This window comes from Anaerobacillus alkalilacustris, assembly GCF_001866005.1.
GTDB lineage: Bacteria > Bacillota > Bacilli > Bacillales > Anaerobacillaceae > Anaerobacillus > Anaerobacillus alkalilacustris.
Window position 1 is genome coordinate 115,343 of the sequence record NZ_MLQR01000031.1, and the last position, 115,343, is coordinate 230,685.

Here is a 115,343-nt window from a genome sequence, read left to right on the forward strand (position 1 = left end):
GCAAGTTTTCAACTAGATATAGTTTTCCATCGCTCAATTAAAGAAATTATGAAATTCACTCATATAATACCTTATATTTACATAATCTTATTTTACAATATTGTTAACTCTACACATTATCTTCTTATATCCTACCATGTAATTCCTCTTCAGAAATAAGGACGTTTCGAGGTTTCGAACCCATTGCTTCAGAGATGATCCCTCTGGATTCCATCATATCAATAAGCCGTGCTGCACGATTGAAGCCAATTCTGAAGCGTCGCTGTAAGCTTGATGATGATGCCACACCTTGTTCAATGACATAATAACAAGCTTCTACAAACAATTCGTCTTCTTGGTCAATCGCTTCGTACGTTTTAACAAGTTGTTCTTTATCGAATAAATAGTCTGGCTTTCTTTGCTGTTTCACAAGAGATATTACTCTATCTATTTCTTCATCTGAGACAAAATTACCTTGTACTCGTATAGGTTTTGATGCACCATTTTCAAATAAAAGCATATCACCTTTTCCTAATAACCTTTCTGCCCCACCCGAATCAATTATTGTTCTTGAATCAGCTTGTGATGATACAGAAAAAGCAATACGAGAAGGGATATTTGCTTTAATCAACCCGGTAATAACATCGACTGAAGGGCGTTGTGTTGCCAGTAGCAAATGAATACCACAAGCTCTTGCTTTTTGAGCTATTCGACAAATCGCTTCTTCTACATCTTGAGGAGAAACCATCATTAAGTCCGCTAACTCATCAATTACGATAACAATGTAAGGCATCGCTAGTGTAGTATCATTATCCTTCTTCATTACATCGTTGTACCTCTTAATGTCACGGACACCATTTTGAACAAACAACTCATAACGGCGTTCCATTTCTTCAACTGCCCATTTTAACGCAATTGTTGCTTGTTTTGCATCGGTAATAACTGGCGTTACAAGATGAGGAATATTATTATATGGTGCTAGTTCAACCATTTTCGGATCTACAAGCATTAGTTTTACTTGATCAGGTGTCGCTTTAAACATAATACTAATTAATATTGAATTTATGCATACACTTTTCCCCGACCCCGTCGAACCGGCAATTAATCCATGTGGCATTTTTTGAATGTCTGTGACGACTGGTTTCCCTTCAATATCAAGACCCATTGCAACAGTAAGGGGGGAAGGATTATTTAAAAATTCGCCACTACGCAAAATCTCCCGAATGAAAACAGGGGAACTAACGTCGTTTGGAACTTCAATTCCAATCGCGTTCTTTCCAGGGATGGGTGCTTCCATACGAATATCTCTAGCAGCAAGACTTAGTTTAATGTCATCTGTTAAACCCGTCACTTTACTTACTTTCACACCTGCTTCTGGTTGAATTTCAAAACGCGTAACGGAAGGGCCTCTTGTTACACCCACAACTTTCGCCTGAACATTAAAATTTATAAGTGTGGCTTCTAGTAATTGTTTTTTTTCTTCCAACCACTGGTTGCTATCGCCTGATTTTTTTTCAGGTATATTTAGAAGTTGTAGTGTAGGAAATTGATAGTTATTCTGTTCAAGTTTTTTTTGAGCTGCCTTATCTTTCTTAAACATCAAGACATTAAAAGGAACAATGTTTTTTGAAGACGCATCTTGCGTTGTTTTCTTAGACTTATTTATATTTGTATTCACCATAGAGGTAGAATGTTCAGTTAGTCCACAATTTTTCTTTTGTATATGTTCACTATCTTTTCCTTTACTCTCATCAAATGTCTCTACAGGGGCAACTGTTTCAATATTTTCTATATTGAGAGTAGGGATAATCTCCTCTTCAAAAATCTCTTCCTTATGAGCGCCTTTGTAAGTTATAGCATCCCGATCATTTCCAATTAACTCTACAATTCCCTCATCTATCTTCTCATCCTTATCAAAAGCTAGCTGCTTTTCGAAAGGTTCAGTTTGACATACTTCATCGACCTCTCTGTTTTGGCCATTTTCTTCTATCTCAAATTCAGCATTAATATTTTCTTGAAAAAGTTCGCCATTCTTTATATTAAGTAATTCGTTACTAACAATTACTCTTTTAGTATTTATAGCTTCTAACTCCAATGGGATATCATTATTTATTAGTTTAGGTACCTCATCATTTTCATTCGGTAAGAATACTTGATTTTCGATTAACTCTAACGTAGGTGCTACTTCCTCCTCAAATTTATTTTCTATTTTTGTCTGCGGCTTATTAAACGCATACACGGGAGAAGGGATATTTTGTGCTTTAAAATTAACTCCTTGAAATTTCTTTCTTGCTTCATCCTTACCAGGAAAAACCTTTTGTTCACTTTGTTTCTCATGAGAAAATACAGTTTCACTTTGTTCCACTTTTTTTTCTGTTATCTTCCTAACTGGTCGTACATTTTCACCTTCTGAGCTTGGTATTGTTCTAGCTGGTTTCTTCTCATCATTAATTATTGGAAAGCGAAAATTTCCTTGTTTCGGATATTGATGTATCATTCGGGCACTTGTATCGATATCTGTTGTTATTCGACCGTAATATTTTTTTCTTTCTTCTTTAGTATGTATATGTTCCTCCTCTTGTCCAAACAAAAAGGAATGAACTTTTTTATAAGCTATTTTTACACGTTTAAACATAAAATCACCTTTTCTATAATCTCAATTTTCCATTCATACAATAATTATCAGTACAAGTTTTCTATCTACTAATCATAAATCATTCGAATATTTTCTAGTATAATCATAACTAAATAGACAAAAAACAACTAGCTATTTTACATTTAATTTTAATGTTCATGCAATGAGTGATTTTATCATAACTGAAATAAAAATAGAAGAGGCTATCGTAGAAGTATCAGCCACCTCAATCTAATAATATCATTGAGATGAGCTGACAATTCTAAAGACAGCCTCATTATTGTTTTGGTTTTCGGTGAGCGAGTATAAATATAGGCTCTAACTCTCCCTCTTTATAAATAAACGGTAGTGCTGTAATTGGTGTTCTTCCATTTGTGAAAAATTGAAATACCATTTGGGCCAAAATGTCGTACCCTGTTTCGTTTCTAATATCAGCAATGATTAAAACATCTTGATGTGGTACAGAAACAGTTAACTGACCACGAGCTATTTCTGAATATTTTTTTAATAGCTGGTCATTTAAAACCTTACTTGCATCATACCCGTCATTTTTGCTAAAAAAATAAAATGTATTTCCCGAAACTACATCTATTGTCGGTTCATTCTGTAGAGAACGAAGATTAAATAATGCCATTTCCTTTATTCTTACTTTGTCTACATTTTCTTTTTCCAATATTTCATTAGTTAATAAAGCAAATGTTGAACCCTGATCAATGGCATAAAACACTCTAGTTTCCGCTGTATGTTCTTCCCATAAAAACTCTTTTCCATCTCCAGATTGTGTTGGAAAAGAGGTTGAGCGTATTACAGGAAATATATTTTTTTCATTACCTTTTACTACAATAGGTGTCGTCATTGCTTGTAAGGCTGCTTCAACGTAATGGACAGTTTCCTCAATTGCCTGTTCCTTTTTCACTTCCCACTTAGCAATAAGTTTTGAGATAGATAATGTAACTCCTTTATTAATTGTTTTATCCTCTATCCTTAGCTTTTGTGCGTCTCTATCATATGATATTCGTCTATTTTGTGAGAGTAAACGTTTTTCTAGTTCTCGTTTCATTTCTAATGGCTTCATAACAAAATAAGCCTCCTTTTATCTAATCTCATTAATTTTACCATGATCACACCGCACGACCAAAGATTTTGATTTTAACTATATTAGGCAATATAGGACAGTCATGCAAAAGAGGTAGCTACTTATTAGCTACCCCAATTCATTATCTATCAACTTTTTCTAAAGCTTTTTGTAAAAATTGTTCGATTTCTTCTTTTGTTTTTCGATCTTTACTCACAAAACGAGCAAGTTCATTTCCATTCTGAAAAGCAACAAAACTAGGTATACCAAAAATATCCAACTCAACACAAAGGTCTATTAATTTATCGCGGTCAGCATAGTAAAATGTAAATTGCGGAAATATTTTTTCCACCTCAGGCAATAAAGGTTCAATCACTCTACAATCTGGACACCAATCAGCCGAAAACACAACTACTGAATGGCCGTTCTTAATTTCATCAATAAACATTTCTTTTGATAGCAACGATTTCATGTCTATCCTCTCCCAACTTCAATTTATAATAACCATATATTTAAATCACTGAGTGAACTCGTTTCAGCAAGCTGAAACATCGGCAAATCAGGTGGAGAGTCTACTCCATCTGATTGGAAAATCGCACCTACGCTACGCTTAGAGGTGGGGGACTTTTACCCTAAAAAAAAATTCAGATAAAGTGTTTGGTTTATTGTTCAATTTTCATATCTCCTAATTTTATTAAACCGACCTTCCGTAGCCATTCTGATAATACTAAGCTTATCACAGCAGGACCTATAAAATGAAGTAACAGCACTCCAATAGCAACCTCCCAAGTAAAACCCATTACTGTAAAAGTCATTATTTGTCCAACTAATCCACTCGTTCCCATACCAGCACCAGCCGGATTATTGACCATTTGAAAAACAATAGTGGCAAAAGGGGCTAACACAATACCCGCAACAGTTGGCGGTATTAGTATTAATGGGTTTTTCACGATGTTTCCAATCTGAAGCATAGAAGTACCAATTCCTAAAGCAACAAATCCCGAAAACCCATTCTCACGATAACTACTTGTCGCAAATCCAATCATCTGAGCTGCACACCCAACGGTTGCAGCACCAGCAGCAAGACCTTCAAGGCCTAGCATAAAAGCAATTGCTGCACTAGAAATTGGTGCTGTTAACGCAAGTCCCATCAAAAGTGCTACCAAAATTCCCATTACAAATGGCTGACGGTCTACAGACCACATAATTAGTTGTCCGAAGTAATCAAGCGCTCCCGCAATTACCGGACCAATTGTAGTTGCAACAGTATAACCAGTAGCAATTGTTACAAACGGAGTAACAATAATATCCAAACGTGTTTCCTGAGAGACCAATTTACCTATCTCAGTAGCAATTAGCGCTGCAATGAAACTTCCTGCCGGACCACCACCAAGTAGAGCCCCTGCCGCTCCAGTGATAACGGCCGAAAATAGTACGAGTCTTGGTGCTTTTAGTCCATATGCTACAGCAACGCCGATAGCCGGACCCATTAAATCCATTGCCAATTGTCCCATCGGAACCAAAAACTCAAGTATCGGAATTTGCTGACCTGTAGTACGAATGATTAATCCAATAATAAGCGAAGAAAAAAGTCCCAGAGCCATATAGCTAAGAGATGTTACAAAATATGTCTTTAACGATAATTCAACACCTTTTTTATGTAAAAAACTCCTCAAACCAAAACACCTTCCTAATAATAGTTATTTGTTTTATTCTTTCCATTTCTATCATATTTAATTACCATTCAGTTGACAAGATATATGTAAAGTTAATACATCGTGTAAAGCATCTACATAGCTCTTTTAGCACTTAGGGCATAGGCTTGCTAAATTTATATACATTCCTAACACGAAAAAGAGGCAAGTGATCCACCTGCCCCAAGTCATTTTTATATATTTTGATAGCTAACAGATCTTATGATCTCTATTAAAGTTTCAACACTATCCTTAATATTTGATAATTCAGTAATAGTAGTGCCTTTTTCTCCACCACTTCCAAGTATTACTTTATACTTATCATTGTCAAAGGGTGCGACAATAATATAATTAAAAGTTCCTTCAACCTCTGTTGTTTCTATTAAAATTGCTTTATCTTCAACAATCTTATCTTGCTCAAAGTTTACTTGACTAGTAAAATCTTCAGCAGGATTTGAGAAAATGATAAATAACTGTTCTCCTCTATTTAAAATAAGGTTGTTTCCCGCTTCTTCTTCAATGTTCAACCCTGGTGGTAGATAATAATTAAATAACTCAGTTTCATTATTGGGTTCTCTAGGTTCGGAAATAACACCTGATTCAAAAGAATTTTTAGCTGTTTCTACTGCTTGCTCTTTTGTTACTGTACATCCTGTAAGAAACAAAATAATTAACACTATGCTGATTTTTGCTAATATAATCCTCACAATAGCACCTCCTCCGCTGTTTTATAGCCCTCAAAAATAACACCTAAAAACAACTACTAGATTCTATTATTTAATGTTTGAAACCGTCATTATTATAATACCTTACTTAACACTATGTTGACAACCCTTGACAAAATTCTACAAAACCTTTTTCTACTACAACTAATTAAATTTTCAAGCTTTCTATAATTATTTTGGACGTATTCATTTGCCGAAAACTATAAATTATGGTATCTTGATAATAATTTGTTATCTATTTGATTACTATTTTTTATACAGGGGTGTTGAGAGGATGAAACAAGCTATTTTCACTTTATTTTTTGCTTTTATTCTAGTAATTACAGGATGTGGGCAAAATGATGAGAGTGTTGACAGAGAAGGAACTGATTCAAGCATAGGAAATGAAACAAAAGAAGAATTTGTTATTGGTTTAATACCATCTCAATCTGAAGGTGAAATGGAAACAGCAATGACCAAATTACAAGCGGTATTAGAACAAGAACTCGAGCGGCCTGTAAAGATTGACCATTACCCTGCTTATAATGGGGTAGTAGAAGCATTAATTCATGAACATATTGATATGGCATATTTCGGCCCACTTACTTATGTAATTGCACATGAAAGAAGCGGTGCAGAGGCGATTATTACCCAATTAGTCGATGGAGAACCCTACTATTTTTCTTATATAATTACTCGCAGTGATTCATCATGGGATACTTTAGATGAACTTCTTTTGGATAAAGAAAATATTGATTTTGCTTTTGCAAGTATGTCATCGACGTCTGGTTCTTTAATTCCAGGTGTAGCTTTAAAAGAACGTGGAGTTTTTAGAACTGAAGATGACCATGATTTTAAGACCGTAAGATATACTGGTTCACACGACATTACCGCTCAGGTAATATTAAATGGAGATGTGCACGCTGGGGCTATCGATAGCGCACTTTTTCAATCTATGATTCGCTCCGGTAATCTAGATTCTGATGATTATAAAATCATTTGGCAATCAGAGCCTCTTTTCCAGTATCCGTGGGCTGTTCATCCAAATATGGATGACTCCTTGAAACAACAGCTTCAACAAGCATTTATCGGGATTACTGATGAGGAAATATTAAACCCATTTGGCGCATCTGCATTTACTACAGCAACTAATGAGGATTATACCTCACTTCGAGAAGCTGCAATCATTGATGGACGTATGGACGCTCCGCTTGATTAAGAAGGTTATCTCTTTTGTGCTTACACGCCATTTTGGAGTATAATAAATACAGATTTTTGGGGTGCATTTTTGCATCCCTATTTCATCATATACTGATTTCAATAAGGAGATTAAAATGGTTTGGTTTAACCCAAAATTTATTATTATAGGTTTATTGTTATTGTTCTTTGTCTGGATTAGTATCGATCTGACCGAGTTTCAGTTTGAAAAATTTAAAAATATACCTACTATGGTTCACTTCATTAAAGATCAGTTTTTCCCTTTAAATTGGTCCATTATGCCACGATTAATTGACGCTTCAATCGTTACGTTAGCAATGGCGTTCTTAGGTACTTTCATTGCTCTATTAATAGCGATTCCCCTTAGTTTTATGTCAGCTAGAAATACTAGTCGACATGCAGCTCTGTATACCTTTAATCGTTCAATGCTTAGTGGTTTACGTTCAATACCTGAAATTGTTTTTGGCCTTATATTTGTCGTCTCTCTTGGACTGGGACCATTTCCAGCTGTTTTAGCAATTATGCTCCACAACATCGGCGTATTAGGTAAGTTAATTTCTGAATTAATTGAATCTGCAGAAACAGGCCCTCAAGAGGCAATGAAATCAGTAGGGGCTACGAGGTGGGTTGCAGTTTTATTCTCAATATTACCGCAAATATGGCCAAATGTACTTAGCCATTTTTTTTACCGATTTGAAGTGGCCATACGTACTTCATTAATCTTAGGTTTTATCGGCGCAGGTGGTATTGGACAACAATTGTTTAATCATTTCCAAACGTTCCAATATAAATCTGTAGCAACTGACATATTGGTCATTATGATATTAGTTATCGTAGTTGATTTTATAGGCGGAAAAGTTAGAGAAAGGGTTATATAAGGTGATGTGTATGCTTCAAGTGAATAATTTACATGTGAAATATCCGAAGGTTAAAGAAAAAGCCTTATCTGACATTAGTCTCTCATTTAATAGAGGTGAATTTATATGTATCCTAGGAAAAAGTGGTGCAGGTAAATCAACTTTTATTCGTTGTTTAAACGGCCTACAACGCCCAACATCAGGATCTGTCATTTTAAATCATCAGAATATCTTTTCTTTAAAAGAAGCTGAATTACGTAGGGTACGTGTTGAAATGGGAATGATATTTCAGCATTTTAATCTTATTCCAAGATTAACAGTATATCAAAATGTCTTAACAGGAATGTTCGGTAGTCGAACACCTTTTAAAAACTTACTAGGATTATTCTCAAAAGAAGAAAAACTATTAGCTTATAAGATGATTGAGAGTGTCGATTTAACTCTTCATAAAGATAAGCGTATTGAAGAGTTAAGTGGTGGTCAAAAACAACGTGTGGCCATCGCTAGGGCATTGCTGCAAAATCCAAAAGTATTTCTAGGTGATGAACCAGTAGCTAGCCTAGATCCCGGAACTGCTAACCGAATTTTTTCGTTATTACAAACAATGCATAATGAATATAATCTATTAACGATAATAAATGTTCACGATGTAATTTTAGCAAAAAAATTTGCAACAAGAATTATTGCTTTAAGAGAAGGAAAAGTGATATTTGATGATATTCCAGAGTATTTCACTGATGAAACCTATAATGAAGTTTATCTTTAGAATAAGAATTATTTTATTTTAAAATATAAAAGGAAAAGCAAGCATGGTATTTAGTTGCCCATGCTTGCTTTTCTATCACTAACGAATGTGAAATAATTATTTGGATCACTTATTGAAATTCATCTTTATTATACTCATATTGACCAAATAATACTTTTACTACATGAGCAAACATTTCATATAACCGTTTGTAATAATTCCCATTGCACCTTCTGTTTTACTCACCTCTGTACGTCCTGTGTATTGATCTATTGCTTGTCCAAGTGTCTTACCTTCTTTAACAGCCAAAAATTGACAGGCTATTTATTATTAGTTTGTGTAATGACGTCTGAAATTGTATTCGTTACATCGAACTGTTCAATAACAATTGGAATAATTACATTAAAGTTTTCACTTGATTTTCTAGATATTTTAGTAATCTCTTCAGAACTAGCTGCCACTTCTTCAGTTCCTGCAGCCATCTGTTGGCTTATAGCAGATATTTCGTGAATTTGCTCATTAATGGTTTCGGTAGCTTTATTAATTGATTCGAATGATGATGATAAATTCTCTACAATGTGTAACCCAGATACTACGTCACCTTTCGAAATATCCATTGCTTCACTAGCACGTTCTGCTTGAACTTGAATACTTTTTATCAATTCTGAGATTCTTTCTGCAAATTGGTTAGATTGCTTAGAAAGTTTACCTACTTCATTTGCTACAACCGCAAATCCTTTTCCTTCATTACCTGCTCTTGCTGCTTCAATACTTGCATTCAATGACAAAAGGTTAGTCTGATTAGCTATATTACTTATTTCTTCAATAATTGCTCCAATTTCCCTTGTACTTACTTCAAATTCTTTAACTGTATCTGCCAATGTTGAAAAAGAACTATCGATTTTATTCATTTGAGTTATTACCGAAGTTACTTGTTTCTTTCCATCCTGTGCAGTTTGAGAAGCAACAATGCTAGATGAATTTGCAATCCCACTTGTTTCAGCTATTTGATTTACCCCTGTAGCGATTTCTTCCATCGCTTGAGAGGTATCTCTTGCAGACTTCACTTGTGTATCTAAGCCACCTGATAACTCAAATAAAATTGAGTTAAACTCATTATATTGTTCTTCTTGGTTTACTAGTTTACTTTCAATTTTATTAAATAAACTTAATAACCTTGCCTCTTTTTCTTCTAATTCTTCAATACGAGAGTTATTAGCATCAACTACATCCTTCATTAAGTAAACTAGATTTTGAAAATTCGTAGGTGCATTGTTTGGATCTTCTAAGATTTCGTTAAATTTGTGTTCCATATACTTAATGCTTCTTATTTGTTTAACACCAATAATAAATCTAAATCCATAAAACGATCCACTTATTAACACCATTAATAGTAATGAATTTAATGACATAATTTCATTATTACTTATCAAGAGAAAAATAAGGGAAATAAGAACACCTAGAACAACTGATGTAATAATTTTTTCTACACTAATAAAAAATTTACTCATACTTTTTTTAATTTTTTTCATATGCTCTCCTCAATTCTTTAGTAATGTATAAACTACCTAAAAAACTTCTATTAGTCTTTTAGATTAAATCCATTTAACTCCCCATCCCTATGTGTGGCTGACTTTTTAAGCAGTCTTAGTGTTAACTACTTTCTTGAGTGTTTATTTGGTAAACAAGAAAACAGTAAGAGGCATGAATAAATAAAGTTAAGGTTTTAAAAACTCTTAAAATTTGTTTACTCATGCCTGATCAAGTCAGTAACACGTAAAAATAAATTTTCTACTATTGATACAAGTAACCCTTTTCATATAAAGTTAGCATACTTACTGTTTCGTTTCAACATAATTTCACTTTCTTTATAGTTTAGAAATTCATACAAAACAGACTCGGCTGGCGTCCGAGTCTGTTTTACCGCAATTTACAATTATATTAATTGTGCTAGGTAATCAATCACCTATGTAAATATTAACTGTTATTTCGAATTGTTTCAACAACTGTTTTGTCAGTATTCTTGACAAGTTTAATAATAAACTCTTTTGCTGCTGCATAATCATCAACATGAATAATTGAACTTGAAGTATGAATGTAACGTGAACAAATACCGATTACTGCTGATGGAACACCGCTTCCTGATAGGTGAACCTTTCCTGCGTCTGTTCCACCAGGGGAAATAAAATATTGATACGGAATATTATTAGTTTCAGCAATATCTAAAAGAAATTCACGCATTCCTCGGTGTGTAATCATTGAACGATCAAAAATACGTAATAGTGCACCCTTACCTAAATGCCCAAATGCATCCTTTTCTCCTGAAGCATCATTGGCAGGGCTTGCATCTAATGCATAAAAGATATCAGGTTCAATCAAGTTTGCTGCTGTTTGAGCTCCTCTTAAACCAACCTCCTCTTGTACAGTAGCACCTGAATATAGAACATTTGGAGTTGTTTCATCTTTTAACTCTTTAAGTAACTCAATTGCAAGTCCACAACCATAACGATTATCCCAAGCCTTAGCTAATATTTTCTTATTATTAGCCATCGGTGTGAAGGGACATATTAGTACAATTTGTTGGCCAGGTTTCACTCCAATATCCTGTGCATCTACCTTATCATCTGCACCGATGTCTATATACATATTTTTAATTTCCATAGGCTTGTTACGTTTTGCTTCATCTAATAAATGTGGCGGAATGGATCCGATAACACCTATTACAGGTCCATTATCAGTAATAATCTGAACACGTTGTGCAAGTAACACTTGGCTCCACCATCCGCCTAATGTCTGGAAACGAATAAGTCCTTTTTCTGATATAGAAGTGACCATAAAACCAACCTCATCCATATGGCCTGCAACCATTACTTTCGGACCCTTTTCATCACCACGTTTCACACCAAAAATACTACCTAGACGATCTTGAATAATTTCATTTGTATATTTCTCCAGTTCACCACGGACAAATTTCCGTACTTGATGCTCAAATCCCGGTGCACCTTGAAGCTCTGTTAATGTCTTAAATAATTGTAATGTCTCCTGATTCATCGTTTACTCCTTTCGGATACCGTAATATTATGTACATTGTCTATTTTAACGAAAATAAGTTTGACTTTCCACCAATACCTTCATTTTGTCAAAAGCCTATTATTAATATCCATTTTTATAAAATGGAAAGTTTAGGTATACTATAATAGATATTGACGTAGTGATCAGACCACATTTGTGCGCAAGTACCAAAAGGAAATTTTATCCAATACCTATCTGCTTTTGAGTGGTTGCAAAAAAACTAAAAAAATATGCGAATTACAGAAAGAGGTGCTAAAAATGAACATAAAGCGATTTCTAATTGGTCTTGGAATTGGATTTGCAGTAGGATCCGTTTTAAAAGATCAACTCACCCAGGAATTTATCTCACCTGAAAAGGCATTACGAATCGTGAAAGGAAAAGTCGGTGAACAAGGGGTTGTAGAAGGGTCATGGATCCATATGATTCCTGAAGATTTCGAAAAAAGATTATTAAATTACACTGTTTATCGCGGAGGAATTTCTTGTTCAATTGAGGGAGACCTTCATCAATTTGAGTTCATCGTAGATGCAAAGACCGGAACAATTTTAGAATTATCATGACAAGATTAGGATACATAAAGCTAAACTGCAATCAGCGAGGTCCTTCGTACCCACTGATTGCTAAAGAATAAAGTTTAGATTTTTGAGTTAGTTAAGAAGAGCGCAAGGCGCCCGCCTATCGGCGACAAACACTGGAAGACCTGCTCGTAGCGGTCGGGTTTTTGACCGAAAGAGAAGGTCTGAAGTGATCGAGCCTATGGCGCCTGGAGCTAGACAGTTTCTAAGTTAGAAATTTATAAATTCTGATTATGTAAGAAAAGCGCAAGCGCCTTGGTCACGAGCAGCTGCTCCTGTGCCACTCCGTTTGCTCGTCGCAAAGCCACTTCGAAGTAATCCAAGTAGTAGCTTCACTGGGGCTGCCTTTGACAGAAGCCGCTCTTTGGCTTCTTTCGTTTACGTGCTTCTGCGTCTTCTAGCATAGCTTCGTAGCAAGCTTCCTCGAAGCAAAGCTACATGAAGCTAATCGACGAAGGATCTCAAGCAGTAATTGAAGTCCGTTGCTTGACTGAAGTGACCGAGCTCGTAGGCTGCTTGCGCTAGACAGTTTCCAAGTTAGAATTTATAAATTCTGATTATGTAAAATAGTGTCATGGAGTAACTGACACCATACCGAAATGAATGGGTATTTATCCCAATCTTAAGCGGCCCCCCACCTCAAAACTTAAGAAAATCGAGAAGTTGAGGTGGGGGATTAACTGCCCCCTAAAGGTCCGATAAGTTGTACTAACAATCAGTGGAGGATGAAGGCCCCACCATTGATTGAAGTTCAGCTTTATTAGGTTTCTTTTATTTCAATAGTTTGTTTTCTCAAAACTTCTGAAATAATTTCTCCTTCTTTGTTCCACTTTAACGCACGATATTTATTATCGTGATAAAAAATAAACCAAGAGCCTTCATCTAATCCTTTGTCTAACCACTTTTGCTTTGCGGCTATTGAAATCATTGGATAATCGTCATAAGCAGAAACCCATAGAGGATTTGAATGTGCGTGCGTAGGCATTAAGTCAGCCATATGGATAAAACATTCACCATTCCGTTTTATTAGAACAATACTATGTCCATCACTATGACCACCCGTGTGATGAATTTCAATACCTGGAATTACTTCAATCATCCCATTAAATGTTTGAACCTTATCCAAGATTGGACTCCAGTTTTCTTCCCAATACGTATTACGCGAGCGAATATTAGGTTTTTTTAGTTCTTCCCATTCTTTTTCATTTACTATTATCGTTGCATTTTCAAAAGTAGGTACGAGGTCATCCCCTTCCCATTTTGCGATGCCACAAGCATGATCAAAATGCATATGAGTCATTAATACATAGTCAATGTCACTCGTTGAAAGTCCTAATTCATTTAAATTTGAAGAAAGTTTTGACTCTGATGTTATCCCATAATTCCTTATTTGCTTATCTGAAAATTTATTATTTCCTATACCTGTTTCAAGGAGAATGTTTTTTCCTTCGACTTGTATTAAGATAGGATCGGTACATAATTCTACTTGGTTCTTTTCATTATATCGATACTTTTTTGACCATAACGACTTCGGAACAACACCAAAGATTGCTCCACCATCCATATGAATTACTCCGCCATTAAGCCATGTTAAGGTTAAATCACCTACAGTTATTTGTTCCACTACTTTCTTACTCCCTTGCAAATATTCTTTTATCGGAACTGGGCTTCGCACCGATATATTCTCATACCTTTTTGAGAAAACTTTTCTTCATACTCCGTCATTACGTTTTCTTCAATATTACTATTATGAAGATCTAAGCTAACATTATTTAAGATCAGCCCATACTTTGAAAAACTGTGAAGCGAGTATTCAAATAAGCCTTGATTATCAGTTTTAAAGTGAACCTCACCATTCTTTTTCAGTACTTGTTCATACATCTTTAAGAAGTTTTCATACGTCAATCTGCGTTTTTCATGACGATTTTTTGGCCAAGGATCAGTAAAATTGATATACACTCTGTCAATCTCGCCTTCCACAAAATAATTTATTAAATTTACTACATCTTCATTTAACAATTTAAAATTCGTTAATTCTGCTTTTTGGATACGTTCTAATGCTGTAATAATGACACTATCATATTTCTCTACACCAATGTAGTTTACCTCCGGGTGAAGTTGCGACATTCCTGTCAGAAATTGCCCCTTACCTGTTCCTACTTCGACGTGAATCGGATTATCATTACCAAATATTTCGCGCCATTTCCCTTTATTATTTTCCGGATTTTGTATAACGATTGTCGGTTGTTTCAATAAAGCCTCAGATGCACCAGGTTTATTTCTTAATCTCATTTTTTTCATCCTCACTCAAATAATTATTGACTATACTATAAGAACCACACAAGAAAAGCGCAAGCGCCTTGGTCACGAGCGAAAGGCACTGGAAGGCCTTTGACAGAAGCCGCTCTTTGGCTTCCGAAAAGGACTGAAGTGACCGAGATCGTAGGCGCTGAAGCTAGACAGTTTCCAAGTTAGAAATTTATAAATTCTGATTACACAAGAAAAGCGCAAGCGCCTTGGTCACGAGCGAAAGGCACTGGAAGGCCTTTGACAGAAGCCGCTCTTTGGCTTCCTACGTGCTTCTACGTCTTCTAGTATTGCTTCGTAGTAAGCTTCCTCGAAGCAGTGTTTTGTGCGACGAGTAACCGCAGGAGCAATTGTTTTCCGTGCGACGAGTAACCGCAGGAGCAAAGCTGCATGAAGCTATTCAGAGACGTTATTCATGTAGTTATTGAAGTCAGTAGCTTGACCGAAGTGACCGAGCTCGTAGGCTGCTTGCGCTAGACAGTTTCTAAGTTAGAAATTTATAAATTCTTACCTTTCAAAAAACTCTATTGCGCATGTTCATTTTCCTATCCATTAAATACAACAACATCCCATTTTAGTAAGTATTCAGGATGATGATCCACTGCCGCTGTAACATACAGCATATCTGCTACTTTCCATATAAGAACTTCTTTATAGTCTTCCTCAGGATCATTTCCCACATAAGTTGATTGGATGTTATGATATAAAGGGCTACTTGTATCATGCTTAGCTTTTTTTACCGTTAAATTATGCCAAGGATGATTTTTTATCTGACTCATTGATAATTCAAACATTTTTACCTCTTCTAAGAGATCGCCCTTGTTTGATTTAACTCCTTTTAAGATTGATGTCGTTTCTATATAAATAAAATCCAATAATTCTTCAGAAAAAATCAATCGCTCTTCTCTCCTTTTAGCTAGTTCCTTTGGTAGTTTACCATAAAAGTTCTCTATCTTTAACACATCATTGATCAAAAAACTTGCATAAATATATTAATTTCACCTTTTTCTAAAGTTGAATAGTATAAAATAGGGTAAGATGTTAAGAAATATGAAAAAAAAGGAGTGATTAGATGATTAATCAACCGGAACCAGTTTTTAGTTTTACCATTCCTTACTATACTTCAAGTAATGGAGAAACAGACGAACTTTTTGTTTCAGAAAAAACATATGAAAAATACTTACTTGCTGTTACTAAAACGAAGGTTATTGTTATCCACGGTACACAACACCCTATCTCTTCTATATACGGAGAAGTTACCACTACTTTATTCGATAATAAAAAATCGATTATTGTAATTGGAACAAAAGACCTTGATGAATACACAAGTGAACTAATCGATATTGCTATTGCGCAAGAATTAGAAAAAATAGTACTTATGGATAGAAACGAATTTTTTCGTTTTTTATATGATGAGGCGACTCCTGATCCTATTAAAATTTTCATTGATGATTTCCAACAAACTGTTGAGGAAATACATATCACAAAAAGATTAAAAAAGGAAGGGTATCGCATTCACGAAAGAGAGGCATTACTTGCTGAAGATATTTTAGCAAATGCAATACATTTTACGGAACTTAGAAATATGTCACCTTTGGAAAATGAACATGGTGTGTTTTTATTAACAAAACTAATTTACTTACATTACTCAGACCGATCACTTTATCAACAATATAAAATACGTTTACAACCAAACTACCAAAGACTTTTTATTGAAGCTGAAAAGCTATTAAGTGTGATACAGAAAATGAATTTATCAACAGCGAAAGGTCGCGAACGTGCTATAGATAAGGTATTTCAATATTTAAACTATAAAAAACATGTAAAAAAAATAACGCTTAACAATATTGAAGAGTTTCATGTACATCTAAGGGTATAACAATTAATATGGATAAAAGATACATATATAGCACATCCTAATTTTGAAAAGCATACATAAAGGATGTGTTACTATGAACTATCAAGACCAATTAACTCTATTAACTGACATTTTGAAAAATCAACAAGCTCAGCAATATGGAACAGAAGACGAATTCAATCAAATTCAGCGATTAGCTCAATCACTTCAAGGCCAAGAACAATTAAACGAAAATATGCAACAAACTTTAACTAATATTACAAACTATTGCTCGACTAGAGACTGTAATAATTCACAACAAATCGATCAGTGGATTCAATCCATAAACGAGAGCACACTTCCTTACCCTCACGAGTAAGAAAGTTTATGTACTATTTATTCTAGGGTCTAAAGAAACAAAATAAATAATAAAGCAAAACATCGAAAGCGGGGCGCTTTTGATGTTTTGCTTATTAAATAAAAGGTACCATTTATACCTTTTCTTCCTACCAGTTAAAACTACCCCTTAAAAGTTGGAAAATACTATTCCCCTGGAAATATGTCGAAATTCCCAATATTTCCAAAGCCTACACCCACCAATAAGAAGCTTAACTTAAATCAGTGGGGGGTCTTACTGCCCATTAAAAATGTTTTGCAATCACTTTTCTTCTACTGTAAAATTTATTGTTACTGAAAAACTATAGCGCTCTTCCAGACCATCTTCTTCCATAGTATTAAAGTTTGCAGTAACAACTAAAGATTAGTCCACTTCCGGAAAAACAACATTACTAAAATAATCTCGAACAAAAGAATCTTCAGTGTGTGCTCCAGTTTTAATAAAAGATTCTTTAAACCATTCCCCACTTTTCAAAGTATTATAAATTAAAGGTAATGGCTGTGTTGGTTGTATTGTCACATCACGACTTTTTTCAGTAATTTCAAACCAAAACGGCGATGCAGCATGTGAGATTTCATTCTTAAGGTTATCACCGATGTATTTTAACATGGCATAAATATTCTCTTGTTCATATGGTTTATAACTGCTTTTCTTTGAAACTACCCTTAAAATAAATTCTCCTTCAACTACCTCTTGAACTATTTCATTAGAATTTAACTTCTCATTTTTTTCAATGTGAAAAGTGTCACCAGTACCACACGCAAACAGAAAAAAACTAAAAAGAAACAGAAAGAGACAAGAATTCTTCATAATAAATCCAGCTACCTTAATTTTATTCCTATAATATTGACGTCTTTATTAATGAGAAGGTTTCAAAAAGTCATCTAAGTTAAGGGGCGCCTATTACATAAACTTATGTTTCTTTCTAGATAATTTAACTTTCAATCAGTAGTTGTTGCATTCTTGTTAAAAATAAAAAAAGAACATAAGTTTTAAAAACTCATGTCCTTTTATTACCTTTACAATCCATGTTAACTAGATTAAATATCAGCAGCTAAAAGCTTTGTAAGATAATTTACCCAGTAATTCACATCGGTATATTCCTTACGTTGGTTATGCCAGATAATAGCGTATATAGTCTGAGAAACAACATACCAGTGCATTCGATTATATAATCCCTCATCTAACTCTACTCCATAATTTTCTAGCCAACTTTCCCAATCCTTTCTAGGTATATATAAATAAAGGAGTAATCCTAAATCCAGTGCTGGGTCTGCAACAATAGCTCCATCCCAATCAATTAGAAACAAATCTCCTTCTTCACTTAAAACCCAGTTATTATGATTAATATCACAATGACAAACAACATACTCACTATGTTCTACACTTTGCACACGTTTATTTAAATAATTTAAAGCGTCAGTGATAATTTGCAAATCCAAGCCAATATTCTTGATTTTCCCATCTATTTCTTCGACAATTGACTGAGGTGTAAGTGGCTTATTACCAATTCGTTTAAACATTTCTAAGAGTTCTTTAGAACGATGGATCTTACTAAGAAGTTGAGCTACTAGCTCCTCTTTCATTTCATAAGATTTTAATTCTCTCCCATTTACCCATCGTTGAGCAGTGATGACATCGCCATTTTCTAAACGTCTTGTCCAAAGTAACTTTGGAACAATTCCTTCAGCTGATAAAACAGCTAGAAAAGGTGACGAATTCCGCTTTAAAAAAAGCTTCTCTTCCCCAAACCGGGCATAATATGCTTCTCCTGTTGCTCCACCAGCAGGAGTCACCTCCCACCCTTTTCCTAATAAATGTTCCAACAAATTCACCCTCAACTTCCTAATTCTAACGGGATATATTTTTATACTTTAATAATAATTTTCAAAATACAGATTTCACGCGAACCATTTTCAATTAAACATAGTTTGTTGTCGCCGGATTCATAGTAATCATTTCACCAATAAAAATAAATATTTCCCAACAATTACCTAAAAGTTTTTTAAAATAATCAGAATTTATAAATTTCTAACTTAGAAACTGTCTAGCTCTAGCGCCTTTCGCTCGTGACCAAGGCGCTTGCGCTTTTCTTGATAATTTTCTGTAATTCACGTAATTTTACTTCCACAAATTATAATAATACTAGTATACCGTATTTTTTGTAAAGAAAAAATTAAAATTATTGTAAAAAGTGTAGAATGAGAAAACTCAAGGCGCTCATTACTTGCTCCTTTTATGAATTTTTCATTCTACACAATAGTTTTAATAGGATTTCGGATGAAAAAGAACTGTTGTACTTATCCCTTGCACAATAATTTTTGCCCCTTCAAATGTTCTAAGTGGTGAAACAGCCGATTTACTACCTTCTACTAAAACATCCCAGTATCCACTGGATGGTAATATTAGTTCCTTTTCACCTTCAAAGCTATTGTGAGCTATTACAAACATCCCTGAGTTATCCTTTAACATATAGGCCAAGCAACATGAAGGGGTATCAAGAATATGCATATTCTTCTTCACTTGATCAGCGGTCGAAAACCGAAATACATTATGTGTTTTTCTTAATGCTACTAAACCTTTAACATAATCAACGTAATCCATATGAAAGGCTTTTCTTTTCCAATCCAATTTATTTATTTCGTCTGAAGAACAATAGCTATTTTCCACACCTTTTTTCGTTCGATAGAACTCTTGACCTGCATGTAAAAATGGAATTCCTTGACTCAATAATGTCATCGCTGTTGCAAGACGATGCATTGAAGCTCTTACCTCTTCTTTTTGATCACCGTTTGAAAGCTCCAATTTATCCCATAACGTATGATTATCGTGACATTCCACATAGTTTACTGACTGATATGGCTCACGAAAAATACCTTCTATATGATAAAATCCTTTTATGCTCCCACTTACTAACATTTTAAAAGTTTCTTTTAATTCACCATTTCCATTACAAAATCCTTTTTTCGTATGATCAAAGATACTTCCTTTAAGCTTATCGCGAAATTGATCATTAAAATGACTAATACTAGGTAATAAATCAGAATTAGCAATAATCGCCTTCTTTTCTCTTTGAATTGGGGTAGCTAAATCCCAACCTTCTCCAATGACAATAATTGATGGATCAATTTCATTTAATTCATCTCGAACTTTATTCATTGTCTCAAGGTCAAGGATGCCCATTAAATCAAAACGAAAGCCATCCACTTGATATTCTTCAGCTAAAAATTTAACTGAATCTACAATGAATTTCCGTACCATCTTTCTCTCTGAAGCGATATCATTTCCTACTCCTGTTCCATTCGCTAAACTTCCATCTAGTTTATATCGAAAATAGTAACCTGGTACAATTCTCTCAAAATTTGATCTATGATGTATATAAACATGATTATAAACAACATCTAAAATTACTCTTATCCCTTGTTTATGAAAGGATTTAACAACTTCTTTTAATTCAAGTATTCTTTGTTTTGGATCCTCGGGCTTTAAGGAGTAACTTCCTTCTATGGCACTGTAGTGAATCGTATCGTATCCCCAATTATATTTATCCAACGATTTTGTTTCATCTACGCTACCAAAGTCTTGAACAGGTAGTAATTGTACATGCGTAACACCTAGATCTACAAGATAGTCTAATCCGGTAAGAGTACCCGAAGGACCGCGCGTTCCCGTTTCAGTTAAAGCTTTGTACTTACCTTTATGTTTCATCCCACTATTCTCGTCAATCGAAAAATCCCTAACATGGACTTCATAAATAATTGCATCATTTCTTGATTTGTAGGAGGGTTTCTTGACTTCATTCCATTGACTTGGATTAGTATGAGAAAGATCTACAACTACCCCTCGTTCCCCATTCACAGTTACTGCTTTAGTATAAGGGTCAACGGCTTCTCTCCACATTCGATCAATCAATAAGCGATATTTATAAGCAGTGCCCTCTAAATCTCCAAAAACAGTATAATGCCATACACCCTTATCTGCCTTCGTAAGAGGATACCTTTGTTGTTGATTACCGTTAAATAGAATTAATTGAACTTCTGTTGCAGTTGGTGCCCAAAGTTTAAAAGTTGTTTCATCTTTTGTATACGTAATACCTAAATCATCAAGATCATAAAAGTAAAGGTCATCAAAAGTTTCAGTACGAACTACTTGACCTGTTTTAACATCAAAAGAGATTTGCTTGTTTGTAAAAACTCTGTATTCCGTACCTAGATTTACTGCTTTCTCCAAGTATAGCTCATAACGCCATCTTTCATTACTTTTTCTCCAAGTTTTTATGGTCAATGGTTCATTGGTTTGTGTATTTATAATTGTAAAATGGGAGAGTTCTTCATCCACTTCTGAAAAGGGAATTGTGATTAACATTAGTTCATCTATATATGCATTTTTGGCTACCACAAATACCTCTCCTCTCTTTACCTAATTTTTTAGAAAAACATTATTTATAATATTTTCAAAAATATTTGTTACATTAGTTTTACTACCTAGTTTATTTATATGAAAATTATAGTAACTTCGTTCAACTAAGTATTCATTCCTATAACAATCTTTATGAGAAAAAAAGCCTACTTAGTAGAAAAACTTAGAATTTTTTCAATCATAGTTGTAATAAGACATTTCTATTCCTTATTCTATTTAATTATTTAAGTGTCCCTATATCAAGGAGGCGATTTCCATTTTAAGAACCCTTTAGAAACTAAACTAAACTCTTAATGGCATCTACACTATTACTATAAAACAAAATTGGAATTGATATGCTTGATTTTATGTATAATACAGAAATTAATTAGAATATTTTTCAATTTATTTACTCGAAAGAATTTAAAATCCTATCCCCCACCAATCAATCAAGTTTAAAGTACACCAGCTGATTTCTTAGTAGCTTGGAAATCCATTACTTTTATAAAGCTAATACCGTTAAAAAAGATCACTTTAAAGATCATTCTTCCTCTTTTAGTAATCGTTGATTACTCATATTCTATACCAATAAATCGCTTTTGAATTCATCAGATACCATAATCGTTGAATTTAAATTATAAATTTCCCTAGTTCTCCTCATCGATATCTTGTTCAAGATCTGAACGAGGTTCTGAGGTTGTTTGGCATAAATCTAACAACTTTTGACAAAACCTGAGCTGTGTTGATTTAATCGGGGTTGAATTATTCTTTAACTTTTGTTGCCATTCATTAATATTCCTCTGATCGAGAAAGGTAGTTCTACCCCATGGAGAAGTAACATCAATATAACCTTCTTGTGTCAAGACAGCTTTCTTCACCTTAAATCTTATTTCTGTGACTTCTAATATTTTATTCAATATAGTACTCATTCGATTTAAAGATAGTAAAGGATTAATAATTTTTCGTTCATCATCACCATTTAATTCCAACCAATATCTTTCTGAGTATGTTTGGAAAATTGAATTTTCCCTACCTTCCAGATTTACAATGCACCAAATTTCAGTTGGACCAACGACTAGGATATCAAACTGTACTGCAGCCTTTGGATAAGTGACTACTGGATAATAAAATACAAAATAATTATCTGGAAGTGATTGAAGAAACCACTTCAATGTTTCGTCACGTAAATATGATTTCTTTAAAGTTGACTTTTCCACTAATGTGGAACTTGCCCAATTAAGTTGAAACTCAAATAATTCTCGTAGAAAGTTTATTTTTAACTCTGGCAAAGATTTATACTTAAATTGATATTGGTGTTCATTACAATCATTATAAAAATCTTCTGTTTGATTTTTACGTTTATACAAAGTTTTTAGTTTACTGAATGCATTTCTAATAGTCTTTTTTTGTTTTTCTACAAAATGTTCCACCGAAGGATTTTCTACTAAATAGGATTCTTCCCATTCTCGTTTTAACCTTGCCCAACGCTCTCGCTTTAACCGAGAAAATTGGCTTGGGTATCGGTACATGTCATATTGATAACGTGAAACATAATCCTCTAATTTTACTAAGTGAGCCACAAACACTCCTCCAAAAACGACGATGTCTAAATATTTAAAAAGTACAATAAAATTTTATCATAACACCTACCTATTTTGGAATGGAAGAGTTTATGTTAATTAGGTTAGTAGGTATAATAATCCGTACTCATTCATTGGCTAAAGTAAATGAAGAGATAACTTCGTATTTAGGTGTTCTTTGTAGATGTGTTTGATATATCACAAAATTTGATACCTTCCACTTTTCTTCTATTACAAATGATTGAAATGACTTATTTAACTTTAAATTATCGAAAGATGAAGCACCTTTATATTTACGTGCTAATGTAATATGAGGATTATAAGCACGTTTATCTAACTCCATGCGGAGTTTTAAACATGCCTGGAAAACATCCATTTGAAGCTTAAATAACTTGTCTTCTTTTTTTATACCAGCCCATAAAATCCTAGGTGAATGATTTGGTCCAAAGTGCCCAATATGATCAATTATTAATGGAAATGATTGATGTTTGTCGGCAATAACATGAAGTTTTTCTTGTAGATTTTTTATTAAAGAGAACTCAATTCCACCTAAAAAAGCTAATGTTATGTGATAATCCTCTTCATGAACAAAGCGTTCAAACGGTGGTGTTTCATTTTGATTCCATGCTGCCAATTTTTTCTTTACTTTTTTTTCAATGGGTATTGCAATGAAATAATGGGGTTGTATTGTCACTAAAGGCTCTCCTTTCAATAAAGATTTTTATTTGTATATTCTTTAATATTGTCAATTTAAAGTCAAATTCTACCGTTTAAATCTTATCTTTATTCCTATCAAGATGATAGGTTTTCTCAACATAATTGTGATAAAATAATATGTATATAATAAATAATAAAAAAATTTATCTATTATCTTATAAAAAGAAAAGGAAGTGTAATATATGCGTATTGTAAATAACATCGCAGATTTAATTGGCGATACGCCATTAGTAAAATTAAACCATCTTCCAAGTAAATCGGGAGCAGATGTCTATTTAAAGTTAGAATTTATGAATCCTAGTGGTAGTGTAAAAGACCGTGCAGCTTATCAAATGATTTTACAGGCAGAAAAAGACGGGTATTTAAAAAAGGGATCTACACTTATTGAACCTACAAGTGGTAACACCGGAATAGGACTTGCCATGAACGCTGCTGCTCGTGGTTATAAAGCTATTTTAACAATGCCCGATACAATGTCAAAGGAACGTATTAATATATTAAAGGCATATGGCGCTGAGGTTGTACTTACTCCTGGAGATGAAAAAATGCCTGGTGCAATTAATAAAGCACATGAACTTTTGAAAGAAATCCCTAATAGTTATATGCCAATGCAATTTGAAAATGATGCTAATCCTGAAGCACACCGTCTAACAACAGCATTAGAAATCAAGGAAGCATTAGATAGTATCGGGAAGAACCTAACTGCTTTTGTAGCTGCTTCTGGGACTGGCGGAACAATTACAGGTACTGGTGAAAAGTTAAAGGAACTATACCCTAATGTTAGTGTGCATGTAGTAGAACCTGCAGGGTCACCCGTTCTATCTGGAGGAAAACCCGGACCTCATAAACTTGTCGGTACGAGCCCTGGATTTATCCCACCAATATTAAATGAAGAAGTCTATGGAGAAATTTTTAAAGTTGAAGATGATGATGCATATAATGTTACAAGACGTCTTGCACGTGAAGAAGGTATACTTGTTGGTCCTTCATCAGGAGCTGCTTGCTTTGCAGCTTTAGAAATAGCAAAGCGTCTTTCACCAAAAGATGTCGTAATAGCAATTGCCTGTGATACTGGTGAGCGTTATTTATCAACCGATTTGTTTGATTTTGAAAACTAAAAAGGTATAAGCTTGTAGGCACTTGAGCTAGACCGCTTCCGAACTTCATAATTTTAGTGAAAATCAGGTAGAGATTCTTTCTCTATCTGATTTTTTTATAATAAAGAATTACATTATTCATTATTTTCGCCACTAAAATATATTATCTTGTTAAACTGAACCGGTAACTAGATATAGATTCATCCGACTGAGTTTTGGTAATGATGAAATAAACTCAATTAATTAATTTATTTACTTTATTGTTAGATTTTCATACGGGAAATTTAACAATTTTACCAAAACCTTACAAGAATTCTCCCGCTTTCCTTTGCTAAATATTTCAAATTATTGTACAATTACACTAAAAGGAACTCCCTATATTTTCTGATAGTAAGAAATTCATTTTTAAAGCTGCTAATCAGCTGGTTAAGAAATGCCTATGTATTTTTTTGTTTTAAGAAATGAAAAAAGAATAAGGAGTGGTTTTTTGGAAACTTCAACTGATCGGATGATAAACCGAATTAAGTCTGTCTACCTCTATATTAAAAAAAGGGGCATTGTTACGACAAATGAATTAGTTGAAGAATTTGGAATTACCTCAAGGACAATTCAACGAGATTTAAACATACTAGAGTATAATAAGCTCGTGAAGAGTCCTAGCCGTGGCAAATGGACAATAACTAAAAAGAAAACAAAGGTTTCCTAAAGTAAAAAACTAAATAGAAAGCAAGTTGAATACTCCCCCAATGTTGAACGTTGGGGAATTTTTATTCCTTACTCAATTATCATTGAAAGAGAGCTCGTTCTAGCTTCGCTAGAACATCGGAAATTCAGCTGGATTCTCAACTCCAGCTGAATGGAAGTTTCCACCTAGGCTACGCTTAGAGTGGGCGGTCTATGCCCATTAAGTACAAATCAGTTTGATTAACGATTAACTAACTTCTCAACTTCATCCTCGGTCAATTCTCGGTACTCGCCTAAATCTAGCGTTGCATCAAGTAATAATGGCCCAATAGATAGACGTTTTAAGTAAGTCACTTTTTTACCTACAGCTTGAAACATTCGTTTGACTTGATGGAACTTCCCTTCCGTAATTGTAAGTTCAATTTCAGAAACTTCGTCTGATTTTAAAATCACTAAAACTCCTGGTTTTGTTTTGTAACCATCATCAAGAGTAACACCATTTTTAAACTTTTCAATATCCTCATCAGTTACTTTGCCTTGTATTCGTGCGTAATACGTTTTTGGAACGTGCTTTTTAGGAGAAAGAAGCTCATGAGAAAGTTTACCGTTATTTGTTAATAACACAAATCCTTCTGTATCTTTATCTAGCCTCCCGACTGGAAATGGTTCATAGCGAGCATCTTCTAATTCTAATAAATCAACAACTGTCTGCTCATGGGCGTCCTCTGTAGCTGAAATAACACCTTGAGGTTTATTCATCATTAAGTAGACAAATTCCTTATACTCTACTTCTTCACCATTAACAACAACTTGATCTTGCTCTATAGCAATATGCTTTTTGGCATCCTTAATGACTTCTTCATTTACACGTACTGCCCCTGTTTTTAATAACTTCTTTACTTCTTTTCGACTTCCATAGCCCATATTGGCCAAAAACTTATCTAACCTCATTCTTCTTTCCCCCTTAATGTTATTTGTTGCACAATATTCTTTGCAAAATCTCCTAAATCATTATTTAAATATGCTTTTACGTTTCCACGCGTAATCTGTGATAACGTTTGTCTAATTACTATAGGCTGAACTCCAGACTTTAGTAGTTCTTCCTCTAATTTTAGTACCATTTCAATCGATGCCTTTGTTCCTATTGTATTTGCCAACAATACTTCTTTTTCAGTTCCATTCACAATCGTAAAATTTTCACCTAAAAAGTTTCTTAATGGTTCAATTTCCTCGTGAATGGGTACAACAAAAAGTCCATTTTGATCTTCTACCATTTGTTTGGCATGCCCAGCTAATTTACAAGGTATAATCTTCTTAGAAAAAATCTTTTTCACCTCATTACTCTGTAAAGCAGTAGCAAAAAGATAAATTTTAACATCTTCCCGAAAATACTTTTCGTATGTATTAAGAAATGGAATAACACTATTTGCAGGTAGCATCAATAAGACATGACGTACTTTATTAAAATTTCTTGGTTCTAAATAGACGATACGATTATCTACTTTTTGAAAATCTTTAACTTTTTGTTTCGTTCTAGTGTAAACAAAAATCTCTTCTTTGTATGAACATAATTTTAATACACTTTGTGCTAATTTTCCTAATCCTACAATTAAATTCATAGCCACCCTCCCCAGTTACATTTTTCACCAACAGGAACCACAGATGAATTGATAAGTTACCGCAAATTAATAACACTTCATATATCGAAAAATGTAAGAAAAAACTGCAATCAATTTTTTTGATTACAGTTTCTTAATCGAATTTACGACATTTCCTCTGAGCCAAACATATAGTGTCTGGTACGAACATTAACATTAAGAACAATACCGATAGCAATCATATTCGTTAGTAAAGCACTACCACCATAACTTATAAATGGTAAAGCCAAACCAGTAATCGGCATAAGACCAATAGTCATCCCGATATTTTGGAATATCTGAAAGACTAAAAGGCCTATTACACCAGCTACTAAATAACTACCATACATATTATTACAACTAAAAGCAATAATAATCATTCTATAGAACAGTAGAAAATAAACAACTATTAATATCGTAGCACCAAGAAACCCGAATTCCTCACCAATTACAGTAAAAATAAAATCTGTATGAATTTCCGGGACACGTCCACTTTTAGATAATACACCTTCAGTAAAACCTTTTCCATAGAGCTGACCAGAGCCAATTCCCTGGATCGCCCCGAGAAGTTGATATCCAAGTCCACCTGGATCATCATATGGATTTAACCATCCGTAAATTCTATCTAACTGATGAGATTTGATAAACTTACTAAAAAGCGCGAAGTAATTATTGTGAAGCCAAACTAATATAGCTAAAATTGATGTAATTATCGTCCCAAGAACTGCAAATATCTTCCAAGAGATCCCTGCCATTAGTAACATCGTACCCATTATACTAGCAATAACTAATGCAGTTCCTAAATCCGGTTGTATTAAAATAAGAAAAAACGGTGGTAAACCTACTGCCAACACTTTTAGTACAACTATACAATCCTCATTTAATGACCTCTCTCTATACTCTTTAGTTATTAGAAATAGTAAATGAGCTAGAGCTAATACAAGAAATATTTTCACGAACTCTGACGGTTGAAATAAATTGTTCCCTACCCCAATCCAACGTTGAGAACCGTTTCGCTCAATTCCAAAAAAATGAACAGCTAATAACGATAAAATTCCTATAACATAAAGTGGAATTGTAAAATTTTTAAATAAATCATAATCAATGACCATTGCTCCAAGCATTAGTGCAGTTCCTATCACGAACCAAATAACTTGCCTCTTAACAAAATGTGAAGGCTCTACAGAGTATTGTCCAGCCATAGCAGCACTATAAATAGCAAGCAAAGAGATGCACATTAATAAAAACAGCAAAAATAACAACGTATAATCTAACTGTTGAATATAAGTTTTACGTTCTTGCATGGGCTGTATCCTCCATTTAATGATTGCCTTATTTATAAGTAAAGTTTTATTTTATAATTGTGAAAAGCCTTTTCTAATGTTATCATAGCTTATTTTTTTTAACAAAGGAATTTTTAACTAAGATATATACCAAACTAAAATGCTGAAATATATCATCACCTTTTTTATTTTTATCCTAAGAAGAAAAGCGCAAGGCGCCCGCCTATCGGCGACAAACACTGGAAGACCTGCTCGTAGCGGTCGGGTTTTTGACCGAAAGAGAAGGTCTGAAGTGATCGAACCGATGGCGCCTGGAGCTAGACAGTTTCCAAGTTAGAAATTTATAATTTTGATACTGCAAAAAAGTGCTTAGTCTATAAGCACTTAAAAGATTTATCCCACTTTATCGAGTTCAATATTATGTGTACCTTTTTTAGTATTATTTCTAGCGATATTAGCAAGTATTCCAACACTAGCGGCACTAATTAATAAAGAAGATCCACCATAGCTCATGAAAGGGAGTGGAATTCCCGTAATTGGTAGCAGACCTGAGACAGCACCGACGTTTAGACATACTTGAAGCGTAAGTTGAAAAGTAATGCCAAAAGCTAAAAGACTACCAAATGGCGTATTACTTCGAACACCTATCAAAATCCCTCTAAATAATATGACACCTAGACATATGAAAACGAATAAAATACCAAGCAAACCAAGCTCTTCTGCAACAATTGCCAATATAAAGTCCGTATGAGCCTCTGGTAAATAGAAAAGCTTTTGTACACTTTGGCCAAATCCTGCCCCAGTAATGCCACCATGAGCCATCGCAATGTAAGACTGAATAAGTTGATAGCCCGTCCCAGTTGAATCAGCAAACGGATCCATAAAACCAATAAGACGATCCATCCGATATGATTCTGAATTAGCATACGTCCAAACAATGACAGCTGCAAATCCACCTAATCCGAATAAATGGATCAACTTCGCTCCCGAACAAAAAACAATTAAACCAGCAACCGCTAATATTAATCCTGCTGTCCCTAAATCTGGCTGCTTCATAATTAACAGGAAAATCCCACCAACAATTAATAAAGGTGGCATCACACCTCTAGTAAATTGATTAATATATTTTTGCTTCCTTGAGTAGACATGGGCTAAATAAATGATAATACCGAGCTTTACAAACTCAGATGGCTGCAAAATCATCCCTACATTTAGCCATCGTGTTGCACCATTTCTCTCTATCCCTAACGGTGAAAAAACGACTAAAGCCAGTGAAAAAAAAGACAAAAACACAATTAGTGGGACGAGTTTTTGATAGAAACGATAAGGAAATTTCATGAAAAATAGAAATAAAATTGTTGAAATACCGATGAATTGTAATTGCTTTTTGAAGAAATGAAAAGGATCGCCATACTTGTCATATCCAACGACATAACTAGAGCTATAAATCATTATTAAACCAAATGAAGCTAGTAATATTATTGCAGTGAGCAAAATCCAATCATTTTCTTTTTTTGCTGAATTTTCCATACTAACCCCCTTGGTATACAATAAAAATGTACAATATAGATTTTATTATATCAAACTACTTTTTTGATAAAAAGAGTTTTCCAAAATTATCAAACCAGGCCCAACTTTTTTAAAATAGGCGTTTCAATTAACGCAACCTTCACGTGTGGGCATAGACTATTTACTGAATGAACAGATACCTAATTTCAAAGGAGAGATCTTATGGATTATTATCGTCAATTTCCTGAAACTCAATTCTTCCCTGGGTTCCCATTCCCACCAACTCCGGGGCCGACTCCTGGACCAACACCACGTCCACGTGACCTTGAACGTCGTGTATCCCAGTTAGAAAGAATTACTCAACGCCAAGGCGAACAAATTACTGAGCTAAATCGTCGTGTGCGTAGACTAGAACGTCAATTAGGGCATGGATTTGGTGGGCCTGGACCTCAATACTAATGAATATTGTATACGTTGAAGATTTGGTTTTTTGCTAAATGATTAACATCGAAATCTACCGATTCTCTAAATTCACTTCAAACATTGGGGGTCTTTACCCCAATGTTTGAAAGCTATAGTTTCTTTTTTTTGAGAAGGATATAGCACAGTAATTTCTCTCAATTTCTAGACGTGGTCAGATTACATAAGAGAGGAAAGAATTTTACCCCCGCGCTTTTTTCTTTAGAAATTTAAACCGTGATCCTAGTATTTGACCAGCTAAATTTGTTCTAACACTAACATATAAATATACTACTCCTCCAGATAGAACTGTGACCAACAAAACGATAAAAGAATAAACGCGATTATCTAAAGGTAACCAAATCGTTAGAGATTCCTTTAAAGCAATGACGACAAACGCCATTATAGCTGTAAAAAGCACAATAAGTAGTGAACGCTTTAAAATAAAGTAATACCGATAGTTAGCATGTTTTCCAATTGCCCAAATATTTACACCTAACGAAGTAACATACCCCAATCCTGTTGCATAAATTGCTCCTATCGCTTCAAAATTACCAATTAAATAAATGTTAAGAATTAGCTTCACTAATAATCCAGCTAGTAGCCCGATTACTGCAAAACGCTGTTGATTAATTCCTTGTAAAATTGCTGATGTTACGGCAAATAATGAGAATAATACCGATACTGGAGCATAGTATCTCAAAACAACTGCCCCAATATGAACATCTTCTAAACCAAATAACGTTCCATAGGCAGGGTAAGCTAAGATGGACAAGCCCACTGCAGCTGGTAAGGTTAAAAATAAAATAATTTGATAGGTTTGAGTTACTTGTTTTTGTAAAAGACTTTGGTCATTATCAATAAATGATTTTGTAATGGTCGGTAACAACGTTAAAGACATTGCGGTTGCAATTGAAACTGGTATTAATATTAATTTATGGGCTGCTTGAGCAAAAGCTCCAAATGCCTCTTCAGCCGTTGCTTGATCATACCCCACACCCATAAGTGCATTATTAAACGTCATTAAATCGATCAATTGGTAAAGCGGAATAGCCAACCCCACAAAAGATAATGGTAAGGCATAGGATACAAGCTCTTTGTACATTGTTCTGAGTGGAAGCTGATGATTTACCTTACTTTCTTGGATTTGTTTATTTATATTGTCTTTCCTTTTAAACCAATAAATAAGTAGAACTGTTAATCCACCTAGCGCCCCTACAAACGCCCCAAAAGTCGCAAAGGCTACCGCTAACCCAACTGAACCGTTCATCATGTGAACAATTATAAACGTCAAACAAAGGATAAAGATAATTCTCACAATTTGTTCAATAACTTGAGAAACTGCTGTAGGTCCCATTGATTGATATCCTTGAAAGTAACCACGTATTAAAGACATAATTGGCACAATAAGAAGGGCAACACTAACCATCCTGATCGTTAAAATAACATCTTCAATTGAATTCCCTTTCAAATCCTTCCCATCTACTACTTGATTAGCAATTGGCTCGGCTAATAAAAACAAAAGTAAAAATGAAACTAAGCCTGTGATAGACATGACGATAAGACCAGATTTAAAAAGTCTTCTTCCCGTTTCATAATCTCCTAATGAATTGTATTTAGAAACAAATTTAGAAACCGCTAACGGAATCCCTAACGTAGCCACACTTAAAAGTACTGTATAAGGAACATAACCGTACGTGTACAATGCTAAACCCTCTAAACCAACGATGGCTTTAAAAGGGAATATATATATTAAGCCTAAGATTTTCGAAATAAAAATCGAAGCTGTTAATACCATTGTACCTCTTACTAACTTTGAGTCGGCCATAAAACACCTCTTTAAATAGTTTAAATTTGGAACTAGTAAAGATATTTAATCGTTGTATATCGACCACGATTATTTTACATTGTCTTAATAAAGTAATTCCTTGTTCGCGGCCCATCGAATTCGCAAAAATATATCCCCTGCCATATTCCAAGTAACAACTCACCATTATATACAATTATTGTTTCTGAAGCACCAAACATACTAGCCTTTACATGAGCGGCTGAATTCCCTTCGCCGTGAAGATCACGCTGATGTTGCAATGGAACCATCTCATCAAGCCGAAAATTCATATCGTGAACTACATCAGGATCAGCATTTTCATTAATTGTTATGGCCGCTGTTGTGTGAGGACAATAGACGACAATTACCCCATCATTGATTTTTTGCGATTTTATATAATCTCTTACCTGATTTGTAATTTCAATTATATCATCTCTCTTATTTGTTTGTATTGTCATCCTCGTCAACATCACACTCAACTCCTATGTAAATTGTATTGCCTTATTTATTTCTGTCATTTATTTTAGCAGGTTGTTAGTTAACCTACAATGATCAAGAATGGTTTCTTTCCGTGTATCCCTTCTTTCTAAGATTGCTAGAGACAACACCTTGCCTATCAGCAAAAAAGCTATCGCAATGCGATAGCTTTTTTAAATGTGTCCGTACCAGAAAGACATATTAGCATTTTGTCCATTTTCGGTGTCAGACACCCGTATTTGATTATGACCCTTTTTGTTCAACGTCTTTTATACTAATCTTGTCTTTTTCATTTATCTCAACAAAACCACTTTGTTCTACGACAACCATTTGGTTTTCATTTAAATTCATAAAAACAATTGGAGTCACAGTTGAAGTTGCATGCTCTTTGATGTAGTCAAGATCTACTTTTAATAGTTCTTGACCTTGCTTCACTTCTTGGCCTTCTTCAACAAGTAATTCGAAGCCTTTACCATCTAGTTTGACAGTATCTAGGCCTACATGAATTAACAATTCTAATCCACTATCAGATTGAATACCAATGGCATGTTTTGTTGGGAAAATATTCAGAATCTTTCCTTTAACAGGAGAAACAATTGTTCCGTCCTTTGGTTCGATCGCAAATCCATCCCCCATCATTTTCTCTGAGAAGACCGCATCTGGAACATCAGTGATAGGTAATAATTTCCCTTTAATTGGAATCGCTATCTCATCAGCTTGAAAAGATGACTTTTGTTTTACTTCTTCTTGTATTTCTGTTGTTGAAGCCACTTCTTCAGTTAATTGATTAAGCTCTTCTTGTAAATCCGGTGATTGAAGTAATTCATTAATTTCATTTTTATAAAGATCAGAATTTCCTCCAAAAATTGCTTGGATGTTATTTTTTATTTTCACAACACCTGCAGCACCAAGTTGTTTTAATAAATTCTCATCAACAAGTTCAATTTTACGAACTTCTACTCTTAAGCGAGTGAAACAAGCATCTACATGAACAAGGTTATCAGGACCACCTAAGGCAACAATTGTATGCAGGGCAATTTCTCTATTTTTCTCTTGCTTAGTTGATTTTGAACCATCTTTTTTCGCATTATAGTCTTTTCTAGTGAATAATTTTACTTCTTGACCACCACGACCAGGTGTAGCGATATCCCATTTTTTGATAACAAAGCTAAACGAGAAATAGTAAACTGCAAAGAATATAGCTCCTAAAACAATGTTCATCCACCAATTTGGTGTACCTGGCAGAACGTTAACAAGAATATAATCGATAAATCCTGATCCACCTGCCCATCCAAGGTGAACGTCTAGCATGTACGTAAGTGCATACGAAATACCTGTTAATAATGAATGAAATACATATAAGAACGGTGCAACAAATAAGAACGTAAATTCAATTGGTTCAGTAATACCAGTTAAAAATGCCGTACCTGCTGCTGCAATTAACATACCTTTAACAACTGGCTTTTTATCAGCGTCAGCACGCTTATACATTGCAAGCGCTGCTCCTAATAAACCAAACATAATAATTGGGAATTTCCCTGCCATAAAGCGACCTGCTGTTACTTCAACACCAGCAGCAATTTGTGCTAAGAAAATATATTGGTCACCTGAAACTAGTTGACCTGCAACCTCAGTCGTACCACCTAAGCCTGTCCATAAAAATGGTGCATACCAGATATGGTGAAGACCAGTTGGGATCAGTAAACGTTCAAGCGCACCATACAAACCAACATAAGCTGGATTTGTTGCATCAGTAGCGATAATGTTTGCAACAGCATTAATTCCACTTTGAATTGGTGGCCAAATGATCATCATCGCAAACGCTAGAATAATAGAAGCAAATACCATGAAAATACCGACAGAACGGTCACCTGCAAAGAAACCAAGCATTTCTGGTGGCTGGAATTTGTGGAACCTTCTATACATGTAAACGGCTAAAAATCCAACGACTATACCACCGAGAACCCCTGTTTCAAGTGTCGGAATACCTAACGCCATTCCATATTCGCCACTTGTTGCAGCCATTTCTGGTGTGATTCCTAAGACAAATGAAATCGTTGTGTTCATAATAAGGTAACCAAGTAAGGCAGCAAGTGCAGCAATACCCGAACCACCTGTTAAACCAATGGCAATACCTAGTGCAAAAATAATCGGTAGGTTAACAAACAAGCTAATCCCAACTTGTAACATACCAGCACTTATTTGAGCAACTACTGGATTTTGTAAAAATTGTACATTTTGAGCCAATGGACCAGTTAAAGCAGCACCAATACCTAACAAAATTCCGGCAGCCGGTAGTAAAGCAACTGGAACCATTAAGGCTTTTCCAAACTTTTGAAGACTACTAAAATCGATTTTCATTTTGTTTCCCCTTTCTTAAACGCTTTCATTGTTTTTTATAAAAAAATTAGGTTGCTCTCTTCTTGGGCATGACAAGAAGAGAGCTTGTTTCTTACACTAATGTAAGGTCTTTATTATCCGTTGTTTCTTTGCGATCTTTTTTTAATTCAGGCCAGTAGTTCTCATTGGCAGCGATAAGATCATCAAGAATTTTTCTTGCTACAGGCGCATCCACAACCGTACGGTTTAACGTTAATGCTTGTAACGCTTTGTTATAGTCATTTTCAAAGTAAGCATCGACAACAAGTTTTTCGTATGCAAGTTGACCTTCGATCATTCCTTTGTAGAATGTTGGGATTTTTCCAACTGCAAATGGCTTTGGTCCACGGTTTGTAAGCATTGCTGGAACTTCAACCATTGCATCATCTTGAAGATTTGAAATAATACCATTGTTCTCAACGATTACAATAAAGATATCACCGTTATTGTAAGCTAAAGATGCAGCAACACGGATCATGTAGCAACCGTGAATGTCAACTTCTAAATGAGCACCTTCAGTTGTACCATTCGCAATAATCCCATCACATAATTCATGTACACGTTGCTCACGACCATTAATAACTTGTCTAGCTCTTGTATTAGATACGTCTTCTTTACTTACCATATCACTTGGATACAAGTAGTATTGTAAATACGTATTTGGTAAATATTCTGGGAAATCTGTTACCATTGTTTTCACTTGTTTAAACGTCTTAATCCAAGATGGATCATTAACAATCTCAGAATCTTCAGGTAAAAACCCTTTATTTAAGATGTGGTTTTTAATTTCATCTGTTAAGTCATTTCCTTCTTTATCATACATTTTCGTAAACCAACCAAAGTGGTTTAAACCGAAGTATTCTGGAACAAGGTCCCAAATTTCTTTCTTTAAGATGCTAGCATAACTAACCATAATCGCAGCTGGCATGTCACAAATGTTAAGGATCTTCTTATCTTCTGGGAAAGCTCTACGTAATGCTTCAGCAACAATGGCCGCTGGATTTGTATAATTTAAAATCCATGCTTCCGGAGAATATTGACGAATTTCTTTAACAAGCTGGATCATATCACCAATTGAGCGTAGACCGTACCCCATTCCACCTGGTCCACATGTTTCTTGACCAACACAACCATGGCTTAATGGAATTTGCTCATCTTTCTCACGCATAGCTAGTCCACCTGTACGAATTTGTACGAAAGCAAAATCAACATCTGTGAAAGCTTCTTCTTTACTAGTTGTGTAATGGAACGACTCAAGCTCTGGATATTTTTCTTTTAAGATAATTTCACAAGCTTTAGCTACTTTCTCTTGTCTTTCTACGTTTATATCATAGAATGTAATGCTTTTTAATGGGAAATTTTCCTTTTCCTCAATTAAGCTCATAATCATACCCGGTGTATACGTACTACCTGCTCCAACAACTACTAAATTTTGTTTTTTCATGTTCATCCTCCTAAGTTTTAATGCGTTTGCAAAGTTGTATTATATTTGTTTTGTTTAAGTTAATATAACTTTAATACAATTTTCTGATTCAGTCAATGAATTTCTTGAGAAAAATTTTGAACTTGTGTATAAATAATGTATGATACTAATAAAAAGTTTAATTTAAGGAGGGAGCTACTTAGTGAATTCTTCACCACTGTATAAGCAAATAGCAAAGAAATTAAAAAAAGAAATATTAGAAGGTAGCATAACTTCCGGAGATGCCATCCCATCAGAAAATAAACTTGCTGAATCGTATAATGTTAGTCGTGTCACTATTAGACAAGCCATTGATTTACTAGTTAGCCAAGAATTACTAGAAAAAGTACAAGGTAGTGGAACCTATGTAAAGGAAAAAAAAATAGAGCATGATATTTTCAGGCTCCAAGGGTTTACCGAAGAAATGTCAATGTTAAACAAGAAAACGATTAACAAAATATTAAGCTACGAAATGAAGGTACCGACCAATTCAATAATGGACATCTTAGGCTTAGAGGAAGGAGATCAAACATTTTATATTAGTCGACTAAGGTACGTTGACGATGTTCCACTTGTCTTAGAAAATACTTACATGCCCGTAAAACTATTTCCTGATCTCTCATATGATGTCATGCAAGCTTCTAAATATAAATTTATTGAAAAGAACAAAAATTGGAAAATAAAACAAAGTTTCCAAGAAATTATTCCAATCATCCCAGATGAAACTATAACAAGCCTACTAAATTTGAAAGAAGCTATCCCAATTCTAAAAGTAAAATTATGGTCAACATTACAAACCGGTGAAGTATTTGAATATAGCGAATTGTTCTTTAAAAGTGACGAATATAAGTTTAAAATCGTTGCGAATCGTTAACTTTATATTAATGAATAATGAGACACTTACTTCACAAAAAAAAAATGTAGATTAAATACAATTAAACCCATTGCTTAAATAAGCAATGGGTTTATTAATTAATTCATCTCTAAAATACTATGCAGCTTCACAAACCCTCTTTAACTTAGCATGTAAGCGCGAGGTGTAAGCACCTAAAAATAGAGTGCGTCCCAAACTAAAGGATAAAAATGAAAGCCATAAACCATGGTTTTGCATGGAAGGGAAGCTCACTGTAAATACAAGAAAAAATAATAGCAATGCTAATATTGTTGAATTTCGGATCGGTACCCCTTCCGTAGCTCCTGTGAACATTCCATATAACAACAATCCCCAAAAAGTAACAAATGGATAAAGTAAAATCCAGAAATAATAATTTACCGTGAGTTCCTTCAAACTATCTAATGAAGTAAAAAGAAATAACAACGGGTCTCTAAATATTAAGAGAAGAAGAAACATAGATGTCGACAAGGCAATACCCCATACAAACGACATTTTCTTCGTTTGTTTAAATAGGAGATAATTTTGTTGGCCGATTGCTTTCCCTGTTAAAATACTATTTGCACCTGCAAGTCCGTCATACATATAGGCTATTAAATAATGGATTTGAAATAAAATAGCATTAGCAGCCAAAATTTCCACTCCCATTGCTGAACCTCTAGCAGTAAAAAAGCCAAATACAGTTAGCAAACAAACGGTACGAATAAATAAATCACGGTTCATTTTTAACATTGTCATAAATTTTGCTTTATCAAAAAATGCACCTGATTTTAAATAAGATAAAGAAAAAACATTTAGCCTTTTTAATAGGACTAAACCAATGATAACAGTACTAACTTCAGAAAATAGTGTTGCAAACGCTACTCCTTTAACGCCAAATTGAAATACGAGAACAAGTAAAATACTTAGGATAATATTACTTATATTCATATACAACTGTAATGTTAGTGAAACCTTTACTCTTGAAGAACCTATTAACCACCCTAAAATACAGTAATTTAATAAAGCAAACGGTGCTCCCCAAATTCGAATCGAAAAGTAATCTGATGCCATTCTCTCTACTAATGGTGTTGATTCGATCAGTAGAAAGGCTGCCTTTTCTATTGGAATTTGTAAAAGAATGAACAAAACCCCAAAGCATATCGCCAAAAATGCTGGTCGAATAAAAGCTGAAATTAATTCTTGTTGATTTTGGTTACCACTAGCTTGAGCAGTAAATCCAGAGGTCCCTACTTTTAAAAATCCTAGTAACCAATAAATTGTATTAAAAATTAATGTTCCGATCGCAACCCCACCTATATATGAGGGATCGGGCATCCGACCTACCACCGCTGTATCGACAGCTCCTAACAGTGGTGTTGTCACAGCTGCCAGTGTTATCGGAACTACTAGTGCCAAATATTGTTTCCAAGTAAAATTCGTTGTAGAACTTAAAGTTTCTTTATGCATAAAATATCTCCTAACCTAATTTAAATTCTTATATTATATCACTCTATGATGACATGTAATATCTAAAACAGACCCGAGTAACTCTAATAAAACTAATAATCATTATCACACACAATATTGAAATTATATTGAAGACAACTCTGTGTCAATGGAATTTTTAATAAAAAATCACTTTTGAACTCCTATAACATGGCCAATACTATGTTATAATACGTAAGTTAATTTGAATGAATAAGTAGGTGTATACGTATGTATGATGTGGTAGTAATTGGTGGTGGGCCATCTGGTCTTATGGCTGCAATTTCTGCTAGTAAACATGGAGCAAAAGTTCTCCTGGTAGATAAAGGAGATAAACTTGGTCGTAAGCTCGCTATTTCTGGTGGGGGACGCTGTAATGTAACAAACCGGATGGATGAAAAAGAACTAATAGCACATATACCAGGGAATGGACGATTTATGTATAGTCCTTTTTCTGTCTTTAACAATGAAGATATTATAAATTTTTTCGAAAAGCTAGGGATTAAATTAAAAGAAGAAGACCGAGGTCGAATGTTTCCAGTAAGTGACAAAGCGAGTACGGTGGTGGAAAGTTTATTAGAAAAATTACGAAATTTAAAGGTCAAAATATATACAAACACACCAGTAAAAGATGTTCTTTATGAAGATGGAAGAGTAATTGCGATAAAGTTAAACAATGGTAAGATACTTTCAACAAAGTCTGTAATTATCGCTGTTGGTGGGAAAAGTGTACCTCATACAGGAAGCACTGGTGACGGCTATCCGTGGGCTCGTAAAGCCGGACACACGATAACTGACCTCTTCCCCACTGAAGTTCCAATAACTTCAAACGAAATTTTTATTAAAAATAAACTGTTACAAGGTTTGTCTTTACGTGACGTTCGTTTGTCTGTGATTAACCCTAAAGGCAAAACAATCATCCATCACGACGGTGACATGATCTTTACTCACTTCGGTATATCTGGACCAATTTCACTACGCTGTAGCCAATATGTGGTGAAAGCGTTGAAGAAATTTTCTGCTGATTACATTAACATGAGTCTTGACCTTTTTCCTCAAAAATCAGCGGAAGATATCTTTCAAGAAATTAATGCAATTGCTAAACAATCAGAAAAAAAATCGATTAAAAACAGTTTAAAAGGATATATTCCAGAACGCTTACTTCACTTTTACTTAGAAAAAACTGAGATTGATGGTAACTCAACATTTGCTAATGTTTCGAACGATGCGCTTCGTCAATTGTCTAAGTTAATAAAAGGCTTCACCTTTTCGGTCAATGGAACGTTACCATTAGAAAAAGCTTTTGTAACTGGCGGTGGCGTTTCTGTTAAAGAAGTAAATCCGAAAACAATGGAATCAAAACTTATGAACGGACTATTTTTTTGTGGAGAAGTGTTAGATATCCATGGGTATACCGGTGGCTATAATATAACAGTTGCCTTTTCTACTGGCTATACAGCTGGCAAAGGAGCTGCAGAAAGTAGTTTAGAATACGCATACCGTAAAAATTGACATACTTGAAAAACATGAAAACCGACTACCAAAAGTGGTAGTCGGCTTTCTATTAGTTGGCGACAAAATTGACAAGCTTATTAGGTACTGCAATGACTTTACGAATTGTTTTTCCTTCAAGTTCTTCTTGAATTTTCTCATCGTTCTTAGCTAATTGCTCCATATCTTCTCGGCTAGCATCTTTTGGAATAGAGATCTTGGCTTTTAATTTTCCATTTACTTGAACAACGATTTCAATTTCCGCTTCTACAAGCATATTCTCGTCATATGTTGGCCAAGACTCATAACTGATTGTGGAAGTATACCCTAATTTCTCCCATAGTTCTTCACCAAGATGTGGCGCTACTGGAGAAAGGAGTTTCACAAAGCCTTCCATTAAAGGTTTCGGCAATTCTTTTTGCTTATAAGCATCGTTAATAAATACCATAAGTTGTGAAATTCCTACGTTAAATCGTAAACCAGCGAAGTCATCAGAAACTTTTTTCACCGTTTGGTGATACATACGTTGGAAACTTTCAGATCCTTCGACATCACTAATTGCCGGATTCAATTTTCCTTCATCCGTAATAAATAGTCGCCAAATTCTATCTAAGAAACGTCTTGCACCATCCAAGCCATTTTCACTCCAAGCAATTGAAGCATCTAGTGGTCCCATGAACATTTCATATAAACGAAGTGTGTCAGCACCATGACTTGAAACAATATCATCTGGATTGACAACATTTCCTTTTGACTTACTCATTTTTTCGTTATTTTCACCTAAAATCATACCTTGGTTATACAGCTTTTGAAATGGTTCTTTGGTAGGGACAACCCCAATATCGTAAAGAACTTTGTGCCAAAAACGCGCATAAAGAAGATGAAGAACTGCATGCTCAGCGCCACCAATATAAATGTCGATTGGGAGCCATTTTTTTAATTTTTCTGGATCAGCTAAAGCTTCTGTATTATGTGGGTCAATAAAACGAAGATAATACCAACAGCTTCCTGCCCATTGCGGCATTGTATTCGTTTCACGGCGACCTTTCAACCCTGTTTCTGGATCTATTACATGCAACCAATCTTTAGCATTTGCTAGTGGAGACTCTCCAGTTCCTGATGGTTTAATTTCATCCATTTCCGGTAGAACTAATGGAAGTTCACTTTCTGGAACTGCCTTCATCGTACCATCTTCTAGATGAATAACTGGAATAGGCTCCCCCCAATAACGTTGGCGGCTAAATAACCAGTCCCGCAAGCGATACGTTACTTTCTTCGTTCCTTTACATTCCGCTTCAAGCCATTCGATCATTTTTCCAATCGCTTGTTTTTTATTTAATCCATTTAAGAAATCGGAATTTACAAGAGTTCCATCTCCTGTAAAGGCTTCTTCTTCTACATTTCCACCAGAAACAACCTCGATAATTGGTAGGTCAAACGTACGTGCAAATTCATAATCACGTTCATCATGTGCTGGAACGGCCATGATCGCTCCTGAACCATATGTAGATAATACGTAGTCAGCAATCCAAATCGGTAACTTAGCACCATTTACAGGATTAATCGCATACGCCCCTGTAAAAACACCTGTTTTTTCTTTCGAAAGCTCAGTTCGCTCTAAGTCGCTTTTTGTTGAAACTTTCTTTTTATATGCTTCAACTTCATCTTTTTGTTCCGTAGTTGTAATTTGGTCTACTAATTTATGTTCTGGGGCAAAAACTGCATATGTTGCTCCAAACAACGTATCAGGTCTCGTTGTAAAAACTGTAAATTCCTGATCAGGATCCTCTATTGCAAAATTTATTTCCGCACCTTCAGATCGACCAATCCAGTTGCGCTGCATATCTTTAATGCTTTCAGGCCAATCAAGTTCCTCTAAATCTTCTAACAAACGATCAGCATATGCCGTGATTTTTAACATCCACTGCTTCATCGGGCGTCGTTCGACTGGATGCCCACCACGCTCACTTTTCCCATCAATAACTTCTTCGTTTGCAAGAACTGTCCCTAATGCAGGGCACCAGTTTACAGGCACCTCATCTACATAAGCTAGTCCTTTATTAAATAACTGAAGAAAAATCCATTGCGTCCATTTATAATAATTAGGGTCAGTTGTATTCACTTCACGATCCCAATCATAAGAAAATCCTAATGATTTAATTTGACGTCGGAAATTATCAATATTTGTTTGTGTAAACTCATTTGGGTGTTTCCCTGTATCTAGTGCAAATTGCTCTGCTGGTAAACCGAAAGCATCCCACCCCATTGGATGAAGCACGTTATAGCCTTGCATTCTTTTCATTCTAGATAGGATATCTGTAGCTGTATATCCTTCAGGATGTCCTACGTGAAGTCCTGCTCCAGATGGATACGGAAACATATCTAGTGCATAAAATTTTTCTTTTGTTTCATCTTCTTCTGTTTTGTACGTTTTGTTCTCTTCCCAAAGATTTTGCCACTTTTTCTCTATCTCTTGATGTGAAAATGACATTTTACTACCTCCTTAATTTTCTCATTTTAATTAGAATAGGTTAATTGTAGAGTTTTTTCATTAATAACATGCCTACGTAGTTAATACTTAAAATTCAAAAATTTTAGTATTAAAAATAATAAGACGTGCTAAATAACTTAAGTTATTAAAATCGATTAATACATCAATAAAGCATTATACCAAGAAAAAGCAAGTGCTTTGCCTTGGTCATAAATGTAAAAAGTAAAAGCGCTTCTAGTCTAATAGTATGTATAGTTTCTTAGCACACTTCCTCAATAGAAAGGTTTATAAAGCGTATCCAAGAAGAATTACATGATGTGATTAAGGTCATTACTTAAATTGTAGTAGTCAACCTAAGGTAACTGAGCTAAACACCATTCTAATATAAAAATTTTTAATTATAGTATAAAAAACCTCCCACCACTAACGTAATCGTTAGGGACGAGAGGTTAATAAGCATAATTATTCCCGCGGTACCACCCAAATTAGTGTTGGATACACTCACTTCTTTAACACCTTAACGCGGTTGACGACAAGAACTACTAAGATTCACTCTTGCAACTAATAGGCGAGTTCGAGGATCTCTATGATTGACTTGCACCACCCGTCAATTCTCTGTAACATGAGTTTCCACTACTACTCCTCATCACTGTTTTTCACTTTTGTTATTTAATTTAACATCATAATTTGTATTGTATTAATTTGTCGATTGATTGTCAAGATAATATTAAAATTATTGACAAATTTTTTTCACTTTAAACAATGGAAAGGTTTTTACATCATTATAGTGGTTAACCGGTAGTGTGCCTTCACACTTAATTTTTGATCATTCCACTTCGGTGGTGCGCCATTACACTAAATTTCTGCTCGTCCGCTACGTTTTTTGGACGATTCTCTTCAGTTGTGTACGGTGCTACTCACACTCTCTTGAATCCACTTGTATCAGCACGGTCCCTATGATTTGTGTGCAATCATAATCTCCTCTTCAACAGTTGGTTTAAGTTGGCGATCATACAAATATGTGCTTATAAATCCAACAGAAAAAAGAAGCATTAAGCTATATAATAACACTTGCATACCAAATAGATCTGCAATTACCCCACCAAAAAATGGTCCAATCATTCTACCACCAGTACCAATACTATTTACGACACCTTGATAAAAACCTTCTTTCCCTTTAGGTGCTAGTTGGTGAGCTATCGTAGGTACAGCTGGCCAAACAAACATTTCTCCTATCGTTAAAATAACCATTGCTACAACAAATATGATAAAAAATTCCGCCTGTGCCAAAACAAAAAATGAAAGCATAAATACAGCTAAACCAAAATAAATTTGTCCCTTTAAAGTATGGAACCACCTTTTAATTAAAGTACTAATAAGAGGTTGTCCCAATACGATTAAAGCTCCGTTAACGGTCCAAATTAAACTATATTGTTCAATACTAATACCTAGTGCTTGTGTATGAACAGATATCGTTGAGGCCCACTGTACATAAGCAATCCAACAAATAATAAACCCAACACAAAGAATTAATAAAGCCTTAAATTTAGCTTTATTCTCAACTACCATTCTTTGATCTAATATACTACTAGTTTGTCCTCTCGTACTTACATCTGCTTTCATATTCTTAAATCCGAAAGAAGCAATAAAAAAGAAAATAATATACATAATACCGTTTGCTAAAAAAACATAATCAAATCTAAAGGAAGCAACTAAACCACCTAAAGCCGCACCAGTAGCTACACCAACATTTTGCGCTACATAAAGTGAGTTAAATGCCTTTCTCCCCCCTTCAGGCCATACAGAACCCGCCATTGCGTACATTGATGGGTATGTAATCCCTGAACCTAAACCTAATCCAATTAATAAAACAACATAATAAGTCCAACTATGAAAAAATACCAATGTAAATGCGCTAACCATTGTAATGGAAATTCCACATAAAATGGTTTTATAGCCACCTATTCGATCGAACAATCTTCCACCAATTAAATTACCGATAACACCTGCTCCTGAATTAGCCATTAAGACTAGTCCTGCAATACTGAGCGACTTACCTAATTCTTGATGAATATAAATCGTATTTAGTGGCCATAAAAAAGAAGCGCCAGTCACATTTATTACCATTCCGATAATGAGTAACCATAACGCCTTTGGCATACTTATCTCTACCTCTCTCTTATTTCGATTCTCTAAAGGAATTGTATGTCATTTTATTATATTTCGCAACGATATTTTTAGGAAAACGACATATATTTTAGCTATCTGAAACCAGTCTGATTTTCAAAATTTTCTTTTGATTAAACTGACTTTTTTCACCTTTTAAAGTATATTATAATGGTAATCTTCTAGTCTCTTCTCAATCCTAAAACTCTAATTCTAATATAATAATAAAATTAAAGTATGGTAAAATGCTGAAAAAATCTTATTAAGGAGAAAAATAATGATTGATTTAAGAAGTGATACAATTACTAAACCCACAAAAGAAATGCGTGAAGCAATGTTTCTAGCTGAGGTAGGAGATGACGTTTATGGTGAAGATCCAACTATTATTAAGTTAGAAGAAACAGCAGCAAAAATTCTCGGCAAAGAAGCGGCTTTATTTGTCACAAGTGGAACACAAGGAAATCAAATTGCAGTCCTTACACACTGCAGGCAAGGAGACGAAATTATATTAGACGAAGACTCACACATTGTTTTTTACGAAGGTGGAGCCATCTCAGCCTTTGCTGGCGTTCAACCGAGAACAATTAAATCGGAAAACGGAATGTTGGATCCAAAAAAATTAGAAGAAGCGATTCGAACGAACGACATTCATTTTCCAGACACAACACTAATTTGCCTTGAAAATACTCATAACCGTTCCGGTGGGGCTGTCATCCCACCTAGTCATATGAAAAAACTTTTCGATGTTGCAACAGAAAAGAAAATTCCTATTCATTTAGATGGAGCACGACTTTTTAACAGTGCCGTTGCATTAAATCTACCGTTAACTGAATTTACCCAATACACGACCACTGTTCAAATATGTTTATCAAAAGGTCTAGGTGCCCCTGTTGGTTCAATCTTAGCTGGACCAAAAGAATTTATAGAAAAAGCAAGAAAATGGAGAAAACGTTTAGGTGGCGGATTAAGACAAGTAGGTATTCTAGGTGCTGCTGGATTTGTAGCCCTAACAGAAATGGTTGATCGGTTGGCAATTGACCACGAGAATGCTAAAATACTTGCAGACGGTTTGGACAAACACCCCCTTATTTCTGTCATTAATAAGGTTGAAACAAATATTGTCCTAATTGATATTACAAAAACAGGAAAGCGATCAGACAAATTTATCGAAGCACTAAAACAAATAGGAATTCTTGCAGTACCTTTTGGACCAAAAACCATTCGATTTACAACTCATTATGATGTAAGTAAAGAAAATATTAAAGAAACGGTAAATAAAGTTTTGAATTTAAAATAATAGAGAGTTTCCTATACAACATAAAGAATTTCATTTATTATTCTCGCCACTTAGACACCATCTAGTTACGTTGAACAGTCGTAACAAATATGACGAAAGAAAGGAACAACTATGAAATCTATCGATCAACAAGTACCTATTATGTTTGGAGACAAACGCTACCATTCATGGAACTTCCATCTTCGCCAACAATTTGGCGAAAAAATATTTAAAATACCGTTAGATGCAGGATTTGATTGCCCTAACCGTGACGGACGTGTCGCTAGTGGTGGTTGTACATTTTGTAGTGAGCGAGGCTCCGGAGATTTTGCTGGTGACCGAAAAGATGATCTCGTTACACAATTCAATACTATTAAAGAAAAAATGCATAAAAAATGGCCAACTGGTAAATACCTTGGGTACTTTCAAGCTTATACAAACACGTACGCGCCAGTGGAAGAACTACGAGAAATGTTCGAGGTTATTTTACAACAAGATGGAGTTGTAGGACTCTCTATTGCAACAAGACCTGATTGTCTTCCAGACGATGTTGTTGAGTATTTGGGAGAGTTAAATAAACGAACATACTTATGGGTAGAGTTAGGTTTACAAACCGTTCACCAACGAACAGCAGACTTAATCAACCGGGCCCATGATTATCAAACGTATGTTGATGGTGTAGAAAAATTAAGAAAGCACGACATTCGTATTTGTTCCCATATTATTAACGGTCTGCCTCTTGAAGATTATGAGATGATGATGGAAACAGCTAAAGAAGTAGCAAAACTTGACGTTCAAGGAATTAAAATTCATCTACTTCACCTTTTACGAAAAACTGCGATGGTTAAGCAATACGAAAAAGGATTACTTGAATTTATGGATTTACCTACGTACATTAACCTTGTATGTGATCAGCTAGAAGTACTCCCACCTGAAATGGTCGTTCACCGGTTGACAGGTGATGGCCCAAGCGATTTAATGATAGGTCCTATGTGGAGTTTAAACAAGTGGGAAGTACTCAATGCTATTGATGCCGAATTAAAAAAACGCAATAGTTGGCAAGGTAAATATTTTCAAAGGGGTTAAGAATAATGAAAGTTCTAGGCGTTCTTCCATTTGCAAGAGAGCTCATTAGCAACGCTGTTCAACAAGGGGATATTGTTATCGATGGAACTACTGGTAATGGACACGACACGTTATACTTATCAAACCTTGTTGGTGAGCTAGGTCATGTTTACGGATTTGATATTCAAGAGGCTGCGATAAATAAAACAAAACAACGATTAACAGAACATAATTGCCTTTCCCGAGTTACGCTTTTTCAGAAAGGCCATGAAATGGTTAAAACAGTTATACCCGAACAACATCAAGGGGAAATTGCTAGTGCTATTTTTAACCTTGGTTACTTACCTGGTGGGGATAAAGAAATTGTAACAATACCTGAAACTACCATAATGGCTATCAGTGACATATTCTCTATGTTAAAAAAAGAAGGGATTATTGTCCTTGTGGTTTACCATGGACACAAAGAAGGGAAAAAAGAAAAGGATGAACTCCTTCACTTTGTCTCAAATATGGATCAAGCAAAAGCTCACGTGTTAACTTATCAATTTTTAAATCAAAAAAATGATCCTCCTTTTATTATTGCTATCGAAAAAAGATAACAAGAGCTCATTACAATATCGAATGAAAAGAGCGTCCAAGTGAATAACGGGCTCCGTTTGCTATCGAAAAACCATAAGTGCAGCCAAAAACGTATAACTAATTGCACCGCATTTGCGGTGCTTTTTTGTATCCTAATATAAAAAGATTGAACAACCCAGATTTTTTTGGTTGTTTTCGTATACTTAATTGTAGGTACTTTTCCTCGTTTTCCCAAAGGAGTCAAGTGCCTTCCGCTCCATTCCACTATAGTCCTGAAAATTCAATCAAACAACCCTTGTGAAAACAGCCTATTTTGAATATCTGATTGAAGTATCGCCGCGTTAGTTAGTGCAATCCTTCATCGGCTTTATGAAGGTCACTTAGCATTCATTTCAGCCTAGTTTTGGCCTTCATCGGCTTTATGAAGGACATCTAGCATGCGTTTCAGCCTAGTTTTGGCCTTCATCGGCTTTATGAAGGACACTTAGCATGCATTTCAGCCTGATTTTTTCCTTCATCAGCTTTATGAAGGACACCTAGCATGCGTTTCAGCCTAGTTTTGACCTTCAGCAACATTATGAAGGACACTCGCATGCATTTCAGCCTAGTTTTGGCCTTCAGCAGCTTTATGAAGGACACTTAGCATGCGTTTCAGCCTAGTTTTGACCTTCATTCAGCAACTTTATGAAGGACACTTAGCATGCGTTTCAGCCTGATTTTGTCCTTCATCAGCTTTATGAAGGACACCTAGCATGCGTTTCAGCCTAGTTTTGGCCTTCAGCAGCTTTATGAAGGACACTTAGCATGCATTTCAGCCTGATTTTGTCCTTCATCAGCTTTATGAAGGACACCTAGCATGCGTTTCAGCCTAGTTTTGGCCTTCATCGGCTTTATGAAGGACACTTAGCATGCATTTCAGCCTGATTTTTTCCTTCATCAGCTTTATGAAGGACACCTAGCATGCGTTTCAGCCTAGTTTTGACCTTCAGCAACATTATGAAGGACACTCGCATGCATTTCAGCCTAGTTTTGGCCTTCAGCAACATTATGAAGGACACTCGCATGCATTTCAGCCTAGTTTTGGCCTTCAGCAGCTCTGGCTAGTGTCTAGGGACAATTTTTGTATAAAATTATTAGTAAATCCTTTTATATCAACAAAAATTGACCGTCAAATTAACATGAAATTTGACGGTCAATTAATAATACGTTTTTAATGTTTGCGATAGGTAACGGAACCCGTTACCAAGTGAACGCTCTTTTTTCCTTATTTATCTGAGTTTAAACCATATTCTTCCCATAAAATATTTCATCCATTTCAGCTTTCAGCCGTTCTTCAATTTCCCTTACTTCTTTTGGCTCTAGTTTCTCTTTTTTATACCCGAATAAGTAATTATTTAAGTCAAATTTTTTTAACTTACACTTTGTATGGAAAATATTTTCTGGATAAACGTTAACATCAATCATATCATATAGCTTTTTAATTTCATCTGGTATGTAATTTTGGATTGAATTAATCTCATGATCAATAAACAATTTCTCACCACTAATATCTCTTGTAAAACCACGAACGCGGTAATCCATTGTCATAACATCCGTTTCAAAAGAATGAATTAAATAATTTAAAGCTTTTAACGGAGAGATTTCTCCACATGTAGCAACGTCGATATCTGCTCTAAATGTACTTATTCCTTCACTTGGATGGTATTCAGGATATGTATGAACAGTGATATGACTTTTATCTAACTGCATCGTAACGGCAGTAGGTAAAGGCCCTGGGGATTCTTCATAGGATTCCGTAGGCACTTCTACAACAGGCCCCTCAGACACAAGCATCGTAACACTAGCCCCTTGTGGAACGTAGTCTTGTTTAGCAATATTTAATACATGGGCTCCAATGATTTCTGAAACATGACTAAGAGTTTTAGTTAAACTATCTGCACTATATTGTTCATCTATGTACGCGATATAAGCTTCCCGATCTTCCTTTGTCTTTGTAAAACAAATGTCATACATATTAAAACTTAGAGACTTTGTTAAATTATTAAATCCGTGTAAAGTTATTCGCTGTTCTGGAGTAAGTTTCATCAGTAAATTTCCCCTTATCAGTAATATTGATATTCTCAAATCCCCAGTTAGGAATCATGTCATCTTTTTTATTATCTTACCCATTCTTTTAAATAAAAAAACGGGTCAATTCATAATGAACATAGAATATCTTTATTTCCTAACTGAAGAGGGAAATTTACTATTTTTTTAATCTTCGGTAAATCCATCCATTAACAAAGAAGAACAATGTAGAGCCACCACCAATACGAATTAACCGTTTCGATATTTCCTTCACCTGCTTTTGACTTCTTACCTTTTCATCGGCTAAATATATAGCCATCAAACCTTTATTGATGAAGTAATGAAATTGTTGATGTGGTAAATTATTAATACTTTTGTCTGCCTCAACTGCAAAATGTTCAAGACGATTTAGTAATTCTTTCTCATCCTCATAGTAAAAACAAAAGTTTAAATCGCCACCTATCCGATCTTCTTCCTGATCGATAAAATAATCTAACATAATATGCAATCCTTGCACCCAAGGAAAATAACTTTCTTTAACAGAAATTGCATCTTTTTTTGAGAAATTAGGGTTTGTTGCATAAGAAGTTAGACAAAAAATTCCTAACGTCGAGCCTGCACATGCGGAAAATTCATACCAAGTCATACCGGGTAATTTATCTTTGTGACTATGAAACCATTTTTCTAACCGTGGAACTCTATCTTCTTTTTTCACATGCTTATGGATTTGTAAATCACAATAATATTTAGCGAGTTCTATATTACATGGATAAATATTCTCATAAGCCGGTAACGTAGAAATAACATCTTGACAGGCCATAACTAATTCGTGTAAATAGCCACCATCATCTTTTTCTGCTCGATGACGATAATAATCCTCTAAAACAGCTCCTGGCGTTAATGCATGAAGCATTGAATTATGCAATGCTTCAAAATCATTTGGATCTAATGAGGTACTACGATCACATAGATTATCTAAATAATCACTTATAGTTTGATAGGCTACGATAAAACGAATGACTTTATCTATTTCTTCCTCTGCTAAAAGACCGTAAATACTTCCACCCTCACAATGAAATGTCTTAGTCTCAATACTTGCTAATGCTTGCTTGCGAAGTTCAGGATTAGGAATGTTGTTTGCTTTTTCTTTCCACTCATTTAAATAATAATGAACTCTTGGTAATACTTCTTTATAAATTTTTATCATCATGAATAATGGTTTTTTCGGGATACTCATTTTACTTTGATTTCCTCCTTAAAAAGCAACCGAATTTATTTCAAATGCATCTCAGTAAATGCCTTTGTTACACGAAATACTTTTTCCTTTTCTGGTTCATTAAACACTTCGTGGTAAAGTCCTGGCCATTCTTTATAATATTTTTCTGTATTTTTTAGTTGATTGAACCACTGAATTACTGCACTTTTATCTACGATCAAATCATTACCTCCTTGTAGGACAAGTACGGGGACATTAGGAAAATTACTAACTTCATGATGACTACTTTCCATTGCATTTGTTAATTCGAAATACCAACGAACAGATACCTTTTTTACAAGATGAGGATCATTATCATCTCGTTGTATCATTTCTTTACACCGAGTACCTTCTGCTAAATTTGTTGGAAGTCGAAATTTCGGGTGAATTTTATGTATGAGATAAGCACTACAATGTTTTAGTCTTGAAGGTGGATTAGTCAGACCTAAGCATGGTGAGGATAAAATAACCGCACAAACATTAAATTTCTTTTTTAGCATCGTTTGTATTACCACTAACCCTCCCATACTATGTCCAAGTATGAAAATGGGTAGATGAAATTGCACAGAACGCTCATACCATTTTTCAACGGTATTAACATACTCAGAAAATGAATGAATATGGCCTTGACTTATGGGATTTACTCCGTGTCCTGGTAAATCTCCCATAACTACGTGAAATCCACTATTATTCAGCTTTTCAATTAACCATTTATAGCGTACATGATATTCATTAGCACCATGGACAATAACAAATACTCCCTTTGCTTCTTTTGCCTCCCACTCCCACATGTAATCCCCTCCAATAGGTTTAGAACCTATTTATTAATATAATACTAACTAAAAAATAACATAAACGAAAGAGAAAACTAAGTAAAAATACAGTAAAAGAAATGACGATTTCAAGAATAAAAATAGCTTAGGGAATAAAACCCTAAGCTATTTTTATTCTTATTTTATTATAACAGGTCTAATTCCCCAAATGTCTGTAGCATATTCTCCTATTGTCCTGTCACTTGAAAACTTTCCGGAATGGGCAATATTAATAATTGATTTTTTTAACCAATCCTTTTGATCTCTGTAAGTTAGATCGACCTTCTGATGAGTTTCTACATAATTATCAAAGTCTTTCAGTACGAAATATTCGTCATTGTTTGATAGAATATGGTAATAAATATCTTTAAACTCAACTTTATCATTCCCACAAAATCCATCCATTAGTTGGTCAAGGACTGTACGTACTCTTGGATCATTATTATAAATCGACCTTGCTACATAACCACCGTGACTATAATAATTTAATACTTCTTCAGATGTTAACCCAAAAATAAAGATATTGTCTCTTCCTACCATATCACATATTTCTACGTTAGCACCGTCAAGGGTTCCTATCGTTAATGCTCCATTCATCATGAATTTCATATTACCTGTACCTGATGCTTCTTTACTAGCTGTGGAAATTTGCTCACTTACATCTGCTGCTGGAATAATTTTTTCTGCGATTGAAACACCGTAATTTTCAAGGAATACCACCTTAAGTTTTCCTTGAATATGTGGATCGTTATTCACAACATTAGCAACAGTATTAATGAGCTTAATAATTTTTTTTGCAAAGAAATAACTTGGTGCTGCTTTAGCTCCAAAAATAAATGTTCTCGGAACTATGTCTAAGTTGGGATTTTCCCTTAATAAATTATAAAGCTCCATAATATGAAATACATTAAGTAGCTGCCGTTTATATGCATGAAGTCTTTTTACCTGAACGTCGAAAATGGAATGCTCGTCCACCACTATGCCGGTCTTATCTTTTATATATTTTGCGAGATCAATTTTATTTTCAAGTTTAACTTGCGATACCTTTTCTTGAAAACTGGAGTCGTTGGCATATTTTAACAATCCAATTAAATCCCTTGGTTGCTTAATCCACCGCGTTCCAATTGCGTCTGTAATATGACTTGCAAGCTTCGGGTTAGCGCTCATTAACCAACGACGATGAGTAATTCCATTCGTTTTATTATTAAACTTCTCAGGATATACTTGATAAAAATTATTCATCTCTCGTTCTTTTAATATGTCTGTGTGTAGCTTCGCTACTCCATTTACGCTAAATGAACCAACGATCGCTAAATGGGCCATTCTGACTTGCTCATCGGCAATAATTGCCAGTTCTGAGATTCTATTATTTTCACCTGGATACTTGAGCCAAAGATCACGACAAAATCTTTCATTAATCTCTTCGACTATCATGTAGATACGTGGAAGTAGTTCTTTAAATAAACTTATAGGCCACTTTTCTAAAGCCTCGACTAATGTTGTGTGATTAGTATAAGCACACGTTTGTGTAGTGATCCGCCAAGCATCTTCCCAACTAAAGCCTTCCTCATCAATTAATATTCTCATCAGTTCGGGAACAATAAGGGCTGGATGAGTATCATTGATGTGTAAAACGATCTTTTCAGGTAAATCTCGTAAACTAGCTTTTACTTTACGTTTATAAGATTGAAGAATACTTTGTAAGCCAGCAGAAACTAAGAAATATTGTTGCTTTAAGCGGAGTTTCTTTCCTTCAAAATGAGAATCATCAGGATATAAAAATTCTGAAATAGTTTCTATAGAACGTTTATAATTTAGGAATTTATAATAATTCTCCCGATTAGATGTATACATATCGTATCCAGTAATGACTGGTTCGGCACTCCACAAACGTAACGTATTGACCGTATGATTATCAAAACCTACAATAGGGACATCGTACGGTACCGCTAAAACTGTTTCATAGTTCTTATGTTCAAACGTTAGTTCACCATTATCATGGTTCATCTCTACATGACCACCAAAACGAACATGAACGGAACGGTCTGTACGACGTACTTCCCACACATAATCTTCTTTTAACCAGTAGTCCGGTAATTCCAATTGATAACCGTCAACCAGCTTTTGTTCAAAGAGTCCATATTTATAACGGATTCCACAACCATGTCCTGGTAATTGTAGAGATGCAATTGAATCTAAGAAACACGCTGCCAAACGTCCAAGACCACCGTTTCCAAGTCCTGCATCATGTTCTTGTTCAACGATAGCATCAATATTAACCCCAAGATCATCAAGACCTTCTTTTACAATATTTAATATGTTTAAGTTAAGCATATTAGATTGTAGTAGTCTTCCAAGTAAAAACTCCATTGAAAAATAATAAACTTGTTTTTCCCCAGATTGCTGATAAGTTTTTATTGTATTAATCCAATTTTTACTTACGTAACTTCGGATCATAGTTCCTAGTGTATTGTATAAATTTATCGGTGAGGCCTCATCAAGAGTTTTACTACTTGTATATTCTAGTGTTTCGATAAACTCTTTTTTAAAGACTTCTTTGTCACTAAACATATTAGATCTCTCCAAACTTACACCTCTTTGGTTCACACTATTATTAATACTCATTAGTTTGCTCCTATTAGATTGTGATAAAGATGATTATATGCTTTTGCAGACCTGTTCCAACTATTATCAGACTTTGTCATGTTTTTTAACAAGGCTGTCCATAGTGAAGAATCATTGTAGATTGAAATCGCTCTATTAATAGTGAAAAGCATGTCATGAGCATTGTAATTCGAAAAACTAAATCCATTCCCTTGTAAACTCTCTTCATCAAAAGGGGTAACAGTATCAACAAGTCCACCTGTTTCTCGGACAATTGGTGCACTTCCATAACGTAGAGCTATTAACTGACCGATACCACAAGGCTCAAATCTTGAAGGCATAAGAAACATATCACTAGCTGCATAAATTCTACGAGCAAATCCCTCGTTAAACGTAATGTGAGTTGATACTTTCTCCGGGTAGCGATAAGCTGCGTCACGGAAAAATTGCTCATACTCATAATCGCCAGTACCTAAAATTACAAATTGCACATCATTTTTCATTAGATCGTCAAAAATACTAGTGACAAGGTCAAGGCCCTTTTGTTCTACTAGTCTTGTAACAATAGCTAGCATTGGTGTATCTGCAGACTGCGGAAGCCCAAGCTGCTCTTGTAGTTGCAGCTTATTTTTCTGCTTTTTAACTTTCGAACTCCGATAAGGGAACGACAAGTTTTCATCCTTCATTGGATCATATTCTGCGTAATCAAGTCCGTTAATAATTCCACATAAATCATTTGAGCGATCGCGTAGTAAGCCGTCTAGCTTTTCTCCATAATAAGGATCTTGTATTTCATTTGCATATGTTTCACTTACTGTCGTTAATACATCTGCATGGAATAGTGCACCTTTAAGGTAGTTTACACAACCATCAAACTCTACACCGCCTATGTGCTCGTCCCCTAAACCAAGTAGCTCAGGTAAGACTTCTTTCGGGAAAATCCCCTGATATTTCAAGTTATGAACGGTAAACATTGTTTTAATCTCTTGATAGAAAGAATTATTTCTGTAATGTGTTTTTAAGAATAACGGAATTAGAGACGCCTGCCAATCATGGCAATGAATAACATCAGGTTGAAAATCAACTTGAGGAAGCATCTCTAATACCGCTCGGTTAAAATAAGCAAAGCGCTCACCATCGTCATAATACCCGTAAAGTCCTACTCGTTTAAAATAATATTCATTGTCAATGAAGTAATACGTGATGTCATCTTTTACGAGCACCTCTACACCTAAGAATTGATTTCGCCATCCTACTGGTGCGCCTCCACTGTATATGTGTTCCATCTCGTTTTTAAAGTCCTGTGAGATTTTTTCATATTTTGGAAGTACGACGCGTACATCTACTCCTTCTTTTTGTAGTTCTTTTGGCAAAGCACCAACAACATCAGCCAATCCACCTGTCTTTATAAACGGGGTACACTCTGTAGCAACGAATAGGACTTTCATCATTAAACATCTCCTAACTTTATATTACTTTTCTTTTCGGAATAACAAACGGTAAATGTTCGTTTCCAATTAATCGCTTACCTTCTGATAATGAAACATCTTTATCAAGAATTACATTTTCCACAATTGAACCTTCCTTAATTTCACAACGTTGCATAATAATAGAATTTTTCACAACTGCACCTTTTTGAACAACTACTCCACGGAACAAAATACTATTTTCTACAGTACCTTCAATTATGCAGCCGTTACCCACTAATGAATTTGATACATTAGCTCCTTGTAAATATTTCGCTGGCGGTTCATTTTTTACCTTTGTATAAATTGTTTGTTCTCCAAAAAATAACTTTCTATAATACATAGGGTCTAGTAAACGTAAGCTATTTTTGTAGTAACTTTGAACTGAGTTAATCACTGAGTGAGTACCCTTATATTCAAAGGACTGTACATTTAAATTTTGAAGTTCTTTTACGACACAATCGTTAAAAAAGTGAGTCGCGCCGTGAGCAATACCGTGTTCAAGCATCTGCAAAAGTACCTTCTTATTAATTAGGTACATGTTCATGTACACGTTATTGTTGTACTCTTCGTTTGTTACTTTTTTTACTCGGCCTTCAGGAGTAACTTCAAGCTTCTGGCATTGCTTATGTTCCGGTTCTAACATATCTACTTTTTTATGAATGAGAGTCACATCAGCACCAGTTTTTACGTGTTGTTCATAGACTTCTTTGTAATCTATATTCCCTATATGTTGACTTCCAGAAATTAATACGTAATCTGCTTTACCTCGATAGAAATAATCTAGATTATTATGAAAATGCTGTAAATCACCTTTTGAAATATCAGTTGGATCATTCCAGTCTGGCGGTAGGATAAACAATCCACCGTATTTCATATCTAAATCCCATGCTTTACCCTTACCAAGATGATCCATGAGCGAACGATATTTGCGTCTTGTAAAAACAGCAATATCTATCATTCCAGAGTTTGTCATATTTGAAATGACAAAATCAATTAGACGGTACCTTCCACCAAATGGCACTGCTGCCCCGCAGCGAAAATACGTTAATTCGTTTAAAAACTCTTGCTCGTTATCTAGATTAATGACTCCCATAATCTCCATCTTTTAGACCCCCAATTTATACGTTAGTATGGACAGCAGCTTTTTCCGTAATGACACTATTTTCACCTATCAGCGTAATCTCTGATTCTCTCCCAGGTTCAGGGCGAATGATTACATCATCTTCAATGATCGTGTTTTCAGCGATAATCGCTTTTTCAATTACAACATTTTTACCAATTTTTACATTAGGCATAATGACAGAATCCTTAATACTGCTTCCTTCTCCTACCTCGACTCCATAAAACAATATAGAGTGATCAATATTCCCATATACTAAGCAGCCCTCATTAATAAGACTCTGATTGACAGTTGAGTTTCGTGAAATATATTGCGGTGGTTGGTTAGGGTTTACAGAATACATGCGCCAATTAGTATCATTTAAATTGAATTGTGGCTCATCAGCTAACAAATCCATGTTCGCTTCCCATAAACTATCAACCGTACCTACATCTTTCCAATAACCTTCAAACTCATAAGCGTACAGGCGTTTACCATCATTTAAAAGTGTAGGTAGTACATTTTTTCCAAAATCGTGACTTGATTCTAAATTTTTTGCATCTTCTATTAAATAACTTTTTAACAAGTCCCAGTTAAAAATATAAATACCCATGGAAGCTAAGTTACTTTTCGGTTCAGCTGGCTTTTCGTCAAAGGTATGAATCCGTAAATCATCAGTAGTATTTAATATACCGAAACGACTTGCTTCTTCCCAAGGTACTTGGATAACAGAAATTGTAACATCAGCCTCTTGTTCTTTATGGTATTTTAGCATTTTTGCATAATTCATCTTATAAATATGGTCTCCTGACAAAACAAGGACATATTTCGGATTATATTGTTCAATAAAATTAATATTTTGGTAGATTGCATCTGCTGTACCACTATACCATCCACCGCCACCTTGGGCTTGGAAAGGGGGAAGTACTGAAACACCACCATGTTTACGATCTAAACTCCAATCAGATCCTATACCAATATAAGAGTTTAAAATAAGTGGTGAGTATTGAGTGAGAACGCCTACTGTATCAATCCCTGAATTCGTACAATTACTTAATGGAAAATCAATAATTCTATATTTACCACCAAAATAAACGGCTGGTTTAGCTAAGTTTTTCGTTAACCGTCCTAGTCTTTTCCCTTCTCCCCCTGCTAGTAACATTGCGACGCACTCTTTTTTCATTTTCATTTCCATTTTGTTTGCCCCCCTTAGTTTTTGGTTTTACTTGTATGTTTGTTGGACGAAAAACAACGAATGATAACGGCGGAATTGTTACTTGTATCGAGTAAGGTTGATTATGCCAATTTTCATCAATTGCTTTTATAATACCTTCATTCTTTTGACCTGATCCGCCAAACTCCATACTATCGCTATTAAACTCTTCAACGTAATCAGCATAGAATGGAACACCAACTTTATAATCATGGTAAACGACAGGTGTAAAATTGCATAAAATGATTAATTGTTCATTATCCTTATGGCCTTTCCTAATAAACGAAACAATACTTTGTTCGTAATTATTTGGATCAATCCATTGAAAACCTTGATGCTCATGATCCAGCTCCCAAAAAGCTGGTTCATTCAAGTAAAACTTATTCAATTGATTTACAAATTTGTGCATCTTTCCATGCATTTCATATCCAAGTATTTCCCAATCTAAGTCTTCAAGGTCCTTCCATTCAGAAAATTGACCGAATTCACTACCCATAAACAATAGCTTCTTACCTGGATGCGCAGCCATATAACCGTAAAAGGCTCTTAAATTAGCAAACTTTTGCCAATAATCTCCTGGCATTTTGTTTAATAAAGATTTTTTTCCATGAACTACTTCATCGTGAGACATTGGTAAAAGGAAATTCTCTGAATAGGCATAAAAGAACGAGAAAGTAATGAGATTATGGTGAAACTTTCGATAAATCGGATCCATTTCCATGTATTTAAGCATGTCATTCATCCAACCCATGTTCCACTTAAAGTTAAAACCTAGCCCACCTAAATACGTTGGTCCGCTAACATTAGGCCATGCTGTTGATTCTTCGGCCATCATTAAAGCATTAGGATAATAATGGAAAACCGTTTCATTTAGTTTTCTAATAAATGAAATGGCTTCTAAGTTTTCATAACCACCATATGTATTTCTAACATCTACATCATCATCACTTTTTCCGTGATTATAATAAAGCATACTAGAAACAGCATCTACTCGAAGTCCATCAATATGAAATAAATCCATCCAAAACAGAGCGTTAGAAATTAAAAATGACTGAACTTCTGGTCTTCCAAAATCAAACGTAAGTGTACCCCATTCTTTTTTCTCAGCTTTATGTATATCTTCATATTCAAAAACAGGCCCACCATCAAAAAGTCGAAGGCCGTGAGCATCTTTACAAAAATGCCCTGGTACCCAATCAAGAATGACACCAATACCTTTTTGATGACACATATCAACGAAATATTTAAAATCATCCAGTGTACCAAAACGACTAGTCACTGAATAATAGCCCGTTAATTGGTAACCCCATGAACGGTCATACGGATGCTCATTGATAGGTAAAATTTCAATATGAGTGTAGCCCATCTCACTCACATAATCGACAAGTTCATGTGCAAGCTCTCGATATGTTAAAAACTCACCTTCTTCGTTTAACTTCCATGAACCTAAATGAACTTCATAAATCAGGAGGGGTTCCTCATAAACGTTTCTTTCCATCTTCTTTTGTTGCCATTCATCATCATTCCACTGATATCCTCTTAGAGAAGTTACTTTCGAGGCAGTATTTGGCCGTAATTCGGAGTAAAAAGCGTATGGATCTGACTTTTGAAAAACTTCACCTGATTTTGCAAGAATTTCGTATTTATACAGATCCCCTTCTTTCAGACCTGGTATAAACATTGTCCAAATTCCATTATTGGTTATTTTTTCCATTTTGTGTTCATAGCCATTCCAATTATTAAAACTACCCACTACTCTTACTTCGACGGCATTAGGAGCCCACACCGTAAATCGGACACCCTTTTCCCCTTTCTCTGTAGAAATGTGTGCACCCATAAAATTGTAACTATAGAACAAATTTCCTTGATGAAATAAATAAAGGTCGTGATCACTTAGTATTATATCTGCCATCATCTTCTCCCCTACACTTTTTACTTTTGATACTAGATTTAATATGACTTTATCCGAGCAGAAAAAAACATTTTATTAATGGATCAAGTTATGCCTTACGAACATGATATAAATCCACTTATACAAATTTAGGTATTTATGTATTTTTTCGACACCGTTGAGACAAAATCCTTTTTAAAATAACTAGTTTCACTAATTTATTGTAAATAAATCTACTAGCAAAGTGTTACTAATTTCTTACAACAAATTATTTGTTTTATCGAACAAAATCGATATTTTTCCAAGTTATATTCGTTTTTCCGACATGAAAATTCATATTTCGATATTTTTCACAACGAAAAATTGCCAAGAAGTGTGAAATAATAACAAGAAAAATACAAGTATCTTTTTCCCGAACGAACGACCCTTAACGGAAGTTGCTTTGCCTTTTCAAAAAACGGGAGGAAAAATGTTAGAAATAGGTTATTTTCTATTTTCAAAATTTCTTCTCTAAAAAAAAAACAGGTAGTTGTTATTAATAACAACTACCTGTTTTTAAAATTTATTTTAATGCTTGAGCTTTTAATGCCTCAGCTTTATCTGTGAATTCCCATGGTAATTCAATATCTGTACGTCCAAAATGTCCGTATGCAGCAGTTTGTTTGTAAATTGGACGACGTAAATCTAACATTTTAATAATTCCAGCTGGACGAAGATCAAAATTGTCACGAACAACCTCTACTAGTACTTCTTCAGTCACTTTACCAGTTCCAAATGTATCAATAGAAATGGAAACTGGCTGAGCTACACCTATAGCATAAGCAAGTTGAACTTCACAGCGATCAGCAAGTCCTGCTGCTACAATGTTCTTTGCAACATAACGAGCTGCATAAGCTGCAGAACGGTCCACTTTTGTAGGATCTTTACCAGAAAAAGCTCCCCCACCATGACGAGCATAACCACCATACGTATCAACAATTATTTTACGACCAGTTAAACCTGCATCCCCTTGAGGCCCACCGATAACAAATCGACCTGTTGGGTTAATGAAGTATTTTGTCTCTTCATCAATTAAATTGGCTGGAACTACTGGTTTAATAACATACTCTTTTAAATTTCGTTGTATTTGCTCTAGAGTAACTTCCGGATGATGTTGAGTTGAAATAACAATCGTATCAATGCGTACTGGTTTACCATTTTCATCATACTCTACTGTTACTTGTGTTTTTCCATCCGGACGTAAATAAGGAAGAATATCCTCTTTTCTTACTTCTGTTAAGCGACGGGCAAGTTTATGAGCAAGTGAAATGGGCAGTGGCATTAATTCAGGTGTTTCATTATCTGCATAACCAAACATTAACCCCTGATCTCCAGCACCGATTGCTTCGATTTCAGCATCAGTCATTTGACCTTCACGTGCTTCTAAAGCCTGGTTAACACCTTGAGCAATATCTGGAGACTGTTCGTCAATCGATGTTAAAACAGCACAAGTTTCTGAGTCAAATCCATATTTAGCACGTGTATAACCAATTTCACGAACCGTTTCACGTACGATCTTTGGAATGTCAACATATGTAGAAGTTGTAATCTCCCCTGCTACGAGTACTAATCCTGTTGTTACCGATGTTTCACAAGCCACACGTGCATTAGGATCATTAGCTAAAATAGCATCAAGAATGGAATCAGAAATTTGGTCACAAATTTTGTCCGGATGACCTTCTGTAACTGATTCTGATGTAAATAAATGACGTTTTTTCTTTTCTGACATGTTTGTACCTCCTTTATCCCCTTTAGGATATGCACTTCTTTGATACGGTACTCATTTTCCCTATGACTAAAAAAAAGTCAAACAGAATATTGTATTGAAAGAACAAATCTTTTCCTTCTGTAACTTAGCTTTTCCATCCTCATAATGATTACACTAAGTAATTGGTTAATTCATGTACGACTTCACACACCTAATTTACCCAAAATAAATTAAGTGTGTGACCTCTTGAATCTAGCCCACTTGAAAAACCTTTTCCCTTAGAGGAAAAGGTTTTGATTATCCGCCTTTCGCCTCTTATCGATCAAGACACAAGTCTTGCAGGTTAGCACCTTTTCACTGTTATGTAACGTGAAGATATAAACTTACACGAAGTGTTGGTTGCCGGGTTTCATTGGGCCTGTCCCTCCACCGACTCGGGATAAGAGTATCCGTTCGGGACATATCATATAATACGTGTCTAACAATGTCAACTGTTTTTAGTTGGTAGCGCTGATTTTGTCGAAAGATATTATTTACCACAACTTTTTATTTCCTGATGTTTATTAGTAGAATTTTCAAAAGGCTATTATATAATAGTAAATAAAACTATTGGATAACTTTAATTTGAGGAAGGGTCTTGGTAAGTATGACTACATTTAATTTCGAACTAGAATTAGACAAAATAATAAAAGGAAAAAATGTATGTAACGATTTACCTGTTTCACAGTTAGTAGAGAGAGCTCTCGAACGAAAAGAAGGTGTTTTAACATCTAGTGGCGCTCTACAAACGACAACTGGAAACTATACTGGAAGATCTCCAAAAGACAAATTTTTTGTAAAAGAAGCTTCTATTAAAGATATTAATTGGAGTTCTATAAACCAACCTATAAGTAGAGAAGTTTTTGAAAATCTTTTTAAAAAAGTCCTGTCCTATTTAGAAAATAAAGATGAAATATATATATCGAAAAACTTTGCTAGCGCAGATAAAGGGTACCGTTTACCAATCTTAATTATTAACGAATTGGCCTGGCATAATCTTTTTGCTCGTCAATTATTTATTCGCCCTACAAAAGAAGAATTAGTAACCCACACAAGCGAGTTTACAATCATATCGGCACCAGGGTTTAAAGCTAACCCTAAAATTGATGGAACTGTTTCAGAAACGTTTATTATTATTTCTTTTGAAAAACGTATTATTTTAATTGGTGGAACTGAATATGCTGGAGAGATAAAAAAATCGATTTTTACGGTCATGAATTATTTGTTACCTAAAAAAAATATTCTCTCTATGCATTGTTCAGCAAATGTAGGGAGTGAAGGTGATATAGCCTTATTCTTCGGATTATCAGGTACTGGAAAAACGACTTTATCTGCTGATTTAGAGCGTCATTTAATTGGTGATGATGAACACGGTTGGTCACATACTGGCATTTTTAATATTGAGGGCGGTTGTTATGCTAAGTGTATAAACCTTTCTGAGACAAAAGAACCACAAATCTACAATGCCATCAGGTTTGGCTCAGTATTAGAAAATGTTGTCCTAGACCAAAATAGAAAGCCCATCTACGATGATACACAACTAACTGAAAACACCCGCGCAGCTTATCCACTTGAGCTTATCCCTAACTCTATTTTTCCAAGTGTTGCGGGACACCCTAATACAATTATTTTCTTAACTGCCGATGCATTTGGCGTATTACCACCTATTAGTAAATTATCAAAGGATCAAGCCATGTACCACTTCTTATCAGGTTATACAAGTAAAGTAGCAGGAACTGAACGAGGTATTACAAAACCAGAAGCTACTTTCTCTCCTTGCTTCGCATCACCCTTTCTTCCGCTCTCTGCCTACTATTATGCAAAAATGTTGGAAGAAAAAATTAACCAGCATGATATTAAAGTGTTCTTAGTAAATACAGGTTGGTTTGGCGGAGAATATGGTATTGGTAAGCGTATGAGTTTACCATACACACGAGCAATGGTACGTGCTGCACTCCACGGAGAGTTGAACAATGTTGAAACGATTATTGACCCTATTTTTGGATTATGTATTCCTATCCATTGTCCAGGCGTTCCAGATGAAATACTCCAACCAAGAGAAACTTGGTTAGATAGAAATGCGTACGACACAAAAGCAAAAGAACTTGCACGTAAGTTTCAAGAAAACTTTAAAAAGTTTGATAAGGTTTCAGAACGTATTATAAGCGCTGGACCTAAAGTTTAATATTTTACCTAACACGCTATAATTTCTCAAGCGTGTTTTTTATTTTAGTAAGTTTATGACAGGAAAAAGATAAATTATTTAGTTAACCAATCTCATAATTATTCTCGCCACTAATTTGCTATTTTTAGTTACGTTAAACCGTTCATAACTAGATTATGCGGGTTGCTTTTGGTCATCTTGAAATTTACTCAAGTACTAACAAATAGTCACTTTTTCTATTGCTCTACACACACTTCTGGGCGGATTAACATATAGTATTACATAAAATAAATACGTTTTTCAGGAGGAATAAATAATGAAAGGTATTGGTAAAATTTTCTTGATGATTCTGACGGCTGTTTCAATTTTATTTTTTGTAGGGTGTTCATCCGATGATGATATGGATACCGTTCGCTTAGCAGAGGTGACACGTTCAATTTTTTACGCTCCACAATATATAGCAATTTCTGAAGGTTTTTTTGAGGAAGAAGGGATAAAAGTAGACTTAACAACGACTTGGGGTGGCGATAATACGATGACAACCCTTCTTGCAGGAGGTGCGGACATAGCACTAGTAGGTGCAGAGACTTCTATTTATGTCTATGCTCAAGAAGCAAATGATCCTGCAATTAACTTTGCTGCACTTACTCAGCAAGATGGAACATTCCTTGTCTCTAGAGAAAAAATTAGTAACTTTGACTGGGATATGTTAAAAGGCAGCACATTTCTGGGTCAACGCATTGGCGGAATGCCGCAAATGGTTGGGGAGCACGTCTTAAGAAAACACGGAATCGACCCTCATAAAGATTTAAATCTAATCCAAAACATCGACTTCGGAAATATCCCTAGCGCCTTTGCTTCTGGAACTGGAGACTATGTTCAACTATTTGAACCAACAGCTACACAATTTGAGATAGATGGTATTGGTCACATAGTGGCCTCATTTGGAATAGAATCTGGTACAGTACCTTACACTGGTTTTATGGCAAAGGAAAGTTTTATTAAAAACAATCGTGATGTTATTGAAAGATTTACTAGAGCATTATATAAGGCACAACAATGGGTAGAGTCAAGCTCAAATGAAGAAATAGCAAGGTCAATTCAACCATTTTTCAGCGATACTGATATAGAAGTAATTGAAAACGTGGTTCATAACTATAAATCTCAAGGCTCTTACGCAACAACACCTAGAATTAAAGAAGAAGCTTGGGAGAATCTCCAACAAATCATGGACCAAGCTGGGGAGCTACCAATGGAAGTTGAATATGAAAAATTAGTAAATACAGAATTTGCTGATAAGGTTATGGAATAGCTTTGTAGAGGTAAGGGTATGGCAAGAGTCGACTAATGACTCTTGCAATTATTAAATTAAATCAACACAAAAGGGAGGTTTTGCTGTGTCTATTGTAAATATTAACAATGTAGATAAAACTTTTTTTTCACAAGAAACTGCAACAACCGCCCTCAAAGATATTACACTCTCTGTTGATAATGGAGAATTTATTTCTATCATCGGTCCAAGTGGCTGTGGCAAGACAACATTATTATCTTTAATTGCAGGCCTCATTCAACCGACAAATGGAGAGATTATTATTGAGGGGCAGCAAATCTTGCGTCCATCACCAAAAACTGGTTATATGCTTCAACAAGACTATTTATTTCCTTGGTTAACAATCGAGCAAAATATTACAATCGGTTTAAAAACTATGAAAAAACTTATGCAAGATAAAAAGGAATACGCATTGTTGCTACTAGATAAAATGGGGTTAATAGACAAAAAAAATGATTTTCCTAGTCAATTATCTGGAGGGATGAGACAACGTGTTGCTTTAGTTCGAATGCTTGCAACACAACCAACTCTTCTTTTATTAGATGAACCCTTTTCGGCACTAGATTATCAAACAAAACTAAAGCTTGAAGATCTCGTCTCTCATACTATTAAAGAGCAAAAAAAAACAGCAATATTAGTTACCCATGACATTGGGGAAGCAATTGCCATGTCAGATCGGATTGTTTTATTATCAGCACGCCCTGGGACTATTTATCAAATATTTGAAATCCCTCAAGAACTAAGAGTTTTAATGCCATTCCAAGCAAGAAATCATCCAAGATTTAATGAGCTCTTTCAACAAATATGGAAGGAGTTGGAGAGCCTTGAAAAATTCAGTATCTAAACTCCATGAAGAATATAAGCAAAATAAACGTATTGAGAAAATTAAAATAAAGATTGTTCAATTAAGCATATTAGTCTCTTTTTTTGCTATTTGGGAAACTGCTTCTAGGCTACGGTGGATAGATCCTTTATTATTTAGTATGCCATCACGGGTTTGGAAACTCTTTATTGAAAAAGTAATAGATGGTTCTTTATTTACTCATTTATCTGTGACTTTATTCGAAACGATTGCAGGTTTTATTCTTGGAACATTTATAGGAACTATGTTAGCCGCAATATTATGGTGGTCTCCGTTTGTTTCACGCGTTCTTGACCCATACCTTGTAGTATTAAACTCGATGCCTAAAATTGCTCTTGGCCCTATTTTAATTGTTGGTCTCGGGCCAGGGTATTCTTCGATTATTGCTATGGGGGCTTTAATTTCGGTTATTATTACAACCCTAGTCGTTTATAATGGATTTAAGAATGTAGATGAGAACTATTTAAAAGTTGTGCAGACCTTTGGAGCAACTAAATCTCAATCGTTTCAATCCGTCATTTTACCAGCTACGTTACCAACAATCGTTTCAACATTAAAAGTAAACGTGGGACTTTCTTGGGTTGGTGTCATTGTAGGAGAATTTCTTGTCTCTAAAAAAGGACTAGGTTATATGATTATTTACGGTTTCCAAGTATTCAACTTCAATTTAGTCATTCTAAGCTTGTTAGTTATTGCAATACTCGCAACAGTTATGTATCAAGGTGTTGAGTTATTAGAACGAAAATTAATGAAACAACTTCAACAATAAATAGAAGATGCAAATCCTTAGGTCACGAGTGTGAGACATAATATTAGCATGAAAAACGCACAAAATATTTGTGCGTTTTTCTGACTCAACCTATATTTTTAGTAGCTACTCTATAGGATAGAGATTCCACTTTTTTTGAAAAAAAGCGTTTTTAATACTTTCGTAGACACAAGATCTCCTATTTGATCAAAATCATTAAAAAATAGCTATCTCAAGACTAAATAGGGAATGCTCTGGGGCAAAAACTTTAATAATTTAAGACTTTTAGCAAAATAACGAATTTGGTGGCCTTACAATTATTTTTCACCCCATATCTCTTATAAATTCTCCACGTTAATGGATTTCACAATTGTTTATTTTCGCTACTCTGATACTAAATGTTGTATATTTAGACTTATGTAGATCCATTTAGGTAATTATGAAATTCACTCAGTCAAAAATCATTTCTTTCTTTTTTATTATATCTAAACAATGGGTGAGAACACCGTCTTTCATTAAAAAGCTAAATTGTTTATTTTCTCGAATATTCTCAGGAAGGTCGCTAAATAAAGTAGGACCCTTAGTTTCAAAATAATGCTCTCTCTTTTCTAAACGGTCAATTTGGGCATAGTAGACATTTTTAATGACTATTTCATGTTTAGCTGTAACTTTATATTGACCTAAATTGAGTATTTTTTTTATAATTCCACCTGTTTCTTCGTAAACTTCACGAACAGCAGCTTGATCTGCAGTTTCACCTTCCTCTACTTTCCCACCTGGAAATTCAAACCCCCGGTCTTCATGACAGGTTAGAAGCCATTTATTTTTATATTGACAAATAATCCAAACGTGCTTTGGATTTTCGGAGAATGCATTTGGTACAAATGAAAGTTCTACCATATTATTGTAATAATCGACAAATGAAAATGTTTGATTAAGCAACGTTACTAATGACACTCCAATCTCCCTAATTTTCCTTTATTATACACAGATAAAAGAAAAAAGCATATCTAATTAGCTTCTCTATTTTAGAATATTATGTATCTCACTTTAATCATCCTCTGATGGTTTAATAAAAATCATTGATATTAACACGGCTATTAAGCTAATAAATGTAATAATAACAAACAAAATAAAATGAGAAACCTTCATAATAATAGCAACAATAGGTGGTCCTAATGCTACACCAACAAATCGCATACTACTATAAACAGACGTAATTGTACCTCTTTCTTCCTTTTCTATTCCTTCTGTAACCAGAGCATCTAAACTTGGCAAGGCAAATCCAATTCCTAACCCAGAAGCAAACATCGCCGTTAGTAGTACATAAATATCTTTTGTAAAAGCAACGGAAAAATTAGCAATTGTTAGAATTAGTAAACCAACAGTAGTAACTACCTTCATACGTTGTTTTTCTTTACCGATACCTTTCCCTGTAATATATGAAGAAAAACAGAGAGCAGCAAGTGGGATCGCAAGGATGATCCCTTTTTTAATTCCTTCAATGTTATGCTGTTCTTCTAACATTGTTGATAGGTAAAATAATACACCGAAAAGAACAAACATACAGATACAGCCAATTGCAAAGACTGCATATAACCAACGACCCTCATTTTTAAAAATGTACTTTAATGATCTGAAAAACACGTCTATTTTTGGAGGGACAATTGATAACGGAGGTGTTTTCACTAGAAAGATCATCATGAAAATTGAAATCAAACAAAACACAGGAAAAGCAAAAAATGGCATAAACCACACCGAAGCAGCTAGAATTGCTCCTAGTATTGGGCTCAAGACTTTCCCAAATGTATTTGCTGTTTCAATAACACCTAGACCCTTACTTACATCACTTTCATTTTGATAAAGATCGCCCACTAACGGCATGACTATAGGTGCGGCTCCAGCTGCTCCTACTCCTTGAAGTAATCTACCAACTATGATTGCTCCATAAGCATCTTTCATTTGCCATGCAGACCATCCAGAAATTAAACCACCTAAAGCGGCGATAACCAAACTCGGTATAATGATTCGTTTTCTTCCATATTGATCAGATAAATAACCTGCAATTGGAATTAAGGCAATAGCAACGACTGAATATACAGTAATAATCAAACTAACTTGTAGAGAAGTAATTTGTAATTCTTTCTCTATGGTCGGTAGGACAGGAATTAACATTGAATTCCCTAACGTCATTACTAAGGGAATTGAAGCCAAGGACACAAGATCCCATGTTTTTTTCTCTGCCATAATAACCTCGCCCCTCTTTACATTATAATTATGGTACTGGCTTCAATGAAGTAATAATCCTTGTCTTATTATTTTAGAAATAAAAAAATCTATTCTTAAACATACAGAGGCATATAAAAATATAAAAGCTGAACTTCAAATCAGTGGGGGGTGTCCTCCATCCCCACTGGGTTGAAGGAAATTTGTTATTCAAATACTTTGAGATGTCAAAAGATGTTATTAAATATAAAATGAATATTTTTATTCATTATGGGAAAATTATCAATGTCCATTTACTTGAGTGAATATCATAATTACCAAAATAAAGCCACATAACACATATCAAGTTACAATTGGTTTAACATAACTAGATATAGTGTCCTAGTGGCATGAATAATAAATTATGAAGTTCTTTAATTGGATAAAAAGCGAGTGAATTTTCTATCCAAAGAATGAGTAGATGGATATAAATTTCAGGTAACTATTTAGGAGGAATTTTTTAATGCAAGGTAAAGTTAAATGGTTTAATGCAGAAAAAGGCTTTGGATTTATTGAAGTAGAAGGACAAGATGACATATTTGTTCATTTTTCTGCAATTCAAGGAGATGGCTTTAAAACATTAGAAGAAGGGCAATCTGTAAGCTTTGAGGTTGAAACTGGCAATCGTGGACCACAAGCAGTTAATGTTGAAAAACTTTAAAAACAAACTTATATGAAGTACAGTCACAATAACTGTACCTAAAGTTTAATTATACTAGCTTATTCACATAATCGTGCTTCAAGTACAACGAAGGAGGGTTTCCAAAAGTATAGACTTTAAGGACACCCTCCTTCTTTATTATATTTTTCTTATAGATTAGTCTACGAATTACAATTAGCGCAATATTCAAATTCACTAATAAACATTACTTACTTTATCGTTATTAAATTAAGATAATTAATACAAAATTAATTACACTATACGATACCAATTAATTCCTCTTACTTTTCTGTTTTCTCTAATTTCTCAGAAGTATTATTTTTTTTTTCATCATCTTCAAATTCACTCGTTAATTCTCTAGTCGATTTCTTAAATTCCTTTAGCGTTTGACCCATAGCCCTACCGATTTCCGGAAGCTTTTTTGGCCCAAAAATAACTAATGCAATAACTAAGATTAATATTAACCCCGGAATTCCTATATTGCTTAACATGTAAGATCCTCCTCACTAAATTTAATTAAACTGATTTGTACTTAAGGGGCATAGCCCCCCACCTCTAAGCGTAGCGTAGGTGGGAACTTCCATTCAGGTGGAGTTGAGACTCCATCTGAATTTCCGATGTTCTAGCGAAGCTAGAACGAGTTCTCTTTCTTACGAAAAGCGCAAGGCGCCCGCCTATCGGCGACAAACACTGGAAGACCTGCTCGTAGCGGTCGGGTTTTTGACCGAAATCTATGTGCTTCTGCGTCTTCTAGCATAGCTTCGTAGCAAGCTTCCTCGAAGCAGTGTTTTGTGCGACGAGTAACCGCAGGAGCAAAGCTACATGAGGCTAATCGACGAAGGATCTCAAGCAGTAATTGAAGTCCGTTGCTTGTCTGAAGTTATCGAGCCGATGGCGCCTGGAGCTAGACAGTTTCCAAGTTAGAAATTTATAAATTCTGATTATGTTAAAAAATAGGCTCTATATTCCTTACTACTTTGTAGCCGCCTAATTGTTCAACCTTGTGTATAAATTCATCTGATTGGATGATCTTTAATAACATTTTCCCACTAACGCTATCATAAAAACTCTTTGTCATAACTATATCATAATCTTCATCAGCAACTGGTATAAAGTCTAGGTTCATTGTTTTGGCCGCCGAATATACACCTAAGCCAACACAATTTTGTTTTTCTTTTATTTCAGCTGCAACACTTAAATGAGAAAACATTTCTCTTTCGTATCCTCGAACATGTTCAGAAGTAAAGTTACTCATTTTTAATAAAGAATCAAATAAAATTCTCGTTCCTGCACCACGTTGGCGATTTACATATGTTGCACCCATTTTCACAATGTCTTCTATTGTTTTAATTTGAAGTGGGTTTCCTTTTGCAACAATCCACCCTTGCTCACGTTTTAAAAATGGAATAACTACTACTTCTTCTTTTGCTAAATATTTTTCCACGTACGGTAGATTATATGTCCCTGTTTCAGGATCTAGAAGATGAATTCCGGTTACATGAGCTTCTCCTTTTTTAATTGCCATTAACCCTGCTAAACTCCCAACATGAGAAGAGTTAATTTGCCTGCTTCCATCAGTCTTTTTCAATAAGGTAGAAATAATGTCAATCGATAAATCATGACTACCTGTAAATAGAATAGCCTTTTTAATATCCTCAGCTGATTTGTAAAGTTCAATTTCTACTTCTTCTCCTTGTTCTAAACCTAAACTATCAGGTCCAACAACTAAAATTCCATCTGCCCTAACCATCGACATCGTTACTCCTGCAGCGCGTGTAAGAGGATTAGCAATAAATTCTCCGTTAACATAGCCAATATTCATGCGAACAAAGTCTTCTGCACCCATGTTAGACACAACTCTTCTGCCTAAACGCACCCGCATTGTTTCACGTTTAGGCTCTTGAATACCTTGATAAGAACATACTAATGGACGAAGAAACCATTCTAGTGCTAAATAAGCAGATACAGGATAACCTGGAACACCTATGATTGGCTTACCTTTGACTTCTCCTAAAATTACAGGTTTACCAGGTCTAGTAGCAATTCCATGTGTATACACTACACCGAGGTCACTAATTACATGGTAGGTATAATCCTTTGATCCAGCAGAAGAACCAGCATTAATAATGATCATATCAGCTTCGTGAGCTGCCTTTTCTATAGCGTCACTTATTTCGTCCGGGTTATCGCCAACTATATCACCTAATAGTGGTTCACCACCCCACTCATGTATAAAGCTAGCGAAAACCTTTCCATTAAATTCGACAATATTACCAGGTTTTAGTGCTTCCCCTGGTTGAACAAGCTCATTGCCCGTCGGTAAAATAGCAACCTTTGGTTTTCTTACTACAGGGAGATCTAAGACTCCCCCTGCTAGTAACGCCCCTAAGTCTACTGGGCGAAGTTTATGACCTTGAGGTAAAATCATTTCTCCACAAACGACATCTTCACCTACTGGCCTAATATTTTGCCACGGAGTTGCTGGTGCGATAATCTCAATTGTCCATTCATCAATTTCCTGAAGATCTTCAACCATAATAACTGCATTAAATTCATTTGGAATGGGGTTACCAGTATCAACATACTTAAAGTCCTCCCCCTTTTTAAGATGAAGAGGCCTTTGTTCATGTGCTTCATATGTGTCTTCTGCACGGACAGCAATACCGTCCATAGCGGACGCATGGTAATGAGGCATTGAAAGATTAGCAAGAACCGGTAATGCTGTTACTCTTCCTAACGCATCACTCGTTGGGACTGTTTCTATTTCCTTAACCAACTTTATTTTTTGTAAAAGCTCCTCTTTTGCAAGGTGTCTTGGTTTATCTTGTAAATATACTTTACGCTTTATTTCACTTCCACTCACGAAAGTCCCTCCTAGTTAAAACATTATTGCCGACACAAGTTCACCTTTTCTGGCACCCTCATATTCCGATTTTATTTCAACAATTCCATCACTTTGAACAAGAGTGGAAATTAAACCTGATTTTCCGATGATAGGATCAGCCCACCACTCTCCATCTACTTCTAACAATTTCACCCGAATATAGTCAGCTCGTCCCATGGAAGAATGAATATTTTTCATTAACCGTACTTGGACTCTGTCTAATCGTTTACGGGATATTTCGCCACTTAACTTCTTTATAATTTTCTCAGCAAATAAGGAAAAAATGATCATAGCAGATGCAGGATGACCAGGCAAACCAATAACGGGCTTTTCTTCTGCCATTGCTAAAATCGTAGGCTTTCCAGGTTTTATTGATACTCCGTGAATAAATACACCTGGTAGGCCTAAGGACTCTATAACCTTTGTTGTATAATCCTTCGCACCGACAGAACTACCACCTGAAAGAACAAGGCAATCGACTTGATCAAATAATTCTTTTGCTCTATTTTGATATTCTATATAATCATCACTTACAATTCCACCATAAATAATTTTGGAGCCCCACTCTTTTACAAGGCTTGAAATTGTCAGCGCATTAATATCTCTAACTTGTCCTATTTGTAGATTTGTAGTTTCATAAGGAACAATTTCATCACCACTAGATAAGTAGCCAATTGTCAATTGTTTAAAAACTGTTACATGAGTTTTCCCTATAGCAGCAATCGCACCTAATTCCTGAGGCCGAAGCTTTGTGCCTTTCTTAACCACTACTTCTCCTGCTTTTACATCCTCACCAATTTGAATAACATTTTCCCCAGGAGCTACTTGTTTATATGTGTTTAATAAGTCTGATAGTTCTTCACAATGTTCAATCATAATTACACTATCACTATTAGGTGGCATCATCCCGCCGGTTGGAATGTAAATAGCTTCTCCATTACCAAGTGGAGTAGTTACCTCTTCCCCCATTACTACTTTACCGACAATAGATAAAAAACCAGGCAGCGTTTCTGAAGAACCATACGTTTCTTTTGCTTTTACAGCATAACCATCGACAGTCGATCTCTGAAAGCTTGGGACCGATTCTGTAGCAACTACATCTTCAGCTACTATACGGTGAAGAGAACTTGCTAACGGTATTTCCTCAGTTTCCTTAACCGATTTTACTAATTCTTCAATTTGTTTATATGTTTCCTCTACTGTTTTCACATTAAAAAATTGCATCATTAACTTCCTTCCTTTTTTCTTATGAGAGTTGCTATTGTTTTGCGATTATCTTTGCTTTTTCATATTCAAAAGGATGATTCATATTATAGAAAACTTGTTCAAGTTTATCAATTTCTTTATTTTTCAATTGATCTTCTGTCACATACTTCACATTAACTTTATTGAGCAGTGACTTAATTCTTAATTGTTTAGTTTCAAAACAATTTTCTATCACTCTTATAATAGATTTTTTATAGACTGCAAACAAAGGATGTTGTTCGCCGTCTATTACCGGAACAACTGCATCAAATCCATCACTTAACTCTACTAACAATTTGGCTAACTTTGAAGAAATGAAAGGCATATCGCAAGCTACAAAAAGGTTCGTATCATGGTTAGCTGTAAGTAAACCAGCATGTATTCCTGCAAGTGGCCCTTTATCTATTACTTTATCTTTTGTAATTGGGACATTCAAAAATCGATATCTTTCATCATCGTTAGCAACTAAAAGAATGTCATCAAATACTTCTCTCAAACTATTTTTTGTTCTTTCAATAGTCGTAATTCCATTAATTTGTAAAAGGGCTTTATTCTTCCCCATGCGACTCGACTTTCCACCTGCTAATATTACTGCCCCTGCCTTCAAAGAGCACACCTCTTTCTTGAAATAGAAATGTTTTACTGTGACGATACAATGAGTACACCTTTCTATCTTAATTCTTAATTCCTTCATTGTTCTTCGATACAATAAAGCTATTTTCTTTAATTTATTCACACCTTTTTCGATGTTCTCATCTTATTCTCCTAAAAAATCTGTTAATTCTATGATCCATTCTTTATAATTTCCATCATAAACGTTCATTTTTACTTGAGCAATGATTGGGAGACTTTTTTCAATATTTGTCATTATATCTACAACTTTTAACTTATCAAATTGCTTCTTCCATCCTGTTTTTAAGAAATGACTGTTTGATGATTTGTATAATTTCGGAAATTATTGTCGTGTTCATATATGCATCTCATCGTTATAGTTTGATCATCTTCTAAAAACGAAATTTAATTACAGAAAAAGAAATAGCTGTCCACTATTGGGACAGCTTTCCTTTTTTTATCCTATCCTTTATTCAAGTAAGTTGAGGGAGAGCATAACGCCCCCATATCGCTGTTGTGAGATTTCGCTTCTTTAATTTCAACTTTTATTACTAATTGATCATACCAATTTGTATAATGCTCTTTGCGTATTTAACCGGTACAACACCTTTTGTCATTCCTTGGATACTTTATAGTTTCGATGCTAATACATAAGAAGATATGGCGCACAACTACAGCTACCGAAATGCTAAAATCAGGTACACCATAATGGCCAATCCCATTCTTTTTCTTCTCATTTATCTCTTCGTGACGCACGATATAAAGGCTTCTGTAGCCTTCTATCATAAGTATATAACTGACTTGTAGAGTACCTTTACTGCAAAGTGAACCTCTATTAATTGGATGACCAGGATTGCCTTCAGTGAACACGACATCATTTTTTCATTAACATAAACTAAAATACCACAACCGACTGTTTAATCTTCAAAATCCTGTTTTGTTAGTTGATATGTCTCCAATTACATGTAAATTTTAACGTTATTGGAAACTCATCCGGACAATATTTTCGGATCATCACTGCTCCCCCTATACGTTCATTGAAACCAACTCTAATGTAACCGTTCTCTTTTTGTTCCATATTCCCCAATAAAGAACAAAACCCCTTCATGAAAATTTTACTTAGGAAGAATTTGAACTTGAAACATTCCATTTTTCTAGTGTTATAATGTAAGGATCCAAGTTTCATCCAAAACCTATTATTTTTTATTTTCACGTTATGCCAGTACGAAACATTCGTTTATTTTATTTAATCAGAATTTATAAATTTCTAACTTAGAAACTGTCTTGCGCAAGGCGCCATCGGCTCGATCACTTCAGACAAGCAACGGACTTCAATTACTGCTTGAGATCCTTCGTCGATTAGCCTCATGTAGCTTTGCTCCTGCGGTTACTCGTCGCACAAAACACTGCTTCGAGGAAGCTATGCTAGAAGACGCAGAAGCACATAGATTTCGGTCAAATACCGACCACTACGAGCAGGTCTTCCAGTGTTTGTCGCCGATAGGCGGGCGCCTTGCGCTTTTCTTATAAGTCTCCCCAGACTCCTGGACAAAAAAAGTCACAAGTAACGAGCTATCTCATCTAACAGTTAAAAGAGTACCATTAACGTCAGCTTAGATTCTGTGATTTTCATCACTTCTTGTGAACACTTTGTTACAAAAGGTACTTTCTCAAGATAATTTTTCCAGAAAAGAAATATAACCTTGCAAACGAAAATTTTAATAATTTAACAATCATTCGGTCTTACCTTCTCACCTAAGAACTATATCGATATAACAATAGCGTTATTACTTTCACAGATTATTTCACATGATACAAATTGACTTTATCACAAACGAAAGCTTTGTATATTTTTACACAACGTTAATTCATAGTATTAATAAGTCAAACATACTCATAAAGGTGGTAAAAAAATAGTGCTAAGGAAAATTACTTTGATACTAATGGTCAATATTATTGTCGCTGGGAGTTTCGCTTTTTTTCTTTTACAAAAAGAAAGAATAATCTTAGCTGACGATCATCGACACATAATGAGAAATAGATTATTAATTAACGTACCTTTGAATATCTCTTTTCTAGAAAATGATTTTATTTATTTGCTTGAAGAAAAAATTATTCAAATAAATGCCCAACAGTATCCGGAGCCAAAGCAATGGGGCGAAAATGTTTCTGGTGTTATACATAGACTACCAACGATGGAAAAGGTCATAGCATTAACCTTTGATGCCTGTGGTGGGGCATGGGGAAGTGACTACGATGAGGAACTAATCAATTTTTTAGTGGACGAAGAAATTCCTGCTACATTATTTATTAATAGTCGTTGGATTGACAATAACATGGAACAATTTCTCTATTTGGCAAACCTTAAACAGTTTCAGATTGAAAACCACGGGACTAATCACCGACCTTTATCAATTAAAGGTGGAACTGCTTGGGGAATTAATGCAACATCGAGTGTGCATGAGGTGATTGACGAAGTGATCAATAATTATAAAAAAATATACGAACTTACAGGTCAAAAAGCTCGTTATTTCCGTTCTGGTACAGCTTATTATGATGAAATAGCTGTTCAAATTGTTGAAGATTTGGGGATGGAAGTTGTAAACTATGACATTCTTGGTGATGCAGGAGCTACCTATTCAGCAAACCAAGTTAAAGAAGCCTTACTATCATCAAAACCCGGATCGATAGCTTTGTTACATATGAATCAACCTTCTAAGGGAACAGCAGAAGGTGTTAAATTAGCCATTCCTTTATTAAAAGAGCAAGGATTTACTTTCGTTACCCTTGATGAAGGATTTAAGCTTGGTGAATAGCAAGGAACATATAATCTTTGATGTTAATAAGACACCCATTAAACTTATGAGTGTCTTATTTAGTAGTTCACTTAATACGTTCAATAATAGTCGCATTTGCCATTCCATATCCTTCACAAATAGCTGTAAGTCCATACCGTAAGCCACTTCTTTCTAATTCATGGCATAACGTTGTCATCATTCTTGCTCCAGTAGCACCAAGAGGATGTCCTAATGCTATAGCACCACCGTTTACATTTATTTTATCCCTATTAATCCCTAATTCTTTTTCACACACTAAAGGCACAGATGCAAAAGCTTCGTTTATTTCAAATAAATCAATATCTTTCAAGGCTAACCTTGCTTTTTGTAATACCTTTTTTGTCGCAAAAATTGGACCTGTTAGCATTAACGTAGGATCTGAACCGACTACGGTTCGAGCCAAAATTCGAAACCTTCCTTTCACTCCTAACTGTAAGGCTTTTTCTTTTGACATAATTAATATTGCTGCTGCACCATCACTGATTTGACTAGCATTACCAGCTGTTATTCTCCCATTCTCTAAAAATGGGGTTTTTAAACTAGATAGTTTGGCTAAAGAAGTGTTATCCCTTGGACCTTCATCCTCAGATACACGATATTTTTCACCATAAACTTCAATGTCCAATGGCATTATTTCTTGTTTAAACTTTTCTCTAGCCCTTATTGCTTTTTTGTGACTACTCAATGCAAATTCATCTAATTGTTGACGGCTCAATTTCCATTTCTCAGCAATTCGTTCAGCTGACAAACCTTGATGTACCATTTCATATTGATCAGAAAGCCTTTTACTTTCTTTACGACCTTGAAACTGTGAAAACATCGGCACCCTTGACATACTCTCTATACCTGAAGCAATAACGACATCCATATCTCCACTAAGAATAGCTTGTGCTGCAAAATGAATAGCCTGTTCGCTAGAACCACACTGTCTATCGATCGTTACTCCAGGAACTTCTTTAGGAAATCCAGCGATAAGCGCAGCTATCCTAGCAATATTTGCTGCTTGCTCACTACACTGAGTAACACAGCCACAAATGACATCATCTACTTCTTTCTTACTAATTCCCGCCCTTTTTACAACCTCATTTAGAACAAGAGATAACATTTCATCTGGGCGTATACTACTTAATATCCCATTTCTCCGACCAATTGGTGTTCGTACCGCTTCAACGATGACTGCTTCTCTCACCATTTCAGCCCTCCTACAAGATTTTTTAACTTTCAACTTCACCCATGTAACTGTTCTTCGACTCTCTTCTTTTTTCGTTTAATCCAGTTAACATATAAAAAACCTAATATAAGAATTATTAATGCTGGTATAGTGATATAGGTTGAACTATCACTATTTTGACCAGTGAGCATTCCTAAAGAAAAAAAGAGACTAAACCAAACAAAAGCTGTAAAATTGGAAAGTAGAGCCAAGCATAAACTTAACTCATCACAAACCCATTATGATTCGCTTCGTTTTTCTTATAATTGGGACTCTTTAAATTTCTCATTTCTAAAAATAAATTAGAAGTTCCATTAATATCCATTGTAAATGGTGGATAGGCACATAGTAAATAAAATTGTCTTTTTCTAAATACGTATGCAGTCTTGATCACTACGATAAGCAATGGAATACCTTATAACTAATTACTTTTCGCCAAGGGAAAGCGGTGCATTCTGTAGAGAATAAAGCTAATATCTTTCCAACTTTAAGAATCTATACTTTCATAAAAAATATATTCTAAGGAACTTATGAGGTGATAAATCTTGAAAAACGAATCAATTTTTTCGTTAGATACTCCAGCCATGTTACTTGACCTAACTAAACTTGAACAAAACTTAAATGAAGTTAGCACCATAGCTAAAACGAACAACATTCAGTGGCGACCACACATAAAAACTCACAAAAGTATCCAAATTGCAAAAATGCAGGTAGCTAAAGGAGCTTGTGGAATAACAGTAGCAAAGCTTGAAGAGGCCGAAATAATGGCTGAAGCAGGAATTACTAATATCTTAATTGCCTATCCTCTTTCTAGCTCTCGTAAACTACAACGTCTGCAATCTTTGGCAGAAAAAACAGAAACGATTATTGCTATAGATTCAATTGAGCAAGCTATTCTTGTAAATAAAGCATTTATAGGAAGAAATCGACTAGAGGTTTGGATCAAAATAAATTCTGGGCTAAACCGTTGTGGTATTGAAGTTGAGGAAGTTGTCGAGTTAGCTACATCTATTACAAAATTACCTAACCTTACATTAACAGGTATTTTTACGCATGCAGGGCATTCTTATGCTGCAAGTTCACTAGAGGAAATTAAAGCCATTGCTATGACTGAAGCTAAAGTTGTATTACAAAGCGCAAAGGCATGTGAAGAAGTAGATATACCTATCAAACACCGTAGCATAGGTTCTACACCGACATTTAAGTTTGGTGCAAAAATAAAAGGGATAACAGAAATCCGTCCTGGAAACGCCGCCTTTTTTGATATGTGTCAGGTTGGCTTAGGTATAACCACTCCATCTCAATGTGCACTAACCGTCCTTGCATCAGTCGTTAGTTGCAAGAAGGAACGGATTATTTTTGATACAGGTAGTAAAGCTTTATCACTGGACCAAGGAGCTCATGGAAACAAGAGTGTTATTGGATATGGTTCGATCATTAATTATCCTGAAGTTACTCTTGCGCGATTATCGGAGGAACACGGTGTCGGTACTCTTTCTAGCAAAACTTCATTAAAACTTACTGATAAAGTTCAAATTATTCCAAACCATTCTTGTGCAGTAGCTAACCTTTTTGATCATTACATTGTGCATCATAACGGATTAATCGTCGATGAATGGTTAGTCGATGCGCGTGGCAAAATGAAATAGTGAAATCGTTTCAGCAAGCTGAAACATCGGAAAATCAGGTGGAGAGTCTACTCCACCTGATTGGAAAATCCCACCTACGCTACGCTTAGAGGCGGGGGGCTTTCACCCTAAAAAAAATTCAGATAAAACTTAGCAAACCTAGCCTAAAGACGCTAGCTGAGCCTTAGTTGCACTTTTACTTAGTACATCCAAGTTCACTACGCGGAAAATGATCTTTGCTAATTTAACCCCTTCCTCACGGATAAGAAAGTTAAGTCTATTAAACGGAGGTTCTCTCCCTCATCGATTTAGCGTTTTAATTATACAACTAATCACTTGCGTTGTTGGTGATTAGTTGTTTTATCTATGCCTTTTATTGACAATTATCCGTATCTTACTCACGACACTTATTTATGTTTAGAAAGCTCATAGAATACAATCATCTATTAACATATATACATTTCTCTACTTATACTACTTTTATCCATATCTTTCAAAAATTCCTTGCATAATATGTACTAACCATAATGAAAGGTGGTGATTTACATGAGTTGCTACCCACCAGCTCCTAAACCAATCACTGATTTTACGTTAATTCTAGTTCTGTTCATCTTACTAGTTATCATCGGCACTGCATTTGTTAAATGTTAACTAGGAATATCGAATAAGAGCGTTCAGATTTCACTTTGAACGCTCTTATTTTTTAATATTGACTTACTAACCCTTGAAGTACCCTATACAAATAATAATATCGCCAAAAAGTGTACAACTGTACCTGCTAAAACAAAAATGTGCCAAACCATATGATGAAAAGGGAACCAACGAAACATATAAAATAAAGCACCGACTGTATATAATAATCCACCAATAATTAACAAAACAACACCAATATCATGAAAATTCTTCACTAGCGGTTGCCACGCAAAGACAATCAACCACCCCATCAAAATATACAAAAGGGTAGATGTATATAAAAAACGTCGAACAAAAAATACTTTAAAAACAATACCTAATCCAGCAATAGACCAGAGTATAGCGAGTAATGAATAACCCAACTTGCCACCAATAACATTTACTAAGATTGGGGTATAAGAACCTGCAATAAACAAATAAATGGAGGAATGGTCAAAAATTTCAAAAAGATTTTTCACCCTACCTTCTGGGAATGCGTGAAGTAATGTGGATGATACATATAATAGTACCATCGTCACTCCGTAAACGGTAAAGCTAATTATACTTGAAACTGCCCCCTCCATAGAAGCAAACACAATCAACAACGTTAATGCAGAAATACTAAATACGACCCCAACTCCATGACTTATGGCGTTTGCAATTTCCTCACCTTTTGAATATCTATGTGTAGTTGCCATGTTTAACTCCTTTCAACCAATATTCTAAATTTATGTTTACCAAATTTTATAGGCGAATTCGTATTAATATATATATTCTATTATAACATTAAACGATTGGTGAGAAATTTTCAAAAATAATTAACCCTCTGTTTTTTTCCTTCTTTATGCATTTAATTTGATTCTCTTTGACTATATTGATATTGTAAGTTCATGTGAGAATTATAGGAGGTATGCACTTATGTTATCATTAATAGCTCATCAACTTTTTTCAATATTATTTTTAATACTTTTACCACTGCCTATTATCGCTTTTGTAAAAAGCAAAAAGAAACAACGGCTACCAGCACCAAAGCTATGGAAAATTCTTGTTATGCTCGCTAACTTAGCTTTATTTGTGTCTCTAATTACAGGATTTATTATTTTTCCAGATTACACTTCTTTACGTGTATGGATTTCAGTAATATTAGTGCTAGTAATTGGAGGTTTTCTAGGAATATTCTCTAAACGACTAAAACTATATCAATTAGAAAAAGACATAGAAGCGCAACAAAAACATTTAAAAAAGATCTCAACGGTTGGATTCGGTTACATCATTTTCACGATAGGCACGTTTTGGTTTATGTCAAATTGGTATAACTTTTAACAAGAAAAGCGCAAGCGCCTTGGTCACGAGCGAAAGGCACTGGAAGGCCTTTGACAGAAGCCGCTTTTTGGCTTCTTACATTTACGTGCTTCTGCGTCTTCTAGCATAGCTTCGTAGCAAGCTTCCTCGAAGCAGTGTTTTGTGCGACGAGTAACCGCAGGAGCAAAGCTACATGAGGCTAATCGACGAAGGATCTCAAGCAGTAATTGAAGTCCGTTGCTTGTCTGAAGTGATCGAGCCGTTGGCGCCTGGAGCTAGACAGTTTCCAAGTTAGAAATTTATAAATTCTGATTTAAAAAAAGCTCCATTCACTTATTTAGTGTGTGGAGCTTTATCATTGTTCGAAAATATTAACGTAAATGTCGTTCCTTTTCCTTTTTCACTTTCAACCTGAACTAGGCCACCCATAGACTTAACCACATTGTATACTACGACCGTACCTAGTCCTGTTCCTTTTTCTTTTGTAGAATGATATGGCAATCCCAGTTTTTCTAGCTGTTGGTGAGACATACCGATACCATTATCCTTAATACTAATAATGATTTCACACTCCAACACTTTAACACTTATAGTAATCTCACCACTTTTCCCATTTGGAATTGCTTCAATACCATTTTTAACTAAGTTCATTAAGCATTGACGAAACTTTTGTTTATCTCCTATTAAGAAACAATCAGAACTTTCTTCAAATATTAATTTAATCTTATTTGTTAAAGCAAACGGAGCCATAACTTGAATTAAATATTCTATTTCTTTATTCACATTTATTGAAATAAACATATTCTTCTCAGTTGGATTAGCAAATGTTAAATAATCAGAAATAATTTCTTGCGCTCGATCTAGCTCTTGAAGTGAAAAATCAATATACTCTTCTTTTTTGTTTTGATCCAAATCTCTTTCATACAACAATTGAATAAAACCTCTGGTTACTGTTAACGGATTTTTTACTTCATGAGAAACACTTGCTGCTAGCTCACTAACTACACGGAGTCTTTCTGATTCATTAAATTCTAGCGCTATTTTCCGATTACGAAGTATATATTCAATCATATAGATAACTAAGAAAAATGTTAGGAATAATACAATTGAATAGTTTAATAGAACACTAAAGTGGTGTTGGTCTAATTTACTAGGTATAAGAAAAATGTTAATAGAAAAAGTCATAACTATTAATAAAAGAGTGACACTTGAGGTAAAAGCTAATTTTTTCTTGAAAACATATTGTTTAAATTGAGGACTAAAGAAATAGGTGAGTACTAATAAAATAAATCCTTGGGCAACAGCTACGTAAAAACCGGTACCTCCATCTATGAAATAGCGATAGAAAATCATGAGAAGAAACACTGATAAGCCAACAGCTCTTCCACCATATAGCGCTCCTAACATAAATGGAATTAAGCGTAAATCATAGTAATGACCATAAATATCACTAAACGGAAATGACATACAAAGTACAGTTCCAACACCTGATATTACGACTAAGATAACTTTCCGGTTTGTGATATCCATTTTTGAGTTTAGGAAAAAGATAGTATAAATAAACACACATAGTAAGATAATCAATACATTTAAAAGCAGAAAGTTCATTATCATTAACCCTCACAGTCAGATCCATCCGATGTTTTTATTTAATGAATATCTTAATTCAGTAAGAAAATTCGCTTAGCATTTAATTACGTATATTTCATAAGTAAACAAGCTAGATAATTCTTTTTATTTAGTTACGATCAAACCTACACAATTATATATAATCGCTTAGTGGCAAGAATGAAGAAGCTTTTATTGTATATTTACTTAGCTTAATGAATTTCATAATTGTTTATTTCCGCTACTCTGATACTAAATGTTGTTGGATGAATACCGTTTTCAACAATATTTAGACTTATGTAGCTCCATTTAGGTAATTATGAAATTCACTTAGCTAATGTAACTTTTACTATTCGAATTAGATAATGGGATTTCCAAGAAAAAAGTAGTTCCAACACTTTCTCTACTTTTTATATCTACTTTCCATCCCATTGATTTAATAATACTATAGGCAACCATTATTCCAAGACCAGTTCCTGTTTCCTTTGTTGAATAGAACGGTAAACCGAGTAACGAAATTTCTTCCTTCGACATCCCTTCACCAAAGTCTTGAATTGAAAGAATTAACGTTTGGTGCTTTAGTTTTGTATTGACAATCACTTTTCCACCCTCGTTCATTGCCTCAATTGCATTTTTTACAATGTTTACAATACATTGTTGAAACTTTTGGGGATCACCAATGACATAAACTTCCATTATATTTTCTACAGAAAGTTCTACTCCTCGCATAAGCGCATACGGCATTAGCACCTGAACAACTTTGTCAATTTCCTCAGAAACCTCTATGCTTGTTAGTGCGTTCCCATTAGAAGGTTTGGCATATGTTAAATAACCTGTAATAATGGCCTTAGCTCGATCTAGTTCACATAAAGAATAATCTAAATACTCTTTTCTCTTGTCGTAGGTAATTTCATTATCCTTTAACAATTGTAGAAAGCCTTTCGTCACAGTAAGTGGATTGCGTACTTCATGTGAAACACTAGCAGCAAGTTCACTTATAACTCTTAGTTTTTCTATTTCATTTATTTCTTCTTGCATTTTTTGATTTTGTCTAATGTATTCAATAATATGAATGATCAATGAATAAGTTAAAAGCAGAGTAACAGAATGGAAGATTAATATTGATAAGAAATAATAATCTAACGTATGCGGCATGAAAAAGAAATGATTTAAGACATTTACTGTCCAACTCACTAACAAGAATGCTAATCCTATTAGATGTTTTTTTCGTATGCTATAACTTTTAAAATTAGGGCTTACAATATGTGTGAAAATCATTACTAAAAGACCTTGAAAAATTGTTAAATAAAACCCGGTACCGCTACCAATAAGTATGTATTGTGACAGGATAAAAGCAACTAAAAGGACCCCTCCCACATTTCTCCCACCATAAATAGCCCCGATAATAAAAGGGATTACTCTTAAATCATAAAGATAGTCATTGATATTTTCAGCAGGAAATATCATACAGAGCACAATACTAACAATTGCCACGAAGCCGATGAGAGGTTTTTGATATTTATCGTGAACCTGTTTATTAAAAACAAAGATATAATATATGAATACTCCTATTAAAATGGTAAGAACATTTAATAGTAAATTAACCAACCAATCACCACCTATATAAAACTTAGTAAATAAGGAAAACATAAGAAAATAAGCATTATTTTTTTGATTATATCTTTATACAAAACGCCTTCCTAGCCCACTTTTTACCTTCATAAAATCAGGTGAAGTAACCTCGTTCAGGTAGGTGTTAAATTTACATAGCTTTCCTACTACAATTATTAATTATCCCTTTGAAAAAAGCAAACCTTCAATACTATAAAGGTTTGCTTTTTATAATTATTCACCTAAATCAACATTATGGTACACTCGTTGAACATCATCTAAATCTTCTAACGTATCAATAATTTTTTCGAATTTTATTTTCGCATCCTCAGTAAGGGATATTTCATTTTGCGGAAGCATTGTTTGTTCAGCAACTGTGAACTCAGTAATCCCAACACTCTTGAATGCTTCTTGTACGGCATGAAACTGATCTGGTTCTGCATAAATAATTACTGCTTCTTCTTCTTGTAAGATATCACGCACTTCTACGTCCTCTTCCAACAGTAATTCAAGAACCTCTTCTTCAGTTTTACCTTCGACCCCAATTACTGCTATTGCGTCAAACATATAAGCAACAGATCCATTTACCCCTAAATTCCCACCATTTTTATTAAATGCAGCACGTACTTCAGCTGCAGTACGATTTACGTTATTCGTTAGGGCATCAACAATAACCATTGATCCGTTTGGACCGAAACCTTCATAACGAAGTTCATCATAAGACTCTTCAGTACCGCCTTTGGCTTTTTCAATAGCACGGTCAATAATGGCTTTCGGTACATTATACGTTTTTGCCCGTTCAATAACGAATTTTAGTGCTTGGTTTGATTCTGGATCTGGTTCACCCCGCTTAGCCGTTACATAAATTTCCAACCCGAATTTTGAATAGACACGACTATTATTAGCATCTTTAGATGCTTTTTTTTCTTTAATATTGTTCCACTTACGGCCCATATTGTTCTCACTCTCTTTCAACTTTTTTACTCTAATAATTGCTAAATTCCTTTTCATTATAGAAAAAATTTCAAGACCATTATGATGCGTGTATTTTGATAGTAAAGATAAACTTATTTCAGATTTTATTATACAGGAAATACAACATTTGTTAAGAGGAGCAGTAAAATTATGTAGTGAACACAGTCTCATAATGAATATTGGATGACAAGAAAAGCGCAAGCATCTTGGTCACGAGCAGCTGCTCCTGTGCCACTCCGTTTGCTCGTCGCAAAGCCGTCTTTGGCTTCCGCGTGCTTCTGCGTCTTCTAGCCTAGCTTCGTAGCAAACTTCCTCGAAGCAGTGTTTTGTGCGACAATTAATCGCAGGAGCAAAGTAGCATGGAGCATCTTCAAGAAGAAATCCAAGAAGGCATTGAAGTCAGAAACTTAACTGAAGTGACCGAGCTCGTAGGCTGCTTGCGCTAGACAGGTTCTAAGTTAGAAATTTATAAATTCTGATTATGTAAAAATAGAGAAAAAGACTTTTTTGAACAAAGTCTTTTCCTCTAAGAATACCTTATGTTACCCTATTAAAAAATTAATATTGATAAAGCTGAACTTCAGTCATTGGGGTTTTACTCCCCCTTAAGAATGGGATAAATCCCTAAATTCACTACGAATAATCTAAAGATTAACCTACTTTCGTATCTTTTATAGATTTTATTTCATCAGCTGTTAACGTTTCCAATAGGTCTATTAGAATAATTAATTTTTCTTCAACTTTTGCAATACCATTTATATATTTTTCATTAATTACACCAAGTAACTCTGGACGACTTTGAATGTCCGATTGCATTAACGTTAAAACTTGAGAAGCATCATCTACAATAAAACCAACTCGATTATCCTCTAAACTACTAATAATAATTTTGCTAGTTTCCTTTATTTGAGTATCTATCAAATGAAATTTTTTCTTTAGATTAATAACCGGAATAACATTTCCTCTTAAATTAATCACACCTTCAATAAAAGTTGGTGAATTAGGAACCATTGTCATCGTTGGACATTCAGATATTTCTTTTACGTTCATAATATCAATTCCATATTCACCTTCTTCTAGCTTAAAAACTACATATTGATTATGTAACAACTTTCTCCACTCCTTAGAAATTTAATCTACCCAAAAGTCAACCAGGTAGGTGTAACCGAGAATAACCCATTATTATTAACCCACTCAATCGTAGTTTACTTAGACTTGTGGTGTGTATTTAAAGATTTTTATAATACTATGATCTTCCTAAATACTAATAAAAGTATATTTTACAGAAAAACAAAGTTCAATATTTATTTTATTTCCTAGGATTATGAGTTTCAACCACTATTTAATCAATGACCTTTTCTTTAGTCCAGTTGTTTCTGTTACTAGAGACGCTTCAAGAATGGCAGATGAATCTATAGATAAGACCACGTCCTTTAACTTGGGATACATTAATCTATCAGTGATACAATAAATAAGCTGAATTTCATCACCAGTATACCCACCTGCTCCTTTAAGGTAAGTGATTGAAATACCTAATTCATCAATTAACTTTTTCCCTACTTCTTCTGGCTGGCTCGAAATAATCATTACTGCTTTACCTTGATTGATTCCGTCTAAAATAAAATCAATAACCTTTGCAACAATGAAAAATACTGCTATTGAGAACATCGCTTTTTCTAAAGAAAAAACAATAGCTGCCATCGAGAGGATAAAAGCGTTTATGGCTAATAAAAACTTACTTACAGAAATTCCGTATTTTTTATTCATCCAAATAGCTATCATTTCAGAGCCATCTATCGCACCACCAGCTGTCACAACCAAACCAATACCTAGTCCTAGTAATAACCCACCGTATAATACAATTAATACTTCAGATGAGGTAATGGCCAGAAAAGGTGCAAAATATATTAATGCTCCTGAAGTTAAGACATTAGCATAAAGTGTACGAAAAACAAATTTTCTCCCCATATACTTACCAGCGATAATCAAAGACGGAATATTTAATAAAATAAAAACAGACCATATTGGGATATTCCATAATGCATTACTCATAATAGCAATAGCAGTTACACCACCATCTACCATTCCATTCGGGGCTAAGATTAACTCAAGACCTACAGCAACAATGATTGAACCTACTGTTAATAACAAGTAATCAAAAAACCTTTTCATCGAAACACCTACCTTTTCTCCTATAAATTCACATCAATTTGAGAGCGTATATTTTCTCCTTTTTCAATGCCAATATATTTCATTGTTTCCCCTTTTGAAGAATGGTGAAATAACTTTTGTAAAATTGAAACTGCTACACCACCACAATACGCATGATAGCCAAAGGTTTTCCGTAAAGTATGTGTACCAATTTTTGAATTTATCCCAACTTCTTTAGCTACAGAATTAATAATTCGATATGCTTGTTGTCGAGTAATTGGAGCGGTACCTTTTTTGGATTTAAACACATAATCATCATCAGACAAGAAAGGAACCGTTTTCAGATATTCATACACAGCAGTTTTTACTTGTTCATTTAAATAAACTAGGCTTGTCTCCTTGTCACAGTCACTAAGATAGTCTTTAACACGATCATTTCTTTCGACGATTTCATATTTTTTAAGATTTAACAAATCACTTACTTTTAATCCAGTGTTTATACCTAAAGTAAATAAAAGATAATCTCTTTTCGATCTTTTGAATAAAACTTCTTTTATTTCTTTTATTTTTTTGCGGTCTTTAATGGCCTCAACAAATTCCATATTTGTTAGTCACCTTTCCTCTAATGTTACATAATATTATTATACCATAGTTATAAGTAACGTAAATTCTGAATATACATTATAATAGGAATTATTAGGATAATAAACGACCATTACTCCTTACTCTAAAACAAAATTTCAGAATTTTTAAATTAAATATGATAAACTTAAGAAAGTGGTGGGATTATGGCAATTATTGTGATTTGTAAAAAATGTCATGGTACCGGTAAAGTTACGAAAGTTTTTTTGAAACTTTTAAAAGTAAAAGTGAATTGTCCTCGTTGTAACGGAAAAGGAAAGAGAAATATTTCTTCCTCAAAACCTAATCTCCCTTTTTAATAAAATTTTATCATGAAACATGAGAGGAGACGATTATGCAAGATGTTAAAGATACGATTAAAGAAGTTGTATATGCAATACTTCCTATTACGCTAGTAGTTGTCATACTTCAATTTACAATCATCTGGTTACCGATAGAAATGTTTCTACAATTTTTGGTTGGTGTCGTTTTTGTCAGCATTGGTCTAATCCTCTTTCTTCTAGGTGTTCACATCGGTCTCCTCCCCGTAGGGAAAATGGTTGGATCAGCCCTGCCAAAAACAAAGAAATTGTGGATGATTTTATTTTTCGGTTTCCTTCTTGGTTTTGTTGTTACCGTTGCTGAACCCGATGTAAGAGTCTTAGCAACACAAATTGATCTTGTTTCTAATGGAGAAATTTCAAGTAATATTCTTATTTATTCAGTTGCATTAGGCGTAGGTATATTTGTTGCTTTAGCAATGCTTCGAATTATTTTCAATATTAAAATTACGCACATTTTAATATTAGGCTATGGAGTAGCCTTTTTATTGGCTGCTTTTACTCCTGATAATTTTATTCCTATTTCTTTCGATGCCGGCGGTGTTACGACCGGGCCAATGACGGTCCCTTTCATTTTAGCATTAGGTGTTGGATTAGCTTCTGTATTGAAAGGTAAAGCATCTGCAAGTGATAGTTTTGGTCTTGTAGCACTAGCGTCCATTGGACCAATCTTAGCGGTTTTAATCTTAGGAGTGATTTTCGGATGAATATTCAAATATTTAAAGGATTTAGTCATGTTTTGCTAGAAGTTACCTATGCATTATTACCGTTAGTAATCTTGTTTCTTCTTTTTCAACTTTTCTTTTTAAAATTAAATCGAAGAAAATTAATTAACATTGGTAAAGGAATTTTGTTATCTTTTTTAGGTTTAGCTTTCTTTTTACAAGGGGTCCATGTAGGTTTTTTTCCAGTAGGGGAAATGATTGGTGAAAAATTAGGAAGTTTGTCTTTTAATTGGATACTAGTACCAATTGGGTTCATATTTGGTTTTGTAGCAACCTTCGCAGAACCTGCCGTCAAAATTTTAAACCACGAGGTTGAAAAAGTTTCAGGTGGATCTATTTCTCAAAAAGTAATGTTATACACATTGTCAATTGGCGTAGCATTTTCAATTGCTTTATCGATGTTGCGTATTCTGCTTGGAATCCCATTGTGGTATTTTATTATCCCTGGTTACCTTATTGCGCTAATCCTAATGTATTTTTCATCAAAACGCTTTACAGCTATCGCTTTTGATTCAGGAGGAGTAGCAACTGGACCTATGACTGTCACGTTTATTTTAGCAATTGGTGTTGGTGTCGCATCTGAGATTGATGGACGCAACCCTCTTCTTGATGGATTTGGTATGATTGCATTAGTTGCATTATCCCCCATTATCTCTGTTCTCACATTAGGTCTATTATATGAAGGAAAGGGGCGACAACATACTAATGATCACCATAAACAAGGCGCATAAACTTATCATAACAATTGTAAAAAAAGGATGTGCAAAAAAAGTCGTAAAAGCCTCAAAACTTGCCGGTGCTGAAGGTGGTACTGTATTAATTGGATCTGGAACAGGAGTTCACGAAAACAAATCTTTCCTCGGAATTACAATTGCTCCAGAAAAAGAAATTATCCTAACTCTTGTTAATAGTCAGATATGCAATAAAGTACTAAGCGCCATTAACGAAGAAGCAAAACTTTGTCATCCAGGGACAGGGCTTGCATTAATGTTATGTCCGAAACAAATAATGGGAATTAATCATCTAATAGGTTTAAATGATGTCAATGAACATATGGAGGGGAAATCTCAAGTGGAATCTCAAGCAATTCTTTACGATCTTATTGTTACGATTGTGAATAAAGGCGATGCTGATCTCGTTGTAGATGCTTCAAAAAATGCAGGTGCAGAAGGTGGAACGATTATTTCAGGTCGGGGTACAGGCATTCACGAGCAAGCAAAACTATTTAATATACTTATTGAGCCCGAAAAAGATATTGTTCTAACGTTAATTGATCGCACAAAAACCGAACAAGTTTTAGAACAGATCGACGTAGAAGTTGGTATTAATCAACCTGGAAAAGGAATTTCATTCGTTCTTCAGGTTGAAAAAACAATAGGTATTAATCATGTCTTAAATAAAATGGTAAGTAAGAAATTTAGCGATCATGTATAACTTCATTATTAATTGACAGAGAACGGATATAACCTTACTAGTAACGGCTTCAGTTAAAGGATCAAAATTAAAAATGACAATGATAAAATGGCGTTGAAACTGACAACAGTTTTTAACGCCATTTTTTGTTATAATTTCAACTTGTTTAGAGGAAATGTCATTAAAGTTAGCTAGAGATTTACCTTGACAGGAATTGACAATTATAAGTTAAAATAGTAATTGATATAGTATTTAACTAACGAACAGAATACTTCAATAAAAAAGGAGAGAAAATAAAAGTTTTAAAGGGGAATTTGGATTATCTATCTTACTACTAATCATTTTAGTAGTAAGGTTCTCTAAATGACAAACTACTTTTGTTACAAATATACACAGAGGAAAAATAAATTTAATTACGAATGAAAATAAGCTAGTGTATATTATATAATCAAACGTAGTATTTATAAGAGGTGATTAAAATGGATAATGAACAGCTGCTCAAAATCATCTTAGAACGATTTGATAAAGTAGATCTTCAGTTTAAAGAAGTGTTATCAAGGCTTGATCAAATAGAAAAAAGTTAACAGGGCGATGTTAAAGGTACTCTTCGTTTAATATTTAAAAAGGTTGACGATATTATATATTACATTGATTTTTTAAGTGAGAAAACAGGAAAACATGACACAAAAATTAATAGCCTCGAAAAGAGAATTCAGTCCTACTATAAGGACTGATTTTTTCAGCTGAGAAAATCTCTTTATAATTTGTGAAGGCTATACTAAAATAACGGTGGTTTTGTGTAATAAACGAAGTTGTTTACTATATATTAAACTTTTAAACTTTAACGGACAAGAGAGCCGTTATTTGTGAACAAAGGGGTATTTTAAAAGGGTAAACGGACATGAGGTACGCTATTTACTTAAATTAGCACCTAATTTAGTAAATTTCCATGAAATAACGTACCTCATGTCCGATAGCTCGAAAAAATGGTTCATATCGGTAAAATAAGGTCACCTGTGTCCGTTAAAAACGAGTAAACGTTCTATAAACGTCAAAAGGATGGCAAATGCCATCCTTTTTCTTACTATATATTAATTAAAATAACTTGTCATTATGGGTGTCAAAACAAGTTTTGAATCTCTCAACTGAACCCGTTAACTTTACTAGGTATCTCCTTTTTTCATATGGTTAAAGAAACATTCTAAAAAACTTATAAATTTTCTATGAACAGTCTGACAACGTCAGCTCCGCCAATGACAGTTCCTAATGTACTCCCTAAATTTGTTAGCACAACAATTAATAAAATACGCGTTACTTTATTCCCCCAAAAGCCTTTCACTGTGTATACATCTTCTGAAAGAGTTTCAAAATCACCTACACTCGGCCTACGAAAATACGCTTGTACTATTCCTGAAAACCACCCAGCAGCCATTAATGGATTTAATGAACTCAATGGTGCAATAACAAATGCAGTTAAAATAGCAAGTGGATGTCCAAATGCGATCGCAGCTCCAATTGCTGAGAAAGTTCCATTCCATAATATCCAACTTACTGTTTGTTGAAAACCAGCTGTAGGGTTTGCCCAAAATGTATATCCAATTATGCCAATAATCAGCAATGGAATTGCCCAGGCAATGAATTTAGGTGCTTTGGATTTAGGTGGAAGTTTAGAAATCGCCTCTAAATCCTGGTTTTTATTCATTTCATTTTTTATTCCAGGTACATGTGCAGCTCCTAATACAGCAACAACTTTATTACCTGGAGCATCTTTAATTTTTTTAGCCAAAAATTGATCGCGCTCATCAATTAATGGCACTTTTAATTTAGGAAACGTTTTTGTGAAATCATCCAGCATAGAGTTTAGCATATCTTCTGATTTTAATTTTTCGAGCTCTTCTTCCGAAATACTTTCATTACTGAAAATACTTGAGATCAATTGCATGAGAAGCTTCGCTTTTCCCCATAGTCCAATTTGATGCCAAATTCGCGAAAAGGTTATCTGTATATTTCGATCAGCTAATACTAACTTTGCCCCAACTTCTTTAGCCGATTCAATTCCTTGAATCATTTCTTGTCCAGGCTTAATTCCAAATTGCTTTGCCACTCGTTTTTGAAACGAAGAGATAACTAGATTCATTAAAAGCAATGTTGCTTTTTTTTCTTTAATCACCCTAAAGATATCCATATCCTTCCACTTACTACCCTCTGTGATGGATTGATACCTTTGTTCATCTAACTCAACACAAACTACATCTGGTTTTTCAGTTTCGATCACTTGCTTCACTTGTTGGGCACTTTGTTTTGATACATGGGCAGTTCCTATAAGTATAAATTCCTTACCATTTAAGTGTATTCTAGTAATATTTTCTTCAGTCATATCATGTCTCCCTAAAAGGTTGCACTAAAAACAACCTTTATCCTATACTTAAGAATAATTGATTATAGCATGATACAATTATGAATTAGAAAAAGATAAATATCAATAATTGCTTAAAAGAATATTTTCCAAAATCGATAAATTTCATATACTGCTTCAACTCGACTAACAAACTAATCTATTCATAGCATTTTGAACTAGATTAGTTTCTGTGTGAAATATAAATTTACTAGTTGCTAACTCATCTTATTTATAAATAATGCAATAAGGCAGTTGCAATTGAAAAATAAGTCAATAAACCAATAATATCATTAATCGTTGTAATGAACGGCCCCGATGCCACTGCTGGGTCAATTTTAAATTTATGAACGATTAGTGGAATAACCGTCCCTGAAACGGTTGAAAATAGGATGGTTACAAATAGGGATGTTCCAATTATAAGACCTAATATGACATTTCCTTGTGGTATTAGTAGAGCAATAATTGAAACTAAGATCCCACAAATAATGCCCATCATCAATCCTGTAAAACTCTCTCTTTTTAATAGACGAAAAACTTTTGTTCGATCAAATTTATCGAGTGCTAATCCACGAACAACGACCGCCAAAGACTGTGTACCGGTATTTCCCGCCATATCAGCAATAAGAGGAATAAACACAGCTAACATAGCTACTTCTGCAATTGTAGCCTCAAAACTACTAATTAATCCAGCAGTAAACATGCCAATAAATAATAAAAGTATTAGCCAAGGTAATCGTTTTTTGGTAGCTTCCATAGAGCTTACTTCAAGATCAAGCGCTCCTTTCACTGCAGAAATTTCTCCAATTTCTTCGGATGTCTCTTCCTCTATTACATCTAAAATATCATCTACAGTAACAATCCCAAGCATCTTTCCGTTAGAAGTTACAACAGGGACAGCAAGAAAGTCATAATCTTTAATAACTTTTGATACCTCCTGCTGATCTGCTAGTGGTGAAACTGAGATTATTTGTTCTTTCATAATTTTCTCGGCCTTTTCATTAAGCGAAGCTGTTATGAGCTCACGTAATGAAACAACCCCAGTTAATTTCCCTGTATCGTTTGTAACGTATAAATAATAAATCGTTTCTGCATCTGTTCCTTCCATCCGTAAACGTTCCAATATTTCCGAAACCGTTTGTGAAGGTAATACCGTAACGAATTCAGTTGTCATTAATGAACCTGCTGTATTTTCCTTATAAGACAATAAATGCTTAATATTATCTGCTTCTGTTTTATCCATTTTCTCTAATAAGTACTGAGAAATATGTTCAGGAATCTCACTAAAAAAGTCAGTAATCTCATCAGCTGGAAGCTCATTTAACATCTCAAGTGCATATGAATCATCAAGTTCACTAAAAACCATTTTTTGTTCATAATGTTGTAATCCACTAAAAATATCTGCAAACTCCCTTGCTGTAACATACTTATACACACGCTTTCGTTTCTCATTGCTCATTAATTTAAAAATTTCATTTTGATCTGTTGGGTGTAATTCTAAAAATTCCTCACGAAACTTTTCCTCATCTTCGTTTTTTAAATATAAAAAGAGATAATACGTAAATTCTTCCCTATTTTTCACAGTGATTTTTTTCATGAATTAGAGCCTCCTCTCATCCTCTTATAAATGCTCGACTTCAACGGTAAGAACATAATCAATTTTTTTAATTAAATAATATATTTCTGTTGTATATTGTTTTTCTGGAGCAGAAAGGGTTAAATCGATTTGTTGATTTCCATTTTCGATATCTTTTATTTTTATATGTCTTATTTTAAGATCGCTCTTTTCCGTTTCGTTTAATCCATCACTTTTTTTCTCAATCGCTCTAATTAATTCTGTCATACGATAATTCGGCTCCATAACAACACGTACCGACACATCTCTTTGCCGTAATGCAGTTGGTCCTATTGATTTAACTACACTCGGTAAAAGGTTTACGGCTATGATTAAAAGAAAAACGGCAATCATCGCCGGAAAATAAAATCCTGCACCAATAGCAATTCCTAAACCTGAAGCAGCCCATATCATCGCAGCACTCGTTAAACCAGAAATCACATCATTTTGTCTGCGTAAAATTACACCCGCTCCTAAAAAACCTACACCACTCACGATTTGAGCAGCTAATCGCATAGGATCCATGGCATTAAACGTAGGAGATGCGAAGTTATAAAAAGACTCAATTGACACAATCGTGACTAAGCAACTTGCAACACAAATAACCATACTTGTTTTTAAGCCAAGTGGTTTATGTTTTAACTGACGATCGATACCAATTAACAATCCAAAAATAAGTGCAATACATAACTTCAATAATATTTCTTCTTTAAAAACCATGTTTTTTCACCCTCTTTAAACTTTAATAATATTTGTTAGCATACCCTAAATAAGGAAAAAGGCACCTTCAACAAAAAGAAGGCGCCAAAAATTTTGAAAACACATATCTTCCATGTTGAGTTTTAGCACTGTGTGGCATAGGAAAATTCCAGCTACATTAAAAACTACCTTATTCGATAGTTCCTGTTGACCCATTGGCGTCTCTCGACATTTCTGGGCAGTAGCGTATCTCCAACACAGGAGCCTCACCTAACGAAGCAATTAATCTATTGAGGTAAATAATCTAAAAGGGCTGTTGCAATTGAGAAGTATATAATTAAGCCCATAATATCATTTATCGTTGTAATAAAAGGACCCGAGGCAACCGCTGGATCAATATTAAGCTTTCTAATAATTAAAGGTACAGTCGCCCCAACCATCGTTGAAAAGCTTAGCGTAAAGAATAATGATACCCCTACAATTCCTGCTAAAATAAGTCCACCTTCAGGATAAACGAAAGGAACAACTATTAATAATGTAATCGCGCAAAATAACCCAAGTAATAAACCAGTTCCAAATTCACGTTTCAACATTTTTCCTATAGAGGAACTATCCACTGAACCTAAAGCTAAACCACGTACCACAACAGCTAAAGCTTGTGTACCCGTATTTCCAGCTGAATCCATAATTAATGGAATAAAAACAGCTAGAATGATTACTGCTTCAAGAGTTTCTTCGAATTCACCTATAACTCCAGCAGTAATAAGACCTAAAAACATTAACATAATAATCCAAGGTGCACGCTTTTTCGCTGCTGAAAACGAAGAGATATTTGCATCGATTGAACCACGCGTCGCTGAAATTTCTCCAAAATCTTCTTCTGTTTCTTCTTCAACAACGTCCATGATATCGTCAATAGTAATGATCCCAACAAGTTTCCCTTGAGCAGTAACAGGGATGGCTAAAAAGTCGTACTTTCTCATAACTCTAGCCACTTCTTCTTGGTCAGTATGTGTCTCCACTGATCTAACTCTAGTGAGCATTATTTCTTCAATTTTCTGTTCCAAAGGAGCTATAATTAAATCTCTTAAAGAAACTACGCCCACCAATTTTAATTGTTCATCAACAACATAAAGATAGTAAATCGTTTCCGCCTCTGGAGCCTCTAGTCGTAAGCGTCCCATAACATTAACAACCGTATCTGTTGACGAAACAGATATATACTCCGTTGTCATAATTGCTCCGGCTGTTTGGTCGTCATACTTTAATAGTTGGATAACCTCTTCAGCTTCTTCTTTTTTCATTTTACTTAGATAAAGTTCTTTTGTAGCTTCTGAAAGTTCCCCTAAGAAATCAGCGATATCATCATATGGCATATTATTGATAACATCTATAGCATAATTTTGTTGTAATTCGGAAATATAAAGTTTTTGTTTATCAACTTCTAAACCTTGGAATATTTCTGCAAATTCCTCAGGTTTAACAAATTTATAAATAACACTTCTTTGCTTTTTTGTAACCGAATTTAATAAATCAATTTGATCAGTTGGATGTAATTCAAAAAATAACTCTCTAAAATCGGTCATATTCGTATCAACAAGTGTTTGAATAATTTGTTTCGTGTAATTCTCACGATTTTGTTGGTCTAATCTTACCATGTTGGTTTCCCTCCTAGTAGGAATTCACCATACTTTGCATCTGGGATGTAGTAATGAAATTCCTCCTTATCTTTTTTGTAGTGTGTGTTACTCTAACATTAATTATGTTTAAGATACTGTTTATCCTACTACTACTCGAGTCACTATCCATTACCCCACCTCCTTTTAAATCAAACATAAAAAAACACCATCACAAATGAAGGTGTTTTTTGCATGACAAAATAATATGTATTACCCAGGGCAACACAAAAAATCTTGATTTCCTCCATTCGTAGAGCTTTAGCACTGTGTGGCATAGGATAATCATCCAGCTACATTAAAAACCACCTTAATTCGATGGTTTCTGTTGACCCATTGGCGTCTTTCGACGTTTTTGGGCAGCAGCATTTCTCCAACACAGGAGCCTCACCTAACGAGGTATTTAATTCTAAACTGAGGATAACGAAATAAATTATGTTTGTCAATAAAATTAACAATAATTATTTCATTTTTTTGTGAATATTTACTAAACTTTAGGAGGTATTGAGAAGGTTTTACATGTAGGTAAACTTGTACTAGTTGGAATAATTCTCATACTATATCTACTTGAACGCCATTTCTAATATAAAGCTGAACTTCAATCAGTGGTTTTTTCCTTCATCCCACCTTTTGATTTTCTTAAGTTTTGAGGCGGGAGTCTTACTTCCCCTTAAAAGTGGGATAAAGCGATTTATGGAGGATTAGGATTTATTGTACCGAAAAAAGAAAACACTATTTCTAAGCGGTGCATAAAAAGCGACTTTTTTTTACACATTAAGTAATCCTTCGGTAAATTTATTATTATACCCAAGGATTTTATACTTAATCTTTGAAAGTGAAAAATTCATATGTTAGACACATCAGAAAAAATGTCTGCTCTTTACAGAATTAATAACGAAAATAAGGAAAAATTAATTCAGGGAGGTGATACATTATGGCGAACAAGAAACTTAATCGCAATAAACAAAATAATAATGTTAACGATAATAACGATAACAATCTCGACCTTAACATTGATGATGTAAATACTGAGTTCTCTAATGAAAACGATGCTCAGGATTTAACAAATTGTAAAAATAACAACAATTGTTAAGAGTGGTCTAATCAAAAGCCTCTCACTTTTAATATTAAAAAAATAAAGCACATTCGAAGTTGAATGTGCTTTTTTTCCTCGCCATAAATTAACTACGTTTATGAGTACGCATTTATGGATTTGTTGACCAAAGTCCCGCCGATTTAATAAAGATTCGAGGGTGTAATTTTAATTGGGCAACCATATACTCAGCTAAATCTTCCGGTTGCATAACTTTTTCTGGATTACCGTCCGTTAGATTTTCTTTAAATGCTAATTCTGTGGCAACTGTGCTTGGCGTTAGTGCAGAAACACGAATTTTATGCTTGCGAACTTCTAATGCCAACGATTCAGTAAGACCTAGCAAACCAAATTTCGAAGCACTATATGCACTAGTGACAGGTGCACCTTTTTGCCCAGCAGTTGATGAAATATTAATGATGTCACCACCATTTTTCTCAATTAATTGTGGGAGAACTGTACGAGTTACATAATAGACTCCCAATAAATTAACATCTATCATATTTTTCCATTCTTCTGGAGATAACTCCAAAAACGGACCAAATTTCCCTATTCCAGCATTGTTAATTAAAATATCCGCAGACCCAAGTTTTTCCGTAAGTTGTTCGATAGCTCTCTCTACTTGTTCTAAAGAGGATACATCAGCCTTTGCGAACTTAACTTCTCCACCAAATGTTTCAATTTCATTTGTAACTTCAATAAGATCAGTTTCTGTTCTTGCTAATAATCCTACTTTAACACCTTCCTTAGCTAAGGCAATGGCCGTAGCTCTCCCTATTCCTTTTCCGGCCCCAGTAATAAATGCTACTTTTCCATTTAACGATTGCACTAATTTTCAAACCCCTTTCAACTATGTAAAATACTTCCACATTCTATATTTTTTTCAAAACCGTGTCAAAAAAATTGTAACAAGAAAAGCGCAAGGCGCCCGCTTATCGGCGACAAACACTGGAAGACCTGCTCGTAGCGGTCGGTTTTTGACCGAAAGAGAAGGTCTGAAGTGATCGAGCCGATGGCGCCTGGAGCTGGACAGTTTCCAAGTTAGAAATTTATAAATTCTGATTATAAAAAAAATAACATACATTTTAAGTTTATGTTACTTGAATTCTCTATTGAAAAAGCACATACGTTGGGTTGGAATCGAATTATGGGTTTTCCTTTCTTATTTTAGGGAATTATGTAAGTAAGTTAATCCAGGAGGTGATTTCTTTGCATCAATTAAAGGATAGTCTTTTGTTGGATAGTTATATAAAAGCTAAGGAACTAAATCTGGATGCAGAATTCATTGCTATTTTAAGAAAAGAGATATTGAGGAGGGGTTTAACCTTATTAGAAAATAAACAAAATAAACGTTCAACATCATAATACATCCTTTTTATGTAAACTGCACAAAATATGTATATCCTATTTCTATACACACATACTATTACCAACTTTATTAAGGAGGTAATTGTAATGACACAGAGAAACAACAGTTCAAATCAACTTTTAGTACCTGGAGTTCAGCAAGCCCTCGATCAAATGAAGTATGAAATTGCACAAGAATTTGGAGTTCAACTTGGACCTGATACAACCTCTCGTTCCAACGGCTCAGTTGGTGGAGAAATTACGAAACGCCTTGTACAAATGGCTCAACAACAATTACATTAAGTATAACTTAAATAAAGAGTTTAGGTTTTCCTTCCTCCTAATTCTCTTAGGTCCTAATGACCTTTTAACAAGAAAAAGTTTTTTAAAAGCTGAACTACAATCAGTGGGGGGGCTTTCATTCCACACTGATTGTTCGTTTAACTTATACCACCAGCCATAAGTATAACAAATCATCAGCTTTCGCTGACGAAAGTTATACTTTATCGGACCTTTTGGAACAGTTAATTCCCCACCTAAACTTTTCGATTTTCTTAAGTTTTGAAGGGGGGGCTTACTGCTTTTAAGAGTGGGATAAAGGAAAAGAGGCTGTCTTGATTTAAACAGACAGCCTCTTTCATTACGTATTCTTACCCTAACTATATTTCGATCACCTCTAAATTAAGGCATCAACTTCCCACGTGAAGCTACATATAGAGAATACCATTCATCTCTTGTCATAAGCTGTGATTGTCTTGTAGCATCTTCGCAATTTTTTATCCTAGTTTCATTAGCTGAACCAATTACTGGCTGAATAAGAGCTGGATGTCTCATTAGCCAACCGAGAACTATCGCTTCCATTGTCGTTTCCTTATTTTCGGCCATTTCTTTGACTAATTGTTTCGTCTGTAAATAAGATTCCGTTGCATTCTCTACCTCTTTTCCTGAGTAGATACCTTTTGCTAACGGCCCCCAAGCTTGGATTTGAATATTTTCCAATCGACAATGTTCGATAATTCCATCAGAAAAGTTATACTGAGTTCCTGAACTTTGATTTACTAAAACTCCTTGCTCTAACCAGTCTAGCTTATGTAAATTCATTTCTAGTTGATTTACGACAATCGGCGAAGAACAATAAGATTGTAATAACTTCATTTGGGCAACATTCATATTAGAAACCCCAAAATTTCGAACCTTGCCTGACTTCTCTAAAATCTCGAAAGTATCAGCTACTTCATCGGGTTCAATTAATGGATCTGGACGATGTAGTAATAATATGTCTAAGTATTCAACACCAAGTCTCGCCAGTATTTCATCAACAGAGTTTATGATATGCTCAGTTGAAAAATCATAACGGTTTGGAAGTTCACCTTCTGGAAAGCGAATCCCACATTTCGATTGAAGAACGATTTGTTCTCTTAATTGTGGTCTACGTTTTAATACCTCCCCAAAAACCTGCTCCGCTTTACCAAATGTGTAGATATCAGCATGATCAAACATGGTTATCCCAATTGAAAGAGCCGCATCAATTGCTTTTTCTGCATGGATAATATCTTCCTCAGTTATACCATTTTGATTCCAACCGCCACCTAAACCCATACACCCAAACACGAGACGACTGTTTGAAATCTTTCTTTTTTGTAACGGCATTACCTTCATACTTATCCCACCTTAATATAGAATGTTATTTTACCTTTACAAAAATAGTATAACTCTAAATATGGGATCAACTCTAGGCAAATAGGAAACTTTTTCTATTTGATTGAATTTCATAATTCCAGAAATCCAACAACATCAAACTATTAAATATCTTAGGTGCATAAAATCTTATTATAAAGCTGAACTTCAATCAGTGGGGGGTTCCTTCATTAACTAATCATCAGCTCTCACTGATGAAAGATATTCTATTTCGGACCTTTATCGCCCACCTCAATTTTCTTAAGTTTTGAATTTGGACTACTGCCTATTATGAGTGGGATGAAATAAATTATTTTAGTGTCAAAAACTATAGCAATTAAAATAAAAGGGTGCACATTTCTTGTTAAAGTAGAGTGGAGAAGATAAGATAGCATTAAATAAATATACTCTTGTTAATGTAATAAGTTCATTTTAAAGTCTCCCCCTCATCAATTAGTAACTATTTTTCAACGACAGCTAGTTGAAAGCGTAACCACACCACTAAATATAGTACCTTGAAATTATGTATGATGAAATCCATTCATGTACTGAAAAATTACCAAAGGAGAGTTGTTAAATAATGGTAGATAAAAAATTCATTATTAGAGAGGCTAAAAAGGAAGATGCAAGCCAACTAATTGAGTTAATAAAGACAATTGCTAACGAATCAAAATTCCTTACATTTGCTGAGGGAGAGTTTAACACAACTGTTGAGGAAGAAGAAGACATAATTGAAATGAGTCTTCAAGATCATACAAGTTTATTTTTAGTTGCTGAAATCAGTGGAAAAATTGTTGGTAATTTATACTTTTCTTCAGGCACTAGATCAAAAACAATCCATTTCGGAAAATTTGGAGTAAGTGTGAAAAAAGCATACTGGAGATTAGGAATCGCTAAAAAAATGATGTTCTTTTTGATAGATTGGGCAAAAACAAATAAGATTACTAGAAAAATCAACTTGGAAGTTCATGAGGAGAATATCAATGCCATTCATTTATACGAAAAATTAGGTTTTGTTGTCGAAGGAAAAATTTCGAGATATTTTTGCGAAAAGCATACGTTTCACAGTGCAATAATCATGGGATTGGAGATAGATTAATAGGCGCTATCTTTCAAAGAAGTTAGAAGTCCCGAGCTAGTCGGTGCTGAAGATGACAGTTTTCCAACTTTTAAAATTTTATAACCCTTTCATTTCATAACATACTCAAAAATATGCTATTTATCTACTCTTCTTGTCCAATCAAATTCGAATTAAGTCGATAAAATATAGTATCACTTTGAAATAGAAAGGAGATTAGTATGTTGATAGCTGATAAAATTATTTTGACAGGGTTAAAACAGTTGAATAAGCCTTACGTTTTTAACTCTCCCTCATTACAAACAAAAACCTTTGATTGCAGTTCTTTTATTCAATATATTTTTAGAGAAAACGGAATTGTTCTTCCTCGAAATTCACGCGAACAATATAAAGCTGGAGTAAAAATAACTGTTTCTAACATAAAAAAAGGAGACTTATTATTTTTTACAACCAAAAATAGAAGACACAGAAAAGGAATTGAAAAAATAGGTCATGTTGCTATATATCTAGGATACAATCAAATACTTCACACTCACCGAAAAGGAAAAAAGGTAGTAATTTCTGACTTAGATCCTTACTGGAAAAAAGTATTAGTAGGAGCAACTCGAGTTATTTCACAATAAAAGCTCACCTTAATTGATGAGCTTTTATTTAAAGTGAACTACTCACTACTTAACTTCTGACGAAATTTGAAGTGGGAGACTTCTTTCGGAGAACCGTTAAAGCACAAACTCCATCTTAAAACTTAAATTGGAAACATTCTGGATGTGAAGAAGGTAACCTCTATGGCTAGAAGTTAAGGATTCATATTAAAATTGTTTAAGAATATTAATTAATTTATCAATTTCATTTTCAACTATGATCAACTGTTTATGCTCTTTATTTACAAAACCTTGTTCAATCATATGATCAAAAAAAGAAATTAAGGGGGTATAGTAGTCATTAATATTTAACAAGCTACAAGGCTTCTTGTGATAACCTATTTGTGCCCAAGTTAACACTTCAAACCATTCCTCCATTGTTCCACTTCCACCAGGCAATGCAATAAAACCATCGGCAAGATCAGCCATCATCGCCTTTCTTTCATGCATCGTTTCCACAATATGGAGCTTCGTTAAATTTTGATGTGCAACTTCAATTTTGGCTAATTTTTTTGGAATGACCCCAATAACCTCACCGCCACCTTCCATTACCGCATCAGCGACAGCACCCATACATCCAACCATAGAACCACCATATACGAGGTCTATCTTAGCTTCAGCTAGTTTTTTACCTAATTGTTTTGCAGCTTCCATATATTTTGGATCATGACCAGTTCTTGATCCACAAAAAACAGCAACTTTTTTCATGAATTTCACCTTCCTCAGCTATTTAGTTCATACTGAAATCATTGTTTTTTTCCAAAAAACTATATTATTAACTTGCAGACCTTATCTTAACTTGCTTATCAGACTTTTTACGGTTAACGATAATTATACCTGATGTAACAAAGCTTAGTCCGAGTAGAACAAAAAGATGAATGACCTCATCTAACAGTATTGAAGAAAGCAAAACTCCAAATACAGGTATCAAGAATAAATACATTGATACTTGCCCTACATTATTATATTTCATAACATTATTCCATATAACAAACCCGGCTGCAGATAAAAATGCTAAATATAAGAGTAATCCAAATGAATAGAGGGTAAATTGAAATGGCATTAATCCAGCAAAAACAACGCCGGTGATTAATAAGCCAAAGCCGCCAATCAGCATTTGTGATGCTGTTAAATACATAACATTCAACGTCTGCACACCGTTACGTGCAAGAATATTTCCATACGCACTAGAAATCATCGCTACTGATAAACATAACTCTCCAAATCCGAATTGAAACTCAAATGTCCCTTGTGTAATATTAACTAATATAACACCAGTAAAACCAACGAATAACCCTACCGTTTTACGCATTGAAATTTTATCATTTTTATACATAAAGTGAGCAAAAATAATTTGAAAAAAAGAAGTTGTTCCAGCAATAATTGCTCCTTGGATTCCAGTGCTATAGCTTAGTCCAATATAAAACAAAACGTACTGAAAATATGTTTGAAAAAAACTAATCTTTAATAGAGGCTTAAAAGAACCTTTTTTGTAGCTAACTTTTCTCCTAATCAAAATCATAAAGGTAAAAATAAGTAACGCAGATAGGAAAAAACGATATCCTGCAAATAAAACTTGTTGAGCCGTTTCATCCTGCTGAATATTTAATGCCTCATAACTTAATTTAATAACTGGGAAAGCACTGCCCCATAAAGCTGTACAAACAATTGCAGACAAAATAATTCCATATGAATTCGTAAAAAATTTCTCAGACCACACTAGATACAATTCTCCTCACTTTTAAAGCTGAACTGAACCTCAATCAGTGTGGGGTTCGATCCTCCTCCAACTGATTATAAGTTTAGCCTATCCTATCTTTCATAACCATTAATCCCCGCCCTTGTGTTTTAAGTAGGTCACTCTCAACTTAAGTATGGGGTAAACTAATATAAGATTATATGAATTTTGTCGATTTTCCAAGGGAAATATTCAAAAAGGTGAGAGCAACAAATCTTATTATTATATTTATAAACTTAATGAAGGGACCGAGCTCGTAGGCTGCTTGTGCTAGACAGTTTCTAAGTTAGAAAAGAGAGAGAGTAAAAATTTTCTGGACACCAGATCCCTTATTTTGAAAAAAAGCCTTAATTTATGGATTTTGCGGACACAAAATCCGCTATTTAGTCTTGAAAGTGTGTTTTTCATATTATTCTAACTAAATAAGAGACCTGATGTCCGCGAAAGTGTAAAAATTCGTTTTCTTTCTAAAATAACGGAACCTGTATCCTAAAGAGCAGCTAAACATGCAAACCATAAATATTAATCTAACTAAAAAACGCACAGATCTGTGCGTTTTCTATATTTTAATTTTTTTTACGATATCCGAACTGCAGAGTTTGAGGTTAATTTAATTTTTCCCTAATAAACTCAGGAACGTGTTGATCATCTATCGTTTCAAATAAAGGTGAGAAAGTATCCTTTTCATAATAATAAGCGATAACATATTTACCCGAATCATTCCATGATGATGCTATTAAACATTCTTCTAACTCATCATACTCTTCAATTCGAATACTACCAGGTATTTTCTCAAAGTTAAGTATATCTTTTTCGTACCTCATGTATTCATATAGATGCCGCTCATCTCTTTTAACTATTACTGCAAAATGAATATCGTCAGCCGTTAATCGTGCTTGTTTCACTAAATCTCTCTCTTGAAGCCAAGCTTCAATCTGATCATAAGATTTTTTCCAACTTGAAAATACCCTTTTGTCATCACTTAATAAATACTCAATATTTGACCATACAGATCTATCATCCATCAAATCATCATAAGTTTCTTCCATTATTTCCGTCTGTAAAATTTGATGAAATTCTGAAATATCAGAATGATTAGTTAAAGAAACTTGTTGAGTTCCTCGGTTAGAGATAATTGTAATTTTATCAACTATATTAGTGTCAGTTATTCTTAATACTGAATTTACGTTATATTTGTGCTCGTCAGATTCTATGATTGCTCCGTACAAATCCTTATGCTCTTCTAGAAATGTGACAGGAACCTGATAGTGGCGAACAAGATGTTTTCCACTTGTCAATTCATATGCTATTGCGAATTGCCTTCGTTCCCAACCACCTTTTTCGATAGAATTTTGGTTCTTAATAATTTGTTCATGTAGAGCAACTATGTTTTCTTTATTTTGTTCGTCCTGATAATAATAGTTTTGAGTAAAATATTCCTCTTCTATATAATAATCATATCCGTCCATTAAGTAAAAAGAAGGAGCAAAATAAATACGTTCAATATCTTCTACGGCTGGAATTCTTTTTTCAAATCCAGTTATATCAAATTGAAATGCAATTGCCAACACACATATGCTTAGGGCATAAGTTCCATACCCTTTCCACTTTGTCAAAACGCGCCACGACTTTTCGACTATCATTAAGGCTACAAAATAACCGATGATTGAAGCAAAAACATAACCAAATAGCAACCAACTAGTTGAATTTTGTGTCTCTCCAAAATACAACCCACCAAGAAGCATGGCACAAAAGGTGACACCATATAAAAACACTGGTTCGAGAGATTTAAAAGCAATCGCCTGTGAAGCTAACTCCACCTTTCGTTTACGGTATGCTATAAGTGCTACTCCATAAAATACAACAATAAACAGGAAATACATGAAAATTTCTTTTCCAGTTAATGCGTCAAAGCCTAATTGGCTTGCCCTAACAAAAGGAATAAGCTTTTCTATTTTTTGACTTAAATGATAATCTACCGCAATTCCATAAAAAGAGTATTTCACATTCATTAATAACAACATAGACAATCCAGCCGGAAAGAACATCAATATATATGTTAAAACCCCTTGTAAAACCGACATTCCTGTAAACATTGCAACAAATACTGCTGCCATGAATATAAAGACTGTGAATAATATTGTCGACCCCATCCAAGTAGCGATATCAGCTAAGCTCAATAAATGTGGCAACTCTATAAAGCTGCTAATGATTAATAAAATAAGGCCTATAAAAAAAACAGGTATAACAAGTACTCCTAATCCAAATAACACATGCTGATGATATAAAGCTTCTCTCTTAATTGGTAGACTATGAATGTAATCAGTTGATAGTTTGACATGTACATAACGAAATAAAACGAGTGCAAGTAACACTGGGATAACAGAAAGTAAAATTAATTGAAATCCGTCAGATAACCGAAATAAGTTATCAGCTACTAAAGTATAGCTACGATAATAGTTATCTCTTGTATAAATCATTAAAATTTGTAATGGTACGGCAAAGAATAAAGACAGGAAATAGGCAATACCTATCCAACCTATATTTTTCGTGTTCTCAACAAAAACACCCCGATTAAACAATAACGTTTTCAATGGCATATCCAACATCCCTCATTTCATATATAAAGATTTCTTCCAACGTTAGTGGTAAAACATCGAATAACACCGGCTGATAAAACTCAATATGAGCTGATACTTCTTCTTCTTTACCTCGAACAATATACAACAAGACACTACCTCGCTGTTCTTTATACAAAATATCAAATGGCTTTAGAAATAACTCAGGTACATCGCCTTTAAACGCTAGTTGTATCTTATGAATATCAGACTTTAAATCATCTAGCTCCTTTTCAATGATTAATTTTCCATTGTGTAAAATTCCGATATGATCACATAAATCTTCAACTTCTCGAAGATTATGGGATGAGATTAAAATCGTCATTTCTCTTTCAGCTACTTCTTGTACGAGCAAATTTTTTACCTTTTGTCGCATTACTGCATCGAGACCATCAAGGGGTTCATCTAGTATTAATACATCTGGCATTGCTGCTAAAGCAAGCCAAAAAGCAACCTGACGCTGCATTCCTTTAGACATACGATGAATTTTCTTATTTATGTTGATAGGAAAGACTTTTTTATAATTTTCAAAACGTTCTTCATTCCATGTCGGATACATATTTTTCATAAAACTAGCCATTTGCTTTACAGTAGATTGAGGGAAAAAGTAAAGAGTATCTGTTAATAATATTGTTCTTTGTTTTAGTTTCACATTTTCATAAATTGGTTGACCATCTACAAAAATAGATCCTGAATCTTCTTTGTATATACCAGCAATCATTTTTAATAATGTTGTTTTACCAGCACCATTTGAACCTAGCAATCCATAAATAGAGCCTTTTTTAATAAAGAGATTAAGGTCACTTACCGCCTCATTTCCTTCAAATAATTTTTTAATATTTTCAATTTGAATCATCTTGCTCTCCCCCTTTTACAGATTGTTCCGCTATGGATATTAAAGATAAAATCTCTTCTTTTTTCATACCTAGATATAACGCTTCAGATATCAATTTCACTAATTCCTTTTTCATCTTCTTCACCTTTTCGTTATTAGTGGTATCTGCTTGTGGAGCAACGTATTTTCCCTTTCCAGGAACTGAATAAATGTAACCTTGGTTTTCCAACTCTCGATAAGCTTTTTGAATCGTATTTGGATTAATCGTTAATTGGGCTGCTAACGCCCTAACTGAAGGAAGTTGTTCATCAGTTTTCACTACTTCATGAATAATCATTTCCTTCATTTTTTCTACTAGCTGCTCATATATCGGAACCCTACTACGCATGTCTAATTGAAACATACACTATTTTCCTCCTTTCGTATGATGACTCTCGGTATCACCCTGGTAGATATTTCAAGAGTTTCCCTTGAACCGATTTTTCCCTCCTACATTTTGGTAGACGATTTTTGTTTAGGATTTAATAAATTCTTGGTAAGTCAACCTTCAATACTCCATAAACTGATCCCGAGCTTGCTAACTCAGTTAAAAAAGTCGACAACTACACAATTACAGTAGTAATTTTAAAAACCACTATTACAAAATTGCGTTTCGTGTACTACCTGTATCATCTTTGATAGTACAGTTTTATTATAACGTGGTTGGGTAAAATTTCAAGTTTTTTTTCGAAGTAGTACTTCTTCAACTCCCATCTAGACTTAATTAATTATCTGAAACTTTTATCTGGAATTAATTGAGAACAGTAGTAACAAACTGATACTTTAAGGGCGACTGAACAAGATAGATTGATTACCTTTTTCTTTGATTTTGTATTTTGGGGTTCAATTGTATTTTTGTATTAACTGGGATCAATTAATGGTAATTTATCAAGTTCTAATGAGAGAATAGTTTCAAACTAATTGAGAAGAACTACTGTCCAAATAGATATTAAGAATGACATTAATAATTCCACAAATACTATTAATAAGGTGGTGAAATAATGGAACATGTTATTAAAGAGCTAAATGAATTTTTGAAAGGTCAATACATGGGGATTCATTCTTACGAGCATTATATTCAAAAGGTAAAAGACTCTAAAATTAAGAAGGAATTCCAACAAATTCAACAAGAGCATAAAATTCATGCAATGAAAGTAGCAGAGAGAATTCAAAATTTAGGAGGCAAACCTGTTGATGATGAAGGATTTGTAGGTTCTATTCAAGGATTTATTAATCAACTAAATCTTCCTGACACACCAGAAGGTTTAATTAAAGGAGCTCTAAAAGGAGAAGATTTTGGGATTCAGATGTCTGAAGAAATTGTAAAAGGCGACTTAGACGCTGAGAGTCGTGAACTAATCGAAGAAATCTTAGATCGCGATAGACAACACACTTTCCTATTAAGTAAATTAATCCAATAAAGCTGAAATTCAATCAGTAAGGGTCTTACTGCACCTTAAGGGTGGGATAAAATTAAAACCTCTCTAAAACACAAGAAAAGCGCAAGCGCCTTGGTCACGAGCAGCTGCTCCTGTGCCACTCCGTTTGCTCAAGAGCAATTGTTTTCGTGCGACGAGTAACCGCAGGAGCAATTGTTTTCGTGCGACGAGTAACCGCAGGAGCAAAGCTGCATGAAGTTAATCGACGAAGGATCTCAAGCAGTAATTGAAGTTTGTTGCTTGACTGAAGTGACCGAGCTCGTAGGCTGCTTGCGCTAGACAGTTTCCAAGTTAGAAATTTATAAATTCTAATTATAGTACAAAGCCACTTTGCTTCAAGCGGCTTTGTACATGTTTTATTACCTTTGTTACTTATTAAGATATTTTCTTTAACTTAGAATGCGATAAGCTATAAATGTATTATTTCAACCATTCTTAGAAATATCATCCCATTGGTATGGCATTTCATTTAATAATTCATTATTCTCGCCCATCGATGAACAGTTTCTGACTAATTAACAATTATTATGTAGCTCGGTTTTGGTAATTATAAATTCACGCATGGATTAATTTTTATATTTTATACCTTTATCCTACTCTTAATTCACGATAATTTCTTTTCAATAAAATTCCTCTAAGTAATAAACCAAAGAAAAAACCAGGTATTAAAAATAACATCGGTAAAAAAACAGGACCTAATAGCACACCAAAAATTAGTAAACGTGCAGAATATATGAGCCCTACCGTTACAAAAAATGCTCCAAAAGCAAATGGTAAATATAAATAAGGTTTTGTTTTTTCGTTAGCATCTCGATACGCATCCCACAACGAAAACAAATAAAAACACGGATAAAACATTAGCCATTGGTAATTCGTCGCTCCTATAGCTTGATCAATGTTACCGTTAAATGAATATACAATTATTAAATTAAAGTTACTCATTACATTAATAACCACTTCAAGGATTAGTAAAATGGTACCCTTATAATATTTTTTATTGATAAATTGTCCAAAACCTGGAAGTGCAATATTCCAAAATAAAGCCTCATAATTTCGTTTTCCTTGTTTCATTTTCCGCTCCTTAAACATCTTTTAACAAAGAGGTTTTGGGTACATTTCCCCACTTCTGAAAAAGCGCGAATTTCTACATATACACACCCTTCCTATGTATTCTGTTATTTAAAACACTTTTAGTTTTTGTACCTTATTTTCCTCCCTCTACTTCGTACTTTTATATTATTACAAAAAATGTAAATTTTTATTACTAATCCCTAAATTAACCCTGCTCAGAATTGTATCAGACACATTTTACTGTTGAAGTTCACTCATAAGATATTAACGAAGAACCCATACTATTGTTAAAGCTTACTTAAGGGGATTACCTATGAAAAACAAATACAATAAATATCCTTTTCTTTTTCTACTCATCATTCACACCAGTTTACTTATTTACACAATTTATAAAAAGAAACCGAAAGAAAAAATAATTGTCTTACTATTATCAAATATTGGTTTAGCTTATTTTTTTGAATATATAGTTTTTAACATTTTTAATAGTTATTGTTACAAACCAAAAATATTTAAAAATACACACTTTGACAACATCGCTGGAGCAATATTATCTCAAGCAATCTTTGTTCCATTTACAGCTGTATTTATCACAATATTTGAATTAGGATGGAAAACAAAGATATTATTTAGCTGTTACTTTTTTGGAATTGAACACTTGTTTATTAGGTTAGGATTATTTAAACCTTATTGGTGGCGAACTATCTATACTCTTATCTCTATTCCTATATATTTTAAAATCAGTGATATTTGGTATAAAAATATTCAACGTCCCTCTCAAGTTGTTTCGTTTATTTCTTTGTTTCTCATGCTAATCGTCACAAACTCAAACTTTTTATTTGTATTAGCCCTTATAAAGCAAATAAAATTTAGACTAGGACATTCCCGTTCTTGGAGAACCCATTTTATCCTTGCACCACTCTATTCAATCATGTGCGGATGCTTGAATTCATTTTCTGCTATGAAAAACAGGTGGTATTATCATTTATCAGTAATTATTACTTGTTCTGCTGCTGATTGGTTGTTGAACAGATTCCGGTTTGTAAAAGTTAAATTCCCATTAGGATTTCTCAATATAGGGTATCATTTCCTATTAATTTTATTAGCTAATACTTTCAAAAAACGATTACTAAATGAACAAAGTTAAATTATATTCGTGAATTATTTGTCAAAAAAAGTAGGTATAATTCACGAAATACCTTGCTAAAAAACTATGAATCTATTATCATTTATTTATTCAATATCTAGTGTGTTTTACACACAAAAATACTATATATCGGAATGTAAAGGTGTCTTTTCAGACTTAATAGGGAATTCGGTTTAAAGCCGAAGCTGTCCCCGCAACTGTAAGTGCTGACGAACTGAGACAACCACTGTATAAAAACGACTTTTTTTACGGGAAGGCTCAGGTAGTAGGATGAAGCATTAGCCAGGAGACCTGCCATTCATTCCAAAGATTTCATTTCTTCGGGGAGTAAGATTTTGAAATGGCCAAAAAGGGAAAAAACTTTTTTTCTCTACTTTTATTATGCCGTTTCATGCTCTTTCAAGTTTGAAAGGGCTTTTTATTTTGACCTGATAACATTTGACAAGGGGTGCAATAATTTGGAAATATTGATAGAAAGTTTCAAAGAAATTGTAGATGAGAATAAAGATATCCTAAATGAAAATGCCAATGTAGATGGACGTTCTCCTTTAGGTAAAATGAATAAATTTGCTTCTGAAAGTGGAAAGTGGTTTACCGATCATTTCCTTTTATCTGAGGATGTTAGAAAATTCATCGACGATAATATATTGTACATACACGATAAAGATTTCTATCCTACAGGAACGACCACTTGCTGCCAAATACCATTAGATAAATTATTAGCAAGAGGGTTTAACACTGGTCACGGTTCAATACGGCCACCAAAATCGATTCAAACCGCAATGGCCCTAGCATCAATCATTTTTCAGTCTAATCAAAATACTCAACACGGTGGGCAATCATATCAAAAATTTGATTATGATTTGGCTCCGTATATTCGGTTAACTTACGAAAGCAATCAGGCTTCCATACAGAAGCTAGTTAATGGGAAACTTACATATGAAGAGGTTGATAGAATAGCTTGGGAAGATACTAGACGTCAAACATATCAAGCATGTGAGGCCTTTATTCATAACGCAAACAGCATGCATTCGCGAGGTGGTGGTCAAGTCCCTTTCGTCTCTATCAATTATGGTACAGACACTTCTCCTGAGGGTCGCTTACTAGTTGAGGAATTATTAAAAGCTACAAAATCAGGACTAGGTAACGGTGAAACACCTATTTTTCCAATTCAAATTTTTAAAGTAAAAGAGGGAATTAACTTTAATGAGGGTGATCCAAACTATGATTTGTTCCAACTCGCGTTAGAAACTACAAGTGAACGATTATTTCCTAATTTTTCTTTCCTTGATGCTCCTTTTAATCAACAATATGATGACGGTACACCCGAAAGCGAAGTTGCTTACATGGGTTGTAGAACAAGGGTAATGGGTAATATTCACGGAAAAGAAACATCTGTAGGTCGCGGTAATCTCTCATTTAGTTCCATTAACTTAGTTAAACTTGGATTAAATGCGAAAAAGAACATCAGCAAGTTCTATGAATTATTACATCAAGCTGTAGACATCACTATTAAACAACTTCTTGAACGGTTTCAATTTCAATGCACGAAAACGGCCGGCGAATTTTCTTTCTTATATTCACAAGGGGTATGGCGAGACGGAGAAAAGCTTAATCCAAATGATAGTGTCAGTGAAGTACTAAAACAAGGTACGTTAAGTATCGGCTTTATCGGACTAGCTGAAACTCTAGTTGCACTTACTGGCAAGCACCATGGAGAGTGTGAGGAAACTTTGGATTTAGGCTACAACATTATTAGATGTTTAAAAGAACGCGCAGAACAAGCGACAATAGATCATCAGCTTAACTTTAGTGTAATTGCAACGCCTGCCGAAGGTCTTTCAGGTAAATTCACAAAAATAGACCGCGATCAATTCGGAAATATTGAAGGGATTACTGATAAGGATTATTACACAAATTCGTTTCACATTCCTGTTGAGTACAACATATCAATATTTGAAAAAATACGTAGAGAAGCTCCTTTTCATAAGTTGTGTCTTGCAGGACATATCACGTACATTGAATTGGACGGCAATGCACGAACAAACATAAAGGCTCTAGAAAAAATCGTGAGAGCTATGAAAGAAAAGCATATTGGGTACGGATCTATCAACCATCCTGTTGATCGTTGTATTACATGTGAT

97 protein-coding genes, 1 pseudogene, 4 riboswitches and 1 other annotated feature (1 of these 103 cut by a window edge) are annotated in these 115,343 nt (G+C 34.5%); of the genes and pseudogenes, 34 read left to right on the plus strand and 64 right to left on the minus strand.

What is annotated here, in order from left to right:
- Nucleotides 1-124 precede the first annotated feature (124 nt).
- The 5 genes from BKP37_RS20795 to BKP37_RS13490 form a co-directional block, all read right to left on the minus strand.
- Complete coding sequence (locus tag BKP37_RS20795) at nt 125-2,614, minus strand: DNA translocase FtsK (protein ID WP_084034706.1); 2,490 nt, start codon at nt 2,612-2,614, stop codon at nt 125-127.
- Nucleotides 2,615-2,891: 277 nt separating this feature from the next.
- Complete coding sequence (locus BKP37_RS13475) at nt 2,892-3,689, minus strand: DUF1444 family protein (protein WP_071310130.1); 798 nt, start codon at nt 3,687-3,689, stop codon at nt 2,892-2,894.
- Between the two features lie 142 nt (nt 3,690-3,831).
- Nucleotides 3,832-4,161, minus strand: a complete 330-nt coding sequence (locus tag BKP37_RS13480) for a thioredoxin family protein (RefSeq protein WP_071310131.1) — start codon at nt 4,159-4,161, stop codon at nt 3,832-3,834.
- A 190-nt stretch (nt 4,162-4,351) separates the two neighbouring features.
- Nucleotides 4,352-5,365: a PTS sugar transporter subunit IIC gene (locus BKP37_RS13485; RefSeq protein WP_071310132.1), complete on the minus strand. Its 1,014-nt coding sequence runs from the start codon at nt 5,363-5,365 to the stop codon at nt 4,352-4,354.
- Between the two features lie 212 nt (nt 5,366-5,577).
- On the minus strand, nt 5,578-6,090 hold the full coding sequence (locus BKP37_RS13490; RefSeq protein ID WP_071310133.1) for a hypothetical protein: 513 nt from the start codon (nt 6,088-6,090) through the stop codon (nt 5,578-5,580).
- A gap of 292 nt (nt 6,091-6,382) precedes the next feature.
- On the opposite strand from BKP37_RS13490, the gene phnD reads away from it, so the two are divergent.
- From phnD to phnC, 3 genes are all read left to right on the plus strand, one after another.
- A complete protein-coding gene (gene phnD, locus BKP37_RS13495; protein ID WP_071310134.1) occupies nt 6,383-7,306 on the plus strand; it encodes a phosphate/phosphite/phosphonate ABC transporter substrate-binding protein in 924 nt (307 codons plus the stop codon).
- Nucleotides 7,307-7,421: 115 nt separating this feature from the next.
- Nucleotides 7,422-8,183: a phosphonate ABC transporter, permease protein PhnE gene (gene phnE / locus BKP37_RS13500; RefSeq protein WP_071310135.1), complete on the plus strand. Its 762-nt coding sequence runs from the start codon at nt 7,422-7,424 to the stop codon at nt 8,181-8,183.
- Between the two features lie 10 nt (nt 8,184-8,193).
- On the plus strand, nt 8,194-8,928 hold the full coding sequence (gene phnC, locus BKP37_RS13505) for a phosphonate ABC transporter ATP-binding protein (protein ID WP_071310136.1): 735 nt from the start codon (nt 8,194-8,196) through the stop codon (nt 8,926-8,928).
- A 159-nt stretch (nt 8,929-9,087) separates the two neighbouring features.
- On the opposite strand, the gene BKP37_RS21035 is transcribed toward phnC, so the two are convergent.
- From BKP37_RS21035 to BKP37_RS13515, 3 genes are all read right to left on the minus strand, one after another.
- Complete coding sequence (locus tag BKP37_RS21035) at nt 9,088-9,216, minus strand: DUF84 family protein (RefSeq protein WP_169823145.1); 129 nt, start codon at nt 9,214-9,216, stop codon at nt 9,088-9,090.
- Between the two features lie 11 nt (nt 9,217-9,227).
- A complete protein-coding gene (locus BKP37_RS13510; RefSeq protein WP_071310137.1) occupies nt 9,228-10,439 on the minus strand; it encodes a methyl-accepting chemotaxis protein in 1,212 nt (403 codons plus the stop codon).
- 445 nt (nt 10,440-10,884) lie between these two features.
- A complete protein-coding gene (locus BKP37_RS13515; protein ID WP_071310138.1) occupies nt 10,885-11,958 on the minus strand; it encodes a M42 family metallopeptidase in 1,074 nt (357 codons plus the stop codon).
- Between the two features lie 279 nt (nt 11,959-12,237).
- On the opposite strand from BKP37_RS13515, the gene BKP37_RS13520 reads away from it, so the two are divergent.
- Nucleotides 12,238-12,540 carry a PepSY domain-containing protein gene (locus tag BKP37_RS13520; RefSeq protein ID WP_071310139.1) on the plus strand — a complete coding sequence of 101 codons (303 nt, stop codon included), beginning with the start codon at nt 12,238-12,240 and terminating at the stop codon, nt 12,538-12,540.
- Between the two features lie 775 nt (nt 12,541-13,315).
- Here BKP37_RS13520 and BKP37_RS13525 read toward each other — a convergent pair.
- The 3 genes from BKP37_RS13525 to BKP37_RS13535 all read right to left on the minus strand — a co-directional run bounded on the left by BKP37_RS13525 (nt 13,316) and on the right by BKP37_RS13535 (nt 15,758).
- Entirely contained in the window at nt 13,316-14,179 is an 864-nt protein-coding gene (locus BKP37_RS13525; RefSeq protein WP_071310140.1) for a YtnP family quorum-quenching lactonase, read from the minus strand.
- Between the two features lie 29 nt (nt 14,180-14,208).
- Entirely contained in the window at nt 14,209-14,847 is a 639-nt protein-coding gene (gene trmB / locus BKP37_RS13530; protein ID WP_071310141.1) for a tRNA (guanosine(46)-N7)-methyltransferase TrmB, read from the minus strand.
- Nucleotides 14,848-15,407: 560 nt separating this feature from the next.
- Entirely contained in the window at nt 15,408-15,758 is a 351-nt protein-coding gene (locus BKP37_RS13535; RefSeq protein WP_071310142.1) for a hypothetical protein, read from the minus strand.
- A gap of 176 nt (nt 15,759-15,934) precedes the next feature.
- Here BKP37_RS13535 and BKP37_RS13540 point away from each other — a divergent pair, with 176 nt between their 5' ends.
- Together BKP37_RS13540 and BKP37_RS13545 are read left to right on the plus strand one after the other, a co-directional pair.
- A complete protein-coding gene (locus tag BKP37_RS13540; RefSeq protein WP_071310143.1) occupies nt 15,935-16,741 on the plus strand; it encodes a hypothetical protein in 807 nt (268 codons plus the stop codon).
- Nucleotides 16,742-16,814: 73 nt separating this feature from the next.
- Complete coding sequence (locus tag BKP37_RS13545) at nt 16,815-17,078, plus strand: YtzH-like family protein (RefSeq protein WP_071310144.1); 264 nt, start codon at nt 16,815-16,817, stop codon at nt 17,076-17,078.
- A gap of 381 nt (nt 17,079-17,459) precedes the next feature.
- On the opposite strand, the gene BKP37_RS13550 is transcribed toward BKP37_RS13545, so the two are convergent.
- From BKP37_RS13550 to thpR, 5 genes are all read right to left on the minus strand, one after another.
- Nucleotides 17,460-17,906 (minus strand): hypothetical protein, encoded by a 447-nt coding sequence (locus BKP37_RS13550; RefSeq protein WP_071310145.1) that lies wholly within the window; start codon nt 17,904-17,906, stop codon nt 17,460-17,462.
- A gap of 230 nt (nt 17,907-18,136) precedes the next feature.
- Entirely contained in the window at nt 18,137-18,931 is a 795-nt protein-coding gene (locus BKP37_RS13555) for a phosphotransferase family protein (protein ID WP_211271455.1), read from the minus strand.
- Nucleotides 18,932-19,361: 430 nt separating this feature from the next.
- Entirely contained in the window at nt 19,362-21,494 is a 2,133-nt protein-coding gene (gene pulA, locus BKP37_RS13560; RefSeq protein WP_139193132.1) for a type I pullulanase, read from the minus strand.
- Nucleotides 21,495-22,141: 647 nt separating this feature from the next.
- Nucleotides 22,142-23,074, minus strand: coding sequence for a nuclease-related domain-containing protein (locus BKP37_RS13565; RefSeq protein WP_071310146.1), 933 nt, complete (start codon nt 23,072-23,074; stop codon nt 22,142-22,144).
- A gap of 127 nt (nt 23,075-23,201) precedes the next feature.
- The gene (thpR, locus tag BKP37_RS13570) at nt 23,202-23,768 is read right to left on the minus strand and encodes an RNA 2',3'-cyclic phosphodiesterase (protein ID WP_169823146.1); all 567 of its coding nucleotides are present in this window, start codon (nt 23,766-23,768) and stop codon (nt 23,202-23,204) included.
- 205 nt (nt 23,769-23,973) lie between these two features.
- Here thpR and cysK point away from each other — a divergent pair, with 205 nt between their 5' ends.
- Nucleotides 23,974-24,909, plus strand: a complete 936-nt coding sequence (gene cysK / locus BKP37_RS13575; protein WP_071310147.1) for a cysteine synthase A — start codon at nt 23,974-23,976, stop codon at nt 24,907-24,909.
- A gap of 466 nt (nt 24,910-25,375) precedes the next feature.
- Nucleotides 25,376-25,594, plus strand: a complete 219-nt coding sequence (locus BKP37_RS13580) for a DeoR family transcriptional regulator (protein ID WP_071310148.1) — start codon at nt 25,376-25,378, stop codon at nt 25,592-25,594.
- 218 nt (nt 25,595-25,812) lie between these two features.
- Here the strand turns inward: BKP37_RS13580 and BKP37_RS13585 are convergent, their stop codons facing one another.
- The 4 genes from BKP37_RS13585 to ftsW form a co-directional block, all read right to left on the minus strand.
- The gene (locus BKP37_RS13585; RefSeq protein ID WP_071310149.1) at nt 25,813-26,523 is read right to left on the minus strand and encodes a pseudouridine synthase; all 711 of its coding nucleotides are present in this window, start codon (nt 26,521-26,523) and stop codon (nt 25,813-25,815) included.
- Nucleotides 26,520-27,191 (minus strand): HIBADH family dehydrogenase, encoded by a 672-nt coding sequence (locus BKP37_RS13590; protein WP_071310150.1) that lies wholly within the window; start codon nt 27,189-27,191, stop codon nt 26,520-26,522. The genes BKP37_RS13585 and BKP37_RS13590 overlap by 4 nt, the downstream gene beginning before the upstream one ends.
- A gap of 143 nt (nt 27,192-27,334) precedes the next feature.
- Complete coding sequence (gene rodA, locus BKP37_RS13595) at nt 27,335-28,513, minus strand: rod shape-determining protein RodA (protein WP_071310151.1); 1,179 nt, start codon at nt 28,511-28,513, stop codon at nt 27,335-27,337.
- Between the two features lie 372 nt (nt 28,514-28,885).
- Entirely contained in the window at nt 28,886-30,022 is a 1,137-nt protein-coding gene (gene ftsW, locus BKP37_RS13600; RefSeq protein WP_071310152.1) for a putative lipid II flippase FtsW, read from the minus strand.
- Between the two features lie 201 nt (nt 30,023-30,223).
- Between ftsW and BKP37_RS13605 the strand changes: the two genes are divergently transcribed.
- On the plus strand, nt 30,224-30,460 hold the full coding sequence (locus BKP37_RS13605; protein ID WP_071310153.1) for a hypothetical protein: 237 nt from the start codon (nt 30,224-30,226) through the stop codon (nt 30,458-30,460).
- Between the two features lie 202 nt (nt 30,461-30,662).
- Here BKP37_RS13605 and BKP37_RS13610 read toward each other — a convergent pair whose 3' ends face one another.
- The 4 genes from BKP37_RS13610 to BKP37_RS13625 form a co-directional block, all read right to left on the minus strand.
- Nucleotides 30,663-32,288, minus strand: a complete 1,626-nt coding sequence (locus BKP37_RS13610; RefSeq protein WP_071310154.1) for a putative polysaccharide biosynthesis protein — start codon at nt 32,286-32,288, stop codon at nt 30,663-30,665.
- Nucleotides 32,289-32,362: 74 nt separating this feature from the next.
- On the minus strand, nt 32,363-32,758 hold the full coding sequence (locus BKP37_RS13615; protein WP_071310155.1) for a secondary thiamine-phosphate synthase enzyme YjbQ: 396 nt from the start codon (nt 32,756-32,758) through the stop codon (nt 32,363-32,365).
- A 250-nt stretch (nt 32,759-33,008) separates the two neighbouring features.
- A complete protein-coding gene (locus tag BKP37_RS13620; RefSeq protein ID WP_071310156.1) occupies nt 33,009-35,126 on the minus strand; it encodes a PTS sugar transporter subunit IIABC in 2,118 nt (705 codons plus the stop codon).
- Nucleotides 35,127-35,217: 91 nt separating this feature from the next.
- Nucleotides 35,218-36,588, minus strand: a complete 1,371-nt coding sequence (locus BKP37_RS13625) for a 6-phospho-alpha-glucosidase (protein ID WP_071310157.1) — start codon at nt 36,586-36,588, stop codon at nt 35,218-35,220.
- 181 nt (nt 36,589-36,769) lie between these two features.
- Between BKP37_RS13625 and BKP37_RS20800 the strand changes: the two genes are divergently transcribed.
- Nucleotides 36,770-37,480 carry a GntR family transcriptional regulator gene (locus tag BKP37_RS20800; protein WP_071310158.1) on the plus strand — a complete coding sequence of 237 codons (711 nt, stop codon included), beginning with the start codon at nt 36,770-36,772 and terminating at the stop codon, nt 37,478-37,480.
- A gap of 117 nt (nt 37,481-37,597) precedes the next feature.
- Here BKP37_RS20800 and BKP37_RS13635 read toward each other — a convergent pair whose 3' ends face one another.
- Entirely contained in the window at nt 37,598-38,947 is a 1,350-nt protein-coding gene (locus BKP37_RS13635) for an MATE family efflux transporter (RefSeq protein WP_071310159.1), read from the minus strand.
- Between the two features lie 249 nt (nt 38,948-39,196).
- Between BKP37_RS13635 and BKP37_RS13640 the strand changes: the two genes are divergently transcribed.
- Nucleotides 39,197-40,477 (plus strand): BaiN/RdsA family NAD(P)/FAD-dependent oxidoreductase, encoded by a 1,281-nt coding sequence (locus BKP37_RS13640; protein ID WP_071310160.1) that lies wholly within the window; start codon nt 39,197-39,199, stop codon nt 40,475-40,477.
- 52 nt (nt 40,478-40,529) lie between these two features.
- Here BKP37_RS13640 and leuS read toward each other — a convergent pair whose 3' ends face one another.
- Nucleotides 40,530-42,947 (minus strand): leucine--tRNA ligase, encoded by a 2,418-nt coding sequence (gene leuS, locus BKP37_RS13645; RefSeq protein WP_071310161.1) that lies wholly within the window; start codon nt 42,945-42,947, stop codon nt 40,530-40,532.
- Between the two features lie 434 nt (nt 42,948-43,381).
- Nucleotides 43,382-43,606 (minus strand) — a binding site (T-box leader).
- 295 nt (nt 43,607-43,901) lie between these two features.
- Nucleotides 43,902-45,107 carry an MDR family MFS transporter gene (locus tag BKP37_RS13650; protein ID WP_071310162.1) on the minus strand — a complete coding sequence of 402 codons (1,206 nt, stop codon included), beginning with the start codon at nt 45,105-45,107 and terminating at the stop codon, nt 43,902-43,904.
- Between the two features lie 283 nt (nt 45,108-45,390).
- On the opposite strand from BKP37_RS13650, the gene ltaE reads away from it, so the two are divergent.
- The 3 genes from ltaE (at nt 45,391) to mnmM (ending at nt 48,053) form a co-directional block, all read left to right on the plus strand.
- A complete protein-coding gene (gene ltaE / locus BKP37_RS13655; protein ID WP_071310163.1) occupies nt 45,391-46,410 on the plus strand; it encodes a low-specificity L-threonine aldolase in 1,020 nt (339 codons plus the stop codon).
- 111 nt (nt 46,411-46,521) lie between these two features.
- Nucleotides 46,522-47,475, plus strand: coding sequence for a tRNA modification radical SAM protein MnmL/YtqA (gene mnmL, locus BKP37_RS13660; RefSeq protein WP_139193133.1), 954 nt, complete (start codon nt 46,522-46,524; stop codon nt 47,473-47,475).
- 5 nt (nt 47,476-47,480) lie between these two features.
- Complete coding sequence (mnmM, locus tag BKP37_RS13665; protein ID WP_071310164.1) at nt 47,481-48,053, plus strand: tRNA 5-(aminomethyl)-2-thiouridylate-methyltransferase MnmM; 573 nt, start codon at nt 47,481-47,483, stop codon at nt 48,051-48,053.
- Nucleotides 48,054-49,311: 1,258 nt separating this feature from the next.
- Here the strand turns inward: mnmM and speD are convergent.
- The 9 genes from speD to metK form a co-directional block, all read right to left on the minus strand.
- The gene (gene speD / locus BKP37_RS13670) at nt 49,312-50,118 is read right to left on the minus strand and encodes an adenosylmethionine decarboxylase (protein ID WP_071310165.1); all 807 of its coding nucleotides are present in this window, start codon (nt 50,116-50,118) and stop codon (nt 49,312-49,314) included.
- A 160-nt stretch (nt 50,119-50,278) separates the two neighbouring features.
- Nucleotides 50,279-51,337: a tetraprenyl-beta-curcumene synthase family protein gene (locus tag BKP37_RS13675; protein ID WP_071310166.1), complete on the minus strand. Its 1,059-nt coding sequence runs from the start codon at nt 51,335-51,337 to the stop codon at nt 50,279-50,281.
- 35 nt (nt 51,338-51,372) lie between these two features.
- Nucleotides 51,373-52,146: an alpha/beta fold hydrolase gene (locus BKP37_RS13680; RefSeq protein WP_071310167.1), complete on the minus strand. Its 774-nt coding sequence runs from the start codon at nt 52,144-52,146 to the stop codon at nt 51,373-51,375.
- 159 nt (nt 52,147-52,305) lie between these two features.
- Nucleotides 52,306-54,738: a glycogen/starch/alpha-glucan phosphorylase gene (locus BKP37_RS13685; protein ID WP_071310275.1), complete on the minus strand. Its 2,433-nt coding sequence runs from the start codon at nt 54,736-54,738 to the stop codon at nt 52,306-52,308.
- 53 nt (nt 54,739-54,791) lie between these two features.
- Nucleotides 54,792-56,219: a glycogen synthase GlgA gene (gene glgA, locus BKP37_RS13690; RefSeq protein WP_084034726.1), complete on the minus strand. Its 1,428-nt coding sequence runs from the start codon at nt 56,217-56,219 to the stop codon at nt 54,792-54,794.
- Between the two features lie 19 nt (nt 56,220-56,238).
- Nucleotides 56,239-57,342 (minus strand): glucose-1-phosphate adenylyltransferase subunit GlgD, encoded by a 1,104-nt coding sequence (gene glgD / locus BKP37_RS13695; RefSeq protein ID WP_071310169.1) that lies wholly within the window; start codon nt 57,340-57,342, stop codon nt 56,239-56,241.
- Between the two features lie 16 nt (nt 57,343-57,358).
- Nucleotides 57,359-58,534, minus strand: coding sequence for a glucose-1-phosphate adenylyltransferase (locus BKP37_RS13700; RefSeq protein WP_425424992.1), 1,176 nt, complete (start codon nt 58,532-58,534; stop codon nt 57,359-57,361).
- Nucleotides 58,443-60,464: a 1,4-alpha-glucan branching protein GlgB gene (glgB, locus tag BKP37_RS13705; protein ID WP_071310170.1), complete on the minus strand. Its 2,022-nt coding sequence runs from the start codon at nt 60,462-60,464 to the stop codon at nt 58,443-58,445. Before glgB ends, BKP37_RS13700 begins: the two co-directional genes overlap by 92 nt.
- Before the next feature lie 541 nt (nt 60,465-61,005).
- A complete protein-coding gene (metK, locus tag BKP37_RS13710) occupies nt 61,006-62,211 on the minus strand; it encodes a methionine adenosyltransferase (RefSeq protein ID WP_071310171.1) in 1,206 nt (401 codons plus the stop codon).
- A 291-nt stretch (nt 62,212-62,502) separates the two neighbouring features.
- Nucleotides 62,503-62,636: riboswitch (SAM riboswitch) on the minus strand.
- A gap of 200 nt (nt 62,637-62,836) precedes the next feature.
- Here metK and pckA point away from each other — a divergent pair.
- The 4 genes from pckA (at nt 62,837) to BKP37_RS13730 (ending at nt 67,354) form a co-directional block, all read left to right on the plus strand.
- Nucleotides 62,837-64,414, plus strand: coding sequence for a phosphoenolpyruvate carboxykinase (ATP) (gene pckA / locus BKP37_RS13715; protein WP_071310172.1), 1,578 nt, complete (start codon nt 62,837-62,839; stop codon nt 64,412-64,414).
- 295 nt (nt 64,415-64,709) lie between these two features.
- On the plus strand, nt 64,710-65,705 hold the full coding sequence (locus tag BKP37_RS13720; protein WP_071310173.1) for an ABC transporter substrate-binding protein: 996 nt from the start codon (nt 64,710-64,712) through the stop codon (nt 65,703-65,705).
- Nucleotides 65,706-65,790: 85 nt separating this feature from the next.
- Complete coding sequence (locus BKP37_RS13725) at nt 65,791-66,567, plus strand: ABC transporter ATP-binding protein (protein ID WP_071310174.1); 777 nt, start codon at nt 65,791-65,793, stop codon at nt 66,565-66,567.
- A gap of 31 nt (nt 66,568-66,598) precedes the next feature.
- Nucleotides 66,599-67,354: an ABC transporter permease gene (locus BKP37_RS13730; RefSeq protein ID WP_425424994.1), complete on the plus strand. Its 756-nt coding sequence runs from the start codon at nt 66,599-66,601 to the stop codon at nt 67,352-67,354.
- A gap of 429 nt (nt 67,355-67,783) precedes the next feature.
- Here BKP37_RS13730 and ytkD read toward each other — a convergent pair whose 3' ends face one another.
- Nucleotides 67,784-68,290, minus strand: a complete 507-nt coding sequence (gene ytkD / locus BKP37_RS13735) for an RNA deprotection pyrophosphohydrolase (protein WP_281243068.1) — start codon at nt 68,288-68,290, stop codon at nt 67,784-67,786.
- Nucleotides 68,291-68,383: 93 nt separating this feature from the next.
- The gene (gene bcbE, locus BKP37_RS13740; protein ID WP_071310176.1) at nt 68,384-69,580 is read right to left on the minus strand and encodes a bacillibactin exporter BcbE; all 1,197 of its coding nucleotides are present in this window, start codon (nt 69,578-69,580) and stop codon (nt 68,384-68,386) included.
- A 481-nt stretch (nt 69,581-70,061) separates the two neighbouring features.
- On the opposite strand from bcbE, the gene BKP37_RS13745 reads away from it, so the two are divergent.
- Complete coding sequence (locus tag BKP37_RS13745) at nt 70,062-70,259, plus strand: cold-shock protein (RefSeq protein ID WP_071310177.1); 198 nt, start codon at nt 70,062-70,064, stop codon at nt 70,257-70,259.
- A 281-nt stretch (nt 70,260-70,540) separates the two neighbouring features.
- Here BKP37_RS13745 and BKP37_RS13750 read toward each other — a convergent pair whose 3' ends face one another.
- The 6 genes and pseudogenes from BKP37_RS13750 to BKP37_RS20175 form a co-directional block, all read right to left on the minus strand.
- Complete coding sequence (locus BKP37_RS13750) at nt 70,541-70,750, minus strand: twin-arginine translocase TatA/TatE family subunit (RefSeq protein ID WP_071310178.1); 210 nt, start codon at nt 70,748-70,750, stop codon at nt 70,541-70,543.
- A 455-nt stretch (nt 70,751-71,205) separates the two neighbouring features.
- The gene (locus tag BKP37_RS13755; protein WP_071310179.1) at nt 71,206-73,122 is read right to left on the minus strand and encodes a molybdopterin biosynthesis protein; all 1,917 of its coding nucleotides are present in this window, start codon (nt 73,120-73,122) and stop codon (nt 71,206-71,208) included.
- Nucleotides 73,123-73,137: 15 nt separating this feature from the next.
- Nucleotides 73,138-74,370 carry a molybdopterin molybdotransferase MoeA gene (locus BKP37_RS13760; RefSeq protein WP_342707796.1) on the minus strand — a complete coding sequence of 411 codons (1,233 nt, stop codon included), beginning with the start codon at nt 74,368-74,370 and terminating at the stop codon, nt 73,138-73,140.
- Nucleotides 74,371-74,401: 31 nt separating this feature from the next.
- Entirely contained in the window at nt 74,402-75,004 is a 603-nt protein-coding gene (mobA, locus tag BKP37_RS13765) for a molybdenum cofactor guanylyltransferase (protein ID WP_245712531.1), read from the minus strand.
- Nucleotides 75,005-75,736: 732 nt separating this feature from the next.
- Nucleotides 75,737-75,917, minus strand: a pseudogene (locus tag BKP37_RS20565) (hypothetical protein); the annotation flags it as partial.
- A gap of 23 nt (nt 75,918-75,940) precedes the next feature.
- Nucleotides 75,941-76,078: a hypothetical protein gene (locus BKP37_RS20175; RefSeq protein ID WP_169823147.1), complete on the minus strand. Its 138-nt coding sequence runs from the start codon at nt 76,076-76,078 to the stop codon at nt 75,941-75,943.
- Between the two features lie 838 nt (nt 76,079-76,916).
- Between BKP37_RS20175 and BKP37_RS13770 the strand changes: the two genes are divergently transcribed.
- Nucleotides 76,917-77,816, plus strand: a complete 900-nt coding sequence (locus tag BKP37_RS13770; protein WP_245712527.1) for a polysaccharide deacetylase family protein — start codon at nt 76,917-76,919, stop codon at nt 77,814-77,816.
- 67 nt (nt 77,817-77,883) lie between these two features.
- Here BKP37_RS13770 and BKP37_RS13775 read toward each other — a convergent pair whose 3' ends face one another.
- Nucleotides 77,884-79,026, minus strand: coding sequence for a thiolase family protein (locus BKP37_RS13775; RefSeq protein WP_071310280.1), 1,143 nt, complete (start codon nt 79,024-79,026; stop codon nt 77,884-77,886).
- Between the two features lie 566 nt (nt 79,027-79,592).
- On the opposite strand from BKP37_RS13775, the gene BKP37_RS13780 reads away from it, so the two are divergent.
- Together BKP37_RS13780 and BKP37_RS19355 are read left to right on the plus strand one after the other, a co-directional pair.
- Nucleotides 79,593-80,696, plus strand: a complete 1,104-nt coding sequence (locus tag BKP37_RS13780) for an alanine racemase (protein ID WP_245712528.1) — start codon at nt 79,593-79,595, stop codon at nt 80,694-80,696.
- 525 nt (nt 80,697-81,221) lie between these two features.
- On the plus strand, nt 81,222-81,326 hold the full coding sequence (locus BKP37_RS19355) for a YjcZ family sporulation protein (protein WP_084034709.1): 105 nt from the start codon (nt 81,222-81,224) through the stop codon (nt 81,324-81,326).
- A gap of 83 nt (nt 81,327-81,409) precedes the next feature.
- Here the strand turns inward: BKP37_RS19355 and trhA are convergent, their stop codons facing one another.
- Nucleotides 81,410-82,045 carry a PAQR family membrane homeostasis protein TrhA gene (trhA, locus tag BKP37_RS13785; protein ID WP_071310181.1) on the minus strand — a complete coding sequence of 212 codons (636 nt, stop codon included), beginning with the start codon at nt 82,043-82,045 and terminating at the stop codon, nt 81,410-81,412.
- A 220-nt stretch (nt 82,046-82,265) separates the two neighbouring features.
- Here trhA and BKP37_RS13790 point away from each other — a divergent pair, with 220 nt between their 5' ends.
- Nucleotides 82,266-82,670, plus strand: coding sequence for a hypothetical protein (locus BKP37_RS13790; protein ID WP_071310182.1), 405 nt, complete (start codon nt 82,266-82,268; stop codon nt 82,668-82,670).
- A gap of 312 nt (nt 82,671-82,982) precedes the next feature.
- Here the strand turns inward: BKP37_RS13790 and BKP37_RS13795 are convergent, their stop codons facing one another.
- The 6 genes from BKP37_RS13795 to BKP37_RS13820 all read right to left on the minus strand — a co-directional run bounded on the left by BKP37_RS13795 (nt 82,983) and on the right by BKP37_RS13820 (nt 89,596).
- Nucleotides 82,983-84,257 carry a sensor histidine kinase gene (locus BKP37_RS13795; RefSeq protein WP_071310183.1) on the minus strand — a complete coding sequence of 425 codons (1,275 nt, stop codon included), beginning with the start codon at nt 84,255-84,257 and terminating at the stop codon, nt 82,983-82,985.
- Between the two features lie 330 nt (nt 84,258-84,587).
- Complete coding sequence (locus tag BKP37_RS13800; protein WP_071310184.1) at nt 84,588-85,865, minus strand: ATP-binding protein; 1,278 nt, start codon at nt 85,863-85,865, stop codon at nt 84,588-84,590.
- Between the two features lie 237 nt (nt 85,866-86,102).
- Complete coding sequence (locus tag BKP37_RS13805; RefSeq protein ID WP_071310185.1) at nt 86,103-86,822, minus strand: YebC/PmpR family DNA-binding transcriptional regulator; 720 nt, start codon at nt 86,820-86,822, stop codon at nt 86,103-86,105.
- Nucleotides 86,823-87,494: 672 nt separating this feature from the next.
- The gene (locus BKP37_RS13810) at nt 87,495-87,953 is read right to left on the minus strand and encodes a chemotaxis protein CheW (protein WP_084034712.1); all 459 of its coding nucleotides are present in this window, start codon (nt 87,951-87,953) and stop codon (nt 87,495-87,497) included.
- A 228-nt stretch (nt 87,954-88,181) separates the two neighbouring features.
- Nucleotides 88,182-89,015 (minus strand): YitT family protein, encoded by an 834-nt coding sequence (locus BKP37_RS13815; protein ID WP_071310186.1) that lies wholly within the window; start codon nt 89,013-89,015, stop codon nt 88,182-88,184.
- Nucleotides 89,016-89,035: 20 nt separating this feature from the next.
- Nucleotides 89,036-89,596 (minus strand): tyrosine-type recombinase/integrase, encoded by a 561-nt coding sequence (locus tag BKP37_RS13820; RefSeq protein WP_071310187.1) that lies wholly within the window; start codon nt 89,594-89,596, stop codon nt 89,036-89,038.
- A 374-nt stretch (nt 89,597-89,970) separates the two neighbouring features.
- Here BKP37_RS13820 and BKP37_RS13825 point away from each other — a divergent pair, with 374 nt between their 5' ends.
- From BKP37_RS13825 to BKP37_RS13835, 3 genes are read left to right on the plus strand one after another with little or no spacing between them, the layout of a single operon-like run.
- Nucleotides 89,971-90,663, plus strand: coding sequence for a DUF1538 domain-containing protein (locus BKP37_RS13825; RefSeq protein WP_071310188.1), 693 nt, complete (start codon nt 89,971-89,973; stop codon nt 90,661-90,663).
- A complete protein-coding gene (locus BKP37_RS13830) occupies nt 90,660-91,412 on the plus strand; it encodes a DUF1538 domain-containing protein (protein WP_071310189.1) in 753 nt (250 codons plus the stop codon). Before BKP37_RS13825 ends, BKP37_RS13830 begins: the two co-directional genes overlap by 4 nt.
- Nucleotides 91,387-92,115, plus strand: coding sequence for a P-II family nitrogen regulator (locus tag BKP37_RS13835; RefSeq protein WP_071310190.1), 729 nt, complete (start codon nt 91,387-91,389; stop codon nt 92,113-92,115). The genes BKP37_RS13830 and BKP37_RS13835 overlap by 26 nt, the downstream gene beginning before the upstream one ends.
- A gap of 1,189 nt (nt 92,116-93,304) precedes the next feature.
- On the opposite strand, the gene BKP37_RS13840 is transcribed toward BKP37_RS13835, so the two are convergent.
- From BKP37_RS13840 to mgtE (BKP37_RS13855), 4 genes are all read right to left on the minus strand, one after another.
- The gene (locus BKP37_RS13840; protein ID WP_071310191.1) at nt 93,305-94,471 is read right to left on the minus strand and encodes a TraB/GumN family protein; all 1,167 of its coding nucleotides are present in this window, start codon (nt 94,469-94,471) and stop codon (nt 93,305-93,307) included.
- A 250-nt stretch (nt 94,472-94,721) separates the two neighbouring features.
- On the minus strand, nt 94,722-96,086 hold the full coding sequence (gene mgtE / locus BKP37_RS13845; protein ID WP_071310192.1) for a magnesium transporter: 1,365 nt from the start codon (nt 96,084-96,086) through the stop codon (nt 94,722-94,724).
- Nucleotides 96,087-96,110: 24 nt separating this feature from the next.
- Nucleotides 96,111-96,824: an MgtC/SapB family protein gene (locus BKP37_RS13850; protein ID WP_071310193.1), complete on the minus strand. Its 714-nt coding sequence runs from the start codon at nt 96,822-96,824 to the stop codon at nt 96,111-96,113.
- Between the two features lie 101 nt (nt 96,825-96,925).
- Nucleotides 96,926-97,088: riboswitch (M-box (ykoK) riboswitch) on the minus strand.
- 2 nt (nt 97,089-97,090) lie between these two features.
- Nucleotides 97,091-98,461, minus strand: coding sequence for a magnesium transporter (gene mgtE, locus BKP37_RS13855; RefSeq protein WP_071310194.1), 1,371 nt, complete (start codon nt 98,459-98,461; stop codon nt 97,091-97,093).
- A 256-nt stretch (nt 98,462-98,717) separates the two neighbouring features.
- Nucleotides 98,718-98,885: riboswitch (M-box (ykoK) riboswitch) on the minus strand.
- Between the two features lie 528 nt (nt 98,886-99,413).
- On the opposite strand from mgtE (BKP37_RS13855), the gene BKP37_RS20180 reads away from it, so the two are divergent.
- Entirely contained in the window at nt 99,414-99,572 is a 159-nt protein-coding gene (locus tag BKP37_RS20180) for a hypothetical protein (RefSeq protein ID WP_169823148.1), read from the plus strand.
- Between the two features lie 112 nt (nt 99,573-99,684).
- Here the strand turns inward: BKP37_RS20180 and BKP37_RS13860 are convergent, their stop codons facing one another.
- Nucleotides 99,685-100,401: a 3-ketoacyl-ACP reductase gene (locus BKP37_RS13860; RefSeq protein ID WP_071310195.1), complete on the minus strand. Its 717-nt coding sequence runs from the start codon at nt 100,399-100,401 to the stop codon at nt 99,685-99,687.
- Nucleotides 100,402-100,781: 380 nt separating this feature from the next.
- Between BKP37_RS13860 and sda the strand changes: the two genes are divergently transcribed.
- Nucleotides 100,782-100,937 carry a sporulation histidine kinase inhibitor Sda gene (sda, locus tag BKP37_RS19360; protein ID WP_139193134.1) on the plus strand — a complete coding sequence of 52 codons (156 nt, stop codon included), beginning with the start codon at nt 100,782-100,784 and terminating at the stop codon, nt 100,935-100,937.
- A gap of 90 nt (nt 100,938-101,027) precedes the next feature.
- On the plus strand, nt 101,028-101,222 hold the full coding sequence (locus tag BKP37_RS13865; RefSeq protein ID WP_071310196.1) for an alpha/beta-type small acid-soluble spore protein: 195 nt from the start codon (nt 101,028-101,030) through the stop codon (nt 101,220-101,222).
- A gap of 378 nt (nt 101,223-101,600) precedes the next feature.
- Here the strand turns inward: BKP37_RS13865 and BKP37_RS13870 are convergent, their stop codons facing one another.
- A complete protein-coding gene (locus BKP37_RS13870; protein WP_071310197.1) occupies nt 101,601-102,578 on the minus strand; it encodes an aldo/keto reductase in 978 nt (325 codons plus the stop codon).
- A gap of 598 nt (nt 102,579-103,176) precedes the next feature.
- On the opposite strand from BKP37_RS13870, the gene BKP37_RS13875 reads away from it, so the two are divergent.
- Together BKP37_RS13875 and BKP37_RS13880 are read left to right on the plus strand one after the other, a co-directional pair.
- Nucleotides 103,177-103,695: a GNAT family N-acetyltransferase gene (locus BKP37_RS13875; protein ID WP_071310198.1), complete on the plus strand. Its 519-nt coding sequence runs from the start codon at nt 103,177-103,179 to the stop codon at nt 103,693-103,695.
- A 200-nt stretch (nt 103,696-103,895) separates the two neighbouring features.
- Nucleotides 103,896-104,297, plus strand: coding sequence for a C40 family peptidase (locus tag BKP37_RS13880; protein WP_071310199.1), 402 nt, complete (start codon nt 103,896-103,898; stop codon nt 104,295-104,297).
- A gap of 186 nt (nt 104,298-104,483) precedes the next feature.
- Here the strand turns inward: BKP37_RS13880 and BKP37_RS13885 are convergent, their stop codons facing one another.
- The 5 genes from BKP37_RS13885 to BKP37_RS13905 all read right to left on the minus strand — a co-directional run bounded on the left by BKP37_RS13885 (nt 104,484) and on the right by BKP37_RS13905 (nt 109,909).
- Nucleotides 104,484-105,023, minus strand: coding sequence for an LOG family protein (locus BKP37_RS13885; protein ID WP_071310200.1), 540 nt, complete (start codon nt 105,021-105,023; stop codon nt 104,484-104,486).
- Nucleotides 105,024-105,090: 67 nt separating this feature from the next.
- On the minus strand, nt 105,091-106,035 hold the full coding sequence (locus tag BKP37_RS13890) for a DMT family transporter (protein WP_071310201.1): 945 nt from the start codon (nt 106,033-106,035) through the stop codon (nt 105,091-105,093).
- A 623-nt stretch (nt 106,036-106,658) separates the two neighbouring features.
- On the minus strand, nt 106,659-108,653 hold the full coding sequence (locus BKP37_RS13895) for an SLC5/6 family protein (protein ID WP_071310202.1): 1,995 nt from the start codon (nt 108,651-108,653) through the stop codon (nt 106,659-106,661).
- Complete coding sequence (locus BKP37_RS13900) at nt 108,628-109,527, minus strand: ABC transporter ATP-binding protein (RefSeq protein ID WP_071310203.1); 900 nt, start codon at nt 109,525-109,527, stop codon at nt 108,628-108,630. Before BKP37_RS13900 ends, BKP37_RS13895 begins: the two co-directional genes overlap by 26 nt.
- Nucleotides 109,514-109,909: a GntR family transcriptional regulator gene (locus BKP37_RS13905; protein WP_071310204.1), complete on the minus strand. Its 396-nt coding sequence runs from the start codon at nt 109,907-109,909 to the stop codon at nt 109,514-109,516. Before BKP37_RS13905 ends, BKP37_RS13900 begins: the two co-directional genes overlap by 14 nt.
- Nucleotides 109,910-110,546: 637 nt before the next feature.
- Between BKP37_RS13905 and BKP37_RS13910 the strand changes: the two genes are divergently transcribed.
- The gene (locus BKP37_RS13910; RefSeq protein WP_071310205.1) at nt 110,547-110,966 is read left to right on the plus strand and encodes a ferritin-like domain-containing protein; all 420 of its coding nucleotides are present in this window, start codon (nt 110,547-110,549) and stop codon (nt 110,964-110,966) included.
- A gap of 606 nt (nt 110,967-111,572) precedes the next feature.
- Here the strand turns inward: BKP37_RS13910 and BKP37_RS13915 are convergent.
- The gene (locus BKP37_RS13915; RefSeq protein WP_071310206.1) at nt 111,573-112,055 is read right to left on the minus strand and encodes a hypothetical protein; all 483 of its coding nucleotides are present in this window, start codon (nt 112,053-112,055) and stop codon (nt 111,573-111,575) included.
- 313 nt (nt 112,056-112,368) lie between these two features.
- On the opposite strand from BKP37_RS13915, the gene BKP37_RS13920 reads away from it, so the two are divergent.
- Both BKP37_RS13920 and BKP37_RS13925 read left to right on the plus strand, forming a co-directional pair.
- Entirely contained in the window at nt 112,369-113,199 is an 831-nt protein-coding gene (locus tag BKP37_RS13920) for a hypothetical protein (protein ID WP_071310207.1), read from the plus strand.
- A 123-nt stretch (nt 113,200-113,322) separates the two neighbouring features.
- Nucleotides 113,323-113,512: riboswitch (cobalamin riboswitch) on the plus strand.
- 145 nt (nt 113,513-113,657) lie between these two features.
- Nucleotides 113,658-115,343, plus strand: partial view of an anaerobic ribonucleoside triphosphate reductase gene (locus BKP37_RS13925; protein ID WP_084034716.1) — the 5' portion only. Its footprint extends 165 nt past the window's final position; 1,686 of the gene's 1,851 nt are visible here — the first part of the coding sequence; the start codon lies at nt 113,658-113,660; the stop codon falls past the right edge of the window.

What these genes read in the sequence shown, in the direction of transcription:
- BKP37_RS20795 (WP_084034706.1), bottom strand. Translation starts at nt 2,614, where the DNA reads ATGTTTAAACGTGTAAAAATAGCTTATAAAAAAGTTCATTCCTTTTTG.
- BKP37_RS13475 (WP_071310130.1), bottom strand. Translation starts at nt 3,689, where the DNA reads ATGAAGCCATTAGAAATGAAACGAGAACTAGAAAAACGTTTACTCTCA.
- BKP37_RS13480 (WP_071310131.1), bottom strand. Translation starts at nt 4,161, where the DNA reads ATGAAATCGTTGCTATCAAAAGAAATGTTTATTGATGAAATTAAGAAC.
- phnD (WP_071310134.1), top strand. Translation starts at nt 6,383, where the DNA reads ATGAAACAAGCTATTTTCACTTTATTTTTTGCTTTTATTCTAGTAATT.
- phnE (WP_071310135.1), top strand. Translation starts at nt 7,422, where the DNA reads ATGGTTTGGTTTAACCCAAAATTTATTATTATAGGTTTATTGTTATTG.
- phnC (WP_071310136.1), top strand. Translation starts at nt 8,194, where the DNA reads ATGCTTCAAGTGAATAATTTACATGTGAAATATCCGAAGGTTAAAGAA.
- BKP37_RS13510 (WP_071310137.1), bottom strand. Translation starts at nt 10,439, where the DNA reads ATGAAAAAAATTAAAAAAAGTATGAGTAAATTTTTTATTAGTGTAGAA.
- BKP37_RS13515 (WP_071310138.1), bottom strand. Translation starts at nt 11,958, where the DNA reads ATGAATCAGGAGACATTACAATTATTTAAGACATTAACAGAGCTTCAA.
- BKP37_RS13520 (WP_071310139.1), top strand. Translation starts at nt 12,238, where the DNA reads ATGAACATAAAGCGATTTCTAATTGGTCTTGGAATTGGATTTGCAGTA.
- trmB (WP_071310141.1), bottom strand. Translation starts at nt 14,847, where the DNA reads ATGAGATTAAGAAATAAACCTGGTGCATCTGAGGCTTTATTGAAACAA.
- BKP37_RS13540 (WP_071310143.1), top strand. Translation starts at nt 15,935, where the DNA reads ATGATTAATCAACCGGAACCAGTTTTTAGTTTTACCATTCCTTACTAT.
- BKP37_RS13545 (WP_071310144.1), top strand. Translation starts at nt 16,815, where the DNA reads ATGAACTATCAAGACCAATTAACTCTATTAACTGACATTTTGAAAAAT.
- BKP37_RS13550 (WP_071310145.1), bottom strand. Translation starts at nt 17,906, where the DNA reads ATGAAGAATTCTTGTCTCTTTCTGTTTCTTTTTAGTTTTTTTCTGTTT.
- cysK (WP_071310147.1), top strand. Translation starts at nt 23,974, where the DNA reads ATGCGTATTGTAAATAACATCGCAGATTTAATTGGCGATACGCCATTA.
- BKP37_RS13585 (WP_071310149.1), bottom strand. Translation starts at nt 26,523, where the DNA reads ATGAGGTTAGATAAGTTTTTGGCCAATATGGGCTATGGAAGTCGAAAA.
- BKP37_RS13590 (WP_071310150.1), bottom strand. Translation starts at nt 27,191, where the DNA reads ATGAATTTAATTGTAGGATTAGGAAAATTAGCACAAAGTGTATTAAAA.
- rodA (WP_071310151.1), bottom strand. Translation starts at nt 28,513, where the DNA reads ATGCAAGAACGTAAAACTTATATTCAACAGTTAGATTATACGTTGTTA.
- ftsW (WP_071310152.1), bottom strand. Translation starts at nt 30,022, where the DNA reads ATGGAAAATTCAGCAAAAAAAGAAAATGATTGGATTTTGCTCACTGCA.
- BKP37_RS13605 (WP_071310153.1), top strand. Translation starts at nt 30,224, where the DNA reads ATGGATTATTATCGTCAATTTCCTGAAACTCAATTCTTCCCTGGGTTC.
- BKP37_RS13610 (WP_071310154.1), bottom strand. Translation starts at nt 32,288, where the DNA reads ATGGCCGACTCAAAGTTAGTAAGAGGTACAATGGTATTAACAGCTTCG.
- BKP37_RS13615 (WP_071310155.1), bottom strand. Translation starts at nt 32,758, where the DNA reads ATGTTGACGAGGATGACAATACAAACAAATAAGAGAGATGATATAATT.
- BKP37_RS13620 (WP_071310156.1), bottom strand. Translation starts at nt 35,126, where the DNA reads ATGAAAATCGATTTTAGTAGTCTTCAAAAGTTTGGAAAAGCCTTAATG.
- BKP37_RS13625 (WP_071310157.1), bottom strand. Translation starts at nt 36,588, where the DNA reads ATGAAAAAACAAAATTTAGTAGTTGTTGGAGCAGGTAGTACGTATACA.
- BKP37_RS13635 (WP_071310159.1), bottom strand. Translation starts at nt 38,947, where the DNA reads ATGCATAAAGAAACTTTAAGTTCTACAACGAATTTTACTTGGAAACAA.
- BKP37_RS13640 (WP_071310160.1), top strand. Translation starts at nt 39,197, where the DNA reads ATGTATGATGTGGTAGTAATTGGTGGTGGGCCATCTGGTCTTATGGCT.
- leuS (WP_071310161.1), bottom strand. Translation starts at nt 42,947, where the DNA reads ATGTCATTTTCACATCAAGAGATAGAGAAAAAGTGGCAAAATCTTTGG.
- BKP37_RS13650 (WP_071310162.1), bottom strand. Translation starts at nt 45,107, where the DNA reads ATGCCAAAGGCGTTATGGTTACTCATTATCGGAATGGTAATAAATGTG.
- ltaE (WP_071310163.1), top strand. Translation starts at nt 45,391, where the DNA reads ATGATTGATTTAAGAAGTGATACAATTACTAAACCCACAAAAGAAATG.
- mnmL (WP_139193133.1), top strand. Translation starts at nt 46,522, where the DNA reads ATGAAATCTATCGATCAACAAGTACCTATTATGTTTGGAGACAAACGC.
- mnmM (WP_071310164.1), top strand. Translation starts at nt 47,481, where the DNA reads ATGAAAGTTCTAGGCGTTCTTCCATTTGCAAGAGAGCTCATTAGCAAC.
- speD (WP_071310165.1), bottom strand. Translation starts at nt 50,118, where the DNA reads ATGAAACTTACTCCAGAACAGCGAATAACTTTACACGGATTTAATAAT.
- BKP37_RS13675 (WP_071310166.1), bottom strand. Translation starts at nt 51,337, where the DNA reads ATGAGTATCCCGAAAAAACCATTATTCATGATGATAAAAATTTATAAA.
- BKP37_RS13680 (WP_071310167.1), bottom strand. Translation starts at nt 52,146, where the DNA reads ATGTGGGAGTGGGAGGCAAAAGAAGCAAAGGGAGTATTTGTTATTGTC.
- BKP37_RS13685 (WP_071310275.1), bottom strand. Translation starts at nt 54,738, where the DNA reads ATGTTTAGTGACAAAGAAGTCTTTAAAAAAGAGTTTATCGAAACACTA.
- glgA (WP_084034726.1), bottom strand. Translation starts at nt 56,219, where the DNA reads ATGAAAGTCCTATTCGTTGCTACAGAGTGTACCCCGTTTATAAAGACA.
- glgD (WP_071310169.1), bottom strand. Translation starts at nt 57,342, where the DNA reads ATGGAGATTATGGGAGTCATTAATCTAGATAACGAGCAAGAGTTTTTA.
- BKP37_RS13700 (WP_425424992.1), bottom strand. Translation starts at nt 58,534, where the DNA reads ATGGAAATGAAAATGAAAAAAGAGTGCGTCGCAATGTTACTAGCAGGG.
- glgB (WP_071310170.1), bottom strand. Translation starts at nt 60,464, where the DNA reads ATGGCAGATATAATACTAAGTGATCACGACCTTTATTTATTTCATCAA.
- metK (WP_071310171.1), bottom strand. Translation starts at nt 62,211, where the DNA reads ATGTCAGAAAAGAAAAAACGTCATTTATTTACATCAGAATCAGTTACA.
- pckA (WP_071310172.1), top strand. Translation starts at nt 62,837, where the DNA reads ATGACTACATTTAATTTCGAACTAGAATTAGACAAAATAATAAAAGGA.
- BKP37_RS13720 (WP_071310173.1), top strand. Translation starts at nt 64,710, where the DNA reads ATGAAAGGTATTGGTAAAATTTTCTTGATGATTCTGACGGCTGTTTCA.
- bcbE (WP_071310176.1), bottom strand. Translation starts at nt 69,580, where the DNA reads ATGGCAGAGAAAAAAACATGGGATCTTGTGTCCTTGGCTTCAATTCCC.
- BKP37_RS13745 (WP_071310177.1), top strand. Translation starts at nt 70,062, where the DNA reads ATGCAAGGTAAAGTTAAATGGTTTAATGCAGAAAAAGGCTTTGGATTT.
- BKP37_RS13750 (WP_071310178.1), bottom strand. Translation starts at nt 70,750, where the DNA reads ATGTTAAGCAATATAGGAATTCCGGGGTTAATATTAATCTTAGTTATT.
- BKP37_RS13760 (WP_342707796.1), bottom strand. Translation starts at nt 74,370, where the DNA reads ATGATGCAATTTTTTAATGTGAAAACAGTAGAGGAAACATATAAACAA.
- BKP37_RS20175 (WP_169823147.1), bottom strand. Translation starts at nt 76,078, where the DNA reads ATGGAACAAAAAGAGAACGGTTACATTAGAGTTGGTTTCAATGAACGT.
- BKP37_RS19355 (WP_084034709.1), top strand. Translation starts at nt 81,222, where the DNA reads ATGAGTTGCTACCCACCAGCTCCTAAACCAATCACTGATTTTACGTTA.
- trhA (WP_071310181.1), bottom strand. Translation starts at nt 82,045, where the DNA reads ATGGCAACTACACATAGATATTCAAAAGGTGAGGAAATTGCAAACGCC.
- BKP37_RS13790 (WP_071310182.1), top strand. Translation starts at nt 82,266, where the DNA reads ATGTTATCATTAATAGCTCATCAACTTTTTTCAATATTATTTTTAATA.
- BKP37_RS13795 (WP_071310183.1), bottom strand. Translation starts at nt 84,257, where the DNA reads ATGAACTTTCTGCTTTTAAATGTATTGATTATCTTACTATGTGTGTTT.
- BKP37_RS13805 (WP_071310185.1), bottom strand. Translation starts at nt 86,822, where the DNA reads ATGGGCCGTAAGTGGAACAATATTAAAGAAAAAAAAGCATCTAAAGAT.
- BKP37_RS13815 (WP_071310186.1), bottom strand. Translation starts at nt 89,015, where the DNA reads ATGAAAAGGTTTTTTGATTACTTGTTATTAACAGTAGGTTCAATCATT.
- BKP37_RS13820 (WP_071310187.1), bottom strand. Translation starts at nt 89,596, where the DNA reads ATGGAATTTGTTGAGGCCATTAAAGACCGCAAAAAAATAAAAGAAATA.
- BKP37_RS13825 (WP_071310188.1), top strand. Translation starts at nt 89,971, where the DNA reads ATGCAAGATGTTAAAGATACGATTAAAGAAGTTGTATATGCAATACTT.
- BKP37_RS13830 (WP_071310189.1), top strand. Translation starts at nt 90,660, where the DNA reads ATGAATATTCAAATATTTAAAGGATTTAGTCATGTTTTGCTAGAAGTT.
- BKP37_RS13835 (WP_071310190.1), top strand. Translation starts at nt 91,387, where the DNA reads ATGATCACCATAAACAAGGCGCATAAACTTATCATAACAATTGTAAAA.
- BKP37_RS13840 (WP_071310191.1), bottom strand. Translation starts at nt 94,471, where the DNA reads ATGACTGAAGAAAATATTACTAGAATACACTTAAATGGTAAGGAATTT.
- mgtE (WP_071310192.1), bottom strand. Translation starts at nt 96,086, where the DNA reads ATGAAAAAAATCACTGTGAAAAATAGGGAAGAATTTACGTATTATCTC.
- BKP37_RS13850 (WP_071310193.1), bottom strand. Translation starts at nt 96,824, where the DNA reads ATGGTTTTTAAAGAAGAAATATTATTGAAGTTATGTATTGCACTTATT.
- mgtE (WP_071310194.1), bottom strand. Translation starts at nt 98,461, where the DNA reads ATGGTAAGATTAGACCAACAAAATCGTGAGAATTACACGAAACAAATT.
- BKP37_RS20180 (WP_169823148.1), top strand. Translation starts at nt 99,414, where the DNA reads ATGGCGAACAAGAAACTTAATCGCAATAAACAAAATAATAATGTTAAC.
- BKP37_RS13865 (WP_071310196.1), top strand. Translation starts at nt 101,028, where the DNA reads ATGACACAGAGAAACAACAGTTCAAATCAACTTTTAGTACCTGGAGTT.
- BKP37_RS13870 (WP_071310197.1), bottom strand. Translation starts at nt 102,578, where the DNA reads ATGAAGGTAATGCCGTTACAAAAAAGAAAGATTTCAAACAGTCGTCTC.
- BKP37_RS13875 (WP_071310198.1), top strand. Translation starts at nt 103,177, where the DNA reads ATGGTAGATAAAAAATTCATTATTAGAGAGGCTAAAAAGGAAGATGCA.
- BKP37_RS13880 (WP_071310199.1), top strand. Translation starts at nt 103,896, where the DNA reads ATGTTGATAGCTGATAAAATTATTTTGACAGGGTTAAAACAGTTGAAT.
- BKP37_RS13885 (WP_071310200.1), bottom strand. Translation starts at nt 105,023, where the DNA reads ATGAAAAAAGTTGCTGTTTTTTGTGGATCAAGAACTGGTCATGATCCA.
- BKP37_RS13895 (WP_071310202.1), bottom strand. Translation starts at nt 108,653, where the DNA reads ATGCCATTGAAAACGTTATTGTTTAATCGGGGTGTTTTTGTTGAGAAC.
- BKP37_RS13900 (WP_071310203.1), bottom strand. Translation starts at nt 109,527, where the DNA reads ATGATTCAAATTGAAAATATTAAAAAATTATTTGAAGGAAATGAGGCG.
- BKP37_RS13905 (WP_071310204.1), bottom strand. Translation starts at nt 109,909, where the DNA reads ATGTTTCAATTAGACATGCGTAGTAGGGTTCCGATATATGAGCAGCTA.
- BKP37_RS13910 (WP_071310205.1), top strand. Translation starts at nt 110,547, where the DNA reads ATGGAACATGTTATTAAAGAGCTAAATGAATTTTTGAAAGGTCAATAC.
- BKP37_RS13915 (WP_071310206.1), bottom strand. Translation starts at nt 112,055, where the DNA reads ATGAAACAAGGAAAACGAAATTATGAGGCTTTATTTTGGAATATTGCA.
- BKP37_RS13920 (WP_071310207.1), top strand. Translation starts at nt 112,369, where the DNA reads ATGAAAAACAAATACAATAAATATCCTTTTCTTTTTCTACTCATCATT.